The sequence below is a fragment of the Pseudomonas sp. CFBP13509 genome (assembly GCF_005233485.1).
GTDB classification, from domain to species: Bacteria; Pseudomonadota; Gammaproteobacteria; order Pseudomonadales; family Pseudomonadaceae; genus Aquipseudomonas; species Aquipseudomonas marginalis.
In genome coordinates this window covers 57,672-140,395 of the sequence record NZ_QGAA01000017.1, presented here as the reverse complement: position 1 = coordinate 140,395, position 82,724 = coordinate 57,672, and the positions used below count along the sequence as shown (strand labels likewise).

Genomic DNA, 82,724 nt, shown 5'->3' with positions numbered 1-82,724 from the left:
CAGGAAGCACGCGTTATCGTTGACGTTTTTCGCGAGCAAGCTCGCTCCTACAGGAGGCGATGTACGCTTAACTGACTGGCATTAGGGCAAGCCCGCTCCCACCTGTTGAATCAGGACACCTCTGCTACCGGGCTCCGGCCATGCCGCCGCTGTGCATACGACGCCCCGGCAATCATCACCACCAGCACCGCCGCCAATACCGCCGATGATCCAATGGTGCCGAAATCCAACCCGCCCTTTTCATGAGGCTTGGTCAGGAAGTCGCCCAGGGTTGCACCAAACGGCCGGGTCAGTACAAACGCCACCCAGAACAACAGCACCGACGAGATTTGGGTGAAGTACTTGAGCGCCAGCACCGCGGCGATGGTCGAACCAATCAACAAGGCGCCACCGGCAAAGCCGAGCCCCGAATCGTCCGCCAGGAAGTCGCCCAACGCAGTGCCCAGGGTGTTGGAGAACAGGATCGCCATCCAGTAGAACAGCTCGCCTCGGAAAGTCTGCACCTTGTTCACGTTCAGCGAGTCACCACTGAGATGCCACATCGCAAAGATGATCATCAGGATCACGATCAGGATCATCGACCCGGTGGCGTAGCCCAGGCCCAGGGTGCGGTCCATGAAGTCCGACATGGTGGTGCCGGCGGTGCTGGTGGACAGGATCACGATCCAGTACAGCACCGGGTTGTAGGTTTTCGACCAGAGTTGTGTCACCAGAGTGACCAGGAACACGCTGATGAGGATCATCGAGCTGATGGCGTAACCGACGTTCAGGGTCATCGACAACAAGTCCCCGGCGGTTTCGCCCAGGGTGGTTGCGCAGATTTTCATGACCCAGAACGCCAGGGTGATCTGAGGAAGTTTATTCATGCGGTAGAAGGCTCCGAGGCTCAGTCTTATAGGGGGTATCGACCTTGGGCGCAGACTGAACGGGCCGCTGTGAAAAATAGGTGGCCGCTGAATGAAAATTCCATAGGGCCGATGGAAATTCGTCGCCATGGATTGCACTATGGCTGCCTCCCAGAACCCCGCAGCAGGAACCCGGCCATGTCTGACGCTATCCACTTCTACGAACCGGCCAACGGCCATGGCCTGCCACATGACCCGTTCAATGCCATTGTCGGGCCACGGCCGATTGGCTGGATTTCATCTCACGACAGCAACGGCCGCCTGAACCTGGCGCCCTACAGTTTCTTCAATGCGTTCAACTACATTCCGCCGATCATTGGGTTTTCCAGCGTCGGGCGCAAAGACAGCCTGAACAACATCGAACAGACCGGCGAGTTTGTGTGGAACCTGGCCACCCGCCCGCTGGCCGAGCAGATGAACCAGAGCTGCGCGGCCGTCTCGCCGGAGGTGAATGAGTTCGAGTTGTCCGGCCTGACACCGGTGGCGTCGAAAATCGTCGGCGTGCCGCGAGTGGGCGAGAGCCCGGTGTCGTTCGAGTGCAAGGTGACGCAGATCATCCAGCTGCAGCGCGCCGACCAGCAGTTGGTGCCCAGCTGGCTGGTGCTGGGCGAGGTGGTCGCGGTGCACATTGCCAAGTGGCTGCTCAAGGATGGGGTGTACGACACTGCCGCCGCCGAACCGATCCTGCGCGGCGGCGGCCCGGCGGATTACTTCCAGTTGGGCCCGGAGGCGTTGTTCAAGATGTATCGCCCAGGCGCCAGCAAACCCTGACTGAAATACACCAAAAAAGTGGGAGGGGGCTACACCCCGATGGCCATGGGTATCGACACAACTTTGGCTCAACGCTGAACGCCCGGCAGATAGGGCACTGTGGTGAGCGGGCTTGTCCCGCGTTGGGCTGCGTAGCAGCCCCAGTAAAGAAGAATGCGGTGTATCAGACACTCTGTAGAGGCTGGCTTTGGGGCTGCTACGCAGCCCAACGCGGGACAAGCCCGCTCACCACAGGGAGATTTGTCAGGGTCTGAAAAGTTGTGTAGATACCTATGCTCATCGGGAGCAAGCCCCCTCCCACATTAGAGGGTCGGCGTTGTTCAGCTCGCGGCGCTCGCCCAGGTCAGTTGACCCTCTTCATCCACACCGATCAACCGTTCAAGCTGCACGGTGGCTGCATCATCGGCATCGGAGGCGGTCTTGAACGTCTGTCCATCCAGGATCTTGTGAAACTGCGGGGCGCCCATGCCATCAAGTGCCTTGACGGCGACGGCGGCGCTGTAGCCCCCTTCACCCGGTACTACGGCGGAAACGGCTTCGTGGTGGGCAAATTGTTTACGTGCCATGTTGCAGGTCCTGGCCAATGGAAAAGTGGGCCATTCTAACCATTAACCGGCCAGTTGCAGGTACTCGCCGTAGGCATTGGCGGCAGAGGCATCGGTGAAGGTCTGGAAGTCCATGCTGCGCACGACCATGTCGTTCAACAGCTCGGTGAAGATCATCAGGGCCGGCGAGTTGAAGTAGGCGCTCATCGCCTGCTCGCTGCTCCAGAAACCCGAGATCAACCAGACATCGGGATCGACCTGGGAATGCTGCAACGAAAATTGCAGGCAACCCTGAGCCTGACGGCCCGGTTCGATCAAACTGCTCAAGCGTGCACCCAGTTCGGTGCTGCACCCGGTGCGGGCGCGGATAAAGGCCATATGGCTCGCGGGAATGGGGGTGGACATGTTCGACTCTCCCGTTGAGAAGTGATGCTCGGCAAGCACTGTGAGGGTGTGTTGCCACAGGATCAAAGATAACGGCGCGGGTGCGGGCGCGGTTAGTCAATTCCTGCTGGCTTATTGCACAATCCTGCGAGAAGCGTAGAGAGGACGTAGGGACCGCCGGTTCGATTCCACAGGCAAACGCCTTGTTTCAGGGACATGACAGCCCGAGAACTTGCCTGATTCACGACACGTCGCAGGATCAGGCAAGGATTGTGCAGAATCGACCTAACACTGTTTGAAAAGCCGCCGCTAAGCTGAGCCCATCAAAAAAGCATGCAGAGGACGCCTTATGCCGTCGCCCGAACATCAGTCCATGCCCCTCGACGCCGAGACGGAAAAACAGCGCGCCGAGCTGGCGAGCATCGTGCATCGTCATACCTGGGAAGACGGCTCCTATGGCACGGCGATTACGTCACTGTTCCTGAACCGCCACAACACGCCGCGTGACTTCATGCCGGTACTGGTGGAGCCGGCGTTGTGCATCCTCGCCAACGGCAGCAAGGAAGTGCGCCTGGCCGACGAAATCTTTGCCTACGACCCGCTCAATTACCTGGTGTTCTCGGTGGCGATGCCGGTGGCCGGGCGAATCATCGATGCCACGCCGGAAGATCCGAACCTGTCAGTGCGCATCAATATCGACCCGGCGCAGCTCACCGCCTTGATCGCCGAGGCCGGCCCCATGGGCGTGCCCACGCGCCCGACATCGCGCGGGATGTATGTGGACCGCATCGACCCCCAGTTGCTCGACGCCGTGCTGCGCCTGGCGCGCCTGCTGGATACGCCCAAAGACATTGCCATGCTGGCGCCGCTGATCAACCGTGAAATCCTCTACCGCCTGCTGCGAGGTCCCCAGGGTTATCGCCTGTATGAAATTGCCGTGGCCAACAGCCAGAGCCATCGCGTCAGCCAGGCGATCAAGTGGCTCAATGGCAACTACGAACAACCGCTGCGCATCGATGACCTGGCCAAGGAAGTGAACCTCAGCGTCTCGACCCTGCATCACCGTTTCAAGGCGATTACGGCCATGAGCCCGCTGCAGTACCAGAAGCAGCTGCGTTTGCAGGAAGCACGTCGACTGATGATTGCCGAAGGGCTGGAAGCGTCGGCGGCGGGGTATCGGGTGGGGTATGAAAGCCCGTCGCAGTTCAGCCGGGAGTACAGCCGGTTGTTTGGGGCACCGCCGCTGAGGGATTTGGCACGACTGCGCCAAAGCGTCTGACCCCCTTTCCGTCGATACCGTCTTATCCCGCACCGCGCAAAACCCCGTAGCAGCTGTCGAGCCCCGGCGAGGCTGCGTCGGTCGCGGCTCGGGCTTGAATCGGCAGCGCGCCCGACGCAGCCTCGCTTGCGCTCGGCAGCTGCTACGGGGGTGAGGCCTTGATGGGTTGGCATTCGTAGCAGCTGTCGAGCCTTGGCGAGGCTGCGTCGGCCGCGACTCGGTCCTGAATCGGCAGCGCGCCCGACGCAGCCTCGCTTGCGCTCGGCAGCTACGGAGAAGTCAGTCCAGGGTCCGGGGCAGTTGCAGGGTGACCCGCAAGCCCCCCTCGCGCAAATTCTGCAAACTCACTTCACCGCCATGGCTATGGGCAATATTGCGCGCAATACCCAAGCCCAAACCGTAACCCTGCTGCTGGCCGGCCAGGCGAAAATGCGGTTCGAAGACCTGTTCCAAACGCTGTTCCGGCACGCCAGGGCCTTCGTCGTCGACGTGCAGGATGAACTCCGCGCCATCGTCCTCAATACGCAAATGGGCGTTCTGCCCGTACTTCAAGGCATTGTCGATCAGGTTGCCGATGCAGCGCTTGAGCGCCAGCGGCTTGCCCGGGTACGCCGCCACTGCTGCGCCGTCCAGGGTGACCCGGCCGTTGCCGTTGGGCGCCACATAAGGCTCCACCAGGCATTCGAGCACATGGTTGAGGTCGACCGGCTGGATGTTCTCGTGGATATCGGTGTCTTTTACACATTGCAGCGCGCCCTTGACCAGCAACTCCAACTCATCCAGGTCACGGCCGAACTTGGTTTGCAGGTTCTCGTCTTCGAGCAATTCCACGCGCAGGCGCAGGCGGGTAATCGGTGTGCGCAGGTCGTGGGAAATCGCGCTGAACAATTGGCTGCGCTCCGTGAGGTAACGGCTGATGCGTTCGCGCATCGCATTGAACGCGCGACCCACTTCCACCACTTCACTGCCGCCGCCTTCGGCTACCGGTTCCACATCGGCGCCCAGGGACATGTCACGCGCCGCCCGCGCCAGGCGCTTGAGCGGCCGGCTTTGCCAGTGCACCAGCAGGCCGATGAACAGCAGCAAAAAGCCGCTGGTCAGCACGATAAACCACACCTGCTGGGACGGCAGGCCCTGTTCTTCCAGGCTGGTGTAGGGCTCGGGCAACAGCGAAGCGATGTACAGCCATTCGCCGGGGGCGAGTTCGATCTGGGTGACCAATACCGGCGGGTTGACGGGTTCCAGGGTCAGCGCGTAATGGGCCCAGGAGCGCGGCAACTCATCCAGTTTCAACCCGGCGTTGAAGATGCGCAGGTCTTCGGCGCTGACGAACTCCACCGAGATAGGCACGTCGGCGCCCAGGGTCTGGCGCAGGACTTCATCCACGGCCACCAGCACCGCCTGCTTGCGCGGGGTTTGCGGCAACACTTGCATGTCGAGTGGCCGATCATTGAGGGTCACGACAAAACGGGTACCACCCATGCTGCGCAACTGGTCAAGGACCAACGGCCGATAGGCCACCGGCAACGAACGGAAATAACTCACGCTGGCGGTCATCGAGTGCGCGAGGCTACGGGCGCTGGTGACCAGGCCTTCGAGCTGGGTGGCGCGCAACTGCGAGACCCAGATCACGCTGGACAGCGCCTGGGCGAACAGCACCGCGAGCAAGGTCAGCAGCAACATGCGCCCCAGCAGGGAGCGCGGTACCGGGAAGCGCCGGCGGCGTTCGCTCAGCGGCTCAGTGGGCATTGCCGGCAACCACGCTGGCTGCCAGTTGATAACCGCTGCCGCGCACGGTGCGGATCAGCCTCGGGGGTTTTTCGGTGTCGCGCAGGCGTTGACGCAGGCGGCTGACAGCCATGTCGACGATCCGGTCCAGCGGCATCAGGTCGCGGCCACGGGTGGCGTTGCCGATGGTGTCGCGGTCGAGAATCTGCTGCGGGTGATCGAGAAACAGCTTGAGCAGGGCAAAGTCGGCACCGGAGAGGATCACCTCTTCGCCATCCACGTGGAACAGCCGATGACTGATCATGTCCAGGCGCCATTCGTCGAACACCAGCACATCGCCATTGCCGCTGCGCTCCTGGCCGAACTGGCAGCGGCGCAGCAAGGCCTTGATCCGCGCCTGCAACTCGCGGGGGCTGAACGGCTTGCCGATATAGTCGTCGGCCCCCAGTTCCAGGCCGATCACGCGGTCGGCTTCGTCGGAACTGGCGGTGAGCATGATGATCGGCACCTGCGCCTGGCGCGGGTGCTGGCGAATCCAGCGGCAGAGGCTGAAACCGTCTTCGTCCGGCAGCATCACATCGAGGATGACCAAGTCGCATGGCGCCTCGTTCATCGCCTGGCGGAACCCCGCGCCATCCGGCACGCCACGCACCTGGAAACCGGCGCGACTGAGGTAGGTCTGCAGCAATTCGCGGATTTCCTGGTCGTCGTCGACGAGGAGAATCGATTTACTGATTACGCTCACGGGGTCCTCCTTGTTGTTATAGGTGGTGCGGGTCAGGCAAACGCCTGTTCCAATGCGACGCCAGCCCCGGTCAACCCGGAATACGGCGCAGTCACCAGCCACACCGGGATGCCCTTGAAGTAGTCGCTCATGCAGCCTTTGTCACTGAAGCTCCTGGCAAAACCGCTGTTGATGAAGAAGTCGGCAAACCGCGGAATCACCCCACCCACGATATACACACCACCGCGCCCACCAGTGGTCAGCACATTGTTGCCGGCTACCCGGCCCAGCCAGATGCTGAATTGATCCAACACTTCCATGGCCACCGGATCGCCCGCCAGGCCCGCCGCCGTGATGGCTTCAGGGGTGTCGAGCACCGGTGTGTGGCCATCGACCGCACAAATCGCCCGGTACAGCCGCGGCAGACCGCCACCGCTCAAGGCGGTTTCGGCGCTGACGTGGCCGATCTCGGTGTAGATATGCTGCCACAGCTGGGTTTCCCGCGGGCTGCTCAGGGGCAGGTCGACGTGGCCGCCCTCCCCCGGTAACGCCGCGTAACGACCTGCACCGAGGTCCAGCAGGGTACCGACACCCAGGCCGGTGCCCGGACCGATCACCACCGCCGGGCGCAACGGTTCCGGCGTGCCAGGGCAGACCACGCGGAATTCGTCGGGTTTAAGACGCGTCATGCCCAGGGCCATGGCCGAGAAGTCATTGACCAGCAGCAGCTCATCCACCTGCAAGGCCTGGCAAAACGCAGTCTTGCTCAAGCGCCAGTGATTGTTGGTGAATTTAAATTCATCCCCGCTCACCGGCCCGGCGACCGACAGGCACACCGCACCGATGTCGCCGATTTGCAGGCCTTCTTCCTTGAGGTAGACCTTGATCGCGTCCTCAGGGCTTTGGTGATCAGCCGTGGCATGCACCCGGATCGAATGCAGTGCCTGATCTCGCCACAACGCAAAACGGGCGTTGGTACCCCCGATGTCACCGACCAGCGCTAGCTTCACTTAAGCGTCTCCAAGGCACAGGTAAAGGCGCTGGCGCCCTGCTCTGCGGAGCTTGCGGCCAAGCGCATAAATGCAAACAGCTCGCGACCGGCCCCCACGTTATTGCCCAACAGGCCCGTGGCAGGCGTGCGCGCTGCAAATTCTTCGGCGTCCACCTTAAGCTCCAAGGTGCCCTTCACGCCATCCACGCGAATGATATCGCCATCTTTGACCCGTGCCAGTGGCCCGCCGCTCTGGGCTTCGGGGTTGACGTGAATCGCGGCGGGGATCTTACCCGACGCGCCGGACATACGCCCGTCTGTCACCAGTGCGACCTTGAAACCACGGTCCTGCAGCACGCCGAGGAACGGCGTCATCTTGTGCAGTTCCGGCATGCCGTTGGAGCGCGGGCCCTGGAAGCGCATCACGGCGACAAAATCCTTTTCCAGCTGGCCGGCCTTGAACGCATCAGCCAGGTCTTGCTGATCCTGGAACACCACCGCCGGCGCTTCGACGATCTGATGCTCAGGCGCTACGGCAGAGACTTTCATGACTCCGCGGCCGAGATTGCCTTCCATCACACGCAGGCCGCCTTCCGGCGAGAACGCGCGCGCCACCGGGCGCAGGATGGTTTCGTCGAGGCTTTCGATCGGGCCATCGCGCCATACCAGCTCGCCGTCGACCAGGAATGGTTCCTGGACATAACGGCTCAGGCCCTTGCCGGCCACGGTGTTGACGTCGTCGTGAAGCAGGCCGGCTTCAAGCAGCTCGCGGATCAGGAACGACATGCCGCCCGCTGCCTGGAAGTGGTTGATGTCGGCCTTGCCGTTTGGATACACGTGGGACAGGGTCGGCACCACCTCGGAGAGGTCGGCCATGTCGTCCCAGGTGAGGATGATGCCCGCCGACATGGCGATGGCCGGCATGTGCAGGGTGTGGTTGGTGGAACCGCCCGTCGCGTTGAGCGCAACGATGGCGTTGACGATGGATTTCTCATCGACGATCTCGCCGATCGGCGTGAAGTTGCCGTTGGCCTTGGTCAAGCGCGTGACCTGGTGCGCGGCTTCGCGGGTCAGGGCGTCACGCAGCGGCGTGTACGGGTTGACGAACGAGGCACCCGGCAAATGCAGGCCCATCACTTCCATCAGCAGTTGATTGGTGTTGGCGGTGCCGTAGAAGGTGCAGGTGCCGGGGCTGTGGTAGGACTTCATCTCCGATTCCAGCAGCTCTTCGCGAGTGGCCTTGCCTTCGGCGTAGCGCTGGCGCACATCGGCCTTCTGCTTGTTGGAGATGCCCGACGGCATCGGCCCGCCCGGTACGAAAATCATCGGCAGATGGCCGTAGCGCAGCGCGCCCATCATCAGGCCGGGCACGATCTTGTCGCAGATGCCCAGCATCAGCGCCGCGTCGAACATGTTGTGGGACAGCGCTACCGCCGTGGACATGGCGATGACTTCACGGCTGAGCAGGCTCAGTTCCATGCCGGGCTCGCCCTGGGTCACGCCGTCGCACATGGCCGGGGTGCCGCCGGCGAACTGGCCGACCGAGCCGACTTCGCGTAGGGCTTTCTTTATTTGTTCCGGGAAATGTTCGTACGGCTGGTGCGCCGAGAGCATGTCGTTATATGACGAAACAATTGCCACGTTGGCGGCGTTCATCATGCGCAGGCTGTTTTTATCTTCGGTGCCGCAACCGGCCACGCCATGGGCGAAGTTGGCGCATTGCAGCTTGCCGCGCATCGGACCGTCGCTGGCTGCGCCGCGAATGAGCGCAAGGTAAGCCTCACGAGTGGCGCGGCTGCGGGCGATAAGCCGTTCGGTGACCTCAAGGACGCGGGGATGCATGTGTAGAACTCCAGGCTAACGGATGTGGCGACCTGAGTGTCTATGCTGATCAAACGCCCGCAGCTCATGGGATGGCAGAGAGTCGTTTGGATCATCGGACCAGTTGATTCAGGTCACTCGTTGTAGATTGAACAAAATATTGCCACTAAAAAGGCTTGTTTTCTATTTTTATGCGAATAATCTTGTAATTCTTACAACAAATCGACGACAGGCACTTTCCAATGACTCTTCGTATCGCAATCAATGGTTTTGGCCGTATCGGCCGTAATGTCCTGCGCGCACTGTATACCCAAGGCTATCGCCAGGATTTGCAGATCGTCGCCATCAATGATTTGGGCGACAGCTCGATCAATGCCCACCTGCTCAAATACGACACCGTGCACGGCACTTTCGATGCAGAGGTCGCCCACGATCAGGAAAGCCTGACCGTCAATGGTGACCGGATTGCCGTCAGTGCCATTCGCAACCCGGCCGACCTGCCGTGGGCGGCGCACAAGGTCGACGTGGTGTTCGAATGCACCGGTCTGTTCACCGACCGTGACAAGGCTGCCGCCCATATTACCGCTGGTGCACGCAAGGTGATCATCTCCGCCCCGGCCAAAGGCGCGGACGCGACCGTGGTCTACGGCGTGAACCACGACATCCTGCGTCAATCCCACCAGATCATCTCCAACGCGTCATGCACCACCAACTGCCTGGCGCCGGTCGCCCAGGTGCTGCACCGCGAATTGGGTATCGAAAGCGGCTTGATGACCACGATTCATGCCTATACCAACGACCAGAACCTGACCGACGTCTACCACACCGACCCGTACCGCGCGCGCTCGGCCACCCAGAACATGATCCCAAGCAAGACCGGCGCCGCCGAAGCGGTGGGCCTGGTGCTGCCGGAGCTGGCAGGCAAGCTGACCGGCATGGCCGTGCGTGTACCGGTGATCAACGTGTCGCTGGTGGACCTCACCGTGCAGTTGAAGAAAGACGCCACTGCCGACGAAGTCAACGCACTGCTCAAGGAAGCCAGCCAACACTCGAAGATCCTCGGCTATAACACCCTGCCGCTGGTCTCCAGTGACTTCAACCATAACCCGCTGTCGTCGATCTTCGATGCCAACCACACCAAGGTCAGCGGCAAGTTGCTGAAAGTGCTGGCCTGGTATGACAACGAGTGGGGCTTCTCGAACCGCATGCTGGATAACTGCCTGGCTTTGTGTAACGCCGAATAACACCCTTTGTGGAATGGCTTTTGTGGGAGGGGGCTTGCTCCCGATGACGGGGTATCAGTGATGAATGCATCGACTGACACACTGCATCGGGAGCAAGCCCCCTCCCACACTGGCCCCATGTAGGCTCACAGAAATAGCCACTTGCCATTTGAGTTGATGATAAGCATTATCATTAACTGCAAATCGGTCTGGTATCACTGTGAGCCAATCTCGCTTCAACCAAGTCTTTCTCACCCAACGGGTGATTCTGCTACGCACCTTGCAGCGGATGGTGAATAACCACAGCACCGCCGAGGACCTGTTGCAGGAAACCTACCTGCGCGTCACCCGGGCCCTCAGCGAGCGGCCGATCGATCACCTCGAACCCTTCGTCTACCAGACCGCGCGCAACCTGGCGCTGGATCATTTGCGTTCGCGCAGGGTTCAGGCGCGCACCCTGCAGGAAGATGTGCCACTGGACATCCTGCAAAGCGTCGCCGCCCCCATCAGCACCCCCGAAGACGCCACCCAGGCCGAGCAATTGCTTGAGCACCTGAGCATCAGCCTCGGCCAGTTGAGCGCGCGCCAGCAGCAGATTTTCATCCTCAGCCGCCTGCACGGTTGCAGCTACCAGGAGATCGCCGATCAGTTGGACGTGTCCTTGAGCACCGTGCAAAAGGAACTGAAATTGATCATGGCCATTTGTGTAGGTGTGGCCGAAAGACTGGATCGGCCTTAAGCTTCAGCCGACGAAATTGTCGACCCAAGCTGTAGGAAAGATGAATAAAACGTGGCGAAGACCCGAGGAACACCGTGACGGACCCGAATAAACTGCGCCCCCATGAGCTGGCTCATGAGGTGTTGCAAGACACGGCTATGGACCAGGCCCTCGACTGGCTGATCGTCTTGCAGTGCCCAGCGCCCGGGCAGCGGGCCGAGTTCGAAGCCTGGCTGGCCCAAGACCCCGCCCACGTCCACGCCTTCGGCAAGGCCCAGGCCGCCTGGGGTGGCGCGCCGGTACACAGCGCCGCCGTCGCCCTGGCCGCGCCGCGCAAACCCAGGGGCTGGCGCCGGATCAAGCCGCACTGGAAACCGCTGGCCACCGCCGCCGTGCTGTTGATCGGCCTGTTCAGCTTCAGCAACCTGCCGGTACGCCTGCAAGCCGACCATCTCACGGTGGTGGGCGAACGCCAGCGCCTGCAATTGGACGATGGCTCGAAAGTGTTGCTGAACACCAATTCGGCGTTTTCCAGCAGCATCAAGGACCACCAGCGCATCGTCCGCCTGTACCAGGGCGAAGCCTTTTTCGAAATCATGCCCGGCCATGGCCTGCCCCTGGAAATCGACGCCGGCCCCGTGCGCGCCAGCGTGCGTGATACCGCCTTCGCCGTGCGCTACCTCAACGGCGAAGCCCAGGTGCAGGTGCAGCGCGGCGATGTCGACCTGAGCAACACCTTCGACGATGCCCGCGTGCGCCTGAGTGCCGGCGAAAGCATCCGCATCGGGCCCAAGGGCTTTGGCCAACCGGCCCGGCTGGATGCCAGCAAGGACCTGGCCTGGGTGCAAGGCCGGCTGATTTTCGAAAACTGCCCGATGAGCGAAGTGCTCGCCGAGCTGCGTCGCTACTACCCCGGCTGGATCGTCAACACCAACGACAAGCTCGCCAGCGTTGCCGTCACCGGCAACTACCGCCTCGACCAACCCCTGGATGTGGTGCGCTCCCTGGCCCACATCACCTCAGCCACATTGTCGGAATACCCCGCGCTGGTGATTTTGAACTAAATGAGAATTATTTTTACTCGATAGCCTTCGGCAGTACGTCTCGTCTTAGCCAATGCAACTGATTCCTATTTGGTTCGGTTCGCAACTATAAGATTCGTACCTTCCGGAGCGCTCTCGATGTCCTCTCGTTTCAACCGCCGGTCCTCCTCCCCCGTGCTGTCCTTGCTGACCGCCGCCATCCTGCTGGCCGGTTCGCCAGTGATGGCCGCCACTGCCGCCGAACCTGCCGCCCGCAACCACGGCAACTACAGCTTCAGCATCGAGCAACAGCCACTGGTTTCGGCGCTGAACGCCTTTACCAGCGTGACCGGCTGGCAAGTCGGCCTGCCCGCCGAGCTGGGCCAGGGTGTGTCGTCCCCTGGGGTGCGCGGCGCCCTGTCGCCGGAGAAAGCCCTGGACCGGCTGTTGGTGGGGACCAACCTGAGCTACCGCAAGCTGGGCAACAACAACATCGTCCTGGAAAAGCGCACGGCGGGCAGCACCCTCAACCTGCAACAGGTGACCATCAGCGCCACCCGTAACGCGCAGGATGTGAACAGCGTACCCAGCACCGTCAGCGTGCATGATCGCGAAGAACTGGACCGCCAGAACGTCAACACCATCCGTGATCTGGTGCGCTACGAGCCCGGCGTCTCGGTCGGCGGCGCTGGCACCCGTGCCGGCAATGCCGGGTTCAACATCCGCGGGATCGACGGCGACCGCATCCTCACCCAGGTGGACGGTGTGGAAGTGCCCGACAACTTCTTCAACGGCCCCTACGCCAAGACCCGCCGCAACTACGTCGACCCGGAGATCGTCAAGCGCGTCGAGATCCTGCGCGGCCCGGCCTCGGCCCTCTACGGCAGCAGCGCCATCGGCGGTGCCGTGAGTTACTTCACCCTCGACCCGGACGACATCATCAAGCCCGGCCAGGACGTCGGCGCACGCCTGAAGACCGGCTACAGTTCCGCCGACGAAAGCTGGCTGACCTCCGGCACCGTCGCCGGCCGCGTGCAGGACTTCGATGGCTTGCTGCACCTGAGCCAGCGCAATGGCCATGAGACCGAATCCTACGACGGCAACAACGCCACCGGCCTGGCCCGTACCGGCGCCAACCCCGAGGACGCGCGCACCACCAACATCCTGGCCAAGCTCGGCTGGAACTATGGCGATGACAACCGCCTGGGCCTGACCTATGAGAAGTACAAGGATGATCGCGACGTCAACCTGAAGAACGCGGTGGGCGGCCCGTTCATCGGCGGCCGAGGCTTCAACCTGTACCGTGATCGCCGTGGTAACGACACCATTACCCGCGAACGTTTCGGCCTGGAAAACAGCTTCGCCCTTGAGTCGCCGATTGCCGACCGGATCAAGACCAGCCTCAACTACCAGATCGCCAAGACCGACCAGACCACTGCCGAGATCTATCAGTCAGGTCGTCGTGTCCTGCGTACCCGCGACACGCTGTACCAGGAAAAACAGTGGATTTTCGATGCTCAGTTGGACAAAGCGTTCAGCCTCGGTGAAACCGATCACCAAGTGACCTACGGCACCACCCTCAAGCAGCAGAAAGTCACCGGCTCGCGCGAGGGCGGCGCGACCTGTGTGGCCGTCGGCAGTGGCTGCACCGCCATCGGCGCGCCCAGCCCGATTGCCACTGACAGCGTGAAAAAGTCCAGCGACTTCCCCGACCCGACCATCAACACGTATTCGCTGTTCGCACAGGACCAGATCAGCTGGGACAAATGGACCTTTCTGCCCGCCGTGCGCTACGACTACACCCAGCTCAAACCCAAGCTGACCCAGGCGTTCCTCAACACCGTCAACCCGACAGGCGCGGACCCGGTGAGCGACAAGGAAAAAACCTGGCACCGTGTGACACCCAAGTTCGGCCTGACTTACGCCCTGACGGATCAATACACCTGGTTCGGCCAATATGCCGAAGGTTTCCGTACGCCATCCGCCAAGGCGTTGTACGGCCGCTTTGAAAACCTCAACCTGGGCTACACCGTCGAACCCAACCCCGACCTCAAGCCAGAAACCAGCAAGGGCATCGAAACCGGGATTCGCGGCAAATTTGACGAGGGATCCTTTGAAATCGCCGTGTTTTACAACAAGTACCGCGACTTTATCGATGAGGACAACGCCGTCGTCGGCGGCACGGTCGAACAGTTCCAGGCCATCAATATCAAGCGCGCCACCATCAAAGGGGCCGAAGCCAAAGGGCGCCTGAACCTGGATGCATTCGGCGCCCCGCAGGGCCTCTACACCCAGGGTTCGGTGTCCTATGCCTACGGTCGTAACGACGATAACGGCGAGCCGCTGAACAGCGTCAACCCGCTCAAGGGCGTGTTTGGCCTGGGCTACGACCAGGACAACTACGGTGGTCTGTTGAGCTGGACCCTGGTGAAAAAGCAGGATCGCGTCGACAGCAGTACCTTCCACGCGCCGGACGGCGACACCAGCGGGCCCTTCAAGACTCCGGGCTTCGGTGTTGTCGACCTGACCGCCTTCTACAAAGTCACCCAGGACGTGACCATCAACGGCGGCCTCTACAACCTCACCGACAAGAAGTACTGGAACTGGGATGACGTACGCAGCTACGACAGTGTCGGCGAAGCCGCGGTGACCGGACCGGCCAACCTCGACCGCCTGACCCAGCCGGGCCGCAACGTTGCGATCAACCTGATCTGGGACATCTGACGACACCCGACTCACCTCGTCGAAATTTCAGCGGCGAGGTGAGGATTTTTTACTGTGCCGCGTCTTCTTGTTCGTCTAGTTGATAACAGCTCTCTTTAAGGGCCATAAGGCGCTCCCCCTTCTCAAGGACTTTTTCATGACCGCTTCTTCTACCGCAGAACGCCCAAGCCTGCGCTCCCAGCGCCTGAACCAGATTACCCACGAGCCACACACCAAGCTGGACGCGTTGGTGAAGGCCCACGCCCCGTTTGAAACCCAGGCCAACTTCGCGCGGTTCGTGGTGGCGCAATACCTGTTCCAGTCAGAACTGGTAGCCCTGTACAACGATGCCGAACTGATCAAGATCGTGCCTGACCTGGCCGAACGCTGCCGCGCCGAGGCCGCCAGGCTGGATCTGGCAGACCTGGATACAGAAGTGCCAGCACCGGTCCCCGGCGCGCTGAAGAACCCAAGCAAGGCCGAGGCCCTGGGCTGGTTGTTCGTGTCCGAAGGTTCCAAGCTGGGCGCTGCGTTCCTGATCAAGCGCGCCGTAGGCCTGGGCCTGAGCGAAACCTTCGGTGCCCGCCACCTGGGTGAGCCGGCCGGTGGTCGCGCCGAAGGCTGGAAAAGCTTCACTCGCACCCTGGATGCGTTGCAATTGAGCGCCGAGGAAGAAGCCGCAGCGGAAAAAGGCGCGGTGGATGCGTTTGTACGCTTCACCGTGTTGCTGGAACAGGCGTACGCTAGCGCCCCTGAACTGGCCTGATCGCCCACATTGAAATGCAATCAACTGTGGGAGGGGGCTTGCCCCCGATGGCGGAGGGCCAGGTACCTATTTGTTGGCTGATGCACCGCTATCGGGAGCAAGCCCCCTCCCACATTTAAACCGCATTTCAATGCCGACTCTTTTGTTATCCCCTACTTTGCACACACCATGACCCGCAAACCCCAATCCACCTCGAAAATCGCACAGATCCTCTTCGGCCTGCTGGCCTACGTCAGCCTGGGCATCGGGCTGGTGGCGATTGTGGTGCCGGGTTTGCCCACCACCGAGTTCATCCTCCTGGCCGCCTGGGCCGCGACCAAAAGCTCACCGCGCCTCAGTGCCTGGCTGGAAAACCACCGCCTGTTCGGACCGATCCTGTTCAACTGGCGCAACGGCAGGATCATCGCGCGCCGGGCCAAAGTCAGTGCCACCGTGAGCATGCTGCTGTGCGCCATCCTGATGCTGGTGATGCTCGACCACGGCTGGCCGATCTACCTGGCGATTGCCGGGATGAGCCTGGGCAACCTGTGGATCTGGTCACGCCCGGAACGGCTCGCACAGCCCGTGTGACGCCGGCTGTAGCCGCTTTCCTACCGCCCATCGCCTATCTCTCATGAATTGATTTGTTACGCCGATGTTTCAGACATAGCGCTGAATGGACTTGGCCCTGGATTGCATGCATTTCCACACGCCCATTCGCGAGTGAACCTATGTTCGACACCCTCTCCATACGTTTGAAAATCGTGCTGCTGTCCGGGCTATGTCTGCTGGGCGTAATAGCGTTGATCATCAGCATCAACCTTTACGAAACCAACCAGAACGACCATCTGATCAGCGATTCAAGCTCGCGAATGCTCACCAGCAGCGTGCAGAACCTGCTGCAAGCCAAGGCAGCGGAGCAAGCCGTGCTGCTGCGGAAAACCTTTGGTGAAAATCTTACCGTGATCACCGCCATCGCCGATCAGGTCAAAGACCTGCGCAACCTGGCCACCAAGCGCTCGCTGGACCCCGGCGCCTTGCGTGAAGAACTCAACCAGAGCCTGAAAACCACCTTCGAACGCAACAGCAAAGTGCTCGGCATCTGGCTGGCGTTCGAGCCCAATGGCCTGGACGGCAAGGACAGCGAGTTCGCCAATGACAAGACCCGCGCGTCCAATGAAAAAGGCCGCTTCTCCAGCTACTGGAACCGCGTCGGTGGTGAACCCTTGAACACCATCATGCTCGAGGAAGACCTGACCAAGACCACCCTCAACCTCAGCGGAACGCCCTATAACATTTGGTACACCTGCCCCCGGGACACCCGAAGCACCTGCCTGCTGGACCCATATGAAGACACGGTGACCGGCACACCGGTACTGATGACCACCATCTCCTTGCCGATGATCGTGGACGGGAAAGTCATTGGCGTGGTCGGTGTCGATATCGCCCTCAACACCCTGCAAGCCAGCACGGACGCCGCGCAAAAAGAGCTGTTCGACGGTGCGGCACACCTTGAGATCATTTCCAGCAACGGCCTGATTGCGGCCTACAGTGGCGAACCCGCCAAGGTTGGAAAAAACCTGGTCGACACCCTCGGTGCAGAAGGCAAGGAGATCGTGCAACTGCTCGCCAGTGGCAGCTATGTCAACCGCGAACAAGGCGACACCATCCGCGCGGTTTACCCGGTCAAGCCCATTGCCGATGCCAAAGCCTGGGGCGTAGTGATCAAACTGCCCAAACACGTGATGCTTGCCGACAGCACGAAACTTCAAGGCGTGCTCGACGCAGCCCAGGCCAGCGGCACCCTCAAGGCCTTGCTGGTCGGCGCCGCCGCCGGCCTGCTCGGCTTGCTGCTGATCTGGCTCACCGCCACCGGCGTGACCCGCCCGATCAACAGCGTGGCCGCCATGCTCAAGGACATCGCCAGCGGCGACGGCGATCTCACCCAGCGCCTGGCCTATGCCAAGAAAGATGAACTGGGCGAGTTGGTGAACTGGTTCAACCGCTTCCTCGATAAGCTGCAACCGACCATCGCGCAGATCAAGCAAAGCGTCACCGAAGCCCGTGGCACGGCTGACCAGTCCTCGGCCATCGCACGCCAGACCAGCGAAGGCATGCAGGTGCAGTTCCGCGAAATCGACCAGGTGGCCACGGCGTCCAACGAAATGAGCGCCACCGCCCATGACGTCGCCAACAGCGCCTCCAATGCCGCCAGCGCGGCACGCGGCGCCGATCAGTCGGCCCGTGAAGGCATGTCGATCATCGAGCAGAGCACCCGCGACATCACCACCCTCGCCGAAGAAGTCAGCAAAGCGGTGGGCGAAGTCGAAGCCCTGGCGGTCAATAGCGAGCAGATCGGTTCAGTCCTGGAAGTGATCCGCAGCATTGCCGAGCAAACCAACCTGCTGGCGCTCAACGCGGCGATCGAAGCCGCACGCGCCGGGGAAAGCGGCCGGGGGTTTGCGGTGGTGGCAGACGAAGTGCGCAACCTGGCCAAGCGCACCCAGGATTCCGTGGAGGAAATCCGCCTGGTGATCGAACGCATCCAGAGCGGCACCCGTGGCGTGGTGGCAACCATGCACTCGAGCCAGAGCCAGGCCCAGAGTAACGCCGGGCAGATCCATCAAGCCGCGCAGGCCCTGGGCAAGATCAGTGATGCGGTGACGGTGATCAGCGACATGAACCTGCAAATCGCCAGCGCCGCCGAGCAGCAAAGCGCCGTGGCCGAAGAGGTCAACCGCAACGTCTCGGCGATCCGCACCGTGACCGAAACCCTCACCGGCCAGGCCACCGAATCGGCGGCCATCAGCAGCCAGCTCAATGCGTTGGCCAGCCAGCAGATGAAACTCATGGATCAATTCAAGGTGTAAGACACACCAATGGTCAAATGTGGGAGGGGGCAAGCCCCCTCCCACATTTTGATCGCCTACTGCTTAGAGACCCGTCCAGGCCTTCACAAACGCCGCCACATCTTCCTTCGGCGCCGTACGCGGCGGGTTCTGCGGTGTACCCAAATAAAGGAAGCCAATCACCTCCTCATCCGCCGTCAGCCCCAGGCCTTTGGCCACGTGGGCCGAATAGGACAACTCACCCGTGCGCCACACCGCACCAATCCCCTGGGCATAGGCCGCCAGCAGAATGCCGTGGGCCGCGCAGGCGGCTGCCAACAGTTGTTCAGACTTGGGCACCTTGAAGTGCTCCTGCAGGCGGGCAATCACCACCACCACCAGCGGTGCACGCAGCGGGCCGTTCTGGGCCTTTTCGATGACAGCCTGGGGAGCATCGGCGTCCTGCAAACGGGCGGCTTCGGCCAACAGCGTGCCCATCTGCTCACGGGCGGCACCTTCCACGGTAAGGAAACGCCAAGGGCGCAGTTGGCCGTGGTCGGGCGCACGCATGGCTGCGGCGAACAGCACATCGCGCTGCTCCTGGGTCGGTGCCGGTTCCAGCAAACGCGGCACGGAAACACGGTTGAGCAAAGCGTCGAGAGCCTGCATTGGCCACCTCCAGAAAAAAATGTGCGGTCATTCTAGCGGGAATGAATCGGGATGCCACCAAACGATAATTGCTCTTATTCAATCCGCCCCGCCCTGTTAGACTTTGCGACCTTATTTCCAGCCTTCGTCCGGGAAACTCGATGTTTCGTTCGCTTTTTCGCCTGTGCGCAGCGTTGATGGCCTTGAGCCTGGCCGCCTGCGACGACGCCCCACGCTTCACCAAGGCCGAGCCGGGTGAATCGCGAGCGGGCGGCGCGACGACGGTGAACAAGCGCGACCAGAATGCGTTTTCCCTGCCCTCGGCCAACCTGTCGCCCACGCGCCGCCTGGATTTCAGCGTGGGCAACAGCTTCTTTCGCAGCCCCTGGGTGATCGCGCCGTCCACCACCACCGCCCGGGATGGCCTGGGCCCGCTGTTCAATACCAACGCCTGCCAGAACTGCCATATCAAGGACGGCCGTGGCCACCCGCCGCTGCCCGACGCGGCCAATGCGGTGTCGATGCTGGTGCGCCTGTCGATTCCCCTGTCTACCCAGGACCAGGCGCCCTACGCCAAGCTCATCGAGCAAGCCGGGGTGGTGCCCGAGCCCGTCTACGGCGGGCAATTGCAGGACATGGCCGTGCCCGGCGTCGAACCAGAAGGCAAGGTGCGCGTCGACTACACGCCGGTCAACGTCAGCTTTAAGGACGGCACCGTCGTCGAGCTGCGCAAGCCCGACCTGCAAATCACCCAGCTCGGCTATGGCCCGATGCATCCGGACACGCGCTTCTCCGCACGCATCGCCCCGCCGATGATCGGCCTGGGCCTGCTCGAAGCCATCAGCGACGCGGACATCCTGCGCAATACCGACCCGAAGACCGCCGACAAGGAAGCCCTCGTCGGCAGGGCGAATCGGGTCTGGGATGACGCCGAGCAAAAAACCGTACTCGGGCGTTTTGGCTGGAAAGCCGGGCAACCCAATCTCAATCAACAAAATGTTCACGCGTTCTCTGGTGATATGGGCCTCACCACCTCCCTGAGACCCTTCGATGACTGCACCGACGCCCAAGTCGCCTGCAAACAGGCACCCAACGGCAATGGCCCCGATGGCGAGCCGGAAGTCAGCGACAACATCCTGCGCCTGGTGCTGTTCTATACGCGCAACCTGGCCGTGCCCGTGCGCCGCGACGTCGACACGCCGCAGGTGCTGGCCGGGAAAAACCTGTTCTACCAGGCCGGTTGCCAGGGTTGCCATAAACCGACGTTCACCACCGCCGGAAATGCCGCCGAACCCGAGTTGGCCAACCAGGTGATTCGCCCCTACAGCGACCTGCTGTTGCACGACATGGGCCCAGGCCTGGCCGACAACCGCACGGAATTCAAGGCCGGTGGCCGCGACTGGCGCACGCCGCCGTTGTGGGGCATCGGCCTGACGCAGACCGTCAGTGGTCATACCCAGTTCCTGCATGACGGCCGCGCCCGCAACCTGCTCGAAGCCGTGTTGTGGCACGGCGGCGAAGCACAAGCGGCGCAGCAGCATGTGTTGTCCTTCAATGCCGAGCAGCGCGCTGCGTTGCTGGCGTTCCTGAATTCTTTATAAGCTTCGCCCCAATTACAGAAGGGAGCTCGACATGTTCCGTCCCAAGTTGTTGTTCACCAGCCTGGCCGCCCTCGCCCTGGGCGCCTGCTCGCCACAAGACCCGCAAGCCGTGACCTCGGCGGCGATCGCCAAGCAGGTGATCCTGCCGACCTACAGCCGCTGGGTCGAAGCCGACCGCCAGTTGGCCGTCAGCGCCCTGGCCTACTGCCAGGGCAAAGAAAGCCTGAACACCGCCCGCGCCGACTTCCTCCACGCGCAAAAAGCCTGGGCCGAGTTGCAGCCGCTGCTGATCGGCCCGCTGGCCGAGGGCAACCGCTCGTGGCAGGTGCAGTTCTGGCCGGACAAGAAGAACCTGGTGGGCCGCCAGGTCGAGCAACTGGTCGCCGCCCAGCCGCAGATCGACGGTGCCGCACTGGCCAAGTCCAGCGTGGTGGTGCAGGGCCTGTCGGCCTACGAATACATCCTCTACGACGCCAGGACCGACATCGCCGACGATGCGCAGAAAGCCCGTTACTGTCCGCTGCTGGTGGCCATTGGTGAGCGCCAGAAAGCCCTGGCCGAAGAGATCCTGGCCAGCTGGAACAGCACCGACGGCATGCTCGCGCAGATGAGCAAGTTTCCGAACCAGCGCTACGCTGATTCCCACGAAGCCATCGCCGATCTGCTGCGCGTACAAGTGACCGCACTGGACACCCTGAAGAAAAAACTCGGCACGCCCATGGGCCGCCAGACCAAGGGCATCCCGCAGCCGTTCCAGGCCGATGCATGGCGCAGCCAGTCGTCCCTGCAAAGCCTGGAAGCCAGCCTCGCCGCCGCCCAGACCGTGTGGGTGGGCGTGGACAACAAGGGCCTGCGTGGTTTGCTGCCGGCGGATCAGAAGCCATTGGCCGACAAGATCGACGCGGCCTATGCCGCCGCGCTGAAACTGTTCGCCAGCAACCAGCGCACCCTCAACGAACTGTTGAACGATGACGCCGGACGCCAGCAGCTCAACGACATCTACGACAGCCTCAACGTCGTCCACCGCCTGCACGAAGGCGAGCTGGCCAAGGCGCTGGGGATCCAACTGGGCTTCAATGCCAACGACGGTGACTGATGATGCTCAGGCGACAGGCTTTGGCGATCGGCAGCGTGCTGCTCAGCGCACTCACGTTGGGTGGCTGGACGCTGTTCAAAGGGAAGGACAGGGGCCCGCTGCTGCTGTCGGCGCGCGATGATGCAGACGGCAAGCACTATGCCGTGGGCTTTCAGCTGGACGGCAAGCAGGTGTTTGCCACCCAGGTCGGCCAGCGCTGCCACGACATCATCAACCACCCGACACTGCCGATTGCGCTGTTTGTTGCCCGCCGCCCAGGCACCGAGAGTTACCTGATCGACCTGCGTAATGGCGCGCTGTTGCAAACCCTCACCTCGAACGCCAACCGCCACTTCTATGGCCATGCGGTCATCCACAAGAGCGGCGATTGGCTGTACGCCACCGAGAACGACACGTCCGACCCCGGCCGTGGCCTGCTCGGTGTGTACAAGTTCGAAGGCGAGCGCCTGGTGCACAGCGGCGAGATCTCCACCCATGGCATCGGCCCGCACCAGGTGTCATGGATGCCCGACGGCGAAACCCTGGTGGTGGCCAACGGCGGCATTCGCACCGAAGCCGAAAGCCGCGTGGAGATGAACCTCAACGCCATGGAACCGAGCCTGGTGCTGATGCACCGTGACGGCACGCTGATCAGCAAGGAAACCCTCGGCCAGCAGATGAACAGCGTGCGCCATATGGGCATCGCCAGCGATGGCACCCTTCTCACCGGCCAGCAGTTCATGGGACCGTCCCAGGAGCGCTCCGAGTTGCTGGCGATCAAGCGCCCGGGCCAGCCGTTCGTGGCGTTCCCGGTGGCCGATGAGCAGTTGCAGGCCATGGGGCATTACACCGCCAGCGTCGCCGTGCACAGCGAGTTGCGCCTGGTGGCGTTGACCGCACCCCGTGGTAACCGCTTCTTTATCTGGGACATGGACACCGCCGAGCTGCGCCTGGATGGACCGTTGCCCGATTGCGCAGGCGTCGGCGCAGTGGCGGACGGGTTTGTCGTCACCTCGGGCCAGGGCCGTTGCCGCTACTACGATTGCCGCCAGAAACAGCTGGTCGCCAAACCGTTGGAATTACCGGCGGGGCTCTGGGATAACCACCTGCATCTGATCTGACCTGCGTAGATACCGTCTATCCAACACCGCCCCCCCGTAGCAGCTGTCGAGCCTTGGCGAGGCTGCGTCGGCCGCGACTCGAGCCTGAATCAGCAGCGCGCCTGACGCAGCCTCGCTTGCGCTCGGCAGCTGCTACGGATTTGCGCGGTGTTGGATAAGACGGTATCTACGGATTTGCGATAAGACGGTATCTACGGGGGTGAGGCTCTTGTAGCAGCCGCGTTGCGAGTAAGGTTGGAAGGTAAAAAAAAGGGCCTCGCATCGCAAGGCCCTTCTTCGGGGGTTTGAATCGTTTCAACTCTGCGGCCTCATCCCTTGGGACATCCCAAACATGAACAACAGCAACTCATGATCAGGCTTGACCGCCGCACTCGCCTTGGCGACGCGGGGCAACAGGCATTGCCCGCCCCCTTGCACCGCACTGAGCACCTGTGTGCGAGGTTGCTCCCATGCGGCCAGGGCCAGGGCCGCAATGCCCATCGCCCCGACCAGGAACAAACCTCGTGCTATTTCTAGCTTCATTTGGTTAAACCCTTGATAGCGCTGCCAAACGCCGTCTGGTAAAAGTAGCTGAGTTTTTCCCAGTCGGTGCTGTTCCACGACGAATGGCGACGCAACTGCAACATGTCATGGGAGGCTGCCCGATAAGCGGTCAAGCGCTGGCGGCATTTCTCGAAGTCCAGCAGCGCCACTTCCACCTGGGCCGAGTCGCCCTCGCCCGTCACCCGCACGAAAATATGCTTGATGTACAGGCAACCGTGCTGCCAGCGGCCCTTGTGCATGCGGGCCAGGGTGGCAGCCAACTCCTTAAGCAAGCGCTCGTGCACCTGCTCGCCATACTCTTCGCGACCACCGGCGGCGTACCAGTTTTCAATTTCGTCGAAGCCGTCTAGGGCGGCGGTTACCAGCAGCGCCTTCCAGTGGTGCTCGGGGTCACGACGCGCCTCACAAAAGACCATTTCGGGCACGCGAACATCCAGCAGTCGCAGGCCCCTGAGGGCATCACGCTCGCGCAGCACCGTGGGGCGTCCGAACGGGTGCAGCCAACTGCGGTAGATATGGCCCGTTTGGCGCTTGCTGTAGAGCAAACGGCCATTGGCAGTCATTACACGCTGTACACCACTTTCACCGCCACGCCGGCGATTGGGCTCTTCGACCCATTCGCCTTGCTGACGCCAGAAATAATCGAAGCGTTCTTCGGGAGCTACGTGACTGCCTGCTACGCACTCAACTGCCATCCTGTTACCTCTTGCGCAATACATACACCCGCCACATGGCGTACAGCGGTATGAAGTCCAGGGATTCCTGAACACGGAATCCGGCTTGCTCGAACTCTGCTTCAACAGTAGCAGCCGGTAACACAAATCTGTTCTGGTAACCTTCCTGCTCACCTGTCTTGCGACGCTTTCCTTCCAGACGCTTGCGTTTCCAGGCTTTGAAATTGCCATCGACCCACAGCGAAATGATCACGCTGTCACGGGTAACCCGCTGAAACTCCCGCAGAATTGCCTGACGGTGCGCCGGATCACCAATGTGGTGGAGCAGGCGCATACAGAAAATGCTGTCGACTGAGTTATCCGGCAAATCGATATCGAAGGCAGATGTCTGCAAGGGTCGTACCCTTTTCACCACTTCTGCGGGCTGGGCGGCCATCGCGACCTTCAACATGGAGGCCGAATTGTCGGCGCCGATGATCACACGGTTGGGTTTTTCCGCCAGCAGCGGCCAGAAACGCCCGGCGCCACACGGCAGGTCCAGCACCAGGCCAGGCTCGCCGGCCATCGCCAACGCGCCACGGGCCAGTTGCTCGTCGCGTTTGTGGGACAACCGGCGAGCCAGATTGTCCTGATGCTTGAGCAAATATTCGTGGGCGTGCTGATCGTCGTACTTTTCGGAAAATTCGAGCTTGATCGGGGTAGGCATCAACGGATCTCCAGTTGCTGATGCCTACAACCTTAAGCAGCGTCCTGTGATCAACAGGTCAACCCCTTGTGAAAAACTTGTCCTGTCCAATCTCATATATTTCAAGACTTTACAGATACAAGCAATATCATGGGGCCATCTTCGCCGAATTACGGGGATCTCTGGCAGGATAACGGCAGCGGGAACGTTCAGGCGTTGACCTGACTCAACTGGACATGAAAGCGACAGCCATTGGGCTCCACGGTGCTGAGGGTAACGCTCCAGCCCTGGTTCTCGCAGATGCGCTGGACCAGTGACAAACCCAACCCCAGACCCTCGCCGCGCTTCTCACTGCCGCGGACGAACGGCTCGAACATCGCTTCGCGCTTGTCTTCGGGAATGCCGACGCCGCTGTCTTCCACCACAAACCCGGTCGGCTCCAGGGTCAGCCGGATGAAGCCACTTTCGGTGTAATGCAGGGCATTGCGCAACAGGTTGCCCATCACGGCATGCAGGAAGGTCGCGTTGTAGCGCGTATCCAACGGGTCGCCCGGCTGGTAGATCAACTCCAGGCCCTTGTGTTCGATGGGCTCGCGCCAGATGCCGAGCAGATCATCAGCGACCTGGGACAGATTGGCCCTAGGCGACATGCTCCCGTCATCATGCTGAGCCCGGGCCAGCATCAGGAAGGTTTGCACCAGTTCGCGCATTTCTTCGCAGGCCCGGGCGATTCGCTCGACCTGGTTACGCCCACGCTGATCGATAGCCGGGTTTTCCAGCAACAGTTCGCAGGAACTGGCCAGCACCATCAAAGGCGTGCGCAGTTCGTGGCTGACATCGCTGGTGAACAACTGCTCGCGGGACAACGCCTGGCGCAGGCGCCCCAGCGTGGCGTCGAAGGCCACCGCCAGCTCGCCCACTTCGTCGGCCGCGTAGTCCGGTGCCAGGGGCGGCGCCAGGCCCAGCAACTGGTCGCGGTGCCGCACCTGGCGAGCCAGGCGCACCACCGGCGCCATCACTTTACGGGCCAGCACCCAGCCGAGGAATACCGCCAGCGCCAGGCTGAGCACGAAGCCCACCAGCACCACGGCAAACAGCACGCGCTCGCGCTCTTCGAAATCGCTTTGATCCTGCAGCAGCACATAGCGCCGACCGTCGACCACTTCTACCATGGCGTGGTACGACAACGCCTCACGAAACACCTCATGAAACCCTGGTTCCAGATGCCGCAGGTCCTTGGGCAATTCAAAATCCCCGGGGCCACCGCTGAAGTAAAATAGCTGGTCGGGCTCGGGCCGGTGCCGCCAGTCCTCGACGGTGTCCATCAGCAGCAGGCGCTGCAGGTCACCGCCCAAGCCTGCCGAGATCAACTTCTCTTCCACCAGGTGCACGGTGGCGACGATGCCCATGGCGAAGGCCCCCGCCACCAACGCACTCATCAAGGCAAAGGCGATGATGATCCGCTGGGCAAGGCTTTGCTTAAACTCCATCACGGCCCTCGGCCAAGCGGTAACCCACACCATGCACGGTTTGCAGCAACGGCTTGGCGAACGGCTTATCGATCACCTGGCGCAACTGGTGGACATGGCTGCGCAGGCTGTCGCTGTCCGGGCAGTCATCGCCCCACAGCGCCTCTTCCAGCACTTCCCGACGCAATACGTGGGGACTTTTCTGCATCAAGACCGCGAGCAGCTTCAGGCCGACCGGGTTGAGCTTGAGCAGGCGCCCTTCGCGGGTCACTTCCAGGGTATCGAGGTCGTAATTCAGATCGGCCACTTGCAGGGCGCGGCGACCGCCGCCTTGGGCACGGCGCAGCACCGCTTCGATGCGCGCAGCCAGTTCCGACAGGGCAAACGGTTTGAGCAAATAGTCATCGGCGCCGGACTTGAAGCCCTGCAGCCGGTCATCCAACTGGTCGCGGGCAGTGAGCATGATCACCGGCGTGTCGCGGCGCGCGTCCTCACGCAGGCGTTTGCACAGGGTGTAGCCATCGATGCCAGGCAGCATGATGTCGAGCACGATCAAGTCGTAATGCTCGGTGGCGGCCAGGTGCAGGCCCGACAAACCGTCCTGCGCACAGTCCACGGTGTAGCCTTTTAGCCCCAGGTAGTCGGCCAGGTTGGCCAGAATATCGCGGTTGTCTTCAACCAATAGAATTCGCATGGGCAGTGTCTCCGTACGCGGTAACGGCCGTGTTGGCTCGCGCAGCTTAAGGCCAAGTGTGGCTCAGGGATAGAGCGGAAAGGCGTGCCAATATAGGTTTTCAACCGATTCAGCCTACCAACGAGTTTTTCACTATAGCTTCACAAACTGACTACAGTGTCAGGCAGAAGATCGCCCCCCATTGATATAAGGAACATGGACATGGGGTTGCTCAAGACGGCGCCAATGCGCTATTTGCTGTTGGTAACCGGTGCCTGGCTGGTTATTTTCCTGCTCACTCGTGGCGTGCTGCTCATCACCCATTTGGATGAAGTCGGCGGCAACCTGTTGCCGGTGTTTGGCGTGGGCCTGCTGTACGACCTGGGTTTCCTGGCGTATGCGGCACTGCCGCTGGGTCTGTATTTGCTGCTGTGCCCGCCCGTGCTGTGGCGCCGTCGCGGTCACCGCTGGTTCCTGCAGGCCGTGCTCACCGTCAGCCTGTTCGCCATGCTGTTTACCTCGGTGGCCGAGTGGCTGTTCTGGGATGAATTCGGCGTGCGCTTCAACTTCATTGCCGTCGATTACCTGGTGTACTCCGACGAGGTGTTGAACAACCTGCTGGAGTCTTATCCGATCGGCAAACTGCTGAGCCTGCTCGCCATGCTGGCGATTGTCTTGAGCCTGGCCTTGCGCAAGCCGTTCAATGCGGCGATGAGCGCCCCACTGCCGCCGATGCGCGGTCGCCTGGTGAATGCCCTGGCCCTGTTGGTGATTGCTGGCCTCAGCCTGCAGCTGATCAGCCAGGACAGCCCGCGAGCCCTGGGTGGCAACGCCTACAAGAACGAACTGGCCAGCAATGGTCCGTATCAGTTTTTCGCCGCATTCCGTAACAACGAACTGGATTACCCACAGTTCTACAACACCCTGCCGACTGAGGTTATCGCCACGCAACTGCGTGCAGAGCTGAGCGAACCCAACGCCCGCTTTATCGGCCAGGACCCGCTGGATATCCGCCGCGCCATCACCAATCCGGGCACGCCGCGCAAACCCAATGTCGTGCTGGTGACCATCGAAAGTTTCAGCGCCAAGTACATGGGCAGCAACGGCGACGAGCGCAACCTCACGCCTAACCTGGATGCGCTACGTAAACAGAGCCTGTATTTCAATAATTTCTATGCCACCGGCACCCGCACCGACCGTGGCCTGGAGGCGATCACCCTGGCGATTCCACCCACGCCCGGGCGCTCGATCGTCAAGCGCATCGGTCGTGAAAGCGGCTTCGCCAGCCTGGGGCAACAGCTCACGGCCGTCGGTTACGACAGCGTGTTTGTGTACGGCGGGCGCGGGTACTTCGATAACATGAACGCGTTTTTCAGCGGCAACGGTTATCGCGTCGTGGACCAGAGCAGCGTGCCCGAGTCAGAAATCTCGTTCAAGAACGCCTGGGGCATGGCTGACGAGGACCTGTATAACCAAACCCTGAAACTGGCCGACATCGACTACGCCAAGCAGCAGCCCTTTTTGCTGCAACTGATGACCACTTCCAACCACCGCCCCTACACCTACCCGGATGGGCGTATCGACATCAAATCCGGGAATGGCCGCGACGGCGCGGTGAAATACACCGACCACGCCATCGGCCAATTCCTGGAAGCCGCCCGCCAAAAACCCTGGTTCGATAACACGATCTTCATCTTCGTCGCCGACCACACCGCCGGCAGCGCAGGCAAGGAAGACCTGCCCATCACCAACTACCAGATTCCGCTGTTCATCTATGCGCCCAAGCTGATCGACGCACGGGAAAGCGCACAACTGGCCAGCCAGATCGACCTGGCGCCCACGCTGCTGGGCCTGCTCAACCTGAGCTACGAATCCACCTTCTTTGGTCGCAACCTACTGCAAGACAACCCACTGCCACCTCGGGTGGTGCTCGGCAACTACCAGCACCTGGGCCTGTTCGACGGCAAGGACCTGGCCATTCTCAGCCCACGCCTGGGCCTGCGCCGCCACGACCAGGCCCTGGGTGAGAGCCAGGAGTTGCGGGTCGGCAGCGATGACCCGTTGATCCAGCGGGCGATCACCTACTACCAGGCCGCCAGCTATGACTTCAAACAACAGTTACTGAGCTGGAGAGCGCCCAAGGAAGAGGCCCCGGCACTGAGCACGCGCTAACCAAAACGCCCCGTACAGGTCAGTACGGGACGTTTTTCACCAGGGTCCACCCATGGGAACCACCCCCGCCGTCCCCGTCTCCAAACCTCTCAACCTATGGCTCTGCCTGGGCATCCCCGGCGGCGCTGCGCTCCTATTGCTGCTGCTGGAGCTGACCTCGCTGGACATGAACCTCGCCAAGCTGTTCTACAACGGCGCGGAGGGCGGCTTCATCGGGCGTTACAGTTTCTTCCTCGAAGACATCCTGCATGATCGTGCCAAACAGTTGGTCATCCTGTTCTCGGTCCTGGCGATCCTGGGATTTGCCGGCACGTTTATTCTCCGACGGCTCAAACCCTATCGTCGTGAACTGGGCTGCCTGGTGCTGTCACTCGGGCTGGCGACCGCGTTTGTCGCTCCGCTGAAAACCATCACCGGCGTCCAGTGCCCGTGGAGCGTCCAGGAATTCGGCGGTCAGGAAACCTACAGCAAACTGCTGAGCCCTCGCCCGCCCACCGATAAACCGGGACGCTGCTGGCCAGGCGGTCATGCCGCCACCGGGTTCGCCTTGTTCGCCCTGTTTTTTGCACTGCGTGACCGGCAGCCGCGCCTGGCGCGCTACGCATTCATCTTCGCCGTCGGCTTGGGCAGCGTTTTTTCCGTCAGCCGTATGATGCAAGGCGCGCACTTCTTTTCCCATAACGTGTGGACGGCAATTTTCTCCTGGCTGATCTGCCTGGGGCTGTATTGCCTGTTGCTGTACCGGCCATCCAAGCGCGCGGCGCCCACCTGAGCCCAAGCCGCCGCCCACAAAAAAGCCCCGCCTGCATCACTGCAGGCGGGGCTTTTTCAGTACAGGGGTAAGGCTGGCTTACATCATGCCGCCCATGCCACCCATGCCGCCCATGTCTGGCATACCGCCGCCAGCCGAGCCTTCAGCCTTTGGCTTGTCAGCGATTGCAGCTTCGGTGGTCAGGATCAGACCACCGATGGAGGCTGCGGCCTGCAGCGCGGAACGAGTCACCTTGGTAGGGTCCAGGATGCCCATTTCGATCATGTCGCCATAGACGCCAGTCGCAGCGTTGTAACCGTAGTTACCTTTGCCGTTCTTGACTTCGTTGACCACAACACTTGGCTCGTCGCCGGAGTTGGCAGCGATCTGACGCAGCGGTGCTTCAACCGCACGACGCAGCACAGCGATACCGACGTTCTGGTCAGCGTTGTCGCCGGCCAGGTTGGTCAGGGCTTCCAGGGCACGGATCAGCGCGACGCCACCGCCAGGTACCACGCCTTCTTCGACGGCTGCGCGGGTTGCGTGCAGGGCGTCTTCAACGCGGGCTTTCTTCTCTTTCATTTCAACTTCGGAACCCGCGCCAACCTTGATCACTGCAACGCCGCCGGACAGCTTGGCCAGACGCTCTTGCAGTTTTTCACGGTCGTAGTCCGAGGAGGTCTCGGCAACCTGGGCACGGATCTGAGTGATGCGCGATTGGATGTCGCCTTCAACGCCAGCACCGTCAACGATGATGGTGTTTTCCTTGGAGATGGTCACGCGCTTGGCGCTACCCAGGTTTTCCAGGGTGGCGCTTTCCAGGCTCAGGCCGATCTCTTCGGAGATAACGGTACCGCCGGTCAATACGGCGATGTCCTGCAGCATGGCCTTGCGACGGTCGCCGAAGCCCGGAGCCTTGACGGCCGCGACTTTGACGATGCCACGCATGTTGTTCACTACCAGTGTCGCCAGGGCTTCGCCTTCAACGTCTTCGGAAACGATCAGCAGTGGGCGGCCGGCTTTGGCAACGGCTTCCAGCACTGGCAGCATTTCGCGGATGTTGGAAATCTTTTTGTCGACCAGCAGGATCAGCGGGCTGTCCAGCTCGGCAACCATGGTTTCTGGTTTGTTGACAAAGTACGGGGACAGGTAGCCACGGTCGAACTGCATGCCTTCGACAACCGACAGTTCGTTTTCCAGGCCCGAGCCTTCTTCAACGGTAATCACGCCTTCTTTACCGACTTTTTCCATGGCTTCGGCAATGATGTCGCCGATGGAGCTGTCGGAGTTGGCGGAGATGGTACCTACCTGGGCGATTGCCTTGGTGTCGGCGCATGGCTTGGACAGGTTTTTCAGCTCGGCAACGATGGCGATGGTGGCCTTGTCGATGCCGCGCTTGAGGTCCATCGGGTTCATGCCGGCAGCAACGGCCTTGTAGCCTTCGTTGACGATCGCCTGAGCCAGAACGGTGGCGGTGGTAGTACCGTCGCCTGCGTCATCGTTGGCACGGGAGGCAACGTCTTTGACCAGCTGCGCGCCCATGTTTTCGAAACGGTCTTCCAGTTCGATTTCTTTGGCGACGGAAACGCCGTCCTTGGTGATGGTCGGAGCGCCGAAGCTCTTCTCGATGATCACGTTACGGCCTTTCGGGCCCAGGGTCGCTTTTACTGCGTCAGCCAGGATGTTGACACCGGTGAGCATTTTCTTACGGGCGGAATCGCCGAATTTAACTTCTTTAGCAGCCATGATCGATATTCCTTAAATACTTTGTAGTAACGGGAAAATGAGCGGGGAAATCAGTCTTCCAGAACGGCGAGAATCTCGTTCTCAGCCATAACCAGCAGGTCTTCGCCGTCGACTTTCACAGTGTTGCTGCCGGAGTAAGGGCCAAATACAACCTTGTCACCGACTTTAACGGCCAGCGCACGTACGTCACCGTTTTCCAGAGTCTTGCCTGGGCCTGCAGCGACGATCACACCGTGGTTGGCTTTTTCAGCAGCCGAACCTGGCAGAACGATACCGCCAGCGGTTTTCTTTTCTTCTTCGCTGCGACGGATTACGACGCGGTCGTGCAGAGGACGAAGCTTGCTCATTGTCGATCTCTCCTAATTGTGTTTTTCATCGGCCGGTATCGATACCGGCGGGTTGTATTCCGGCAGTGCCGGTCGCGGTTCGCTGGGCGAAACACGGAAGTCTGTCCGGTGTCGCCACCAGAAACCTTGCGGTGACCGTTACATAAGGGCGCATAAGCTTATTACAAGGGGCCGGCGATGATTTTTTTTGCGTCTGCCGGCCTATAAAAGCAACACGGCACCCGAAGGTGCCGTGCCAGTGAAGCGGTTATTTGCTGTCGCGGTGTTCGAACTCGCCTTCGATCACGTCGCCTTCTCGCCCCAACGGTTGGCGCGGAGCCGGGCCGCCACGGGGTTGCAGGTCGTCGGCGAACGCACGTTGGCGAATAGCGGCCTCTTCGGCGCGCTGGCGCATCTTGCCCGCCAGCAATTTGCGGGTGAACGGCAGCAGCATCACCAGGCCCACTACGTCGCTGATAAAGCCCGGCAGGATCAACAGGCCGCCCGCCAACGCCATCATCAGGCCTTCGAGCATGGTCTGGGCCGGCAGTTCGCCGCGGTTCAGGCTCTCACGGGCACGCAGCGCCGTGGCCAGGCCGGCGACGCGCAGCACCAGGACGCCGAGCATCGAGCCGAGAATGATCAGCAACAGGGCCGGGAAAAACCCGATCGCACCGCTGACTTGAACGAATACGAACAGCTCCAACACCGGGAACAGCAGAAAGAGCAATAAAAAAGGGCGCATCAAAAGGTTCCTCAACGCAAGAATGCCTTGCCAGTCCACCTTAGATGACGTCGCCGTTTCGTGAATTCAAGCTTCAGCGGCGGCTTTTTTCGGCCAGACCTCGGCGTGGGCCAATGAAACCAGGGCTTCGCGTACTTGTGTCGGCGTGTTGCAAGACGCCGCAAACGGCAGCCAGTGCAAAGCCTGGCCGATGCGCAGATGCAGGCCTTCGCTGTCGATGCCGGCCAATTGCGCAGGTTCGAAAGCAGGCAAGCCGGCCAACTCGACGTAATGGGCAATGGCCTTGGTGTGGTCGCTGTTCATGTGCTCGATCATGCTGCGCTCGGCCTTGCCCGCGAAGGGGTTGGCCAGGGTCAATTGGTCGATCCAGTGAATCGCGCCAAACCCGCCGATATAACGGTGACGCACCGGCTTGAGCACCCAGAAATCGAAATCGTGGGCCTGGTGGTAGTTGGCCGAATCGGGGAAGTAGCGGTAATAGCGCTCGGCCGCTGCTTCGATGGCGACCGGGTCCTCGAGTTTCTCGGCTTCGGCCAGGTAGGTCAGGCGCCCCACGGCCTGCACATCATCCGCTTCACGCTCGCCGACCAGCAGCGAACACTTGGGATCTTTTTGCAGGTTATGGGTGTGCTGGGCGATACGGCTGATCAGAATCAGCGGGCGGCCCTGCTCGTCGAGGCAATACGGCACGACCGAGCCGAACGGAAAGCCGGGCATGGCCTTGGACAGTGTGGAGAGAGCCCCACGGTATTCCTTGAGCAACAGCTCTCGGGCGTTCTTGGCAACCTGCGTGCTCAACGTATGACTCCTCGGGTATTCGGCCGCCCATAGCGTATGGGAATGGATCTCAACACAAGGTAATCAATCTACGCGCCGGTTGCCAGCGGCTCGATTACCAGGCGACGCCGAAGCCTGCGGTATAGCGGGTCTTGCTCAGGCTGCTTTCCGAATCGCCGCTGATCACGTCGCGCTCGGCCTTGAGGTTGAGCGACGCCCACTCGGTGACTTTATAGCGCAGGCCCATTTCCGCATCCAGGGAGTACTCGGCCGGGCCGTCGATAGGCTTGCCCACCTCGCCATTGGTGAAGAACTCAACGGTCTTGCCCACCAGGTAGCGGTTGTAGTTCCACTTCATGGCCAAGGAATAGAAGTTGTCCTTGCCGCCATCGGCGTACTCGTAATCGGTGCGGTTGACCAGCGAGCCGAGGGAGAACGCCCCCAGTTCGTCGTCCCAGAACTGGTAGCCCGGGCCGGTACCGACGGTACGTTGGCGCGCCAGGTCTTCAACCTTGTCGCGCTTGTAGGTCAGGCGCCCCTGCCAGAACCAGTGCTCGGTGATGAAGCGGTCCAGGTCATACTCCAGCGCCCAGTTGTCGGTGGTGGTGACGTCGTCCTGGAACTCGCGGTTGTACTCGCCCTGCCCGGTATGGCGCCATTGGCCATGGCGCGCGGTGGTCTTGAAGTCGATGTCGTAGTCATTGGTGTCTTTTTCGGCGCGCTTGTAGTCCAGCGCCATGTCGACATTGCCCTTCCACATCAGGTCTTCGATCACCGGCTTGGGCTTGATGATCTGCTGGATACTTGCCAGCTCGACGGTCTTGGGCGCCTCGCCATTGGCCAGCACCACCTTGCCATCGTCCGCCGCCTGCAGGGACTTGGCCTTCTCGCCGGTGTAGGCGTCCTGCTTGACCAGCAACTCCTGGTCGCTCTCCAGGGTTTTCACCTGCTTCCAGTCCACCGGAATGGCGCCGGCGTAGTCGGTCTGGATCAGCAGCTTGCCACCGTCGAAGACCTTGATCTTGCCGGTCAGGCGATCACCGTTTTTTAACCAGACGGTATCGGCCAGCAGGGGCGTGGAGGCACTGAAGACAGCGAGGCACAGCAGGGTTCTGGACAACATAAGCGGATGGGGAGCTCAAGGTTGGCGAAAAGGGGCGATTATCGTGTTAGATAGCTAGGACTGACTCAAGGATTTGTGTTGAGTTCAATTCTCAACAGCATACTTACAGACGTTTCTTACAAAAGACCGAAGATCCCAACGGATATGCCCACAGTCAATCAGCCTGCCGATGCCCCACAAACCCCCGCCGAAATGCGCCGCACCGCGCTGTACCTGACCCTGGCGCAAGTCCCCGCCGGTTGCGTGGTGAGCTACGGCGAACTGGCGCAACTGGCCGGGCTGGGACGCGCCGCGCGCTGGGTGGGTCGTACCTTGAGCCAACTTCCCGAGGGCACCACATTGCCCTGGCATCGCGTGCTGGGTGCCGGTGGTCGGATAAGTCTGCCGGTGGGCAGCGCCTCAGGCGACGAGCAACGGGCGCGCTTGCGTGACGAGGGCGTCACGGTGCGCAACAATCGCGTGGATATTCAGCGCCATGGCTGGCGCCCGGTAGAGCACAGCGGTTAGAGTGCGCGCTTTGTTTCCGTGAATCTGAGGCAGACTCCAGCCCATGCCCCGTAAAACCTGGCGCGCCGCGCTCGCCGCCTATGCCAGCCCCTCGACGTTAGTGCTGTTGTTGCTCGGCTTTGCCGCCGGCTTGCCTTACATGTTGGTGTTCTCGACGCTTTCGGTGTGGCTGCGTGAGGCCGGTGTGGCCCGCGAGACCATCGGCTATGCGAGCCTGATCGGTTTGGCGTACGCCTTCAAATGGGTCTGGTCGCCGCTGCTCGACCAATGGCGCCTGCCACTGCTCGGTAAACTCGGACGTCGTCGCTCCTGGCTGGTGCTTGCACAGTCGCTGGTGATCCTCGGATTGATCGGCATGGGCTTCTGCGACCCGCAGAAACACCTGTCCTGGCTGATCGCCATTGCCGTCGTGGTGGCCTTCGCTTCCGCCACCCAGGACATCGCGGTCGACGCCTATCGCCTGGAAATCGCCGACGACAGCCGCCAGGCCGCCCTGGCCGCCAGCTATATGTCCGGCTACCGCATCGCCGCCCTGCTGGCCACGGCCGGTGCGCTGTTCTTTGCCGAAGGCTTCGGCTCCACCGGCTTCAACTATAAGCACTCGGCCTGGACCGGCACCTATGTGCTGTTCGGCGTGCTGATGATCCCGGCGCTGCTGACCACGCTGTTCATGCGCGAACCGAATGTACCGCTGCGCACCCAGTTGCAGGCCGGGCGCTACAGCTTCGTGCATCAACTGGTGTCGGTGTTCGTGCTGATCGTGTTGCTGGTGTCCGTACCGGCGATGTTCACCCAGCTGTTCAACACCGACTTCGCCAGCGTGCTGTTCCAGGGCGTCAGCCTGTGGGACTTGCTGATGGACGACCGCGCGTTCCTGCGCGCCATTCTCTATATCATTCTCACCACACTGTGCCTGTCGGCCATGGGCCGACGGGGCCTGGCGCCGGTGCTCACGCCGGTCAACGACTTTATCCTGCGCTACCGCTGGCAGGCATTGCTGCTGCTGGGGCTGATCGCCACCTATCGCATGTCCGACACAGTGATGGGCGTGATGGCCAACGTGTTCTACATCGACCAGGGCTTTACCAAGGATCAGATCGCCGGGGTCAGCAAGATCTTCGGCCTGATCATGACCCTGCTCGGCGCCGGCATGGGCGGCCTGCTGATCGTGCGCTTCGGCATCCTGCCGATCCTGTTTATCGGCGGCGTGACGTCGGCGGGGACCAACCTGCTGTTCGTGATGCTCGCCGACATGGGCCCCGACCTGCAGATGCTGATCTTCACCATCTCCCTGGATAACTTCAGCTCGGGCCTGGCCACGTCGGCATTCGTGGCCTACCTGTCGAGCCTGACCAACCTCAAGTTTTCCGCCACCCAATATGCGCTGCTCAGCTCGATCATGCTGTTGTTGCCTCGCCTGATCGGCGGGTATTCGGGGGTGATGGTGGAGAAGTTCGGGTACCACAACTTCTTCCTGATCACCTGCATGCTGGGCGTGCCGACATTGCTGCTGATTGCGTTGCACTGGTATCAGGAGAATCGGCGGATTCGGTTGAATCCGCCGGTAGAGGACTGATTCTGGGGGCCCTTTAAAAGCCAGACCGCGGCGCCCCCATCGCGAGCAAGCTCTGCGCCTACAGACAGCCCTGCATTCTGATGCCTGTACGGCGGCAGTTTGCGCCCGTACAATCCCAAGTCATTTCAAGTCCAAGCAACCGACAACGGCCTACCATGCGTACCAGTCAATATTTGCTCGCCACACAGAAAGAAACGCCTTCCGATGCGGTCGTGATCAGCCACCAGCTGATGCTGCGCGCCGGCATGATCCGCAAACTGGCCTCGGGCCTGTACACCTGGCTGCCCATGGGCTTGAAGGTGATGCGCAAGGTCGAAGCCATCGTTCGCGAAGAAATGAACGCCGCCGGCTCTCTCGAAGTGTTGATGCCGAGCACCCAACCGGCCGAGCTGTGGCAGGAATCCGGGCGCTGGGAAGAGTACGGCCCTGAGTTGCTGCGCTTCAAGGACCGTCATGGCCGCGACTTCTGCGCCGGCCCGACCCATGAAGAAGTGATCACCGACCTGATGCGCAACGAGTTGAGCAGCTATAAACAGCTGCCTCTGAACCTGTATCAGATCCAGACCAAATTCCGCGATGAAATCCGTCCACGCTTCGGTTTGATGCGCGGCCGCGAATTCATCATGAAGGACGCCTATTCGTTCCACGCCGACCAGGCATCGCTGCAGGCCACCTACGACCGCATGCACCTGGCCTACTGCAATGTGTTCACGCGCCTGGGCCTGAAGTTCCGGGCGGTTGAAGCGGACAATGGCTCCATCGGCGGTGCCGGCTCCCACGAATTCCACGTGCTGGCCGAGTCCGGCGAAGACGATATCGCGTTCAGCAACGGTTCCGACTACGCGGCGAACATCGAGAAAGCCGAAGCCGTGCCACGGGAAACCTCCCGTCCAGCCCCGGCTGAAGAACTGCGCCTGGTGGATACGCCAGAGACCAAGACCATCGCGGCCCTGGTGGAGAAATTCAATCTGCCGATTGAAAAGACCATCAAGACCCTGATCGTGCACGCCGAAGAAGAAGGCAAGCTGATCGCCCTGGTGATCCGTGGCGACCACGAACTCAACGAAATCAAGGCCGCCCAGCAACCTGGCGTGGCCAGCCCGCTGGTCATGGCCAGCGATGCCGAACTGCGCGACGCCATCGGCGCCGGTGCCGGTTCCCTCGGCCCGCTGAACCTGCCGCTGCCGATCATCATCGACCGCTCGGTCGAGTTGATGAGCGACTTCGGTATCGGCGCGAACATCGACGACAAGCACTACTTCGGCGTGAACTGGGAGCGTGACCTGCCGGTGCCGACCGTGGCCGACCTGCGCAACGTCGTTGCTGGCGACCCAAGCCCGGACGGCAAGGGCACCCTGGAAATCAAGCGCGGCATCGAAGTCGGGCACATCTTCCAGCTGGGCAACAAGTACAGCAAGGCGATGAAGTGCGAAGTGCTGGGCGAGAACGGCAAGCCGATTACCCTCGACATGGGCTGCTACGGCATTGGCGTTTCCCGCGTGGTTGCCGCTGCCATCGAGCAGAACAACGACGAGAAAGGCATTATCTGGAGTGACGCCCTCGCGCCTTTCCAGGTGGCCCTGGTACCACTGCGTTACGAAACCGAGCAAGTACGCGAAGCCACCGACAAACTGTATGCCGAACTGACGGCCGCTGGTTTTGAAGTGCTGCTGGATGACCGCGACAAGAAAACCAGCCCGGGCATCAAGTTCGCCGACATGGAGCTGATTGGCATCCCGCACCGGATCGTGGTCAGTGACCGCGGCCTGGCCGATGGCAATCTGGAATACAAGAGCCGGACCGAAGCCGAAGCCCAACCCTTGCCGGTGGCTGACGTGCTGTCTTTCCTCCAGGCGCGTATTCGTCGCTGAAAACCAGATCAAGAGACGTCATGTTCAAGCGAAACACCAGAGCCCTGGGGGGCGCCGCCTTGTGCGGCGCCCTGCTGGTCAGCGGCTGCGCCAATCAGATGTCGCAACGCAGTGAGCACGAGGAGCGGGTCGAGCGTAAGTTGCTCGACCACAGCCTGCAGATCGATGTAGGCGAACCCAAAGTGCTGGAACTGCCGCAACGCCGGGTTCGCATTCACGAGCAAAAGACCTTTGAGGTCACCGAATTCGAAGTTACCCGTCGTTACGATCGCTACACGCCTTACCAGCCCTGGCGCAAACTCTATGAGATGCCCCTGGGTGCAGTGGCTTTGGTCGCGGGTGCGGGCGCCAACGTGGCGAACATCTTCGCCCTCGGCAACCTGCCGACCAGCATGACCCACGACTGGCTGACCTACGGCGTGGACGGTCTCAACCCGTTCATGAACGTGCAATCCCATGGGCGCGCGCAACAGAACCTGGCGGGTATCGATGAAGTCCAGCGCGACAAACGCGTGGAATATTCGAGCCTGCCCTGGAGCGAGCGCCCGGTCCAGGTCACCGCCGGCAAACAGACCCATGAGCTGACCACCGACCGCAACGGCGTGCTGCGCCTGAACCTGTTGGACAGCCCGTTTGCCGAGCAGGACCTGAACCGCGTCACGACCTTGAAGATCAGCGTGGAAGATGGCCAGGACGACGTGCACTCGGACTCGACCCTGGCGATCAGCAGCACCCTGCGCGGCAAGTTGCTGGAAGCCCACGGCCTGATCTACGACGACCTGGAAGACGATGAAGTCAGCCAGTGGGTGCACCGGGTCAAGCGCCTGTCGGAGCTGGGCCTGGAGGAAGAAGCCAGCGAACTGGAACAAAGCCTGATCGAACTGACCCGCAATGATCCCGAGTTGCAGCAGGAATTCCTGCAGGCGTTGACCAAGGATGCGGGGCGGTTGGTGGCGGATCCCGGAGCACGCTGAGGCTTCGAAAACGCTGCAGATCCAAATGTGGGGGCTTGCTTCCTCCCACATTTTTTCCCGGTTTCTACCAAGAGAACTCTAACTGTTCGTTCCCGCCACTCAGGTCCAGCAACCGCACCCCAATCCCCAACAACCGCACCGGTTTCCCACCGCGATTGAACGCCTGGGTCATCAACTGTTGATAACTCTCCAGATCCCGCGCCGCGCCCGCCTGCTCCAACGTCGTCTGGGTAAAGTCATGAAACTTCACCTTAACGAACGGCTTGCCCGCCTTGTAGCTGCTGTCGATACGCGCCATGCGCCCTGCCAGGGTCTCCATCAGTTCGGGCAGTTTCGCCAGGCAGCTTGAGAGATCCGGCAGGTCCACATCGTAGGTATTTTCCACACTGATGGACTGCCGCCGGCTGTCGTTCTGCACCACACGTTCATCTATCCCACGGGCCAGGCTCCACAAGCGCTCGCCAAAGCTGCCGAACTCACGTACCAGCGCCAGCTTGTTCCATTCGCGCAATTGCAGGCAGTCTTCGATGCCCAGGCGCGCCAGCTTGTCTGCCGTCACCTTGCCCACGCCGTGCAACTTGCTTACCCGCAGTTGGGAGACAAAGTCCTCGACCTGATCCGGGGTGATGACAAACAGGCCGTTGGGCTTTTTCCAATCGCTGGCGATCTTGGCCAAGAACTTGTTCGGCGCCACGCCGGCGGACACGGTGATGTGCAATTGGTTGGAGACCCGGCGCCGAATGTCCTGGGCGATGCGCGTGGCGCTGCCGCCAAAGTGCGGGCTATCGGAGACATCCAGGTAGGCCTCGTCCAGCGACAGGGGCTCGATCAAGTCGGTGTAGTCGCGAAAGATCGTCTGGATTTCCTTCGACGCCTCCTTATAGGCATCCATGCGCGGCTTGACGATGGTCAGGTCCGGGCAGAGCTTCAGGGCATGTCGCGACGACATGGCGGAACGCACCCCATACGCCCGCGCTTCGTAGTTGCATGTAGCGATCACGCCCCTTCGATCTGCCGACCCACCTACTGCCAGGGGCTTTTGCGCCAGGCTCGGGTCATCGCGCATCTCAATGGCGGCGTAGAAGCAATCACAGTCAACGTGGATGATTTTGCGCTGCGTCATAAGTAGAAAGGCGGGTTTAATCCAACGGGTGGCCAGTATCGCATCCACCCCTGTATATAGCACCAGTAGTTTGAATCTTCCGATTGAGTGGTAGGAAATTTCCTAGATGAATTTATTTTCTCAATCGAAATTAGCCTTCCAATAGAGCTGAAACCCTTGGCCCTACTGGCCCGCACGCCTCAAATGGCCCCGCATGGAGACCTAACCGATTGAACCACAAGCGCTTTTCTTCGATTCACAGGTTGACACACTCGTGATCCTCTGTAGAATGCCGACACACAGACGCGGGATGGAGCAGTCTGGTAGCTCGTCGGGCTCATAACCCGAAGGTCGTCGGTTCAAATCCGGCTCCCGCAACCAAACATCAAAAAAGGCTACTCGAAAGAGTGGCCTTTTTTGTTGTGGCTGTCCCGTCCTGGGCTGCGAAGCAGCCCCACACAAGATAGTGTGCACTTCACCACGGACTGCTCCGCAGCCCGGCGCGGGGCAAGCCCGCTCACTACAAAAAGCGTTTTCAATCGCGAACTTAGGTTACATGTCAGCTATTTCACACTTATTTGACCCATCGGCTCATTAACGGTTGACACCTCGCCATCTGGCTGTAGAATGCCGCCCACAGACGCGGGATGGAGCAGTCTGGTAGCTCGTCGGGCTCATAACCCGAAGGTCGTCGGTTCAAATCCGGCTCCCGCAACCAAACATCAAAAAAGGCTACTCGAAAGAGTGGCCTTTTTTGTATCCGATGAAAAAGTTCTTCTGAAACAATGGCATGGCATCTTTCATGAAACCGTACACGGTTTGTAGAGTCCATCTCATTGCACGCTATGCTTACGCCTCTACGACCAATGGCCGCAGTCGCCGCCCCCGGTGATCCGCGTTAATATTTGTAATTATTTTGTCCATAGGGATTGGTAACTTGGCTGGATACCTCCATCCTGTCGCGCACAATCCACGAGGTGATTGATGCGCGCCAACTCGTCTGAACCACAAGACACCGTCACAGCAGAACAACCTATCGCCCCCACCCGCTTGCGCTGGCTGGATCTGTTGAGCAAATACCGGCAACCCATCGGGCTGGCCGTGACCTTGTTGCTGTTCGCAATCGCCCTGATCGCCTGTCGGCACCTGCTATTGGAGCTGGACCTCTACGCTCTCCACGACTCGATCCTGGAAGTCCCCAAACCCGCATTGCTCGGTGCGTTCGCCGCCGCCGTCGCCGGGTTTGTCATTCTGCTGGGCTATGAGTTTTCCGGCGCACGCTATGCCGGGGTGAACCTGCCGGCCAAGACCTTGGCCCTTGGCGGCTTTACTGCCTTTGCGATCGGCAATGCCATTGGCCTGTCGATGCTCTCGGGCGGTTCGGTACGCTACCGTTTATATGCACGCCATGGCATCGGGGCTTCGGAAGTCGCCCACATGACCGTGTTCGCCAGCCTGGCACTGGGCTGCGCCCTGCCCCCGCTGGCTGCATTGGCCACGCTGAGCAACTTGCCGGCAGCGTCGACCTACCTGCATTTGCCACAAACGGTGCTCGGCGGCGTTGCCGGCGCAGTGCTGTTGCTGTCGGCCATGTTGTGCATCGGCATCTATCGCCGCCGCCTGCCGGAACAACCCTACCCGGACAACCTGCTGGTAAAAGCCGGGCGTCGGACCCTGCGTCTGCCCGGTCGCCGCCTGACATTCCTGCAACTGATCATCACCGCACTGGACGTTGCCGCTGCCGCCACCGTCCTTTATATGCTGCTGCCGGAAGCACCGCCTTTCGGCCCGTTCCTGCTCGTGTACCTGCTGGCGCTGGCCGCTGGTGTGCTCAGCCATGTGCCAGGGGGCGTGGGCGTATTTGAAGCCATCCTGCTCGCCGCATTCGCCGACAAGCTCGGTGCCGCGCCATTGGCTGCCGCCCTGCTGCTGTACCGCATGATCTACGTGGTCCTGCCGCTGCTGATCGCCTGCGTATTCCTGCTGGTCAACGAAGCGCAGCGCCTGTTCCAGACTCAGCAAAGCCTGCGGGTAGCCTCGGGTTTGGCGGCGCCGGTGCTGGCCGTACTGGTTTTTTTGTCCGGCGTGGTCCTGCTGTTTTCCGGCGCCACGCCAGAAATCGACTCACGCCTGGAAAACATCGGCTTCCTGATCCCCCACCGCCTGATTGACGCCTCGCACTTCGGTGCCAGCCTGATCGGCGTGCTGTGCCTGTTGCTGGCCCAGGGCCTGCGTCGACGCCTGTCGGCTGCGTGGATGCTGACCATGGTGCTGCTGCTGGTGGGCGCCCTGCTCTCGCTGCTCAAGGGGTTCGATTGGGAAGAAGCCAGCCTGATGACCATGACGGCGATACTGCTGGCGATCTTCCGCCGCTCGTTCTATCGCGCCAGCCGCCTGACCGAGCTGCCTTTCTCACCGCTGTATCTGGTGGCCAGCGTCTGTGTGCTGGGGGCTTCTATCTGGCTGCTGCTGTTCGCGTATCAAGATGTACCGTACAGCCATCAACTGTGGTGGCAGTTCACCCTCGATGCCAATGCCCCGCGCGGCCTGCGCTCGCTGCTGGGCGCCGCCGTGCTGCTGGTCATCGTCTCGCTGACCTGGCTGCTGCGCACCGCACGCCCGGTGATCCACCTGCCGACACCCGAGGAACTGGAACGCGCCAGCAAGATCCTGATGGCATCGTCGCAACCCGACGGCGGCCTGGCGCTGACCGGCGACAAGGCGCTGCTGTTCCACCCGAATGACGAAGCGTTCCTGATGTATGCCCGTCGCGGCCGCAGCCTGGTGGCCTTGTATGACCCGATCGGTCCGACCCAGCCCCGTGCCGAAATGATCTGGCAGTTCCGCGACCTGTGCGACATCCATCATGCGCGCCCGGTGTTCTATCAGGTACGCGCCGAGAACCTGCCCTATTACATGGACATCGGCCTCACCGCGATCAAGCTGGGCGAGGAAGCCCGCGTCGACCTGAAACGCTTTGACCTGGAAGCCAAGGGCAAAGAGATGAAGGACCTGCGCTACACCTGGAACCGTGGCACCCGGGACGGCCTGTCCCTGGAGATCTTTGAACCCGGCACGGCACCGATGGATGAATTAAAAGTCATCTCGGACGCCTGGCTTACCGGTAAAAATGTGCGGGAAAAAGGCTTTTCCCTCGGACGCTTCAGCGACGACTACCTCAAGCACTTTCGTATCGCGATCATTCGCTTCGAAGGCCGCCCGGTGGCCTTCGCCAACCTGCTCGAGACCTACAACCACGACCTGGCCAGTCTCGACCTGATGCGCGCCCACCCGGATGCGCCCAAGTTGACCATGGAATTCATGATGGTCGGCCTGATTCAACACTATAAGAGTCACGGCTACGCCCGCTTCAGCCTCGGCATGGTGCCATTGTCGGGCCTGCAACCGCGACGCGGCGCGCCACTGACCCAGCGCCTGGGCTCGATGGTGTTCCGTCGCGGCGAGCAACTGTATAACTTCCAAGGCTTGCGCCGCTTCAAAGACAAGTTCCAGCCTGACTGGGAACCCCGTTACATGGCCGTGCCCGCAGGACTTGACCCGCTGGTGGCACTGGCCGATACCGCCGCCCTGATCGCGGGCGGCTTGACTGGATTGGTGAAACGCTGATGATTCGACGCTCCTGGCGGTATGTATTGGCCTTTGTAGTGCTGCTCGCCCTGGTCCTGGGTGGCGGCTTTTGGTTCTGGAACCGCCCTGCCCCGCAGCCGACCCTGGAGCAACTGCCCCAGGCCGACGGCTCGGTGATGACCCGCGTGACCCCGGCCGGCACCCCGAAAGCCCGCGTCGCGGTGGCGGTGATGGCTGACGAAACACTGACCGATAGCCAGTTGATTACCCTGAGCCAGGGCGGCAAGGCGCAGATCGTCCAGGTGATCCTGCCAAAGGATGACTGCAAGCTCCAGGAACAAGCGCTGCAAAGCGCCCTGGGCCAGCTCAAGGGCCCCGCGACCCTGGTCAGCGGCATCGGCCCTGGCGCCGCCCTCGCCTGGCGCTGGCTGGCCACTCAGAGCGACGACAAGGCCAACGCCATCTCCGTCGGCTTCGCGTTGGTGCAGGAAGGGTGCAAGGACCCACTGCCGAAAACCGCCGCACACGGTAATTGGCTGGTGGCCTGGAACGACAACCCTGACGATGAAAGCGCCAGTTTCGTACGTGACACCCCGCGCGCCACTACCAGTATCAGCGACTACGACATTCACTATCCGCAAGTGCTGAACAACGAACTGCGCAAGCAACTGGTGGGTTCGGACAACGGCGGCCTGGCGATTCCCGTGGTGGAAGTGCCGGCTGGCCAGGCCAAGGACACCGTGACGTTGTTCCTTTCCGGTGATGGCGGCTGGCGTGACCTCGACCGCGACGTGGCCGGCGAAATGGCCAAGATCGGTTACCCGGTGGTCGGCATCGACACCCTGCGCTACTACTGGCAGCACAAGACCCCGGAACAAAGCGCCAAGGACCTCACCGAGCTGATGCAGCACTACCGGCAGAAGTGGGGCACCAAGCGCTTTGTACTGACCGGTTACTCGTTCGGTGCCGACGTACTGCCGGCGATCTACAACCGCCTGCCGGAAAACGAACAACAGCGTGTGGACGTCATCATCCTGCTGGCCTTCGCCCGCACCGGCAGCTTTGAAATCGAAGTGGAAGGCTGGCTGGGCAACGCCGGCAAAGAAGCCGCGACCGGCCCGGAAATGGCCAAGCTGCCGGCTGACAAGGTGGTGTGCATCTACGGTGCCGAGGAAGTCGACGAGAGTGGCTGCACCGACAAGACCGCCGTGGGCGAGGCGGTGAAACTGCCGGGCGGGCATCACTTCGATGAGAACTATCCGGCACTGGCCAAGCGGTTGGTGGATATCATCGTCAAACACCAGGCCAAGGACAAAGCCGAGTAATCTCAGGCTGTAGGCGATAAAAAATGTGGGAGGGGGCTTGCCCCCGATGACGGTGGGTCAGCTAGAGGTAAGCTGACTGAAACACCGCTATCGGGGCAAGCCCCCTCCCACAGTTGTTTGTGGTGTCAGTGAGATTTAACGCGGTTCGATATGCGCGATCATCAATTGCACGGTTTCATTGCCACGAAACTCGTTCACATCCAGCTTGTAGGCCAACTCCACCCAACGCACGGTCGGGTTCGGCCAGACTTCCCGGTCGACGCCGAAGGCAATGCCATCGAGCTTCACCGACCCGCATTCGCTCTTGAGCACCACTTTCAGGTGCCGCTCCCCTACTACCCGCTGCTCGACCAGTTGGAACACGCCATGGAACAACGGCTCGGGAAAGTGCTGCCCCCACGGCCCGGCGTGGCGCAATGCGCGCGCCAGTTCCAGGTGAAACTCTTCCACCGCCAGGGTGCCATCGGACAGCAGGCGCCCGGTGAGGTCTTCTTCGCGCAGCTGCCGACGCACTTCGGCGTCAAAGGCCTCGGCAAACAGTGGGAAGTTTTCCTCGGGCAAGGTCAACCCCGCCGCCATGGCGTGGCCGCCATATTTGCTGATCAGGTTGGGGTGCTGGCTCGCGACCACCGCCAGGGCATCGCGGATGTGGAAGCCTTGCACAGAGCGCCCTGAGCCCTTGAGCAGCCCATCGCCTGCATCGGCGAAGGCAATGGTGGGGCGGAAGTACCGCTCCTTCATGCGCGACGCAAGAATGCCGATCACACCTTGGTGCCAGTCCGGATCAAACAGGCACAAGCCGTAGGGCATTGAGTCCACCGGCAAGTCCTTGAGCTGAGCCAGGGCTTCGCGCTGCATGCCCTGCTCGATGGATTTGCGGTCCTGGTTCATGCCGTCCAGTTGTGCGGCCATTTCCCGTGCCGCGGCGAAATCCGTGGTGAGCAGGCATTCGATGCCCAGGCTCATATCGTCCAGGCGCCCGGCGGCGTTCAAGCGTGGCCCGAGGATAAAGCCGAGGTCGGTGGAGGTGATGCGCGCTGCATCCCGCTTGGCCACTTCGAGGATCGCCTTGATCCCCGGCCGTGCGCGACCGGCACGAATACGCTCCAGGCCCTGATGCACGAGGATGCGATTATTGGCGTCCAGGGGAACCACGTCGGCGACGCTGCCCAGGGCGACCAGGTCGAGCAGCTCGCCAATGTTGGGTTGAGGCTGGTTTTCATACCAGCCCAAACTGCGCAAACGCGCGCGCAGGGCCATCAGTACGTAGAAGATCACGCCCACGCCGGCCAGGGCCTTGCTCGGGAACTCACAGCCCGGCTGGTTCGGGTTGACGATGGCATCCGCCGCCGGCAGCTCATCACCAGGCAAGTGGTGATCGGTCACCAATACCTGCAACCCCGCCGCTTTCGCCGCCGCCACGCCTTCGACACTGGAGATGCCATTGTCCACGGTGATCAGCAACTGCGGCTCGCGCTGCAGGGCCACAGCGACGATTTCCGGGGTCAGCCCATAGCCGTATTCGAAGCGGTTGGGCACCAGGTAATCGACATGGGCCGCACCGAGCAAACGCAGGCCCAGGGTACCTACGGTGCTGGCGGTGGCACCATCGGCGTCGAAGTCACCGACGATGAGGATGCGCTGGCGCTGCTCCAATGCCGTCACCAGCAAGTCCACCGCCGCGTCGATGCCCTTGAGCTGCTGATAGGGAATCAACCGCGCCAGGCTCTTGTCCAGCTCGGCCTCGGACTGCACGCCACGAGCGGCGTAGAGACGGGTCAATAGCGGTGGCAATTCACCCAGGAAGGGCAAGACGGCGGGCAACGGGCGGGGATCGATACGCATGGGACGTTGGGGAGTTCTCTGTAGGGGGATATTAGCTTCAAGCTTCAAGCTTGTAGCTTGAGGCTCGCAGCTCCAATTCAACCGCGTTCGCCGACCAGCCATTGCAGTTGCACTTCGTGCTGGCCACGGTCGTCGGTGACGAAGATCGTGCCTTCACTGATCATCACGTCCCACTTGATCACGCGGGGCATATCCTTGGCCAGAACCTCCAGAATCTCCTGGGGCACTGCTGCGATGTGGACATTCTTCAGGGTGTTCGCCACCGGCACCACTTTGCCTTCCCAAACACGCAAGCTGCCGTATGCCAGCAGGCTGGTGCGCTCGGTGCGACGCGAGCACCAGGTCAGGCGGTCGGCATCCGGCTGGCCGACTTCGATCCAATGCAAAACCCGATCATCCAGGCTTTTTTCCCACAGGGCTGGCTCGTCTACATCTGACAGGCCACGACCGAACGCCAACTGTTCGTTGTAAAAAAGGGCGTAGGCCAGCAGACGCACGGTCATGCGTTCTTCAGTTTCCGAGGGGTGGCGAGCGATGGTCTGCTTGACGCTCTCGTACACCGAACGGTCGAGGTCGGTGAGGTTGAGTTCGAATTTGTAGGTCGTGGACGGCTGGGCCATGAACGGGCTTCTAGAGACAGGGAAAGGCGGCCAGTCTAACCGATGGCGAGGCCATTCAACGAATCCTGCGCTGCATCATCCTTATCCCTGGCCTGCTCGCCTATGTTAAAAGGCTTCACATCACCGTTCTGCGCAGACAAGGATCCCCATGTCGTTTAATGCCAAACCGCTTGCCGGCCTGAAAGTCATCGAACTCGGCACCCTGATCGCCGGGCCCTTCGCCTCACGCATTTGTGCTGAATTCGGTGCCGAGGTGGTCAAGGTCGAATCCCCGGACGGCGGCGACCCGTTGCGCAAATGGCGCAAGCTGTATGAAGGCACCTCGTTATGGTGGTTTGTGCAGGCGCGCAACAAAAAGTCCCTGACGTTGAACCTCAAGCACCCGGACGGGCTGGCGATTCTCAAGCAACTGCTGGCAGACGCCGACATCCTGATCGAAAACTTCCGTCCCGGCGTACTGGAGAAGCTTGGCCTGAGCTGGGAAACCCTGCATGGGCTGAATCCAAAACTGGTGATGGTGCGCCTCTCGGGTTTTGGCCAGACCGGGCCGATGAAAGACCAGCCCGGGTTTGGCGCAGTGGGCGAGTCCATGGGCGGGCTGCGCTATATCACCGGTTTCGAAGATCGCCCGCCGGTGCGCACCGGAATCTCCATTGGTGACTCCATCGCCGCGCTGTGGGCGGTCATCGGCGCCTTGATGGCGCTGCGTCATCGCGAGGTTAACGGCGGTGTGGGCCAGGTGGTCGATGTGGCGCTGTATGAAGCCATCTTCGCCATGATGGAAAGCATGATCCCCGAGTTCGACGTATTCGGGTTTATTCGCGAACGTACCGGCAACATCATGCCCGGCATCACGCCGTCGTCGATCCACACCAGCGCGGACGGCAAGCACGTACAGATCGGTGCCAACGGCGATGCCATCTTCAAACGCTTCATGAGTGCCATCGGCCGGGAAGACCTGGCGAACGATCCACAACTGGCCAGCAATGACGGGCGCGATAGCCGTCGCGATGAACTCTATGGCGTGATTGATCGCTGGGTGAACTCGCTGCCGCTGGAGCAGGTGGTGGAGCAACTCAACAAGGCTGAAGTGCCCGCCAGCCGTATCTACAGCGCCGAGGACATGCTGGGCGACCCGCAATTCCTCGCGCGCGAGATGTTCCTCAAGGCCCGGCTTCCCGGCGGCAAGGACTTCAAGATGCCGGGCATCGTGCCCAAGCTGTCGGACACACCGGGCAGTTGCGAATGGGTGGGGCCGCAACTGGGTGAACACAACGGCGTGGTGTTGGGCGAGCTGGGATACGACGCCGCTGCCATTGTCCGCCTGCGTGAGCAAGGTGCAATCTGATGCCCCACGGCTGCAAACACTGGCTCATTGCGCTGTACCTGGCCGCCATGCTGGCCGGCGGCTGGCCCGTACCGGCGAGCGCAGAGGGCACGTTGATCTGGTTATTGCGCGACTTGCCGCCGCTGACCATCTTCGAAGGGCCAGGCAAAGGCCAGGGTGCCCTGGACCAGTTGCTGCCGATACTGATCGGACACTTGCCGGAATATCGCCACCAGGTAATGCACGTCAATCGCGCGCGCGGCATGCAGATGCTGCGCGAACCCACGCTCACCTGCGATCCATCCTTGCTGTGGACGGCCGAGCGGGCCAGGTACATCGTATTTTCCAGGCAGGCGTTTGTGGTCGCCAGTAATGGCATCACGATCCGACGCAGCCAGCAGGGCGCCCTGGCGGCGTTTATCGTAGACGGCCAATTTGACCTGCAGGCCTTCTTCGACGCCCCTAAGGCAAGGGTAGGCGCGATCGCGGAACGCAGCTACGGCGCCGTTATCGATGAGCGACTGAAACAGGCCGACACACACAAACTGGCACTGCACTACGGCAACGATGCCCTTGGCAGCTTGCTGCAGATGCAGCGCCTGGGCCGGCTGGAGGCAGTGCTGGGCTATTGGCCGGAAATCCGCTACCACGCGATGCAACAGGGGATCGCAGCCGACGACCTCAGCTTCTACCCCATCAAGGGCACAGCGCCTTACCAGCGCACGCATATCGGCTGCTCGGATACACCTGAGGGGCGCGAAGCCATGGAACGGATCAACCAGGTTCTGCCCAGCCTCCCGCTGGCACAAGTACAACAGTCCTATGCCGCCTGGCTGGACCCTGTCATGCGTGAACATTACCTGCGAGACAACCCGAGCTTTTTCCAGGACTCGCCAGCGCCGTGACAAATCCCAGGCAAAAAGAAACCCCGAAGAGTGGGGAGACACTTCGGGGTTAAACGTGGCCTACAAAGACCAGTACAACAAGGCACAAACACCGGAGCACAATGTTTGCTCTTGCTGTTACGAAATCTGACCGGCCATGACGTGGGAAGTTTCCATCTATAAACAATTCTTCATGCAACGGCAGCGCTGCGGGTCTGGGCGGCGTTGCGCAAGGCCGCGATGACCGAGGGTTCCAGGCGTCCTTCAGCGATCTTGAGATCACGCAGCAGGCAATCCACCACATCCACCAATAGGCGCTTATCGAGCAATTGCGCCCGGTCGACTTCACGCTCGACCATGATCGCACCGGCGGGGTTCTTCACGGTTACCAGGCACTCTTCCTGCACACCTGCGGTGGTCAACGTCACCTGATAAGGGCTCAGTGCCTCTTCGAGCAATAGGCTGATACTTTCCATCTCGATCACCACTCAATAGTTCGCAAACATTCTTGTAAACGGGAGCTGCATCTATCCTAAGTGACTGGTTGTGACGTAGGAAAGTTCGCTTTTTCGTTTATGCGGGGTTGTCGGGGGATGACGTTTCCAGCATGCGCTTGCAACATGACAGGCAAAAAACGGCGGCACATAAATGCTTACGCAATGGGCTGCTGTTTTGGGCTTCCCCTGCCGCGCAGGCCATGGGTGAATCCTATACTCGATGAGCGCTGATCACAGTGCCACGTGGGTAAAGCGTATGCCAAAGGCCCTTATTGCGAAGGAGGAATGCGATGGTGGAAAACGATGAGCGACTGGCGACGATGGAGAAAATGCATGCCGATGTAAGGCGCATTTACGCAGAAATATCACGCATGCAGGCTGAGCAAGATAAGCTCAGATCGGAATCCCTGAAAATAAACTGTGAAACTTTCTGGTACCCCATGGGCGTAGCAATGGCCGTGGTCGCAACGATTGCTTCGATTACTGGAGTAGCGATTAAGTTGCTCTTGTAAACGGCACGCTGTCGGGCCTGCCAGAAACAAAAAACGCCGCTGACCCAAGGAAGGGAAAGCGGCGTTTTTGTCTTGGTGACCTGCCTTACAAAGGCTTGCCACGATTGCCATGCTGGCTGACAAACGCCTGCATCGCCTTCAAGTCATTCGGCAGCACCGTGCAACGCTCTTCACGCTCGAACAGGTCTGTCAGGTGCACCGGCAGTTCCAGCGCCTTGCCGACACCCGCCTTCTCCACCGCTTCCGGGAATTTCACTGGATGGGCGGTGCCGAGGATCACCATCGGGATATCCAGGCTACGACGGCATTCGCGGGCGGCCTTCACCCCAATGGCGGTGTGCGGGTCGAGCAGCTCGCCGGTCTGGGCGTAGACCTCGGCGATGGTTTCACAGGTCTGCGCGTCGTCCACGGCCAGGGAGTCGAACAGCTTGCGGGTTTCGGTCCAGCGCTCTTCATCAACGCTGAAACCGCCGCCGCTCTTGAAGGTGTCCATCAAGCCGGCGATGGCTGCGCCGTTGCGACCGTGCATGTCGAACAGCAGGCGTTCGAAGTTCGACGACACCATGATGTCCATGGACGGCGACAAGGTGGCGTGCAGGGTTTCCTTGACGTATTGGTTGCCGCTCATGAAGCGGTGCAGGATGTCGTTACGGTTGGTGGCGACGATCAACTGGTTGACCGGCAGGCCCATGTTACGGGCCAGGTAGCCGGCGAAGATGTCGCCGAAATTGCCGGTCGGCACCGAGAACGACACCGAGCGCGCCGGGCCACCCAACTGCAGCGAGGCGTGGAAGTAGTAGACGATCTGGGCCATGATCCGCGCCCAGTTGATCGAGTTCACCGCCACCAGGCGTGTGCCTTTGAGGAAGCCCTGGTCGGCGAAGCTGTTCTTGACCATTTCCTGGCAGTCGTCGAAGTTGCCTTCGATGGCGATGTTATGGATGTTCTCGCCGAAGATGGTGGTCATCTGGCGGCGCTGTACTTCCGAGACACGCTTGTGCGGGTGCAGGATGAAGATGTCGACGTTTTCGCAGTGCTTGCAGCCTTCGATGGCGGCCGAACCGGTATCACCCGAGGTGGCGCCGATGATCACCACGCGCTCGCCGCGCTTCTCCAGCACGTAGTCCAGCAGGCGACCCAGCAGTTGCAGGGCGAAGTCCTTGAACGCCAGGGTCGGGCCATGGAACAGCTCGAGCACCCATTCGTTGCCGTTGAGCTGGCGCAGAGGCGCGATGGCGCTGTGGGAAAACACGCCGTAGGTCTCTTCCAGAATCTTTTTGAAATCCGCATCGGGGATGCTGCCGGTGACGAACGGGCGCATCACCCGGAACGCCAGCTCGTGGTACGGCAGGCCGGCCCACGAAGCGATTTCTTCCTGGGTAAAGCGTGGCAGGTTTTCCGGCACGTACAGGCCGCCGTCAGTGGCAAGGCCTGCCAGCAAGACGTCTTCGAAATTCAGGGCCGGTGCCTGGCCGCGGGTGCTGATGTAGCGCATAAAAGCAAACCTTTGGTTTGAGCTTCAAGCTTCAAGCTACAAGCGGCAAGTTAAAGCTGATCGGCTTTTACTTGCAGCTTGCAGCTAATAGCTTGCAGCTGGATTAATTCAAATGTTCGACGCGAATCCGTACTACCGGCCCAACCACACCCTGGAGAGCTTCCAGTGACTGGATGGCATCGTTGATGTGCTGCTCGAGCACCCGGTGGGTCAGCAGGATCATCGGCACCTGGCCGTTCTGCTCCTCGACTTCCTTCTGCATGATCGACTCGATGTTGATACCGCGCTCCGACAGGATGCTGGCCACCTGGGCCAACACGCCCGGGTGATCCTTGGCCTGGATGCGCAGGTAGTAGGCGCTTTCGCATGCCTCGATCGGCAGGATCGGGTGGGCCGACAGCGAATCCGGCTGGAAGGCCAGGTGCGGCACGCGGTTTTCCGGGTCGCTGGTCATGGCGCGCACCACGTCCACGAGGTCGGCGATCACCGACGAAGCGGTCGGTTCCATGCCGGCGCCGGCACCGTAGAACAGGGTGGAGCCGGCGGCATCACCGTTGACCATCACGGCGTTCATCACGCCATTGACGTTGGCGATCAGGCGGTCAGCCGGGATCAGCGTCGGGTGCACACGCAACTCGATTCCCGCCGGGGTGCTGCGCGCGACACCGAGGTGCTTGATGCGGTAGCCCAGGGCTTCGGCGTAGTTCACGTCGGCAGTGGTCAGCTTGGTGATGCCTTCGGTGTAGGCCTTGTCGAACTGCAGCGGGATACCAAAGGCGATGGACGCCAGGATGGTCAGCTTGTGCGCCGCGTCGATGCCTTCCACGTCGAATGTCGGGTCGGCTTCGGCGTACCCCAGTGCCTGGGCTTCAGCCAGTACGTCTTCGAAGGTACGGCCCTTCTCGCGCATTTCGGTGAGGATGAAGTTACCGGTGCCGTTGATGATGCCGGCCACCCAGTTGATGCGGTTGGCGGACAGGCCTTCACGGATCGCCTTGATCACCGGGATACCGCCGGCAACCGCGGCTTCGAACGCCACGATCACGCCTTTCTCGCGGGCCTTGGCGAAGATCTCGTTGCCGTGTACGGCGATCAGCGCCTTGTTGGCGGTGACCACGTGCTTGCCATTCTCGATGGCCTTGAGCACCAGCTCGCGAGCCACGGTGTAACCGCCCACCAGCTCGATGACGATATCGATTTCAGGGTTGGTGGCCACGGCGAAGACATCGTTGGTAATCGCAATACCGGTCGTTTGGAACTGAGGCTTTGGCGAACGCGTGGCAATTTGCGCCACTTCAATCCCACGCCCTGCACGGCGGGAAATTTCTTCAGCATTACGCTGAAGTACGTTGAAGGTGCCGCCACCGACGGTCCCTAACCCACAGATGCCTACTTTGACCGGTTTCACTGAAGAACTCCCCATGAAACGGCCGACGCTAGGTCGGCCGTGAAAAACAGCCGCACAACTGCGGCTTTCAATTAATGGCCCGCCGACTTATCCACGGGCCAGCATCGTCAAAGGTTCGACAATGCTGGTTTATTTGGCACTCAGCGCCAGTTTGGCAACTTGTGGTGCCGGCTGGTAGCCCGGAATCACCTGGCCGTCAGCCAAAACGATGGCCGGTGTACCGTTGACGCCGATGGACTGGCCCAGTGCAAATTGCTTCGACACCGGGTTGGCGCACTTGGCGGCCTTGATTTCCTTGCCATCGACCATCTTGTCCATGGCCGCTTTCTTGTCGGCCGAGCACCATACGGCCTGCAACTGCTCGTCGCCTGGCGAACCCAGGCCCTGGCGCGGGAACGCTACGTAGCGCACTTCCACGCCGAGCTTGTTCAGCGCAGGCACTTCGGCATGCAACTTGTGGCAGTACGGGCAGGTGGTGTCGGTGAACACGGTGATATGGGTCTTGGTCTCGCCGATGGCCGGGTAAACCACGGTTTCAGCCACCGGGATGCCGTTGATCAGCTTGGACACGCCCAGGCGCTCGGCTTTCTCGGTCAGGTTGACCGGCTTGCCGTCCTTGAGCTGGAACAGGTAGCCCTGGACGATGTACTGACCGTCTGCACTGGCGTACAGCACGCGGCTGCCCTTGAGCTTGACTTCATACAGGCCGGCCATGGGGCTGGCACTGATGCTTTCGATCGGGGTGTCGAGTTGCAGGTTGGCCAGGCTCTTGCGGATGGTCTGCTCGGCAGCGTCATCGGCGACGGCAAAGGTGGAAACCAACGCAATGGCTGCGGCGGCAATAATCTGGGTCAAGCGCATGGAAACTCCTGAAGGCAGATGCAGGGACGGGTGCAGGCGCGCCAATACGGAAACACGGGTGCGGGCGGTCCCCTTTGCTAACCGGCAAAGCCTACCACAGTTGGGCCGCAGGGCAGCCCGTGGAGGAATAAATTGGCGCTTTTCAGCCTCGCGGGTGGTGCTTGGCATGCATATCCTGCAAGCGCGCACGCGCCACATGGGTGTAGATCTGGGTGGTGGATAAGTCGCTGTGCCCGAGCAGCATTTGCACCACGCGCAAATCCGCACCGTGGTTGAGCAAATGGGTGGCGAATGCATGGCGCAAAGTGTGGGGCGACAGGCTCTTGCCGATCCCCGCGACCTTGGCCTGGTGTTTGATGCGATGCCAGAACGTCTGGCGGGTCATCTGTTCGCCGCGTTGGCTGGGAAACAGCACATCGCTGGGCCGCCCGCCAAGCAGCTCGCTACGGGCATCGCGCATGTAGCGCTCGACCCACACAATCGCTTCCTCCCCCATCGGCACCAGCCGCTCCTTGCTGCCCTTGCCCATTACCCGCAGCACCCCCTGGCGCAGATTGACTTGCTCCAGAGTCAGGCTGATCAGCTCCGTGACCCGCAGGCCACAGGCATACAACACTTCCAGCATGGCGCGGTCACGCTGGCCGATGGCTTCGCTGAGGTCGGGCGCAGCGAGCAAGGCATCGACGTCGGCTTCCGACAGGGATTTGGGCAAGGGCCTGCCCAGTTGCGGCATATCGATTTGCAGGGTCGGATCGAGGGTAATCAGTTTCTCCCTGAGCAAATAGCGATAAAAGCCACGCACACCGGAGAGAAATCGTGCAGTGGAACGGGGTTTGTAGTTCTGCTCCAGACGCCAGGCCAGGTGATCGAGGATCAGCTCGCGGCCGGCATTGATCAGTTCCAGGTGTTTCTCCTGCAGCCAGCCGTTGAACAGCGCCAGGTCGCTGCGGTAGGCCTGGCGGGTGTTATCTGACAGGCCTTTTTCCAGCCATAGGGCATCGAGGAAACGGTCGATCAGGGGGTGGTCGATGGCGGGCATAGGGACTCGAACAGAAAAATGGCGGAATCAGGTAGATCCTATCCCGGACCTCAAATCGCGGGCACAAAAAAGCAGCCCGTAGGCTGCTTTTTTCTGCATCGGGAAGCTGGACTTAAGCCAGTTTTTCCTTGATGCGAGCTGCTTTACCGGACAGGTCACGCAGGTAGTACAGCTTGGCTTTACGTACGTCACCGCGACGCTTGACGGCCATGCTGTCGATTTGCGGGCTGTAGGTCTGGAAAGTACGCTCTACGCCAACACCGTTGGAGATTTTACGAACAGTGAAAGCACTGTTCACACCACGGTTACGCTTGGCGATTACCACGCCTTCGAACGCTTGCAGACGCGAACGGTCGCCTTCCTTCACTTTCACCTGGACGACAATAGTGTCGCCCGGGGCAAAGGTAGGGATCTCTTTGGTCATCTGCTCTGCTTCGAGTGCAAGGATGATTTTGTTAGTCATGCTGTGCTCCTAAGGTAAGTCAATGGACCTACCATCGATACGTTGTTAACTATCGTCCCGCGCGAGGATGTATTCCTCGAGCAGCTTCTTCTCTTCTCCAGAAAGCGAGCGGCTTTCCAGAAGATCGGCGCGTCGTTCATAGGTCCGACCAAGGGACTGCTGTAAACGCCAACGCCGGATGTGTGCGTGATTGCCACTTAGCAATACGTCGGGAACACGCTGATCCGCATACACCTCCGGTCGGGTGTAGTGCGGGCAATCCAGCAAACCATCCGTGAAGGAATCTTCCTCCGCGGAGTCCGCATGCCCTAAAGCTCCAGGCAGCAGTCGTGTAACCGCATCTATCAGGACCATCGCCGGCAGCTCACCGCCAGACAGGACATAGTCCCCAATCGACCACTCTTCATCGACATGAGCCTCAATAAAGCGCTCGTCAATGCCTTCATAGCGACCGGCAATCAGGATCAGTGCTTCCTCATTCGCCAGTTCGCGGACCCCAGCCTGTTTCAGCTGGCGGCCTTGAGGGGACAGGTAAATAACCTTCGCCTTCTCCCCGGCGGCTGCCTTGGCCTGAGCCAACGCGTCTTCCAGGGGCTTGATCTTCATCACCATGCCCGGGCCACCGCCAAATGGGCGATCGTCCACAGTGTGATGTCGATCCGTCGTGTAGTCTCGCGGGTTCCAACAGGTGAGCTGCAACAGCCCCTGTTTCACCGCCCGACTGGTGATGCCGTACTCGCTGATGGCGGAGAACATCTCGGGAAACAAACTGATCACTTCAATGCGCAAATTAGCCACGCTTAGAAGTCCGCGTCCCATTCCACCTTCATCTCGCCTGCGGCCAGGTCGACAGCCAACACGCATTGCTCGGTATAGGGCAACAGGCGTTCGCGATCATCCAGGCTGCCAGCGCAAGGCTTGACCACCATTACATCATTGGCGCCGGTTTCCAGAAGATGATCGATTTTCCCGAACAATTGCCCGAGTTGATCAATAACCTTCAGACCTTCCAACTGGTACCAGTAGTACTCGCCGTCGGTCAATTCAGGGAACAGGTTGCGCGGCACGCAGATCTCATAACCGGCCAGAAGACGAGCTTCTTCACGGTCATCAAGACCCTTGAGCTTTGCGACCAGGAACTTATCGCTCCCGCGCCCACTGACCAGCTCGACCTGCTTCACACTACCTTCGCGCTTGAGCGTCCAGGTCTTGTACTGCAACAGGTTTTCAGTCGGATCAGTAAAGGAATACACCTTCACTTCGCCGCGAACGCCATGAACAGAATAAATCTTGCCGATAACGATCAAATCATCAGCAACAGTTGGCGTCGCGTTCATATTGCTCAGGCTGCGGCCTTAGCCGAGTCCTTCAACAACTTGGCAACACGCTCAGACGGTTGTGCACCAACGCTCAGCCAGTAGGCTACGCGCTCTTGGTTCACGGACAGGCGGACTTCTTGACCACGAGCGATCGGGTTGAAGAAACCTACTTGTTCCTTGTGAGAGCCGTCACGTGGGTTGCGGCTGTCAGTTACGGTCAAGTGGTAAAACGGGCGCTTTTTGGAGCCGCCAAGGGCAAGACGGATTGTTAGCATGTGAACATCGTTCCTGTAGTCGGTGCTGCAAATCTAAATGCACAGCGGGCATAGGTGCCCGAAAGGCCGCATATTCTAAGGAATATCCGGACTTTTGCAAATGTCTTTTTCTGGCGCCTATCAGCGGGCCATTCAGATCTGCTAGAGAGCCGTCGGTTAAAACGGCAGGTCAGCCCCCGCCAACGGCGGGTTTGCTGGAGATCCCACATCCCTGTGGGTCGGAGCAGGAGTGAACTCCCGCTCGAATACTTTACATTTTCGGCATGCCGCCGCCGGGCAACATACCGCCCATGCCGCGCATCATCTTGGCCATTCCGCCCTTGGCGGAGAATTTCTTCATCATCTTCTGCATCTGCTTGTGCTGCTTGATCAAGCGACCGATGTCCTGCACCTGGGTGCCGGAACCCATGGCGATCCGACGCTTGCGCGAACCGCTGATCAGCTCAGGGTCGCGGCGCTCGGCCGGGGTCATGGAGTTGATGATGGCTTCCATCTGCTTGAACTGCTTCTCTGCCGCGCCCTGGGCATTGCCCATTTGCGCCAGGTTCACACCGCCGATGTTCGGCAGCTTGTCCATCAGGCCGCCAAGGCCGCCCATGCTCTTCATTTGTTGCAGTTGGTCGCGGAAGTCTTCGAGGTCGAAGCCCTTGCCCTTCTTCAACTTTTTAGCAAGCTTATCGGCTTTGTCCTTGTCGAGCGTCGCTTCGGCCTGTTCGATCAGGCTGAGCACGTCGCCCATGCCGAGGATACGCGAGGCGATACGCTCAGGGTGGAACGGTTCGAGCGCTTCGCTCTTCTCGCCCATACCGATGAACTTGATCGGCTTGCCGGTGATGGCACGCACCGACAGCGCGGCACCGCCACGGGCGTCGCCGTCCACCTTGGTGAGGATCACGCCGGTCAGCGGCAGCGCATCGCCGAAGGCCTTGGCGGTATTGGCCGCATCCTGGCCGGTCATGGCGTCGACCACGAACAGCGTCTCGACCGGGTTGATCGCGGCATGCAGCGCCTTGATCTCGCCCATCATCTCTTCATCGATGTGCAGGCGACCGGCGGTATCGACGATGACCACGTCGATGAACTTGAGCCTTGCTTCTTTAATAGCGGCGTTGGCGATGTCGACCGGCTTCTGGCTCAGGTCGGACGGGAAGAAGGTCACGCCCACTTCGCCCGCGAGCATTTCCAGCTGCTTGATGGCCGCCGGACGGTACACGTCGGCCGATACCACCATCACGGACTTCTTCTTGCGCTCTTTAAGGAAGCGCGCCAGCTTGCCGGCGGTGGTGGTCTTGCCCGCACCTTGCAGGCCGGCCATCAACACGACGGCCGGTGGCACGGCACTGAGGTTCAAATCTTCGTTGGCCGCACCCATCAGGCTTTCGAGTTCGGCCTGGACGATCTTCACAAAGGCCTGGCCCGGCGTCAGGCTGCGGGACACTTCAGTGCCCACTGCGCGCTCTTTGACCGAGTTGACGAAGTCCTTCACCACTGGCAAGGCCACGTCGGCTTCCAGCAACGCCATGCGCACTTCGCGCAGGGTGTCTTTAATATTGTCCTCGGTCAGCTTGGCCTTGCCGGTTACATGGCGCAGCGTCTGCGAGAGACGGTCAGTCAGGTTTTCAAACATGCGCGATCCTTTCAGGCCCTAATCATCGAAATGCATTGGTAGACCGAGGTAATGGCAGCCCAGGCTGTGGTAAATCGCTATTAAACACAGCGCTCGGCGAGCCTGCGGCGTGGGCAGATCGCGGATTATAGCGAAGACTGCGTCCATGCACACCCGCTGTCTGGTCCGGGAGTCTTTCGTGGAACGCAGGTGTATGCCAAACTCAGCGCCTTTCGGGCTTGTCTATCAGGATTTATGGTCCCCTTGTCACCCAGTTTGCTACCCAGCCTCGCCGCCGCACTCCTTTATGCCGCTGCGACCCTCTATCAGGGCACTCGTCTTGCCCAAGGCACCAAGGCGGACAAACGCCTGCTGGTCGGCCTGGGCGTCCTCGCCCTGCTGGCCCACGCCGCGAGCCTGTTCACCCACCTGATGACCCCGGTTGGCCTGGGCCTGGACTTTTTCAGCGCCGCCAGCCTGATCGCTGCAGCAGTCATCGCGCTGACATTGCTGGCCTGCTACCGGATCCCCGTCGAGAACCTGCTGGTCCTGCTCTTTCCCCTGGGCGTGCTGACGGTGCTGCTGGCGCAGTTCGCCCCCACCGGCACCGTACAGGTGATTGACGAAGAGCCCGGCATCCTCGCGCATATCCTGTTGTCGATCCTGGCCTATGGCATGTTCACCATCGCGGTGTTCCAGGCCCTGCTCCTGCTGTTGCAGGACCACCAACTCAAGCACAAGCACCCTTCCGGCCTGATCAAGAACTTCCCACCGCTGCAAACCATGGAAAGCCTGCTCTTCGGTTTCCTGTGGGCCGGCTGGACCCTGCTTTCGCTGTCGCTGATCTCCGGCTGGCTGTTCGTCGAAAACCTGTTTGCCCAGCACCTGGTGCACAAGACCCTGCTGGCCTGCCTGGCCTGGATCGTGTTCAGCGTGCTGCTGTGGGGCCGCAACCGCCTCGGCTGGCGCGGGCATAAAGCGATCCGCTGGACCCTGGCCGGTTTCTGCCTGCTGATGCTGGCCTATTTCGGCAGCAAGCTGGTTCGCGAATACATCCTGCATATCTGACGGGCAGCAATCATGGACAACTTGCCCCTGGGGCCGATGCTCGCGGTAATCGCCTTGCTGGTGTTATGGGCCGGGCTGTTTACCGCCATCGAAGCCGCACAACAGCACCTGCTGGCCCTGCGCCCCGGCACTCGCCAGGGAGACAAAGCGGCCGCCCGCCTGAATTTCCCGCGTCACAGCCTGATCCTGTGCAACAGCCTGTGTCGCGCCGCCGTGGTGATTCTCTGCACCCTGCTGGCGATCTATGCTTGGGCACAGAACGGCCCTTGGCTCGGCTGGCTGATGTCCTGTGCACTCCTGCTGGTGCTGGCCGACTACCTGCCGCGCGCCCTGGCCACCCGTTATCCGCAAGCGATCCTGGGCTTTGGCAATACGCTGCTGGGCGTACCGCTGAAAATCCTCTATCCCCTGGCCTGGCTGCTCAACGGCATCAGCCTGCTGTTATTGCGCCCGTTTGCGCGCAAATCCGGGGTGGTTAAAAAGAGCGATGAACCGCTACCCGACCACGATGACGAACCCGAGCCTGATGCCGACGCCGACCGCACCCCCGGCATGCCTGGCATCCACGCGCTGGACAACATCACGGTCAATGACATCCTGGTGCCACGCAGTGAAGTGGACGGCATCAACCTCGACGACTCGATTGAAGACATCATCGAACAACTGCGCACCTCCCCGCGCACCCGCCTGCCGGTGTTCCACAGTGATATCAACCAGGTCCAGGCCGTGCTCAATACCCGCCAGGTCCAGCACCTGCTGCCCGATGCCAGCCTGACCAAGGACGCATTGCTCGCCGCCTGCCACGAACCCTACTTCGTCCCGGAAAGCACCCCACTGCAACTGCAACTGCTGAACTTCCACAAACAGCAGCGGCGCCTGGGCATGGTCGTGGATGAGTACGGCGAAGTGCTGGGCATCGTCACCCTGGAAGACATCCTCGAAGAAATTGTCGGTGAATTCGAAAGTGAGCAAAGCACCGACAACCCGCACATCGAAGCCCAGACCGACGGCCGCTACATCATTGATGGCGCCGCCTCGATCCGCGAACTGAACAAGAGCCTGGGCTGGCACCTGCCCAGCGACGGCCCAAAGACCCTCAACGGCCTGGTGACCGAAGCGCTGGAAACCATTCCGGATTGCGCGGTGTGCCTGAAGATCGGGCGCTATCGCCTGGAAATCCTCGAGACCGAAGACAACCGCGTAGCGAAAGTGCTGATCTGGCACACCAGCCGAGTGCCTGTCGCCGCGTAGCTCTCCTGACAAACCAAAATCCAAATGTGGGAGGGGGCTTGCTCCCGATAGCGGTGTGCCATTCACTGCATTCGGGGACTGACCCACTGCCATCGGGAGCAAGCCCCCTCCCACATTTGGATTTGCAGCGTGTCAGCCCCTTGTTGGATCCACACACCCCTTCCTATAATCCCTGCGGCTTACCCAAGCCCCGCCCGACCGCGTGCTACCCGCACTCCGCGCGTCCAGGCTCCGCTGCATCGTGTCTGACCGGTGTTCGCTCCCATCCCGAGCCGCCCCGCGCACTACCCTGATCCAAGGGGGTTCGACCCAATAATAATCCGCGTCCAAACGCGCAACGACTGTCAGGGATAACTCAATGAGCACCACCTATAACGAGGCTGCGACCGCCGCCCCGACCAACTCGACTGCACGAGTCGCCACCGCGAGCATCGTCGGCACCGCCATCGAGTTCTACGACTTCTATATTTACGCCACCGCCGCAGCCCTGGTGATCGGCCCGGTGTTCTTCCCGCAGACCTCCGGCACTGCGCAGATGCTGGCGTCATTCCTGACCTTTGGCATCGCCTTTATCGCGCGTCCGCTGGGCTCGGCATTGTTTGGCCACTTTGGCGACCGTATCGGCCGAAAATCCACGCTGGTGGCCTCGTTGCTGCTAATGGGCGTGTGCACCACGCTGATCGGTTTGCTGCCCGGCTATGACAGCATCGGGGCCTGGGCGCCGATCCTGTTGTGCGTGCTGCGTTTCGGCCAGGGCCTTGGGTTGGGCGGGGAATGGGGCGGCGCCGCCTTGCTGGCCACCGAGAACGCGCCCAAAGGCAAACGCGCCTGGTTCGGCATGTTTCCGCAACTGGGCCCCTCCATCGGGTTCCTGGCCGCCAACGGCCTGTTCCTGATCCTGGCCATGAGCCTCAACGACGAGCAGTTCCGCAGTTGGGGCTGGCGTATTCCGTTCATCCTCAGCGCGGCGCTGGTGATGGTCGGCCTGTATGCACGCTTGAAACTGCACGAAACTCCGGTGTTCGCCAACGCCGTGGCCAAGGAAAAGCCGGTGAAAGTGCCGCTGGTGGAGTTATTCAGCCAGCATTGGCTGCCGGTGCTGCTGGGCGCCGCGTCGATGGTGGTGTGCTACGCGCTGTTTTACATCACCACTGCGTTTTCCCTGAGCTACGGCGTGTCGACCTTGGGCTACAGCCGCGAGACATTCCTTGGGCTGCTGTGCTTTGCCGTATTGTTCATGGGCCTTGCCACGCCTTTGGCCGCCTTGGCCAGTGATCGCTACGGACGCAGGCCGGTGCTGATCGTCGGCGCAATCCTGGCGATCCTGTCCGGCTTCACCATGGAGCCCCTGCTGACCCACGGTTCGACCTGGGCCGTGGCATTGTTCCTGGCGCTGGAGCTGTTCCTGATGGGCGTAACCTTCGCGCCGATGGGCGCCATGCTGCCGGAACTGTTCCCGACCCGCGTGCGTTATACCGGTGCTTCGGCAGCGTATAACCTGGGTGGGATTGTGGGCGCTTCGGCTGCACCGTTCTTCGCGACCAAGCTGGTGGCGATGGGTGGGCTGAGTTATGTCGGTGGGTATGTGTCGGCGGCAGCGTTGCTCAGCTTGATTGCTGTGCTGTGCCTGAAAGAGACGCGGGATAACGATTTGAACAAGGTCGTCTGATAAACAGCTATCGGGAGCAAGCCCCCTCCCACATTTTGACCGCATTTCTACTGGAACAATGCGATCAAAATGTGGAAGGGGGCTTGCTCCCGATGCTTTACAGCTCTACCACAACCGCCTGGGAAGCACGGGTCGCCTTGGCCCGAGCCGCTTCAATCGATTCATCCCGCGCCAACGCCACGCCCATGCGGCGCTGGCCATTCACTTCTGGCTTACCAAACAGACGCAACGCCGTGTCCGGCTCGCTCAGTGCAGCGCCGAGGTTGGCAAACGCGGTCTGGGTCGACTGCCCTTCCACCAGAATCACCGCCGACGCCGAAGGCCCGAACTGACGGATCAACGGGATTGGCAAGCCCAGGATGGCACGCGCATGCAGGGCAAACTGCGACAGGTCCTGGGAAATCAACGTCACCAAACCCGTGTCGTGCGGGCGTGGCGACACTTCGCTGAACCACACCTGATCACCCTTGACGAACAGTTCCACGCCAAACAGACCACGGCCACCCAAGGCTTCGGTCACGGCTTTGGCGACGCGCTCGGACTCTGCCAGCGCAACCGGGCTCATGGCCTGTGGCTGCCAGGATTCCTGATAGTCGCCTTTCTCCTGACGGTGGCCGACCGGCGCGCAGAAGGTGGTGCCGCCGATGTGGCGCACGGTCAGCAGGGTGATTTCGTAGTCGAAGTCGATAAAACCTTCGATGATCACTCGGCCCTTGCCTGCACGTCCGCCTTCCTGGGCGTAATCCCAGGCTTTGCGCACGTCGTCAGCGCTGCGCAGCAGGCTCTGGCCCTTGCCCGACGAACTCATCACCGGCTTGACCACGCAGGGGAAACCCAGGTCCTGGACGGCCTTGCTGTAGTCCTCGAAGGTGTCGGCGAAATGGTACGGCGAGGTCGGCAGGTCCAGTTCTTCGGCGGCCAGGCGACGGATGCCTTCACGGTTCATGGTCAGCGACGTGGCGCGCGCAGTCGGGATCACGGTGAAGCCTTCGGCTTCCAGCTCAACCAGCGTCGCGGTGGCGATGGCTTCGATTTCCGGCACGATGAAGTGCGGTTTTTCCGCTTCGATCACCGCACGCAGGGCGGCGCCGTCGAGCATGTTGATCACATGGCTGCGATGGGCAACCTGCATGGCCGGCGCATTGGCGTAGCGATCCACGGCAATCACTTCAACGCCCAGGCGTTGCAGTTCAATCACCACTTCCTTGCCCAGCTCACCGCAGCCACACAGCAAAACGCGGGTCGCGGTTGGCGACAATGGAGTTCCGATTCGGGTCATCTCAGGTCCTCAGGGGAGCGGATCATGGGGAGAAAGGCCGGCATTTTACATGAACTGTAAAAATTGGCCTCAGTTGGCGACGGCCCGCTTGCGGATGCGCCAGGCCATGATCAGCCACACCGCCGTGACCCCGGCGAACTTCGACGCCAAGGCGGTGCCCACCACGGCAGGGGTGAGCGCACCGATCAGGCCGAAGAAGATAAAGGTATCAAGGGGAATGCTGAGCGCCGAACTTATCCACAGGCGGTCGTGGAGCGGGCGCTTGGTGATGCTGAACACCAGCCAGTCAATGCATTCCGACACCGCGAATGCCGTGGCGCTGGCCAGGGCGATGGACGGGTCCGAAGTGATATACGACAACACCAGCGCCGCCAGCATGGCGATGATCGCCCCGTGGCCGAAGCGGGTTTGCACCATGTCGCGCAGAATAAACACCAGGCCGCCCCAGGCCGACCAGATGACGTCCAGGTGCGGGGCAGTGGAGAAGGCGAAGTTGATCAGCACGACGCTGCTGATGTAGGCGATCAGGAAGAGCATGGGGCGAGGGACCTGTGAACAAGGGGCACAGGGTACTTCACATTTTGAAATATGTCGTCTGGGAGGGCCTCATCGGGGGCAAGCCCCCTCCCACATGTTGACCGCATTCTTACAGATCAAACGCGGTCAAGTGTGGGAGGGGGCTTGCCCCGATGGCGGTCTATCAGGCACCGGATTTCCCAGAAACCATAAACACCAACCCACTCGCCACCGCCCGCTCATGGCACAACCCCAACACCACCCGGCGCTCGGCGTTGTCCATGCGGCTCCAACGCGTAATCTCATCCACGGTGCGCTGGCAGCCGGTGCAGATATCGTCATCGTCCAGCGCACAAATGCTCACGCACGGCGAGGCGACGGGGCGTTCAATCGGGTTCATTCTTCCTGCTCAACCAGGTCCCGCGCGTAACGCTGGGCGTTATGCACATAGTGCGCGGCGCTGGCTTCCAGCATCCGCTTCTGTGCGTCGGTCAACTCACGCACGACTTTGCCCGGCGAGCCCATCACCAGGGAGCCATCGGGGATTTCCTTGCCTTCGCCGATCAACGCGTTGGCGCCGATGATGCAGTGCTTGCCGATCTTGGCGCCGTTGAGGATCACCGCGTTGATACCGATCAGGCTGTAATCGTCGACCGTGCAGCCATGCAGCATGGCGTTATGGCCGATGGTCACGCCGGTGCCCAGGGTCAGCGGGTAGCCCATATCGGTGTGCATCACGCTGCCGTCCTGGACGTTGCTGTTCTTGCCGATCAGGATCAGCTCGTTGTCGCCACGCAGCACCGCGTTGAACCAGACGTTGGCGCCCTCCTCCAGCTTGACCTTGCCCACCAGCGTGGCATTCGGCGCCACCCAGCTGTGTGGATGGGTCTCGACGCGGGCATCGCCCAGGCGGTATTTCATGCTGTTCCCTCACGGCTGGCCGTTCAAACGACGGCTTAGGTATTGATGAAGCTCTTGGGCGGCTGGTGCAGGCTTATCTGGGCGTCGTCATAAAGCAGATTGATCAACTCGACGATCATGATTGCCGTCAGGCCCCAGATCTTGTATTCGCCGAAGCGATAACTGGGCACGTACCAACTGCGACCCTGGTAATCGATTCGGTGGGTATGTTCGCGTGGATCCTGTCGGAAAAAGTCCAGGGGAACGCTGAAGACGGCAGCGATTTCAGCATCGTTAGCCAGGTACTCGACGTAGTCGGGGATCACCCCCACATAGGGCGTGACCCGGATGCCGTGCAGGGAGATCAGCGGGCTCAGTGGGCCGATGACTTCCACCAGGCCGGGGGGCAGGCCGATTTCTTCTTCGGCTTCACGCAGGGCGGTGAAGATCAGGTCCGGGTCTTCGGGGTCGCGGCGCCCGCCGGGAAAGGCCACTTCGCCACCATGGGTCGACAGGCCGCTGGCGCGCAGGGTCAGGATCAGCTCAGGTTCGTCACTGCGGGTAATCGGCACCAGCACCGCGGCCTCGGGGAAACGCCCGTCGGTTTCCAGCGTGTGGGGGGTGTGATTGCTTACCCGGCGAAGTAGCTCGTCCAGCATGAGTCATCTCGGTCTGTTGGCTACCTTGCATCATGCACCAAAGCGTGCGGGTGCCCAACCCCAAAACCCGGCAGGTGTCGCTAAACGACAACTTGCAGGCCCCCGCCCGCCACGCCAAGATAGGCGCACTTTCCAGGAACCCCAGCATGAATTTCTGTAGCCAGTGCGGTAAACCGGTGACCCAACGCATTCCCGAAGGCGACGGGCGCCTGCGTTTTGTGTGTGATCACTGCTCCACCATCCACTATCAGAACCCCAATATCGTCGCCGGTACCGTGCCAGTGTGGGGCGATAAAGTGCTGCTGTGCCGTCGTGCCATCGAGCCGCGCCTGGGTTACTGGACCCTGCCCGCCGGTTTTATGGAAAACGGCGAGACCGTCGAACAGGCCGCCACGCGCGAAACCCTGGAGGAAGCCTGCGCCCGCGTGCGCAACCTGGCGATCTATACGCTGATCGACGTGCCGCATATCAGCCAGGTGCATATCTTCTACCGCGCCGAACTGGTCGACCTGGACTTCGCCGCCGGCCCCGAAAGCCTCGAAGTGCAGCTGTTCGACGAGGCGGACATCCCTTGGTCCGAGCTGGCTTTCCGCACGGTCGGGCGTACCCTAGAATACTTTTTCGCCGACCGCCGCCAGCAGTCCTTCCCGGTGCGCAGCGAAGCCGTGCCACCTCTTTCTTCAAAGCCCGCCCAATAACCATTCGGCAGCTCGTCGCCACAGGGATACCGTTTTAATGCGTTGGTTGCTTGCTCTGATCTGCCTGTCGTTCGCCACGCTTTCGCCGGCCTCTACCGTGGAAACCCTGGGCGGCAAGACGGTCGAAAAAGTCCTGGTGCTCAAGTCCGCCCACCAATTGCAGTTGATCAACGACGGCAAGCCCCTCAAGACCTATCGGATTTCCCTGGGCAAAAACCCCAAGGGCCACAAGCTGATCGAGGGCGACCGCCGCACCCCGGAAGGCCTGTACTGGATCGACTGGCGCAAGACCAGCGACCGCTACTACCTGTCCATGCACATCTCCTACCCGAATATCAGCGATGCCGCCCGCGCCCGCCGCGAAGGGGTGAAGCCCGGCAGCATGATCATGATCCACGGCACGCCCGACACCGAAGAGTACCCGGAGCAGTGGTTCCACACCCTGGACTGGACCGACGGCTGCATCGGCATGCGCAACGTCGACATGCGCGAAGTCTGGAACCTGGTCAAGGACGGCACGCTGATCGAGATCCGCCCGTAAATCTTCGACCGTTCGTAATTTAATTAAAAATATTTCCCTCCCCCTCCCACGCCTGCCGGTGAATACCAGTTCACCGCGCGGGCTGCGCACTTCTGCGCGCGATAAAGACCTCTCTAATACCACTTGATACCGGGCACCATTAAGGCGCCCTGAAACCGGTACTCGCACCGTTTTGGCAGCATTGACATGGTATTTAAGTGGTATTAGCTTCCGGCCAATACCGGGCGACAACACTCCAATAACCGCATCGGAAACCTCATAGATGAACCCCATCCTGACGCTGCGTCCCGACGACAAACAATCCACGCCGCTGTACCTGCAATTGGCCCGCAACCTGGAAGCGGCGATCCATGCCGGCCAGTGGAAATCCGAACAGGCCCTGCCCTCGGAGCGCGCCCTCAGCGAACAGCTGAGCATTTCGCGGGTGACCGCCCGTAAAGCGCTGGAAGTGTTGTTCGCCCAAGGCCTGATCCGCCGCAGCCAGGGTTCCGGCACCTTTATCACGCCACGCCTGGAACAGCCGCTGTCGCGCTTGTCGGGGTTCAGCGAGATGTTGCGCCTCAAGGGCTTTGTGCCCAGCTCCCAATGGCTGGAGCGCGACATCACGCCGCCGACCCACGAAGAGCTGATCCGCCTGTGCCTGTCGCCCACCGACAAAGTGGCGCGCCTCAAACGCCTGCGCAAAGCCGATGACACAGTGATGGCCATCGAGATGACCGCCATGCCCGCCTCGGTGCTGCCGCAGCCGCAAGCCATCGGCAATTCGTTGTACGAATACCTCGAAAGCATCGGCAAGCCCATCGTGCGCGCCCTGCAACACATCCAGGCGATCAATGCCTCGGACGAGTTCGCCAGACTGGTGGGCATCGCCCCCGGCACCGCCATGCTGTTGATGACTCGCGTGGGCTACACCGCCGACAACACGCCGATCGAAATCACCGACACCTACTGCCGCAACGACTACTACGACTTCGTCGCAGAACTGCGCCGCTACGACTTTGCCGCCGAGTTGCGGCCTTAGAGAACTGCCCATGTCCGAAGACAATATCCTCACGCCCCACGGCTGGATGCGCGGCCGCCTGGTGCACCAGCACGGCAAGGTCATCGCCATCGAGGGCGAACCTTGCGACCCGGCTGAAAACGACTTGCCCTACCTGCTGCCGGGTTTTATCGACCTGCACGTCCACGGCGGCGGCGGTAAAGACATCATGGAAGGCGCCGACGCTTTCGAGACCATCACCCGCACCCACGTGCGCTTTGGTACCACCTCGCTGCTGGCCACCACCATGACTGCACCGGTGGAGGAAATCTCCAGCGTGCTCGGCCAACTCGGCGGCTTTTGCGAGCAACGTCCTAGCGGCAGCGCCCGCGTACTCGGCGTGCACTTGGAAGGCCCTTACATCAACCCAGGCAAACTCGGCGCCCAACCCAACTTCGCCCACACCGCGCTGATGGCGGAAGTGGAAACCTACCTGCGCCTGGCGCCGATCCGGGTGATCACCATCGCCCCGGAAATCGCCGGCCACGACGCCCTGATCCGCACCCTCAGCGAACGCGGCGTGCGCATGCAGATCGGCCACACCCTGGGCAGCTATGAAGAAGGCGTCGCCGCCCTCGCCGCCGGCGCCACCAGCTTTACCCATTTGTACAACGCCATGAGCCCGTTGCATCACCGTGAGCCGGGCATCGTCGGCGCCGCGCTGGCCCACGCCAAGTACGCAGAATTGATTCCGGACCTGCTGCATGTGCACCCCGGTGCCATGCGCGTAGCCCTGCGGGCGATCCCGTGCCTGTATTGCGTCACCGATTCCACCGCCGCCGCCGGCATGCCCGATGGCGAATACAAGCTGGGCAGCCACACCGTGACCAAATGCCTGGGCGGTGTACGCCTGGCCGACGGCACCCTGGCCGGCAGTACGCTGACCATGGACCAGGCGCTGCGCAACCTGGTGAAGATCGGCCTGCCGATCAGCGAAGCCTCACAACGCCTGTCGCAATTTCCTGCGGATTACCTGGGCCTGGAAGAACGCGGCCGCCTGCAACCGGGCAGCTTTGCCGACTGCGTACGCCTGGACCGCTCCCTGCACCTCACCGACGTCATGGTCGAAGGAGAAACCATTGTCTTCAAAAATGCTTGAAGAGGCCTTGGCCTCCGCTGACGCCGTCGCGGCACAACTGCAACGCCTGGGCCCACTGCTGGAAGAAGTCGCCGGCCGCCTGCGCCGCCAGCCGCCGCAGGTGGCGATGACCATTGCGCGGGGCAGCTCGGACCACGCCGCCAGCTACTTCGCCTACCTGGCCATGCAGCATGTCGGCATCCCGGTGGCGTCGTTGCCGATGTCGGTGGTGACCTTGTTGCAAGCACCCATGAAAGTCAGCGGCCAGGTAGCGTTCGGTTTCTCCCAGTCGGGGCAAAGCCCGGACCTGGTCAACAGCTTGCGCCTGCTGCGCAAGCGTGGCGCCTTGAGCATCTCGCTGGTCAACGCCGAAGACTCGCCGCTGGAAGCCGCCTGCGAATTCCATGTACCCCTGTGCGCCGGGCCGGAACTCAGCGTGGCCGCGACCAAGAGCTTTATCGCCACCCTCAGCACCAGCGCGCTGTTGATCGGCCACTGGAACCAGGAGCCCGACTTGCTGCCAGCCTGCCAGGCCCTGCCCGAAGGCCTGCGTGAAGCCGCCGGGCAGGACTGGACGCCCGCCATCGAGGCGCTGCGCGGCTGCCAGCAACTGATGGTGATCGGCCGGGGCGCCGGTTTTGCCATCGCCCAGGAAGCGGCGCTCAAGCTCAAGGAAACCTCGGCGATCCAGGCCGAAGCCTTCAGCAGCGCCGAGGTACGCCACGGGCCGATGGCCTTGATCGGCGCGGACTACCCGCTGCTGGTCTTCGCACCACGGGGTGCCGAGCAAGCCGGCTTGTTGAGCCTGGCCGCCGATATGCGCCAACGCGGTGCCCGCGTGCTGCTCGCAGCACCGGACGATATCGCCGAACGCGACTTGACCCTGAGCCGCGCCGAACACCCGAGCCTGGACCCGATCCTGGCGATCCAGAGTTTCTATGTCATGGCGGCCGGCCTGTCCGTCGCCCGAGGCATGGACCCGGACCAGCCGCGCCACCTGAGCAAAGTTACCCGCACTCACTGAGTCGCGCTTTCCTGATGAGTACCGTGCCCATGCCCAACAACAATAATGAACTGACCCTCAACGCCCCCCTCAGCGGGCCGTTACTGGCCCTGGGCAACGTGCCTGACGACGTGTTCGCCAGCGGCGCCCTGGGCGACGGCATGGCGATCGACCCGCTCAACGATTGCCTGCATGCGCCGTGCGATGGCGTGGTCATCCACGTCGCCCGCACCGGCCACGCCTTGACGATACGCGCCGACAACGGCGCCGAAGTGTTGCTGCACATCGGCGTCGACACGGTCGAATTGAACGGCGAAGGGTTTGCCCTGCTGGTCAAGGAAGGCGCCCGGGTCAGCAATGGCCAGGCGCTGGTGCGCTTTGACCTGGACCGTATCGCCCGCCAGTGCAAAAGCCTGGTCAGCCTGATCATCCTCACCAATGGCGAACACTTTGAAATGCGCCCGCTGGCCGCGAAAACCGTCAAGCAGGGCGACCCCTTGGTGCAGGTTGTGCCGCGTGCGAACGCAGCGCAGCAAACGGCTGTGGATTACGCCGTCGCCGAAGCCAGCGCCAGCGTGCACGTGACGCACCGTGGCGGCCTGCACGCACGACCGGCGGCGTTGATTCGCAAGACCGCCCAGGGTTTCAGCAGCCAGGCGCAGGTGCACTTCGGCGCCAGGTCGGCCGCCTGCGACAGCCTGATCGGTCTGATGGGGCTGGGCATTGGCGAAGGCGACGAGGTGCGCGTGACCTGTCGCGGCAAGGACGCCGAAGCCGCGCTGCAGGCGCTGGTCGCGGCCTTGTCCGCCGCCGTCAAGGCTGAACCCCACGCACCGGTCGTCGCCATGCCGCGCCGGGCAACCACGGAAGTTGATGTGTTGCAGGGCGTGTGCGCGGCACCGGGACTGGTCTGCGGGCCGTTGTTTCGGCTGGCGGGTATCGAGTTGCCGTCGGACCCCGGCCATCACGTCACTGACGAACAACTGCAACGCCTGGACGCAGCCCTGGAGCAGGTGCGCGGTGAAATCCGCAGCACCCTGGACCAGGCTCGCCAACGCAAGGCCGTCGAAGAAGAAGAGATCTTCGCCGCCCACCTGGCCCTGCTCGAAGACCCCGCCCTGCTGGACGCCGCCACCGAAGCTATCGAACACGGCAGCGCCGCCACCCATGCCTGGCGTGATGCGATCCAGGCGCAGTGCGCGGTATTGCTGGCCCTGGGCAAGCCGCTGTTCGCCGAACGCGCCAACGACCTGCGCGACCTGCAACAACGGGTCCTGCGCGCACTGTTGGGTGAAGCCTGGCATTTCGAATTGCCTGCGGGAGCGATTGTCAGCGCCCATGAACTGACCCCTTCGGATTTGCTGCAACTGAGCGCGCAACAGGCTGCCGGGATCTGCATGGCCGAAGGTGGCGCCACGTCCCATGTCGCCATCCTGGCGCGGGGCAAAGGCTTGCCATGTGTCGTCGCGTTGGGCGCTGAGGTGCTCGATGTGCCGCACGGCCAGCGCGTGGTGCTCGACGCCGGCAACGGCCGCCTGGAACTGGCCCCCAGCGAGGCGCGTCATGCCGAAGTCCACCGGATCCGCGACGCGCAGATACTGCGTCGCCGGCAGCAACAGGCCCAGGCCCAACAACCGGCGCAAACCCGCGATGGCGTGAACATCGAAGTGGCCGCCAATGTCGCCTCCAGCGCCGAGGCCCAGGTGGCCTTTGAAAATGGCGCTGACGGCGTCGGCCTGCTGCGCACCGAATTCCTCTTCGTCGACCGCCGCACGGCGCCGGATGAACAGGAGCAGCGCCAAGCCTATCAAGCTGTGATGGATGCTATGGGCGACAAGTCGGTGATCATCCGCACCATCGATGTGGGCGGCGACAAACAACTCGACTACCTGCCGCTGCCCGTCGAGGCCAACCCGGTCTTGGGCCTGCGCGGTATTCGCCTGGCGCAGGTACGCCCGCAGCTGCTGGATCAGCAACTGCGTGCGCTGCTGCAAGTGTGCCCCTTGGAGCGCTGCCGCATCCTGCTGCCGATGGTCAGCGAAGTCGACGAACTGCTGCACATTCGCCAACGCCTGGATCAATTGTGCGCCGAGCTGGAACTGACCCAGCGCCCGGAGCTGGGGGTGATGATCGAAGTGCCCGCCGCCGCGCTGATGGCCGAGCAGTTGGCCGAGCACGCGGACTTCTTATCCATCGGCACCAATGACCTGTCCCAGTACACCCTGGCGATGGACCGCGACCACGCCGGCCTGGCTGCGCGGGTCGATGCGCTGCATCCGGCATTGCTGCGGCTGATCGCCCAGACCTGCGCCGGCGCGGCCAGGCATGGCCGCTGGGTCGGTGTCTGCGGGGCCTTGGCCAGCGACCCGCTGGCCACGCCGGTACTGGTCGGCCTGGGGGTCAGCGAGCTGTCGGTCAGCCCGCCGCAGATCGGCGAAATCAAGGACCGCGTCCGCCACCTGGACGCGGCGCAATGCCGGCAACTGAGCCTCGGCCTGCTCGACCTGAGCAGCGCCAGGGCGGTTCGCCAAGCCTGTCAACACCACTGGCCGCTGAGCTGACAACAACAAGAAAAAAGGAGACACGCCATGTACCAACACTTTATTGAAGGCCTGCAACGCCTGGGCCGTGCGCTGATGCTGCCGATCGCGATCTTGCCGATCGCCGGTCTCTTGCTGCGCCTGGGCGACACCGACTTGCTCAACATCGCGGTGATGCACGATGCCGGGCAGGCGATCTTCGCCAACCTGGCGCTGATCTTCGCCATCGGTATTGCCGTGGGTTTTGCCCGTGACAATAACGGCACCGCTGGCCTGGCCGGGGCAATTGGTTACCTGGTGATGATCTCCACGCTCAAGGTGATGGACAATACCATCAACATGGGCATGCTCGCCGGTATCGCCAGCGGCTTGATGGCCGGTGCGCTGTATAACCGCTTCAAGGACATCAAGCTGCCGGAGTACCTGGCGTTCTTCGGCGGGCGGCGGTTTGTGCCGATTGTCACCGGGTTTTCAGCGGTGGCGCTGGGGGTGATTTTTGGCTTGATCTGGCCGCCGATCCAGCACGGGATCAACAGCTTCGGCGTATTGCTGATGGAAAGCGGCAGCCTCGGCGCGTTCGTGTTTGGCGTGTTCAACCGCCTGCTGATCGTCACCGGCCTGCACCATATCCTCAACAACATGGCGTGGTTTGTGTTCGGCAGTTTCACCGACCCGCTGACCGGTGCGGTGGTCACTGGCGACCTGACCCGCTACTTCGCCGGCGACCCCAAGGGCGGCCAGTTCATGACGGGGATGTTCCCGGTGATGCTGTTCGGCCTGCCCGCTGCCTGCCTGGCGATGTACCGCAACGCCCTGCCGGAGCGGCGCAAAGTCATGGGCGGGATCTTCCTGTCGATGGCGCTGACCTCCTTCCTGACCGGCGTGACCGAACCCATCGAATTCGCGTTCATGTTCCTCGCGCCGTTCCTTTACCTGCTGCACGCGCTGCTCACAGGCCTGTCGATGGCCGTCACCAATCTGCTGAACATCCACCTGGGCTTTACCTTCTCCGGTGGGTTTATCGACATGGTGCTGGGCTGGGGCAAGTCCACCAATGGCTGGCTGATGGTGCCGGTGGGCCTGGCCTATGCCGTGATCTACTACAGCGTGTTCAGCTACTGCATCCGTCGCTTCAACCTCAAGACACCGGGCCGGGAAGATATCCAGGCCGCCCCGACCCAAGTCATGACCGACCATCAACGGGCCAGCGCCTACATCCGTGCGCTGGGCGGCGCTGACAACCTGCTGAGTGTCGGCGCGTGCACCACACGCCTGCGCCTGGACATGGTCGATCGCAACAAGGCCGTGGATGCAGAGCTCAAAGCCCTGGGCGCGATGGCCGTGGTGCGCCCCGGTAACGGCGGCAGCTTGCAGGTGGTGGTGGGCCCGCTGGCGGACAGCATTGCCGACGAGATTCGCTTGGCCATGCCCACGTCCGGCCAGCCATCGTCGCCCTCGGCCCCCGCTCAACCCGAGGCCGGCGCTGTCACCCCGCCACACGCCGAACAATGGCTGAATGCACTGGGCGGTGCGCGTAATGTGTTGCAGTTGGAGTGCGTGGCCATGAGCCGCATTCGCTTGAAGCTGGCTGATGACCAAGCGCTGTCCGAGCAGCAGCTCACAGCCTTGGGTTGCCAGGGAATCCGCCAGCTCGACGACGGCATCTGGCACTTGCTGGTGGGTGAATCGGCCCAGGGCTTGAGCAGCGCGCTCAAGGCCCTGGCCAACCGTGATCCGGTGCACACCAGCGCCTGACATCGCGACTTATCTACCGCCTTGCCGACGGTGCAGCGCTCCATGCTGAGGTTCCTATCATCAGCATGGAGAGCGCGCCTGTGAACACACCATCCCAGGCCTTTGAAGGCATCGAAAGCAACCTCAATCAGATCGGTCATCACCTGCTCAATGTCGAAGCACCGCTGTTGCCAGAACACAAACCCTCAGCCGAACAGGCCTATCTGGAAAAAACCAACGCAATCCTGGCGAGCTACCGGCAGCAGTTCCTGCACAAGAGCCGAACGCTTTACCAATCGCTGAAACAGGCTGACCTGCCCCAACAACTGGTCACGCTCAAGGCCACACTCAACACCCATCTGGAACACCTCGACCGTTACGAGCAGATCGACGGAAAACCGCGTAAATCCTTCATGACCTTTGAAGCCGGTTTCACTGCCCTTGCCAACGAAACCGCCCTGAGCGCCCAGGACCGTCTGCTGCACCCGCAACAACAGGCCATGCTGGAGCGTGTGCCGCTGGGCAGCACACTGCGGCCTGGTTTCTATGCGTTGACCCTGGACTATCAAGCACAAACCATCGAACTGGCCGGGGCCTTTGTCCTGACCGAACGCACCAGCCCGGTCGTCACCGACCTTTCCTCCATGCCGGCCGTGGGCGAAGTGATGCTGTTCACCCCCACGCGCGGGATTGAAACCTTTGGCTCCCTGCCTCAACTGAACGCGCATTTGCAGCGCGGCATGGATGACGCCGCGCAACGCCGCGACTTCATGCACCTGCTGCCGGTGCGCTACCACCACATCAGCCCCGGCGCGATCTGGCCGCTGGCACTGACGCCCATCAATGACCGGCCGCTGTTCGAACACACCTACAACGCCCTGATCGATAAGCGCAACGCAGACATTGACCATGCCCTGAGCCTGGTGAACAACCCCGAGCAGGCCGTGGACACGCTGATCAGCGCACTGGACCACGCCATCGTCGCGTCCCTGCCCGACCTGGCCGCACGCCTGGCGTGGCGTGCCCAGCGCGTGCTGGAGCGCTACCTGCGCCAGAGCGCCCCGGACTGGTACCGGAGCGCCAGCGAAACCCGCCGGGCCGAATTGGCCAGGCACCTGGCAGACTACAACACCGCCCGCCAACACCTGCTTGAACTGCTGGGCCCGGTCACCACGCCTGCAACACTGGCCCGCTATCAACTGCTGGAGCGGCTGAGCGAAGACCTGGATATCCACGACCTGGAACCGGAACGCCTGGTGATCACTACCCGTCGCTACGTCTCCCCCATCGGCGAGTACGAACACGACCGCAACCTGATCGACCTGACCCTGCGCGGGCTGCACGAAGGTGACGAGCAGACGGGCTCGGACTTCCTGAAAAAAACCACGCTCACCTATCAAGAGGCGCCACTGCCAGAGGCATACAAGGACCTCACCGTGACCTGGCTGGTACAGACGCTTAGCACCCTGCAACCGCGCCTAGACTTCGCCGCTGCGCAACAACAGATGCATGCAAAACCCGAAACCAGCCTCGCGATCGAACAGATGCTCGACCAAAGGATCAACGCGCTGGCCTATACCGCCGTGCTCGAGGGCCATCTCAGTGAAGACGACTTCAAATTGGTGCAGACCCTGCGCCAAGGCACCGACGCCCGCCTGAGCGCCGCAACCCTGTCTCTGCATGAGGCCCAGTTGCAGGATATGTGGGTGCTGCGCCAGAGCGACGGCAACGGCAAGGTCATACGCCTGCTGCTGTGTACCCCTGAGGCACCTGGGCGGCAGCAATTCCAGGCATTCGACGATGAGGTTGCCTGCCAGCAGCACATCCTTGGCTGGAGCCTGGACAACGGTTCGAAACAACCGCCCGGCACCCTCACCGATTACCTGATCACACGGGTCGCCTTGCGCTTTCGTGCAGCGATGAAGCAGGTCTTGACTGGCCTGAGTTTCAAGCCTCATGCCGAGGAATACAAAGAGGTCCACTTTGGCAACATCGGCAGCCATGCACATTGCCTCAAGGCCATGTCGGCCCATGTGCTGGCGACACGGGTCGACGACTATGCCTTCAGCACACCGGACTGGTACCGCTCCACCAGTAACGCCAACCGCCAGAAGCTTTTGAAACTGGCTGACGACGCCGAGGGTGCACTGCATGCCTACAACGTCTTTGCGCTGTCCGATGCGCACTTCCCCAGCTTCCCCAGCTTTGTGCATAAGCAGGCAAAAAAGCGCCTGAACGAGCTGCTGGGACGTCACCAGAACGATGTCGACCCCGATACCGTCTGGGCCTTCTCGCCGCCGGCACTGCTCGGCACCTGGACGCCGAAACCGCTGACCTACACCCAGCTGTACCGTGACGGCTACGCGGACGGCGTGGGTTTTCTCGACGAAAAGTTTTCGCGGGCGGCCCGCTTCAAAGGTCCCAACGGCATTGACCTGAGCCCGCTGACCGCAGAAAAGGTCGCCCGCTCGGTCACCGGTGTGTGGATCGGCCAGCGCTACATCAACGAGGTCAGGGCCCGCCTATTGAATGTCGGCAGCGCGGATTACGAGTTGCGGCGCAATGCAACCCTGAGCATCACCCAACGCCAGATGCAGAACGCTGCCTTGGAGTGCCGCCTGCAAGGGCATATCGCCGGGGTCGATTGGGAGTGGCTTGAACGCAGTATCGCCAGCATGGGCAGTACCGCCACCGACCAGCGCGGCACCTATGCCATCCATCGACTGCTGGTCGACGGGGAGTGGGTCATCGACACCTTCCTGTTCAGCCACAGCGGCTTCCCGACGTTGCTCTACACCCCCAACGCACCGGATGGCATCAGCTTTCGCGAGGCCCGGCAGTTCAATTACCTGCTGAAAAAAATTCCCGGCATGGTCGGCTATTTGACCCTGCGGGTAGGGGCCCAGTCGCAGACACGAGTACGGACTTTCCTGGAAAACGCCAAGGCGCAATTACCCGAGGACCTGAACAAGACCTCCGTCAGCCTTGCGCGCTACGACGCCACCCGCGTGCCCCTGCCGGACCTGCGCCAAGCGCTTTACAACATGAAGCTGCAGCGCAAGATCGACGATGTTGAAGGCACCACGGTCAATCGACTCAAGATGATCACCGGTATTCTGTGGACCTGCGTGGAGTGGGTCACTGCGATTGCCACCGCGCCCTTCCCCGTCCTCAGCCTGAGCCTGGGCATGCTGCTGGCGTTCAAGGACGGCATGCTGGCCTTGCACGCTTACCAGCAGGGCGATACCGGCGCCGCACTGGAGCACTTGATCGGCTACATGCTCAACAGTGCCGGCGCCGCATTCACCGATCTGCGCCCGGCCCTAGTGTCCCTCAGGCAGCTTGCCCGACCCGCCGTGAGCCCGATCGCCAGGCGCACTGCCGTCCCCAGCGAAGCCTTGAAACTTGTCCAGCCTCTGCAACCCAAGCCCTTGGCCCTGGAAGACATGCAAGCGGTACTCTTCGATGGCCAAGCGCTGTGGGCGAAGAAAACCCCGGACCCCATCGGCCGCTACCTGCTCTACCGACTGGACCCGGCCAGTGGCAAACTGGTCTCCACCACACGCGTGGCAGCCCCGGATGCGCAAGGCGTCTGGAGCCGCACCGGGATCACCGGCGGCGCACCTAAATATGAAAAACTGCCCGACACACCGGAGCCGCTCAAGCCCTATGAAATACCGGTGAAGTACGCGAGCAAACTGGAACTGGCGATCAATCCGGATGTGCGGGCCAGCATCGTGCAGCGGACTGAATGGGAGTTCGGCTCGCGGGAGGGCGCGCTGGGGCACGTCGCCAGCGAGTTGCACTCCCTGCGCACCACTTATTTGCAACAGGCCGAACGCTTGACGAGTGACGCCGAAGCGTTCTTCAAACACCTTGATCCGTTGCCGGCCCGCGCCGACGTCCCGGCCATCGACGCCGACGCCTCATTTACGCAACTACTGGCCAGCGATGCCTTGGCCGCAAACCGGCACTTGGTCATCGGCGCGGCACCAGGCTCCATCGCCAGTAAAGAACTCCTGATAACGCAAATGGACAGCTTGCTGAGCAAAGGCTTCAAGTACCTGTACATCGAGCACCTGCCTGCCGATTTATTCCGCACAAAATTGCAGAAGCTCAACACCGGTAAATCCTGGCAGCACATCGAACGCCACCTGAAGACGATTGACCAGGCGTTTGGCTTCGCCGAAGACGCCGAGTATTCGTTTGTCGCCCTGGTGCGCCAGGCGCAAAAAAAGGGCTTGAAACTCAGAGCCCTCGACGCCTCGACCTCGTATCAACTGGAGGATGCCCTGCAAATGGGTGACACCCCGGTGACTACGCCGCGGGATAACGCTTCGAGGAATTTCTATTCCCACAAGACCATCGAGACCGACGCCATCGACGAGCCCGACGCACGCTGGATCGCGTTAGTGGATTCCTCGCGCCTGCGTACCTTCGATAAAACGCCGGGCCTGGCCGACTTGCACGACGCGCTGGCCTTGCGGGTGGATGATGTCGGCCCAGGCCAGCCGGTGGGTATCTGGGTCGACAAACCTGGCGCCATAACGGGTGATCCACTCGCTCAAGGTGACTACCGACTGACCCTTCACACGGCCTACAAGGCGCCCGAGCCGGCAACACCCGTTGCCTCAATCGCCGTCGCAACCCATTTCAGCGACTACGATATAGCCCCATCTTTCAGGGACAGCATCACTCAACAGACCTCTACGCGATATGGGCTCAATACCCGCTACTACGCAACGAACCCGGAGCATCGCGAAGCGCTTCAGGCTTTCCAGAACGTGAGAGAACGCCTGAACACAGATGCAGAAACCTACCTGGACAACCACGTGCCACCCACTAGGCCCGCGCCTTCAGTCCTGGGTTTACCAAAAAACCCAGAGGCGCTGCTCGAAAGCATCCGCCATAGCGAATTCACGGGGCTGGTGATCGGTGAAGGGCACGCTGCGCAATCGAGCAAGCGACTGCTGCGCGAGCAGATGAAAAAACTCAGAGCCCTGGAGTTCAAGACACTGTATGTGGAACACCTGCTGACCGATATGCACCAGGAGGCGCTGGATACTTTCCTGCGCACCCAACACCTGCCGGACACCCTCAAGCGCTACCTGAACTATCTGGACCAGGGGCAAATGCGCGGCTACAAAGGCCGCGATACGTACACGGAAGTCGTCCAGGCAGCCGGCAAGCACGGCTTGCGCGTCCGCGCCCTGGACTGCGCCGCCAGTTATCACCTCAAAGGGCTGGGTGGGGACATGTCTGTAACGCGCAACCAAATATTCAGCTACTTCGCCTCAAATGTGATCAAGGCCGACCAGGCGGCGCATGGGCCACACAAGTGGGTCGCGTTCATCGGCAGCACTCACACCAACAACAACCTGGGGGTGCCCGGACTGGCGGAACTGCAAGGTGCCGTCAGCCTGCATGTCAGGGACACGCCCCCCGCGTTGGCGCGAAACATTCGCCCCGGCACCTGGGAGACATTTTCCGAAGGCATAGACCTTGATGCCAGGGCCTTGCGTAGCGACTTAGTTCTGGAGGCCGGTGTGGAAGGCTTAACGGCGCCAGCGCCGTTCGTTCCGGTCGACCGGTCTCGGCTGAAAAGACCCGGCCATTTCCTGATCGAACGCCCAACACCGGCGCAGAACAATGTGCTGCACCGTTCGCGCACCGGGGAAATTGTGTCGACGCCCATCAAGGTCAATGCTGACGGCCTGTATTACGTCGACCGCTGGGAACCGATGCAGGGCAAGCGCTTCAGCTACGAAAGCACCTTGATCAGTGCACTGCGGGTGGAAGTCGGGCTGACCCCCGCGCCCTGAGTCGTTGAAGGCCTGGCCCTGATTGCATGACAGCCAACAAAAAACCCGCTGGCCAAACTGGCCCAGCGGGTTTCTTGTTTTAACAGCCAGCCGATCAGAAATCTGCCAACTGCCACACTTCATACGCCGGTGTCTCGTAGGGGTGGCTGAGCTTCAAGGCCGCGACAACCGCCTTGACCCACTCATCGGCCACCACCAACTCGACCTTCCACTCTTCAACCACTTCAACCTGGCCAACCTGCCCGATAAACGGCTGGCTGCCGTCCAACGCGCGAAACTGGCCCTGGCCCAGCACTTGCCAGGCGCAGCGGTCGTAGTCGCCGATGCGTCCGCCGCCAGCAGCGAAGACGGCGGTTTTCACCGTCTCCACATGGCTGTCGGGCACAAAGAAGGCGAGCTTGTACACGGTCTTAGTTCACCCACACGCGGGCGTTGCGGAACATGCGCATCCAGGCACCGTCTTCGTTCCATTCTTCCGGGCGCCAGGAGTTCTGCACGGCGCGGAACACGCGCTCCGGGTGCGGCATCATGATGGTCACGCGACCGTCGCGGCTGGTGAGGCCGGTGATCCCGCGCGGCGAGCCGTTCGGGTTGGCCGGGTAGCTTTCGGTGACCTTGCCGTGGTTGTCGACGAAACGCATGGCCACGCAGCCGGACAGATCGGCCTCGAGCAACGCCTCTTCGCTTTCGAACTCGGCATGGCCTTCACCGTGGGCGATGGCGATCGGCATGCGCGAACCGGCCATGCCCTGCAGGAAGATCGAGTTGGACTCCTGCACCTGCACCATGGCGACGCGGGCTTCGAACTGCTCGGAACGGTTACGCACGAAGTGCGGCCAGAACTCGCTGCCCGGGATCAGCTCGTGGAGGTTGGACATCATCTGGCAACCGTTGCACACACCCAGGGTGAAGCTGTCGTTGCGCTCGAAGAAACCTTGGAACGCGTCGCGGGCACGGCTGTTGAACAGCGCCGACTTGGCCCAGCCTTCACCGGCACCCAGTACATCGCCGTAGGAGAAACCACCGCAGGCCACCAGGCCCTTGAACTCATTGAGGTCAACGCGACCGGCGAGGATGTCGCTCATGTGCACGTCGATCGCATTGAAGCCGGCGCGGTCGAATGCAGCCGCCATTTCCACCTGGCCGTTGACTCCCTGCTCACGCAGCACGGCAACCTGTGGGCGGATGCCTTTCTTGATGTACGGCGCGGCGATGTCCTGGTTGACGTCGAAGCTGAGCTTGGTGCTCAGGCCCGGGTTGTCTTCTTCCAGGATCACGTCGAATTCCTGCTCGGCGCAGTCGGCGTTGTCACGCAGG

At 61.5% G+C, this 82,724-nt stretch carries 72 protein-coding genes and 2 tRNA genes (1 of these 74 only partly in view); 36 read left to right on the top strand and 38 right to left on the bottom strand.

Annotation, left to right across the window (positions count from 1 at the left end; all coding sequences use genetic code 11):
* Positions 1 to 110 precede the first annotated feature (110 nt).
* Positions 111 to 866: a COG4705 family protein gene (locus PspCFBP13509_RS24640; RefSeq protein ID WP_065925868.1), complete on the bottom strand. Its 756-nt coding sequence runs from the start codon at positions 864 to 866 to the stop codon at positions 111 to 113.
* Between the two features lie 177 nt (positions 867 to 1,043).
* Between PspCFBP13509_RS24640 and PspCFBP13509_RS24635 the strand changes: the two genes are divergently transcribed.
* Positions 1,044 to 1,676 carry a flavin reductase family protein gene (locus PspCFBP13509_RS24635; protein ID WP_065925867.1) on the top strand — a complete coding sequence of 211 codons (633 nt, stop codon included), beginning with the start codon at positions 1,044 to 1,046 and terminating at the stop codon, positions 1,674 to 1,676.
* Between the two features lie 320 nt (positions 1,677 to 1,996).
* On the opposite strand, the gene PspCFBP13509_RS24630 is transcribed toward PspCFBP13509_RS24635, so the two are convergent.
* Positions 1,997 to 2,242: a hypothetical protein gene (locus tag PspCFBP13509_RS24630; RefSeq protein ID WP_027605503.1), complete on the bottom strand. Its 246-nt coding sequence runs from the start codon at positions 2,240 to 2,242 to the stop codon at positions 1,997 to 1,999.
* Positions 2,243 to 2,284: 42 nt separating this feature from the next.
* Positions 2,285 to 2,626 (bottom strand): antibiotic biosynthesis monooxygenase family protein, encoded by a 342-nt coding sequence (locus PspCFBP13509_RS24625; RefSeq protein WP_065925866.1) that lies wholly within the window; start codon positions 2,624 to 2,626, stop codon positions 2,285 to 2,287.
* Positions 2,627 to 2,954: 328 nt separating this feature from the next.
* Here PspCFBP13509_RS24625 and PspCFBP13509_RS24620 point away from each other — a divergent pair, with 328 nt between their 5' ends.
* The gene (locus PspCFBP13509_RS24620) at positions 2,955 to 3,884 is read left to right on the top strand and encodes an AraC family transcriptional regulator (RefSeq protein WP_027605501.1); all 930 of its coding nucleotides are present in this window, start codon (positions 2,955 to 2,957) and stop codon (positions 3,882 to 3,884) included.
* A 279-nt stretch (positions 3,885 to 4,163) separates the two neighbouring features.
* Here PspCFBP13509_RS24620 and PspCFBP13509_RS24615 read toward each other — a convergent pair whose 3' ends face one another.
* Genes PspCFBP13509_RS24615 through edd form a run of 4 tightly spaced genes read right to left on the bottom strand, consistent with a single transcriptional unit; the run spans position 4,164 to position 9,169 of the window.
* On the bottom strand, positions 4,164 to 5,633 hold the full coding sequence (locus tag PspCFBP13509_RS24615; RefSeq protein WP_027605500.1) for an ATP-binding protein: 1,470 nt from the start codon (positions 5,631 to 5,633) through the stop codon (positions 4,164 to 4,166).
* Entirely contained in the window at positions 5,623 to 6,357 is a 735-nt protein-coding gene (locus PspCFBP13509_RS24610; RefSeq protein ID WP_024077192.1) for a response regulator, read from the bottom strand. The genes PspCFBP13509_RS24615 and PspCFBP13509_RS24610 overlap by 11 nt, the downstream gene beginning before the upstream one ends.
* 32 nt (positions 6,358 to 6,389) lie before the next feature.
* On the bottom strand, positions 6,390 to 7,346 hold the full coding sequence (locus PspCFBP13509_RS24605) for a glucokinase (RefSeq protein WP_065925865.1): 957 nt from the start codon (positions 7,344 to 7,346) through the stop codon (positions 6,390 to 6,392).
* The gene (gene edd / locus PspCFBP13509_RS24600) at positions 7,343 to 9,169 is read right to left on the bottom strand and encodes a phosphogluconate dehydratase (protein WP_027605498.1); all 1,827 of its coding nucleotides are present in this window, start codon (positions 9,167 to 9,169) and stop codon (positions 7,343 to 7,345) included. The genes PspCFBP13509_RS24605 and edd overlap by 4 nt, the downstream gene beginning before the upstream one ends.
* Positions 9,170 to 9,390: 221 nt before the next feature.
* Between edd and gap the strand changes: the two genes are divergently transcribed.
* The 7 genes from gap (at position 9,391) to PspCFBP13509_RS24565 (ending at position 18,429) form a co-directional block, all read left to right on the top strand.
* Positions 9,391 to 10,392, top strand: a complete 1,002-nt coding sequence (gene gap / locus PspCFBP13509_RS24595; protein ID WP_065925864.1) for a type I glyceraldehyde-3-phosphate dehydrogenase — start codon at positions 9,391 to 9,393, stop codon at positions 10,390 to 10,392.
* Between the two features lie 199 nt (positions 10,393 to 10,591).
* Complete coding sequence (locus PspCFBP13509_RS24590; protein WP_065925863.1) at positions 10,592 to 11,110, top strand: RNA polymerase sigma factor; 519 nt, start codon at positions 10,592 to 10,594, stop codon at positions 11,108 to 11,110.
* Positions 11,111 to 11,184: 74 nt separating this feature from the next.
* Positions 11,185 to 12,153 (top strand): FecR family protein, encoded by a 969-nt coding sequence (locus PspCFBP13509_RS24585; RefSeq protein ID WP_074847553.1) that lies wholly within the window; start codon positions 11,185 to 11,187, stop codon positions 12,151 to 12,153.
* Positions 12,154 to 12,270: 117 nt separating this feature from the next.
* Positions 12,271 to 14,835 carry a TonB-dependent receptor gene (locus PspCFBP13509_RS24580; RefSeq protein WP_074847554.1) on the top strand — a complete coding sequence of 855 codons (2,565 nt, stop codon included), beginning with the start codon at positions 12,271 to 12,273 and terminating at the stop codon, positions 14,833 to 14,835.
* 136 nt (positions 14,836 to 14,971) lie between these two features.
* A complete protein-coding gene (locus PspCFBP13509_RS24575; RefSeq protein ID WP_137212824.1) occupies positions 14,972 to 15,580 on the top strand; it encodes a biliverdin-producing heme oxygenase in 609 nt (202 codons plus the stop codon).
* A 168-nt stretch (positions 15,581 to 15,748) separates the two neighbouring features.
* Positions 15,749 to 16,150: a YbaN family protein gene (locus PspCFBP13509_RS24570; protein WP_027605492.1), complete on the top strand. Its 402-nt coding sequence runs from the start codon at positions 15,749 to 15,751 to the stop codon at positions 16,148 to 16,150.
* Positions 16,151 to 16,290: 140 nt separating this feature from the next.
* A complete protein-coding gene (locus PspCFBP13509_RS24565; RefSeq protein ID WP_137212823.1) occupies positions 16,291 to 18,429 on the top strand; it encodes a methyl-accepting chemotaxis protein in 2,139 nt (712 codons plus the stop codon).
* A gap of 63 nt (positions 18,430 to 18,492) precedes the next feature.
* Here PspCFBP13509_RS24565 and PspCFBP13509_RS24560 read toward each other — a convergent pair whose 3' ends face one another.
* On the bottom strand, positions 18,493 to 19,056 hold the full coding sequence (locus tag PspCFBP13509_RS24560) for an NAD(P)H nitroreductase (protein WP_065925023.1): 564 nt from the start codon (positions 19,054 to 19,056) through the stop codon (positions 18,493 to 18,495).
* Positions 19,057 to 19,196: 140 nt separating this feature from the next.
* Between PspCFBP13509_RS24560 and PspCFBP13509_RS24555 the strand changes: the two genes are divergently transcribed.
* From PspCFBP13509_RS24555 to PspCFBP13509_RS24545, 3 genes are read left to right on the top strand one after another with little or no spacing between them, the layout of a single operon-like run.
* A complete protein-coding gene (locus PspCFBP13509_RS24555) occupies positions 19,197 to 20,636 on the top strand; it encodes a di-heme oxidoreductase family protein (RefSeq protein WP_137212822.1) in 1,440 nt (479 codons plus the stop codon).
* A gap of 31 nt (positions 20,637 to 20,667) precedes the next feature.
* Positions 20,668 to 21,732 carry an imelysin family protein gene (locus PspCFBP13509_RS24550; protein ID WP_137212821.1) on the top strand — a complete coding sequence of 355 codons (1,065 nt, stop codon included), beginning with the start codon at positions 20,668 to 20,670 and terminating at the stop codon, positions 21,730 to 21,732.
* A gap of 2 nt (positions 21,733 to 21,734) precedes the next feature.
* Positions 21,735 to 22,832, top strand: a complete 1,098-nt coding sequence (locus PspCFBP13509_RS24545; RefSeq protein ID WP_074848234.1) for a DUF1513 domain-containing protein — start codon at positions 21,735 to 21,737, stop codon at positions 22,830 to 22,832.
* Between the two features lie 294 nt (positions 22,833 to 23,126).
* Here PspCFBP13509_RS24545 and PspCFBP13509_RS24540 read toward each other — a convergent pair whose 3' ends face one another.
* The 5 genes from PspCFBP13509_RS24540 to colR form a co-directional block, all read right to left on the bottom strand.
* Positions 23,127 to 23,354 (bottom strand): hypothetical protein, encoded by a 228-nt coding sequence (locus PspCFBP13509_RS24540; protein WP_027605486.1) that lies wholly within the window; start codon positions 23,352 to 23,354, stop codon positions 23,127 to 23,129.
* Entirely contained in the window at positions 23,351 to 24,070 is a 720-nt protein-coding gene (locus PspCFBP13509_RS24535) for a lipopolysaccharide kinase InaA family protein (protein ID WP_065925020.1), read from the bottom strand. Before PspCFBP13509_RS24535 ends, PspCFBP13509_RS24540 begins: the two co-directional genes overlap by 4 nt.
* A gap of 4 nt (positions 24,071 to 24,074) precedes the next feature.
* Positions 24,075 to 24,755 carry a class I SAM-dependent methyltransferase gene (locus tag PspCFBP13509_RS24530; protein WP_065925019.1) on the bottom strand — a complete coding sequence of 227 codons (681 nt, stop codon included), beginning with the start codon at positions 24,753 to 24,755 and terminating at the stop codon, positions 24,075 to 24,077.
* A 188-nt stretch (positions 24,756 to 24,943) separates the two neighbouring features.
* Positions 24,944 to 26,224 carry a sensor histidine kinase gene (locus tag PspCFBP13509_RS24525; RefSeq protein ID WP_065925018.1) on the bottom strand — a complete coding sequence of 427 codons (1,281 nt, stop codon included), beginning with the start codon at positions 26,222 to 26,224 and terminating at the stop codon, positions 24,944 to 24,946.
* A complete protein-coding gene (colR, locus tag PspCFBP13509_RS24520; protein WP_027605482.1) occupies positions 26,214 to 26,897 on the bottom strand; it encodes a two-component system response regulator ColR in 684 nt (227 codons plus the stop codon). Before colR ends, PspCFBP13509_RS24525 begins: the two co-directional genes overlap by 11 nt.
* Positions 26,898 to 27,098: 201 nt before the next feature.
* On the opposite strand from colR, the gene PspCFBP13509_RS24515 reads away from it, so the two are divergent.
* Positions 27,099 to 29,048 (top strand): LTA synthase family protein, encoded by a 1,950-nt coding sequence (locus PspCFBP13509_RS24515; RefSeq protein WP_137212820.1) that lies wholly within the window; start codon positions 27,099 to 27,101, stop codon positions 29,046 to 29,048.
* A 52-nt stretch (positions 29,049 to 29,100) separates the two neighbouring features.
* Positions 29,101 to 29,820 carry a phosphatase PAP2 family protein gene (locus PspCFBP13509_RS24510; RefSeq protein WP_137212819.1) on the top strand — a complete coding sequence of 240 codons (720 nt, stop codon included), beginning with the start codon at positions 29,101 to 29,103 and terminating at the stop codon, positions 29,818 to 29,820.
* 78 nt (positions 29,821 to 29,898) lie between these two features.
* Here PspCFBP13509_RS24510 and groL read toward each other — a convergent pair whose 3' ends face one another.
* The 5 genes from groL to PspCFBP13509_RS24485 all read right to left on the bottom strand — a co-directional run bounded on the left by groL (position 29,899) and on the right by PspCFBP13509_RS24485 (position 34,516).
* Positions 29,899 to 31,545, bottom strand: a complete 1,647-nt coding sequence (groL, locus tag PspCFBP13509_RS24505) for a chaperonin GroEL (RefSeq protein ID WP_137212818.1) — start codon at positions 31,543 to 31,545, stop codon at positions 29,899 to 29,901.
* A 50-nt stretch (positions 31,546 to 31,595) separates the two neighbouring features.
* Positions 31,596 to 31,892, bottom strand: coding sequence for a co-chaperone GroES (locus PspCFBP13509_RS24500; RefSeq protein WP_003175874.1), 297 nt, complete (start codon positions 31,890 to 31,892; stop codon positions 31,596 to 31,598).
* A gap of 247 nt (positions 31,893 to 32,139) precedes the next feature.
* Entirely contained in the window at positions 32,140 to 32,616 is a 477-nt protein-coding gene (locus PspCFBP13509_RS24495) for an FxsA family protein (protein ID WP_024077215.1), read from the bottom strand.
* A 66-nt stretch (positions 32,617 to 32,682) separates the two neighbouring features.
* Positions 32,683 to 33,414: a HugZ family pyridoxamine 5'-phosphate oxidase gene (locus PspCFBP13509_RS24490; RefSeq protein ID WP_137212817.1), complete on the bottom strand. Its 732-nt coding sequence runs from the start codon at positions 33,412 to 33,414 to the stop codon at positions 32,683 to 32,685.
* A 94-nt stretch (positions 33,415 to 33,508) separates the two neighbouring features.
* Positions 33,509 to 34,516, bottom strand: a complete 1,008-nt coding sequence (locus tag PspCFBP13509_RS24485; RefSeq protein ID WP_074847561.1) for a DUF481 domain-containing protein — start codon at positions 34,514 to 34,516, stop codon at positions 33,509 to 33,511.
* A gap of 144 nt (positions 34,517 to 34,660) precedes the next feature.
* Between PspCFBP13509_RS24485 and PspCFBP13509_RS24480 the strand changes: the two genes are divergently transcribed.
* The 4 genes from PspCFBP13509_RS24480 (at position 34,661) to PspCFBP13509_RS24465 (ending at position 39,444) form a co-directional block, all read left to right on the top strand.
* Positions 34,661 to 35,023 (top strand): MGMT family protein, encoded by a 363-nt coding sequence (locus PspCFBP13509_RS24480; RefSeq protein WP_043293512.1) that lies wholly within the window; start codon positions 34,661 to 34,663, stop codon positions 35,021 to 35,023.
* 43 nt (positions 35,024 to 35,066) lie between these two features.
* Positions 35,067 to 36,599 carry an AmpG family muropeptide MFS transporter gene (locus PspCFBP13509_RS24475; protein WP_065925013.1) on the top strand — a complete coding sequence of 511 codons (1,533 nt, stop codon included), beginning with the start codon at positions 35,067 to 35,069 and terminating at the stop codon, positions 36,597 to 36,599.
* Positions 36,600 to 36,754: 155 nt separating this feature from the next.
* A complete protein-coding gene (locus tag PspCFBP13509_RS24470) occupies positions 36,755 to 38,470 on the top strand; it encodes a proline--tRNA ligase (RefSeq protein ID WP_137212816.1) in 1,716 nt (571 codons plus the stop codon).
* A gap of 20 nt (positions 38,471 to 38,490) precedes the next feature.
* On the top strand, positions 38,491 to 39,444 hold the full coding sequence (locus PspCFBP13509_RS24465; protein WP_065925011.1) for a hypothetical protein: 954 nt from the start codon (positions 38,491 to 38,493) through the stop codon (positions 39,442 to 39,444).
* Between the two features lie 64 nt (positions 39,445 to 39,508).
* On the opposite strand, the gene dinB is transcribed toward PspCFBP13509_RS24465, so the two are convergent.
* A complete protein-coding gene (gene dinB, locus PspCFBP13509_RS24460) occupies positions 39,509 to 40,567 on the bottom strand; it encodes a DNA polymerase IV (RefSeq protein ID WP_027605471.1) in 1,059 nt (352 codons plus the stop codon).
* A gap of 283 nt (positions 40,568 to 40,850) precedes the next feature.
* Here dinB and PspCFBP13509_RS24455 point away from each other — a divergent pair.
* The 4 genes from PspCFBP13509_RS24455 to PspCFBP13509_RS24440 all read left to right on the top strand — a co-directional run bounded on the left by PspCFBP13509_RS24455 (position 40,851) and on the right by PspCFBP13509_RS24440 (position 45,459).
* A tRNA-Met gene (locus PspCFBP13509_RS24455) sits at positions 40,851 to 40,927 on the top strand.
* A gap of 260 nt (positions 40,928 to 41,187) precedes the next feature.
* Positions 41,188 to 41,264: transfer RNA gene (locus PspCFBP13509_RS24450), tRNA-Met, on the top strand.
* 266 nt (positions 41,265 to 41,530) lie between these two features.
* Positions 41,531 to 44,173, top strand: a complete 2,643-nt coding sequence (mprF, locus tag PspCFBP13509_RS24445) for a bifunctional lysylphosphatidylglycerol flippase/synthetase MprF (protein WP_065925010.1) — start codon at positions 41,531 to 41,533, stop codon at positions 44,171 to 44,173.
* Entirely contained in the window at positions 44,173 to 45,459 is a 1,287-nt protein-coding gene (locus PspCFBP13509_RS24440; RefSeq protein WP_065947905.1) for a virulence factor family protein, read from the top strand. The genes mprF and PspCFBP13509_RS24440 overlap by 1 nt, the downstream gene beginning before the upstream one ends.
* Positions 45,460 to 45,594: 135 nt before the next feature.
* Here the strand turns inward: PspCFBP13509_RS24440 and recJ are convergent, their stop codons facing one another.
* Both recJ and PspCFBP13509_RS24430 read right to left on the bottom strand, forming a co-directional pair.
* The gene (gene recJ, locus PspCFBP13509_RS24435) at positions 45,595 to 47,304 is read right to left on the bottom strand and encodes a single-stranded-DNA-specific exonuclease RecJ (protein ID WP_137212815.1); all 1,710 of its coding nucleotides are present in this window, start codon (positions 47,302 to 47,304) and stop codon (positions 45,595 to 45,597) included.
* Positions 47,305 to 47,381: 77 nt separating this feature from the next.
* A complete protein-coding gene (locus PspCFBP13509_RS24430) occupies positions 47,382 to 47,924 on the bottom strand; it encodes a YaeQ family protein (protein ID WP_027605467.1) in 543 nt (180 codons plus the stop codon).
* 148 nt (positions 47,925 to 48,072) lie between these two features.
* Here PspCFBP13509_RS24430 and PspCFBP13509_RS24425 point away from each other — a divergent pair, with 148 nt between their 5' ends.
* Positions 48,073 to 49,272, top strand: a complete 1,200-nt coding sequence (locus PspCFBP13509_RS24425) for a CaiB/BaiF CoA transferase family protein (protein WP_027605466.1) — start codon at positions 48,073 to 48,075, stop codon at positions 49,270 to 49,272.
* Positions 49,272 to 50,156 (top strand): TIGR02285 family protein, encoded by an 885-nt coding sequence (locus tag PspCFBP13509_RS24420; RefSeq protein WP_137212814.1) that lies wholly within the window; start codon positions 49,272 to 49,274, stop codon positions 50,154 to 50,156. The genes PspCFBP13509_RS24425 and PspCFBP13509_RS24420 overlap by 1 nt, the downstream gene beginning before the upstream one ends.
* A 170-nt stretch (positions 50,157 to 50,326) precedes the next feature.
* Here the strand turns inward: PspCFBP13509_RS24420 and PspCFBP13509_RS24415 are convergent, their stop codons facing one another.
* Positions 50,327 to 50,611 (bottom strand): DUF3509 domain-containing protein, encoded by a 285-nt coding sequence (locus tag PspCFBP13509_RS24415; protein WP_065924827.1) that lies wholly within the window; start codon positions 50,609 to 50,611, stop codon positions 50,327 to 50,329.
* Between the two features lie 311 nt (positions 50,612 to 50,922).
* Between PspCFBP13509_RS24415 and PspCFBP13509_RS24410 the strand changes: the two genes are divergently transcribed.
* Positions 50,923 to 51,144: a hypothetical protein gene (locus tag PspCFBP13509_RS24410; protein WP_027605463.1), complete on the top strand. Its 222-nt coding sequence runs from the start codon at positions 50,923 to 50,925 to the stop codon at positions 51,142 to 51,144.
* 85 nt (positions 51,145 to 51,229) lie between these two features.
* On the opposite strand, the gene thrC is transcribed toward PspCFBP13509_RS24410, so the two are convergent.
* The 9 genes from thrC to ffh all read right to left on the bottom strand — a co-directional run bounded on the left by thrC (position 51,230) and on the right by ffh (position 59,631).
* The gene (gene thrC / locus PspCFBP13509_RS24405; protein WP_137212813.1) at positions 51,230 to 52,639 is read right to left on the bottom strand and encodes a threonine synthase; all 1,410 of its coding nucleotides are present in this window, start codon (positions 52,637 to 52,639) and stop codon (positions 51,230 to 51,232) included.
* 103 nt (positions 52,640 to 52,742) lie between these two features.
* Positions 52,743 to 54,047 carry a homoserine dehydrogenase gene (locus PspCFBP13509_RS24400; RefSeq protein WP_074847565.1) on the bottom strand — a complete coding sequence of 435 codons (1,305 nt, stop codon included), beginning with the start codon at positions 54,045 to 54,047 and terminating at the stop codon, positions 52,743 to 52,745.
* Between the two features lie 129 nt (positions 54,048 to 54,176).
* On the bottom strand, positions 54,177 to 54,908 hold the full coding sequence (locus PspCFBP13509_RS24395; protein ID WP_003175893.1) for a thioredoxin fold domain-containing protein: 732 nt from the start codon (positions 54,906 to 54,908) through the stop codon (positions 54,177 to 54,179).
* Between the two features lie 142 nt (positions 54,909 to 55,050).
* A complete protein-coding gene (gene xerD / locus PspCFBP13509_RS24390) occupies positions 55,051 to 55,947 on the bottom strand; it encodes a site-specific tyrosine recombinase XerD (protein WP_065924830.1) in 897 nt (298 codons plus the stop codon).
* Positions 55,948 to 56,059: 112 nt separating this feature from the next.
* On the bottom strand, positions 56,060 to 56,410 hold the full coding sequence (gene rplS, locus PspCFBP13509_RS24385; RefSeq protein WP_003175895.1) for a 50S ribosomal protein L19: 351 nt from the start codon (positions 56,408 to 56,410) through the stop codon (positions 56,060 to 56,062).
* A 45-nt stretch (positions 56,411 to 56,455) separates the two neighbouring features.
* Positions 56,456 to 57,229, bottom strand: a complete 774-nt coding sequence (gene trmD, locus PspCFBP13509_RS24380; RefSeq protein ID WP_173390389.1) for a tRNA (guanosine(37)-N1)-methyltransferase TrmD — start codon at positions 57,227 to 57,229, stop codon at positions 56,456 to 56,458.
* Positions 57,211 to 57,747: a ribosome maturation factor RimM gene (gene rimM, locus PspCFBP13509_RS24375; RefSeq protein ID WP_027605457.1), complete on the bottom strand. Its 537-nt coding sequence runs from the start codon at positions 57,745 to 57,747 to the stop codon at positions 57,211 to 57,213. Before rimM ends, trmD begins: the two co-directional genes overlap by 19 nt.
* 5 nt (positions 57,748 to 57,752) lie before the next feature.
* Positions 57,753 to 58,004 carry a 30S ribosomal protein S16 gene (rpsP, locus tag PspCFBP13509_RS24370; protein ID WP_003238923.1) on the bottom strand — a complete coding sequence of 84 codons (252 nt, stop codon included), beginning with the start codon at positions 58,002 to 58,004 and terminating at the stop codon, positions 57,753 to 57,755.
* 250 nt (positions 58,005 to 58,254) lie between these two features.
* On the bottom strand, positions 58,255 to 59,631 hold the full coding sequence (gene ffh / locus PspCFBP13509_RS24365) for a signal recognition particle protein (protein ID WP_065924831.1): 1,377 nt from the start codon (positions 59,629 to 59,631) through the stop codon (positions 58,255 to 58,257).
* Positions 59,632 to 59,865: 234 nt separating this feature from the next.
* Here ffh and PspCFBP13509_RS24360 point away from each other — a divergent pair, with 234 nt between their 5' ends.
* The 3 genes from PspCFBP13509_RS24360 to PspCFBP13509_RS24350 all read left to right on the top strand — a co-directional run bounded on the left by PspCFBP13509_RS24360 (position 59,866) and on the right by PspCFBP13509_RS24350 (position 63,598).
* Positions 59,866 to 60,678: a cytochrome C assembly family protein gene (locus PspCFBP13509_RS24360; RefSeq protein ID WP_065924832.1), complete on the top strand. Its 813-nt coding sequence runs from the start codon at positions 59,866 to 59,868 to the stop codon at positions 60,676 to 60,678.
* A 12-nt stretch (positions 60,679 to 60,690) separates the two neighbouring features.
* Entirely contained in the window at positions 60,691 to 61,929 is a 1,239-nt protein-coding gene (locus tag PspCFBP13509_RS24355) for a transporter associated domain-containing protein (RefSeq protein ID WP_065924833.1), read from the top strand.
* A 358-nt stretch (positions 61,930 to 62,287) separates the two neighbouring features.
* Positions 62,288 to 63,598: an MFS transporter gene (locus PspCFBP13509_RS24350; protein WP_065924834.1), complete on the top strand. Its 1,311-nt coding sequence runs from the start codon at positions 62,288 to 62,290 to the stop codon at positions 63,596 to 63,598.
* A 97-nt stretch (positions 63,599 to 63,695) separates the two neighbouring features.
* On the opposite strand, the gene purT is transcribed toward PspCFBP13509_RS24350, so the two are convergent.
* The 5 genes from purT to PspCFBP13509_RS24325 all read right to left on the bottom strand — a co-directional run bounded on the left by purT (position 63,696) and on the right by PspCFBP13509_RS24325 (position 66,952).
* A complete protein-coding gene (gene purT, locus PspCFBP13509_RS24345; RefSeq protein ID WP_137212812.1) occupies positions 63,696 to 64,877 on the bottom strand; it encodes a formate-dependent phosphoribosylglycinamide formyltransferase in 1,182 nt (393 codons plus the stop codon).
* A 69-nt stretch (positions 64,878 to 64,946) separates the two neighbouring features.
* The gene (locus tag PspCFBP13509_RS24340; protein ID WP_065924836.1) at positions 64,947 to 65,414 is read right to left on the bottom strand and encodes a VUT family protein; all 468 of its coding nucleotides are present in this window, start codon (positions 65,412 to 65,414) and stop codon (positions 64,947 to 64,949) included.
* A 163-nt stretch (positions 65,415 to 65,577) separates the two neighbouring features.
* On the bottom strand, positions 65,578 to 65,793 hold the full coding sequence (locus PspCFBP13509_RS24335) for a DUF1289 domain-containing protein (protein WP_065924837.1): 216 nt from the start codon (positions 65,791 to 65,793) through the stop codon (positions 65,578 to 65,580).
* A complete protein-coding gene (locus tag PspCFBP13509_RS24330) occupies positions 65,790 to 66,314 on the bottom strand; it encodes a gamma carbonic anhydrase family protein (protein WP_065924838.1) in 525 nt (174 codons plus the stop codon). Before PspCFBP13509_RS24330 ends, PspCFBP13509_RS24335 begins: the two co-directional genes overlap by 4 nt.
* A 35-nt stretch (positions 66,315 to 66,349) precedes the next feature.
* The gene (locus PspCFBP13509_RS24325) at positions 66,350 to 66,952 is read right to left on the bottom strand and encodes a CoA pyrophosphatase (protein WP_015885706.1); all 603 of its coding nucleotides are present in this window, start codon (positions 66,950 to 66,952) and stop codon (positions 66,350 to 66,352) included.
* A gap of 146 nt (positions 66,953 to 67,098) precedes the next feature.
* On the opposite strand from PspCFBP13509_RS24325, the gene PspCFBP13509_RS24320 reads away from it, so the two are divergent.
* The 8 genes from PspCFBP13509_RS24320 (at position 67,099) to PspCFBP13509_RS24285 (ending at position 81,407) form a co-directional block, all read left to right on the top strand.
* Entirely contained in the window at positions 67,099 to 67,650 is a 552-nt protein-coding gene (locus tag PspCFBP13509_RS24320) for an NUDIX hydrolase (RefSeq protein WP_065924840.1), read from the top strand.
* Between the two features lie 37 nt (positions 67,651 to 67,687).
* Positions 67,688 to 68,191 (top strand): L,D-transpeptidase family protein, encoded by a 504-nt coding sequence (locus tag PspCFBP13509_RS24315; RefSeq protein WP_027605448.1) that lies wholly within the window; start codon positions 67,688 to 67,690, stop codon positions 68,189 to 68,191.
* 262 nt (positions 68,192 to 68,453) lie between these two features.
* A complete protein-coding gene (locus PspCFBP13509_RS24310; protein WP_065947911.1) occupies positions 68,454 to 69,212 on the top strand; it encodes a GntR family transcriptional regulator in 759 nt (252 codons plus the stop codon).
* Positions 69,213 to 69,222: 10 nt separating this feature from the next.
* Complete coding sequence (gene nagA / locus PspCFBP13509_RS24305; RefSeq protein WP_137212811.1) at positions 69,223 to 70,329, top strand: N-acetylglucosamine-6-phosphate deacetylase; 1,107 nt, start codon at positions 69,223 to 69,225, stop codon at positions 70,327 to 70,329.
* On the top strand, positions 70,310 to 71,332 hold the full coding sequence (locus PspCFBP13509_RS24300) for an SIS domain-containing protein (protein ID WP_137212810.1): 1,023 nt from the start codon (positions 70,310 to 70,312) through the stop codon (positions 71,330 to 71,332). The genes nagA and PspCFBP13509_RS24300 overlap by 20 nt, the downstream gene beginning before the upstream one ends.
* Positions 71,333 to 71,361: 29 nt before the next feature.
* Entirely contained in the window at positions 71,362 to 73,872 is a 2,511-nt protein-coding gene (gene ptsP / locus PspCFBP13509_RS24295; RefSeq protein WP_065924844.1) for a phosphoenolpyruvate--protein phosphotransferase, read from the top strand.
* A 27-nt stretch (positions 73,873 to 73,899) separates the two neighbouring features.
* Positions 73,900 to 75,606: an N-acetylglucosamine-specific PTS transporter subunit IIBC gene (gene nagE, locus PspCFBP13509_RS24290; RefSeq protein ID WP_137212809.1), complete on the top strand. Its 1,707-nt coding sequence runs from the start codon at positions 73,900 to 73,902 to the stop codon at positions 75,604 to 75,606.
* An 80-nt stretch (positions 75,607 to 75,686) separates the two neighbouring features.
* Positions 75,687 to 81,407: a membrane-targeted effector domain-containing toxin gene (locus tag PspCFBP13509_RS24285; protein ID WP_242001103.1), complete on the top strand. Its 5,721-nt coding sequence runs from the start codon at positions 75,687 to 75,689 to the stop codon at positions 81,405 to 81,407.
* 94 nt (positions 81,408 to 81,501) lie between these two features.
* Here the strand turns inward: PspCFBP13509_RS24285 and PspCFBP13509_RS24280 are convergent, their stop codons facing one another.
* Both PspCFBP13509_RS24280 and purL read right to left on the bottom strand, forming a co-directional pair.
* Positions 81,502 to 81,813, bottom strand: a complete 312-nt coding sequence (locus PspCFBP13509_RS24280; protein WP_065924847.1) for an NGG1p interacting factor NIF3 — start codon at positions 81,811 to 81,813, stop codon at positions 81,502 to 81,504.
* A 4-nt stretch (positions 81,814 to 81,817) separates the two neighbouring features.
* Positions 81,818 to 82,724, bottom strand: the final stretch of a protein-coding gene (gene purL / locus PspCFBP13509_RS24275) for a phosphoribosylformylglycinamidine synthase (protein ID WP_137212807.1). Its footprint extends 2,990 nt past the window's final position; the window shows 907 of its 3,897 coding nt (coding positions 2,991-3,897); the start codon falls outside the window, past its right edge; its stop codon occupies positions 81,818 to 81,820.

What these genes read in the sequence shown, in the direction of transcription:
- PspCFBP13509_RS24480 (WP_043293512.1), top strand. Translation starts at nt 34,661, where the DNA reads ATGCCCACAGTCAATCAGCCTGCCGATGCCCCACAAACCCCCGCCGAA.
- colR (WP_027605482.1), bottom strand. Translation starts at nt 26,897, where the DNA reads ATGCGAATTCTATTGGTTGAAGACAACCGCGATATTCTGGCCAACCTG.
- rimM (WP_027605457.1), bottom strand. Translation starts at nt 57,747, where the DNA reads ATGAACGCGACGCCAACTGTTGCTGATGATTTGATCGTTATCGGCAAG.
- PspCFBP13509_RS24550 (WP_137212821.1), top strand. Translation starts at nt 20,668, where the DNA reads ATGTTCCGTCCCAAGTTGTTGTTCACCAGCCTGGCCGCCCTCGCCCTG.
- PspCFBP13509_RS24570 (WP_027605492.1), top strand. Translation starts at nt 15,749, where the DNA reads ATGACCCGCAAACCCCAATCCACCTCGAAAATCGCACAGATCCTCTTC.
- PspCFBP13509_RS24465 (WP_065925011.1), top strand. Translation starts at nt 38,491, where the DNA reads ATGTTCAAGCGAAACACCAGAGCCCTGGGGGGCGCCGCCTTGTGCGGC.
- edd (WP_027605498.1), bottom strand. Translation starts at nt 9,169, where the DNA reads ATGCATCCCCGCGTCCTTGAGGTCACCGAACGGCTTATCGCCCGCAGC.
- PspCFBP13509_RS24615 (WP_027605500.1), bottom strand. Translation starts at nt 5,633, where the DNA reads ATGCCCACTGAGCCGCTGAGCGAACGCCGCCGGCGCTTCCCGGTACCG.
- PspCFBP13509_RS24420 (WP_137212814.1), top strand. Translation starts at nt 49,272, where the DNA reads ATGCCCCACGGCTGCAAACACTGGCTCATTGCGCTGTACCTGGCCGCC.
- PspCFBP13509_RS24310 (WP_065947911.1), top strand. Translation starts at nt 68,454, where the DNA reads ATGAACCCCATCCTGACGCTGCGTCCCGACGACAAACAATCCACGCCG.
- PspCFBP13509_RS24535 (WP_065925020.1), bottom strand. Translation starts at nt 24,070, where the DNA reads ATGGCAGTTGAGTGCGTAGCAGGCAGTCACGTAGCTCCCGAAGAACGC.
- PspCFBP13509_RS24320 (WP_065924840.1), top strand. Translation starts at nt 67,099, where the DNA reads ATGAATTTCTGTAGCCAGTGCGGTAAACCGGTGACCCAACGCATTCCC.
- PspCFBP13509_RS24500 (WP_003175874.1), bottom strand. Translation starts at nt 31,892, where the DNA reads ATGAGCAAGCTTCGTCCTCTGCACGACCGCGTCGTAATCCGTCGCAGC.
- PspCFBP13509_RS24515 (WP_137212820.1), top strand. Translation starts at nt 27,099, where the DNA reads ATGGGGTTGCTCAAGACGGCGCCAATGCGCTATTTGCTGTTGGTAACC.
- rplS (WP_003175895.1), bottom strand. Translation starts at nt 56,410, where the DNA reads ATGACTAACAAAATCATCCTTGCACTCGAAGCAGAGCAGATGACCAAA.
- nagA (WP_137212811.1), top strand. Translation starts at nt 69,223, where the DNA reads ATGTCCGAAGACAATATCCTCACGCCCCACGGCTGGATGCGCGGCCGC.
- PspCFBP13509_RS24360 (WP_065924832.1), top strand. Translation starts at nt 59,866, where the DNA reads ATGGTCCCCTTGTCACCCAGTTTGCTACCCAGCCTCGCCGCCGCACTC.
- PspCFBP13509_RS24440 (WP_065947905.1), top strand. Translation starts at nt 44,173, where the DNA reads ATGATTCGACGCTCCTGGCGGTATGTATTGGCCTTTGTAGTGCTGCTC.
- PspCFBP13509_RS24475 (WP_065925013.1), top strand. Translation starts at nt 35,067, where the DNA reads ATGCCCCGTAAAACCTGGCGCGCCGCGCTCGCCGCCTATGCCAGCCCC.
- purT (WP_137212812.1), bottom strand. Translation starts at nt 64,877, where the DNA reads ATGACCCGAATCGGAACTCCATTGTCGCCAACCGCGACCCGCGTTTTG.
- dinB (WP_027605471.1), bottom strand. Translation starts at nt 40,567, where the DNA reads ATGACGCAGCGCAAAATCATCCACGTTGACTGTGATTGCTTCTACGCC.
- gap (WP_065925864.1), top strand. Translation starts at nt 9,391, where the DNA reads ATGACTCTTCGTATCGCAATCAATGGTTTTGGCCGTATCGGCCGTAAT.
- PspCFBP13509_RS24525 (WP_065925018.1), bottom strand. Translation starts at nt 26,224, where the DNA reads ATGGAGTTTAAGCAAAGCCTTGCCCAGCGGATCATCATCGCCTTTGCC.
- PspCFBP13509_RS24510 (WP_137212819.1), top strand. Translation starts at nt 29,101, where the DNA reads ATGGGAACCACCCCCGCCGTCCCCGTCTCCAAACCTCTCAACCTATGG.
- PspCFBP13509_RS24575 (WP_137212824.1), top strand. Translation starts at nt 14,972, where the DNA reads ATGACCGCTTCTTCTACCGCAGAACGCCCAAGCCTGCGCTCCCAGCGC.
- PspCFBP13509_RS24530 (WP_065925019.1), bottom strand. Translation starts at nt 24,755, where the DNA reads ATGCCTACCCCGATCAAGCTCGAATTTTCCGAAAAGTACGACGATCAG.
- rpsP (WP_003238923.1), bottom strand. Translation starts at nt 58,004, where the DNA reads ATGCTAACAATCCGTCTTGCCCTTGGCGGCTCCAAAAAGCGCCCGTTT.
- PspCFBP13509_RS24545 (WP_074848234.1), top strand. Translation starts at nt 21,735, where the DNA reads ATGCTCAGGCGACAGGCTTTGGCGATCGGCAGCGTGCTGCTCAGCGCA.
- PspCFBP13509_RS24335 (WP_065924837.1), bottom strand. Translation starts at nt 65,793, where the DNA reads ATGAACCCGATTGAACGCCCCGTCGCCTCGCCGTGCGTGAGCATTTGT.
- PspCFBP13509_RS24485 (WP_074847561.1), bottom strand. Translation starts at nt 34,516, where the DNA reads ATGTTGTCCAGAACCCTGCTGTGCCTCGCTGTCTTCAGTGCCTCCACG.
- PspCFBP13509_RS24555 (WP_137212822.1), top strand. Translation starts at nt 19,197, where the DNA reads ATGTTTCGTTCGCTTTTTCGCCTGTGCGCAGCGTTGATGGCCTTGAGC.
- recJ (WP_137212815.1), bottom strand. Translation starts at nt 47,304, where the DNA reads ATGCGTATCGATCCCCGCCCGTTGCCCGCCGTCTTGCCCTTCCTGGGT.
- PspCFBP13509_RS24395 (WP_003175893.1), bottom strand. Translation starts at nt 54,908, where the DNA reads ATGCGCTTGACCCAGATTATTGCCGCCGCAGCCATTGCGTTGGTTTCC.
- ffh (WP_065924831.1), bottom strand. Translation starts at nt 59,631, where the DNA reads ATGTTTGAAAACCTGACTGACCGTCTCTCGCAGACGCTGCGCCATGTA.
- PspCFBP13509_RS24330 (WP_065924838.1), bottom strand. Translation starts at nt 66,314, where the DNA reads ATGAAATACCGCCTGGGCGATGCCCGCGTCGAGACCCATCCACACAGC.
- PspCFBP13509_RS24540 (WP_027605486.1), bottom strand. Translation starts at nt 23,354, where the DNA reads ATGAAGCTAGAAATAGCACGAGGTTTGTTCCTGGTCGGGGCGATGGGC.
- PspCFBP13509_RS24625 (WP_065925866.1), bottom strand. Translation starts at nt 2,626, where the DNA reads ATGTCCACCCCCATTCCCGCGAGCCATATGGCCTTTATCCGCGCCCGC.
- PspCFBP13509_RS24315 (WP_027605448.1), top strand. Translation starts at nt 67,688, where the DNA reads ATGCGTTGGTTGCTTGCTCTGATCTGCCTGTCGTTCGCCACGCTTTCG.
- PspCFBP13509_RS24355 (WP_065924833.1), top strand. Translation starts at nt 60,691, where the DNA reads ATGGACAACTTGCCCCTGGGGCCGATGCTCGCGGTAATCGCCTTGCTG.
- PspCFBP13509_RS24415 (WP_065924827.1), bottom strand. Translation starts at nt 50,611, where the DNA reads ATGGAAAGTATCAGCCTATTGCTCGAAGAGGCACTGAGCCCTTATCAG.
- PspCFBP13509_RS24495 (WP_024077215.1), bottom strand. Translation starts at nt 32,616, where the DNA reads ATGCGCCCTTTTTTATTGCTCTTTCTGCTGTTCCCGGTGTTGGAGCTG.
- mprF (WP_065925010.1), top strand. Translation starts at nt 41,531, where the DNA reads ATGCGCGCCAACTCGTCTGAACCACAAGACACCGTCACAGCAGAACAA.
- trmD (WP_173390389.1), bottom strand. Translation starts at nt 57,229, where the DNA reads ATGGGACGCGGACTTCTAAGCGTGGCTAATTTGCGCATTGAAGTGATC.
- PspCFBP13509_RS24635 (WP_065925867.1), top strand. Translation starts at nt 1,044, where the DNA reads ATGTCTGACGCTATCCACTTCTACGAACCGGCCAACGGCCATGGCCTG.
- PspCFBP13509_RS24560 (WP_065925023.1), bottom strand. Translation starts at nt 19,056, where the DNA reads ATGCAGGCTCTCGACGCTTTGCTCAACCGTGTTTCCGTGCCGCGTTTG.
- PspCFBP13509_RS24565 (WP_137212823.1), top strand. Translation starts at nt 16,291, where the DNA reads ATGTTCGACACCCTCTCCATACGTTTGAAAATCGTGCTGCTGTCCGGG.
- PspCFBP13509_RS24325 (WP_015885706.1), bottom strand. Translation starts at nt 66,952, where the DNA reads ATGCTGGACGAGCTACTTCGCCGGGTAAGCAATCACACCCCCCACACG.
- PspCFBP13509_RS24640 (WP_065925868.1), bottom strand. Translation starts at nt 866, where the DNA reads ATGAATAAACTTCCTCAGATCACCCTGGCGTTCTGGGTCATGAAAATC.
- PspCFBP13509_RS24425 (WP_027605466.1), top strand. Translation starts at nt 48,073, where the DNA reads ATGTCGTTTAATGCCAAACCGCTTGCCGGCCTGAAAGTCATCGAACTC.
- PspCFBP13509_RS24340 (WP_065924836.1), bottom strand. Translation starts at nt 65,414, where the DNA reads ATGCTCTTCCTGATCGCCTACATCAGCAGCGTCGTGCTGATCAACTTC.
- PspCFBP13509_RS24620 (WP_027605501.1), top strand. Translation starts at nt 2,955, where the DNA reads ATGCCGTCGCCCGAACATCAGTCCATGCCCCTCGACGCCGAGACGGAA.
- PspCFBP13509_RS24630 (WP_027605503.1), bottom strand. Translation starts at nt 2,242, where the DNA reads ATGGCACGTAAACAATTTGCCCACCACGAAGCCGTTTCCGCCGTAGTA.
- thrC (WP_137212813.1), bottom strand. Translation starts at nt 52,639, where the DNA reads ATGCGCTACATCAGCACCCGCGGCCAGGCACCGGCCCTGAATTTCGAA.
- PspCFBP13509_RS24430 (WP_027605467.1), bottom strand. Translation starts at nt 47,924, where the DNA reads ATGGCCCAGCCGTCCACGACCTACAAATTCGAACTCAACCTCACCGAC.
- nagE (WP_137212809.1), top strand. Translation starts at nt 73,900, where the DNA reads ATGTACCAACACTTTATTGAAGGCCTGCAACGCCTGGGCCGTGCGCTG.
- groL (WP_137212818.1), bottom strand. Translation starts at nt 31,545, where the DNA reads ATGGCTGCTAAAGAAGTTAAATTCGGCGATTCCGCCCGTAAGAAAATG.
- PspCFBP13509_RS24580 (WP_074847554.1), top strand. Translation starts at nt 12,271, where the DNA reads ATGTCCTCTCGTTTCAACCGCCGGTCCTCCTCCCCCGTGCTGTCCTTG.
- ptsP (WP_065924844.1), top strand. Translation starts at nt 71,362, where the DNA reads ATGCCCAACAACAATAATGAACTGACCCTCAACGCCCCCCTCAGCGGG.
- PspCFBP13509_RS24410 (WP_027605463.1), top strand. Translation starts at nt 50,923, where the DNA reads ATGGTGGAAAACGATGAGCGACTGGCGACGATGGAGAAAATGCATGCC.
- PspCFBP13509_RS24470 (WP_137212816.1), top strand. Translation starts at nt 36,755, where the DNA reads ATGCGTACCAGTCAATATTTGCTCGCCACACAGAAAGAAACGCCTTCC.
- xerD (WP_065924830.1), bottom strand. Translation starts at nt 55,947, where the DNA reads ATGCCCGCCATCGACCACCCCCTGATCGACCGTTTCCTCGATGCCCTA.
- PspCFBP13509_RS24350 (WP_065924834.1), top strand. Translation starts at nt 62,288, where the DNA reads ATGAGCACCACCTATAACGAGGCTGCGACCGCCGCCCCGACCAACTCG.